Here is a 115,343-nt window from a genome sequence, read left to right as displayed (position 1 = left end):
CATTCTTCATTATTAGTCGAATTTTTAATCACGACTTGTGACAATAAATTGAGTAAACAGCTTGAACGGCATGCTTCTTCTACTTCTTAGCGCTTTGTCGCAATGAAGACATTGGCTGAGCAAAACATTTATACCGGAACATTATTAATGCCAGTGTTACCATTTATGACTAGTAATCGTGATGACATCATTAAGATAATTCATGAAACCCACGCAAATAGAGAACAATTTATTTTTCCTTACTTTGCACTAACTTTATGCGATAAACAACGAAATTATTATTATTTTTAGTTAGTAAAACTGTTTCCATAGCTAAAATCGCTTTATAACCAGACTTTTCCAAATAACTACGTGTGTTATTCAACCAATTACACTTTACACACGTTAACATTTGTAAAAGAGTGTAATAAACTAGGAATTAAATACCACATGGCAGATATTATTGCGGGTTATAAGCACAAACAATATTCTCCACAACTCAATCTATTTTAGCTATTTTGCTCTGTCATTACTGAGTTAGTGGTAAGCAGAGTTAACTTGATACCGCAAGAATAACATTAAGAATCAATAGTCTTGATTAATGTCGCTAAACGGCCTGTAGCATTTTTATATGGAGATGAGGTATTTAGCTGAATCATTCGTCCACGCGTATATTTTTCGCACCAGCCTGCTCCATATAAGTCGTCGTCGTTAAAACCTTCAATAAGTTTGATGATCTCATTTTTATTATTTTCTAACCGTTGCAATAACAACTTATAATCAGTAATATCTTGATAATCACGATAAAATTTTTGCGCCAACTTCCCCATTTCATTCCATTTAAAGCCTACTTCTGGAAAAACGATCTCATTTCCATTCGCTTCTTTTACATGCCAAGATAAAACTAATTCTCCCCAGCCTATTAAGTAAGAAACTAATTGTGCAACACTCATAGTCGTGCCTTTGACATGCCCCTCCATTATGGGTTGAAAGACCCTTTGTGCAGGTACTGCTGCTAGCTTTTTGACTAACGAAGCATAGTTTTTATTAATCGCTTCAATTAACTCACTTTTAGATTCAGGTATTGCCATAATATCCTCCCAGCACATTAATGATAATTTATCTTAACTATATAAATAGACGGAGTATTATTCCATTTTTATCACTTCGGTTATGATTTGATTAACGATATGAACGACCTCTTTGTATTTTTTATCGACAAAAAAGTGATCCGCTTGAGGAAAAATAATCGTTTTTGTTTCTTGATCGGTGAATTTCTCCCATTGTGGCAGTTCTTCAAAAGTTACTAAACTGTCAGCATCACCATGCAATAATACTATAGGGCAACTTAATAGTTGCGGTTTAGTTTGATAATTATATTGCTCGTAGAGTCTATAATCATTCTTGATGATTGGGGTAAAGATGTCCATTAGTTCTTTGTTACGAAACACATCACCCGACATACCACCTAATTTAGCAATTTCACGCATAAACTCTGCATCTGCAAGGGTATGTAATATAGTTTCATCATGCATTCGATCGGGCGGACGAGAACCAGAAAAAAAGACAACTTTCGGCATAGGGTGCCCGTGTTGTAAAATATAATGGATCAGTTCAAACGCCATTAACCCTCCAAGGCTATGACCAAAAATTACATACGCACTACCATCATAATGGGTTATAAATTGTTGGTAAAGATCTTCGATAGCATCGTCCATAGTTTTAGAAAGGGGTTGACGAATCCTAGCACCTCTTCCAGCAGGCTCTAGCGGGACTAACGTGATGTTTTCTACCAGTTCCTTACGCCATTTAAAATAAATTGACGCTGAACCGCCTGAATATGGGATACAAAACAAACTAATATTAATCATTATTTAATTCCTCATTGAGAGAGATTTTCTTTTTAATGCGATGATTCAGGGTTAATAAAATCGTCAAAATCACGATATAAATTAACACAACTGATAACGTGGATGGCAACCATAATAAGGTGAAATGCCAATTAACAGCAAAAAAGAAGCCTGGTATTACATAGAATATACCGGCGATCACTAGTGGGGCTAATAGAACAATTAAGCAATCTCGATAGCTCAATATTAGCATACCATTACGACGTCGATAACGATAGATCCTAATCCCCATACGCACCCCAACTACTATAATCATGATCAGTAAAATCGTTGACAAAATGCTAAAAATGAAGTCAATAAATAGGATGAGATCTTTAACGTCGTCGCGATATTGTTGATTATGCAAATAGCTATCAATATCAGAACATAATTGCAATATGATATTTGTGTTAATATTTGCTAAGGCAACAATACCGATCTGTTCATCGGGTCGTAAAGCTAGGCATGATGAGAAATTAGGGTTTTGCCCACCATGATTGATATATGTCCCCTGACGTTGCTCAATAAACCAACCACTAGCATATAAAATATGATTGTCACCATTTACAGGTACATCAAGATTCCCTTGCAAACTTTGATCAATGGCGCGACGTAATATCGGCGTGACCTTATTTGCATAAAGTAAACGATCCATCCACTTTTCCATATCGGTTAAGGTACTATGAATATAAGCTGATGGCACATGATTATGCGCAATTGGCGCATCAAGTTCTATCGGATAACCAAAACGAACTTTATAGCCTTTGGCTTTGTTAACGATCTGTTCTCCATCAGAAACCGCGACAGTATCTGACATCCCAAATGGTTGAGTGATAAGGGTTGCAATCGCATGACGGTAGCTTTGGCCGGTTACCTTTTCAATCACTGCACCTAATACATCATAATTGGCTGAAGCATAAAAATAGCGTGATTTGGGTTTGAATTTCAGATTAACGCCTTGTAATTGTTGTTCAACTGTGTGTGAGCTGGGGATTTCTAAGTAGGATAAGGTTGAAAACGGTAAACCTGAGGTATGATACAAAAAATCCTCGATATCCAATTTAACAGGTCGATCTTGATAAAGTAAGGTGAGATTCGGCAAATATTGGCGAATATCATCATTAAGGGATAGTTTACCTTGTTCAGCCAGTATTTGAATGGCCAATCCGGTAAAGGCCTTGCTCATGGAGCCAATTTCATAAACTGTATCAGCCGTATTTTCGTTTTGCTTTTGCAAATCAGAAAACCCATAGATAAATCGTTGAAATTTATCATTAAATTTAATGCTAACAGCTAATGCCGGTACTTTTCCCATTAACATTCTGCTTTGAATTAGCTCAGCTAATTCAGCATTTTGTATATGTTGCTCTGGGCTACTATTGGCTAGAGAATTGATACTAAATAAACACAAGAAGCAAACCAGTACAAAATAGCTATTCAAAAGGTTTATTTGTTTCATCATACACCTCCAAATTCAACTTATAAAATGTTGTCAACACATTGAGCGATATAAGCGGTATGATCTTTAATACAAGGCATAGCGTAAATATCATTTGCGGTTAAAGCCGTTTTATAGATAAAATTGCATCGATTAATAAAAGAAATAATATGCAAGGAAGTTGCGCCATATTCAAAGATGGTTTCTTTTTCACTATATTTGTCGATACATAATAAAGTACACCACATTTTCTTTACAAAATCCTCGACTGATGTATAACTTACTAATAACGTGCCGTGTTGATTTTCAACATCAGATTGAATTTCATAGCGAATACGATCAAATTGGTAGCCTGGTAAACCAATCGTGCTACCAGCCTCGGGGGTAGGTAATCGACTAACAATACCGAATTGCCATAGTGTAGCTAATAATGAATAGATATCTTGTGACATTGTTTGATTAAATACTGTGCACAATATATCTTTCCCAATCCAGCCACTGTTTTGTTGATAAAGAGCACTAAATTCACTTGGTGTGCCGATTTCTATCATGATTACACCGGGAGATAAGGCTATTTCCTCCAGTTTTACACGCAATACATCATCGATTAAAGGCACGCTCTCTGATGTTACAGGTAGATTTTTTAACTGTAAAATTACTTCTTCCAGGGTAATGGTATGGGAAATATAATCAGCGGTGATTTTACCAGCCTGATTACCTAATGCATCATCAGGGATGATACCTTGATCGATCAACCACTTTGCTAAACTGGCTTGATAAATAAAATGGCGTAATTGAATCGTCCATGTAGTTGTTGGCCATAAAAGATCAATTTTCGCCACCAGCTGATCATGATGTTGTTTAAGCGCCGGCTGATGGCTCATTAGATGGATCATGTTATTTTTCAGCGCTTGATCATAAGCAGAAAATAATAATATGACTTTTTTCTCAGCATTAAGCGTAATGGTACCAGCAATATTCTGCTTAAGCACTAATTGTTCACGCAGTTTATCCAGACTATGCGCTACAATTGCACAGCGATATGTAAAATGGGCGCGCCGCTCGTTAAGCGTATAAGCGATTCGAGCAATATCTTCTTCACGATAATTATCTAGTTCTTCAATATATACCTTAAGTAAACGGTTAAGCGATAACGCCGATTTAGCACTAAATGGAAAGATATACCTTTCTTGTGCAGGGGATTTCTCGGGGGGATTCGTAGGCCAATTTTGGATAATCAATTGAACATTAGTCCCTCCTAATCCAAATGAGCTCACTGCTACCAACTGTTTTTGTTCCGGTGGTAACAACGTAATGCAATTACTTATGTAAAATGGCGTATTTGGCTGCAATAACATTTTATGTTTGCGCTGAAGATTAATTTGCGCCGGTATCTTTTGTGTATATAAAGCTAATGAGGTTTTAATCAGACTTGCAATCCCTGATGCTACGCCAAGATGCCCTATGTTCGCTTTCACGGAACTAATTTGAATACTGTGTGGCGCACATTCTGCAGCAAAGACTTTATGTAGTGCATCCAGTTCAATTTCATCACCCAGTGGAGTACCTGTACCATGCGTTTCGATCATTGTGATATCAGTTGGGCTAATTTCTGCGGCATTGAGTGCCATTTTAATGACTTCTGTTTGCCCTTCAACACTTGGCGCCACAAATCCGACACGCCGTGACCCATCATTATTGGCAGCGCCACCCTTAATGACAGCATAAACTGTATCTTCATCACGCAAAGCATCTTCCAAACGTTTAAGTACCACAACACCGACACCACTGCTGTAAACAGTGCCGGTCGAATCAGCACTAAATGCAGCACAATGCCCTGTTTGTGACATTAGCTTATCACCAGTTGGGCTATAGCCACTTTCTTGTAGAAAACCGAGTGTTACGCCACCAGCTAGCGCCATATCAGCCTGAAATGTAATTAAGCCATCGCAGGCTAATTGGGTAGCCATTAATGAACTGGAACATGCCGTTTGTACACTCACCGCTGGGCCGTTAAGCCCCAATTTATAAGCGACAAATGAGCTTAAATAGTCCTTTTCATTACCGATTTGGGTTTGTAAATACCGTTTATCCTGACTGGCTTTAAGATAGGGATAGACCCTATCCATTAAATAGCTATTGGCATAAGTTGTACCATATACCCCTACCCGTTTGATCCGTCCGGGAACATAGCCTGAGTGCTCTAAGGCATTATAACAACACTCCAAAAATACTCGATGCTGAGGATCCATAAGTATGGCCTCACCTGGTGGAATATTAAAAAATGCTGCATCAAAATCATAGGGATCAGAAATCATATTTCGCAGACTAATCCATGGTTCTTTATGTTGGTTTTTAACAATTTTTGGCTTGGTTAATTCCTCGCCTGCTAGCAAGGCCTTCCACCATTGAGTTACTGATTCTGCTCCAGCAAAACGACCACTCATACCTATAATAGCAATATCTAATGCATCGCAAGAAAATTCATTTTTAATCATTTTTCATATTCCCTTGTTAACCCAACATAACTATAAACTCCATAATGCTGTTGTATCCATATTCCCATCAGTTCCTTTGCCTTGGTGTTGTAACCATATATCTAAATTGATTAAACTGTTTTTATAGCGTGCTATCACTCGCTGTACTTCGTTTAACGTGATTAGTCTTGGATCAAAACGGCAATAAAAAGCAAGTTTGTCATTGGCTCTGAGCGAAAGATTTAGCTCTAAAGTACAACCTGGATGATTTTCAGGGTCGCTATAAATTGCACTGCGCTGATGATCAATTTTAAAATGCGTTAACGGTGGATTGAATTCCCTTCCAATGTAATTCAGTCGTATCCCTGATTGTAACGAACTAGTTAATTGTTGCTGCATATGAAGCACACCATAATCACCACCATTATTCGGACATTGTATTAATTGCTGCCTGATGTCAGGTAATAAAACAGCGAAATCATTAGTCAATGGGATCACACAAGGATAAAATGCGGTAAACCAACCAACTGTATCGGTAATGTCAGGCTCATCCGACCAACAACCACGCCCTACCCCTTCCATATCAATACGACAATGACTTTGCTTGCTATAGTGGGCTAAAACCGGTACCAAAGCGGTGAGTAAGCGCGCTTCTCCTTCGCGCATGGCATTATCTCGGTTATTAAGTAATAATCTACCAACACAGGTATGCCTGAATTCATCACGCCATATTCGAGTATAAGGTTTTGCTGGATTTGCATCAGTTACCGCCGGAAATAGTAATGGTTCTGTTTGATCTTGAGTTTGCCAATAGTATTGTATTTCCGAAGAAACGTGTTTAGTAGCTAAATAGCGGCTCCATTTTTGTAATCCTTGATTATAAGGCTGCTCTACAACATTAAATGCCATATCTAAAGCACTGAGAATCAAGTACCAAGAATGAATATCTACCGCTAAATGATGCGCGCACAGAATTAGCTTATCATTTTGTTGATTATTAGTTGTCAAATATGTGGCAGCAAATAACTTACCTTTTTCCACATCAATTGTTTGATTAATTTGATGAATAACCTCATCTAAGGTTAACTGTGCTTCACTCATTTGCATTAATAAACCGTTAGGATAGCAAGTTTGGCAATCAAGAATTGTTAGCAAACCATCCTCATTAAACCGACTTCGTAAAACTGGTTGCTGGGCAATGATCGCCAGTAAACGTTGTTCAAGTTCGGCAACCGATAGAGGCAAACAAATATCCAATACAATCAAATGGTTATAAAAATTTCGATTACTCAACGCTAAACGATTAAACCAATGCACCGCAGGCAGATTTACCTCGTTAGATAGTTCAGTGTGTGTATTCGTTGATGGGTCATAGTGACTTATAATATACTCACCTATACGCTGCACCGTGCTACACTCCATAACTTGCACACCGGGAATTGACCAACCACGTTTACGTAGTTCAGCAGCTATTTGGATACTCTTGATTGAGTCTAATCCTAGTAAGTAGAGATTATCACTATCGGTAAAATGTTGCTGTTCTAACACTTTTCCAACGATGTCACGTACATTATGCCATATAACTTTATCATGCGACTGTGGCTTATCTTGAAGTTCCATCAGCGATGAAATTTTCGCAGCATGTTGGGTTAATTGTTGAATATCGACTTTACCATTTATGGATAGCGGTAACACAGGTATTGCAATGCACTGTTGTGGTAGCATGTAAGTTGGCAATTTCTTTCTCAAATACTGCATAACCAATTGGGTATTGACGGTTTCTGGTGTGACCCAAGCCAATAAAGTACTTGGATTGCCTTTAGCATCATTCACTACAGCAACGGCTTGCGCTGTTACTTGTGGAGCTGAGAGTAAAGCCTGTTCAATTTCCGATTGTTCTATACGATAACCATTGATTTTAATCTGACCATCACTACGACCAAGATAAACTAGTGTATCAGCATTGAGTGCATACCCAATATCACCGCTACGATAACCGATAACATGGTTAGATTGATCGAACAGAAATGCGACAGCAGTTTGTTGAGGTGCGCCAATATAACCCTGAGTGACGGATGCTCCATAAATCACTATTTCACCAGATTCTCCTTCCGGAACTAAACATCCCCAAGGTGAACATAACACTATTTGACAACCATCAATCGCTCGACCAATGGGCACCGATACCAGATTTTCCTCACCTGTATAACGATAAATCATACAACCCACAGTTGCTTCGGTTGGACCGTATTCGTTATAAATTGTAGCATTTGGGAATAATTTAGCGGCTTTATGAGCAAGTTCAAGTTTAAAATCCTCCCCACCAACCACAACCGTTCGCATATGCTGGCTCTGTATACCTGCAACACACAATAAACGCAAATGTGCCGGTGTAAGTTTTATAAAAGTATTGGGTTGTTCAATTACCGCTCTGTGTAAAAGCGCTTCGCTCTCAGCCTGGCGGCAAATATTGATGCAAGCACCAACACTAAGTGGCGCAAATAGGCTCGTAATGGTTAAATCAAATGATAATGATGAATAGAGAGGGACTTGGTCGTTAGCGTTAAAATACTGTTTAATAGCAAAATCCAGATAATTCGCTAAATTAGCGTGTGTTACTTGTACCCCTTTCGGTTCCCCTGTTGAACCAGAGGTAAATAAAATATAGGCTAAATCGTCGCCGTTAACAACGATTGGCAAAAATGGCAATGCATTACCAATGCTGTCACCAAGGTCAGAAAGTAACGATGCTGGATGATCGAGCATAGACACCAATTCACAACTACCTTTATCATAAAGGATATGAGCAACCTGCGATTTTTGGCATAATAGGCGTAATCTGTCTATTGGTAATTCGGGATTAAGCGGTAAAAAAGCAGCCCCACACTGCACTATACCTAATATAGCAATGACAGTACTGGCACAGCGTTCTGCTAATATTCCAACAACACTACCACGCCCGATTCCTTGTAGAGAAAGTTTCTGCGCCATACAAGTCGCTTTATCAGCTAATTGGCGATATGACAAGCTTACTGCATTATCATTTATCGCAGTACGTTCAGGTTGTTGGTTAACTTGAGCATTAAACAGATCATTAAACAATGGACGATCAATAGCATGATTAAGTTGTGTGCTCGGTTTAGGATAAACGCATAAATCAATCAAATTTGCTTCTGGTTGAGCATCTATGGCTATAATTAGATCCAATAATCCTGTTTGTAATGCTTGTAACTGGCGTAGTTCAAACTCGCTATCTAGCGCCTCAATAGCGAGTTTAAGGCTTTCTTTATGAGAGTTGACAGTTTGTAAAACTAGTTGCAATTTGTAGGATTGTTGATTGCTATAACACGCCTCAATATGTTGACTATTTCCCATGAAATCGCGTTCATAGGTAAAATTGTAGAAATTAACACAGTAGTCAAATGCACGCAGATGATTACCACCATACTTAGCCAGATCTTGATTAAACAGAATTGAGGGATATTTACTATGTTTAAATCCACTTTCCATTGCTGTTTTTATTCGCATCGTCAGTTCAGCGAAGGTAAGATTACTATTGAGTCGATAGGCCAATGGCATGTGATTTGTAAACATACCAAAACAGCGTTTAGCCTCACGTGAAAAACGATTAAATAGCGGTAACCCAATTACGCCTTTTTCCTCCCCCCATACCCGTGCACGATAAAGAGCAAAAAGTGCAACAAATAGTAGATTTAATGAACAACTATAACGATCACATAGTCGATAGATACGATCGATCATGTCATGCGCTAACCAAGTAGTACAAGCAATCCCATTAGTTTCGGTGATCGGTTTTTTTTCTGGAAAACAATCTATATATTCATTGATGTAATTCTTCCACCATTGGCGATCGGCAATAAAACGTGCGGAATTTTGATAGTCCTGTTGTTGCGCTAAAAATCGAGGATAGGATGGTGGGAGAGGATCAGTCCATTGCTGATTTGGATGTTCGTACGCCCATTTTAGATGATCAGTTAATAACGACATGGACCAACCATCGACTATGGCATGATGTGCTTTAACGAAATAACCTCCTTGTTGCTCACCACAACTAAATGAAATCAATTCAAAAAGATCATTTTCTCGTAAGATAAAAGGCTGAGCAAATAACTTTCTTTGAAAATTTGCAAACTCAGCTGGATAAGCTTGTTGCGCTATTATCGGCTCACTAAATGTGATGTGACGGAACGTTCGTGGTTCGAAAGGCAGTATTTGGCTAGAGATTTGACCGTCTGCTTGTACAAACTGCATCCGTAAAGCATCAAAATGCCGTATAGCCGATTGCATGGCATTATGTAAACGTGCAATATCAATTTTACCGTTGATAATACAGATACCACCGATAATATTAACGCTACTTTCTGGATAAAGCTGTTCAATAATCCAACATTGTTGTTGTGACCACATTAAGGGATAGAAGAATTTCATCATGAAACCTCCTTGCTTAATTGTTGTGCATTCAAACACTGCTCATTCCAAGCCACTAAACGCGGTGACATTCTTAATAACCAAAAAGCTAATAAAGCAGAAATAAAGGTACCACTCATAGCACCAAAGTAGACACCAATAATGCCCATATCCAAGCTAAAGGTTAATAAATATACGGCTGGCACTGAGATAAACACATGTCGTATTAAGGTAATGAAAACCGAATACCAAGATTTACCAATCGCTTGGTAGTATTCGCTCGCTAATAGACTAATAGCAATAAACGGCAGTGCCAATTCCATAATTCGAATTTGTAAAATTGCATAATGACAGGTCTCTTCTGATTGGGTGAAAAGAGGATAAACATATGGAGCTAAAATAATATGGATAATCGACAATGCCAACACTACGGAGAAGGCTAAAATCATGCTGACACGATAGGCTTTAAGGGTTCGTTCAATTTTACCACGTCCCCAATTTTGTCCGACGATCGTCAGTAATGCTGCGGCAATAGCTAACATCGGAGTCATGATAAAATAGTCGATACGTCCAGTAAGAGTAAAAGCAGCCATAGCGTTAACATCTAATCTGACAATGAAAAAGTTATAAATAATAATCCCGACTGAAATGATAATTTGCATGAGCATTTGCGCTAAACCGACCGATAGAATCTGCTTATAGGTTAACCAAGACAAATGACGAAAACAGAATTTATATTTAAAACCAGCTTGTAAAGAGGGTAAAGATAATACGAAGTAGCTCACAACGATAATTTGTGCTATGAATGACGCTAATGCCACCCCTTTGACTCCAAAATCAAAAATAAAAATCATGATCGGATCAAGGATAATATTAATTATTGCTCCCAATAACGAAGCTTTCATAATAATCAGTGTTTTACCAGCACCTTGGAATAACCCCATCATTGCTCCTCCGAACAAAATGCTAAACACCGTTGGTAAGGAGTAATAATAGAAATCTGCTGCATAAAGAAAAATCATATCATTAGCGCCCAAACCGCGTAAGAGAGGTTCGGCAAAAAGATAAGCAAAAGCACCAAGGACTACCGTAAAGAAGACAACAATTGTCATACCGACTGACAATATCTGTTGTGCTCTTTCGAAATGACGCATACCTGTCGCGCGTGAAAGTAAGGAACCTATACCGATCTGAATACCGTTGGCAATGGCATACAGTACCATACCAATCGGGAAAATTAGCCCTACCCCTGCAATAATGGCACCACTACCAGTATCAATATGACTGAGCCAAAAAATGTCAGCGACGGTGTAAGTTACTTGGGTTAACATGCCGATAAACATCGGTAAGGCTAACCGAATAATTAGAGTATAGAGTGATCCGTCATACATACCAGATATACTGTAGTTGCTTGTTGCGGAATGGTTCTCATCTGGTTCAACTTTATCTGAAAACATATTTATTCCTTAATTTGTTATACATTAATTCCCTTAATTTAAATTGTGCATATTGCGTTATTAATATCCATTTGGTTTTGCAAACCCCCCTGTAATACCTTCACAAAATTCGGCAAAATCTATGGTGATGTCATCATTAAAATGACCAGAAACGATCTGAATAGCGCACGGCAGCTCACCATCTTGTTTTGCCAGTGGATAGATAGTTGCAGGCAGTCCAAATACGGTCGGTAACATATTCCAAAACAAATGTTCGTTATAACCATAGGCAACACCATTAATTTTTAGTTTGCGTTTATTTACCGGTTGTTGCATATGGTGAAAAGCCACTACTGGACTAACTGGCATCAGCAGAATGTCATAATGTGAAAACAGTTCTTTTAATAGATTACTATATTGCTCTCGCAATCGATCCGTTGTGTCTTGTTCATTAATATCATTAGTCATACCTTTATAATAGCTAGCCATTCCTTCTGGAACATCTTGAACATGACTTAATAACCGATAACCAAGTGAAGCCAATCCTGCAGTCAAACGTTGGCGCGCATTTAGCGCTGTTCCCACTAGGCGACCACTAAGTTTGACCGATACATCAAATAATTGCTCTGGATCAATACCTGCAGGCATCGCTTCATCAATTTCAATCCCGAATTGTGCTTTAAGTATTTCAATAAAATTCCGAAAACGCTCAGCCACTTGGTCATCAAGTGGATGGTTTACTGCATTAAACCAAGTACAAATGCGATACTTTTTATGGGCATGATAGCGACTAAAATCCGGAATGCGCGGTGGTTTAACCCAAAATGAATTTAGTGCCTGCATCATTAAACGTAAATCAGCAGCACAACGTGCCATTGGTCCGGAGGTGGATAAATCTGGCTCTGTAGTATCGTGTGGACCACCGCCTGGCATATGCCCACGCACAGACATCAATCCGAGACTACAGCGATGGGCATAGACACCAGTATAGTGCGCTGGCACTCGCATCGAACCAAATAGATCACTGCCAAACTCTACCGGTGTAAAATCAGCGGCTAATGCGACTGCTGCTCCACCGGATGAACCTCCTGGAGAACGTTGCAGATCCCATGGGCTATTGGTCGTACCATAAAGATCGTTATAAGTTTGCCAGTCTGCAGTCATTGTCGGAACGTTAGTTTTACCTATAAAAATTGCACCAGCAGCACGTAAGCGAGCAATGGATGGCGCATCTTGCACCGCACGGTTATTTTTTAAGTGATTGGCGCCAGAGGTAGTTAGCCAACCTCTCACATCAAAGGAGTCTTTGATAGTACAAGGCAATCCATGCAATATCCCAACGGCTTTGCCTGCTTGACGATCTTTGTCGGCTTGCTCAGCATCCTTGAGAGCAGATGCTTTGTTAAGTTGTACCACTGCATTTAATGACTCATTAAATTTAGCTATGCGATCAAAGTAATACTCTACTAATGCCACCGAGGTGGTTTCACCATTTGCCAATTGTGCAAGTAATTCCGTGGCAGTACGATACTGAGAATGATCACTCATTGGTCACTTCCTTCGGTTTGGCGTTTACGACGCAAGGCAAGATTGCCACGTGCACTGCTAATATTAGGTGATTGTCCATTGTTCTCTTCAGGCTCCGATGAGTCATTTTGTAGCGATTCGATGTAGTGGGATACTTCAATGATATTTGGCAAACGGAACAGATCCACAATTGGAATTTCCTGTGCCGTCATTTGTTCAAGAGCTTGTTGAATACGCACTAATTCAATAGAGCTTCCCCCCATAGAGAAGAAGTCATCCTCTACCGTTAACTGATTAACCCCAAGGACGTCTTGCCATAATGCTAACAACTGTTTTTGCAATTCAGTCACTTCATGATTTTGCACTCTAGCCGCCGTTTGATGCGCAAGCTGTTCTGCTTGTTTTATCAAGGTGTTACGGTCCAATTTACCGTTGGCATTTAATGGGAAATCTGCCGCAAGGACTATATTAGTTGGCAACATGTAATCTGGTAATTGCTGTTTAAGTCCATTCATGATGACATCTTTAAATGCCTGAGTATCAATCGGAGCATTTGCTTTACTATCTGTTGATTTTTCGTAAGTCGAAAAGTCCTTTAATAAGGCTGTTTGTGTAAAGGCATCTTCTCCAACAAGTCCACCCACGGTACAATGGATATAACGATGAGTTGGCGATAGTTGGAAATGTTCGGCGACTTTAGTAAAAGTCGCCATACCCAATTGACATAAGCCTAATCCATATTCTGGTGCACCATCCTCCAGCAATTGGCATAAAGTGCCCGCTTCCATGATAGAAAAATGCCAGCCAGCTTCTTCACCATAAAGTGGTTGAATTGCCGCCATATCGGCAATCATGAAGATTGAAAAGGCTGCCCGCTCAGCGATTGAGCGATTTGGTCCGACATGGAAGTCTTGATTTAATGTTACATTTGGTGCTATTGGCATTAAACTACCTTCACGAGGATTAAGGTAATAAATGCCAAACACTCCCTCTTCAATCTTATCTGGATGGAGATAGATATAGGTTTGCACTGGATATAATCCCCCTGCAGAGGCATAATTATATTTCGCAAACGGCAAGCCTGGAATTCTGACCTGAACTAACTTATTCAACAATAAACCTAATTGGTTTAAAGAGATCTTTTGCTCAATGAAGTTACGATAACTGCGACGCCTAATGTAGGCTGCTGTGTCGGTTGGAGCCGGTAAAGTCAACGCTTTACCATTGACTTTGCGAATGTGCAGCTCTTTCAATTTAAAGGCCAAACGTTCAGCCGGATTAGTAATAATTCCTTGGAAAGCAGCTTGTTCTTGTGCTTCTTTTTCGTGCAGTGCATGAGCTTTTTCACGATCATACAATTTTGCAAATGCGATCAAGCGTTTATTTTCGCGACTGCCGACAGCCACAACAACCGACTGTTCAATATCTTGATGATTTTCAATGCAGCGCTCAATTTCGCTTAACTCAACTCTAAATCCGTTAACTTTAACCTGATTATCTTTGCGACCTAAAAACTCCACTTGACCATCGCTAAAATAGCGACCTAAGTCACCAGTACGGTAAATGCGCTCTACATTATCATTACACCATACAAAACTGGCGGCAGTTTTATCTGGATCATTGAGATAACCTTGTGCTAGACCCATACCACCAATGCAAATTTCACCTTCAACCCCAATAGGACACTCTTCTAACTTGTCATTTAGGACATAAATTGGTTGATTCCGTAGACCTCGCCCGTACGGTATACTCTTCCATTCTACTTCGACTTTATCCACCGGATAGAAAATCGACCAAATGGCGCACTCGGTAGCTCCACCTAAGCTAATAATCGTCATATCTTGATTTAGTCTTGATCGCATTTGCGCGGGTAACGTTAATGGAATCCAATCACCACTGAGCAATGCTAGGCGTAATTCTGGGCAGCGACCGGCACTATTACTGAGGTATTCACATAACATCTGCATCAGTGCTGGTACTGAGTTCCATACTGTGACATCTCCCAGATCAAGCATATCCAGCCAATGCCTTGGATCTTTTTCATGCCCTGCATCCGGTAACACTAATGATGCTCCTACCATAAATGGAGCAAAAGCATCGTACACAGACAAATCAAAGCTCAAAGATGATAAACCAAATACCCGATCATTAGCTTCTACATTGAAGCGACTATTGATATCTTCCAAGGTATTCATCGCAGCACGATGATCGATCATTACTCCTTTTGGTGTACCAGTTGAGCCAGAAGTAAAGATGATATATGCCACATCGGTAACATCAGCAGTTTCGGTGACCAATGGTGTTAATGGCGCGGCAAGCATTTGTTCAGTCACCACAACTACCGGTAAATTAGACGGATTGACTAATTCAATGTCTAGTTGCGTAACGAATGCTCCAGCATCACTTTCATTTAGAATCAAGGATTGCCGTTGTACTGGCAGAGATGGATCAATTGGCACATAGGCTGCACCTAATCGTAAAATGCCATGTACTGCGGCGATTTGTTGCCAACCTTTTTTCATTACTACCACAACCCGAGCACCTCGTTTTATACCTTGTGCTTGTAGAGCGTGCGCAACTTCATTAGCGGCGGTGGAAAGTTGACGGTAAGTTAGCGTCTGTTGGGCCGTAATCAAAGCTGTTATATCTGGTGTTATTTCGGCCTGATTTAATAATCCATGATGCATCAACGCTGTCGGTGCCGGGGTTTGTTCTACTGGTGCACTAACGCTAGGTAAACCAAGAATATCTTGCGTCAAATTCCAACTCTGTGGACGGGTCGCTAGTGTTTTTAATAAAGCGCAATAACATTGGAACATTTGATCAATTAACTGCTGATCAAATAATGCTTCAACCACATCCCAGTTAAAATGTAATTCTCCTTGGCGTTCCATAACTTGATGATCGATCCAAACTTGTGGTGTTTGTGAGACGCTATATTGATCATCTTGCGACTGGTTAAATAAGGTATCCCCTTCTTCCCAACGAGCTTCATCTTGGTTTAATAAGCTCGTAAACACAATTGGGACAACCGATTTTGCCGGATCTCGGTGAGCCTGCACTAATAAGCGCGAAACTTGTATACCACCAAACAGACGATGATCTAAGTCGTTCCATAGTCGATTATGGATCGCCTTAGCACGTTCTTGTAGGGTTTCACCTTCACTGAGATTGACCTCTAACAATGTTAATGAGGTAAAATCACCCACTAAGTAATTGATATCTTCATGTAACGGTAGTCGATTAAATAGCGTTAAATTCAAGGTAAAATGTTGTGATGCACTAAACCGCGCTAATACTTGGGCAAAACAACTCAGTAATAAGGTGGTTGGGGTAATATTCATCTGCCCAGCCTGCATTTTTAACCGTTGCCATAAAGCACGAGATAAACTATGGCTACGACGAGCAAATGCTGGGTTATCCAATTCTGATGGATCGATCAACAATGGTAATCGAGGTCCTGGTGGCATAGTTTGCACCCGTTCACACCAATAATTGCGCGCTCGTTCATACTGTGGTGTTTGCTCGTAGGATTTTAACGTTAGAACATAATCTCGGAAGCTATAGGTTATTTTCGGCAAGGTCTCTTGTGGATGATGATAAAACCAAGCTAATTCACGCATGAATAACTCAAGGCTCCAAGCATCTGCAACTAATAAATCAATGGAAACATGCAATCTAGTCTTGTTTTCATGATCAACTACGCCTTCGATCTCGAACAGTGGCCAATGACTACAATCTATCATCTGATGCGACATTGTTTCACGCAAGCTCATACTTAATTGCTGAAATTCGTTGGCATTTTGCGTGACATGAAATTGAGCATGATATGATGGCACTTCTGGTAAAATCTGTTGTAAGCCATCGTCGGTCACTATTGCCCTTAACATGCCATGACGAGCAATCACTTTATTTAGCGCTTGGTTGAATTTATCTTGTTCCAAACCGCGCAATTCATATTCCACATAAATATGAGTCGAAATGTTGCCTAAACCCATAGATTTACGGCGACCTACCCAGTATGCCTGTTGCACATCAGTTAACGGAAATGGTAGATGCTGTTGATCTGGTTGAAATACCGCTTTAGGTAAATCAGGTTCATCACCACGGGTTTGCCATTGTCCAAGCAAATATTGACTTAAACCATCGATTGTTGGATCGGCAAAGAAGGCGCTCAGTGGACAGGTGATATTAAAATGCTGTTTGATATCGTATAAGATGGTGGTTGCTAAAAGTGAATGCCCGCCCATTTCAAAGAAACTGGCTTGAGTACTATCTATCGGGCAACCAAGGGTACGTTGCCAAATGTCAATTAGCGTAGCTTTAACTTCGGCTAATGATACCTCAGGCACTGGTTCAATAGTTGATGCGTTATTGATAACTAATGTGCGCTCCACTTCCACCCAATAGCGCTGACGAGCAAAAACAGTTCCCGGTAATGCAATACGGTAACTGGTTTGTGCATGCTCTACTGCATCAATTATATGCCAATCAACATTAACGCCAAGTTTCCATAGCTGACCTAAAATCTGTAATGCGACCATATTACCTTGCGCTTGATTAGCATCTAATTGGAATGTACACGCATCACGTTGGTTGGCAAACTCTGTGCTGTTGGTACTAGTAATTGGCTGTCCGACATTGAGTTGTTGCCATGCTTGCATTAATGAACAATGTCCATTAATAGCTTCGGCTGCATATTTACCGTCATCTTTACCAATCACAGATCGATTAATAGGCTGCCAACGATCAACTAAACTAATTAATAAATATTGGCTGATAAAAGTACGTTGTGCTTGATTGAGCTGATTTAAACTCGCTAACGTTACTTCCATTCCTAATAGCTCTGTAATTGTTGTCGATAATTCCTGAGACGTTTGTAACCACGCTAATAACGTATCACTATCTAAACAGAAACGATGCTCTAATTGCCAATTAATGGCTGTCAATGAAGTCACCATGTGAACAGGCACACTACTAAGTTTTTGAACTAACTGCTTAAGGTTCTCAACGACAATATGTTTTCGTAATGGCAATGACGCCCGTCCATAGCGTAAAGTATAAGCAACGTCTTGTAATCGATAATCTTGGTGCATAGTTAGCTCTGCAAGTAGATTATTCTCCATATAGCTTAAACTTTCTGGCGTTTTGGCTGACAATGTAATTAAATAAGGTCCTTTGGCTGACTGTTTTGCTTCATGCGATGTAGCATCGGGTAATGGCTCTTGCACTATCAGATGCGCATTGGTACCGCCAAGCCCAAAAGCGCTTACTCCAGCGGTACGTAAACCACCGCTATTCAACCAAGGTTGTAACGTTGTATTGACTTCAAACGGAGTATTTTCCATACCTAATTGAGGGTTGGCTTGTCTAAAATTTAAGGTCGGGTAAAAAACCTTATTTTGTAGACTCAATACCGTTTTGATGAGGCCACTTACCCCTGAGGCCATTTCAACGTGGCCGATATTTGGTTTAACGGCTCCAAGTTTCCATTGATGATCACCTGCATTGACTACTTCAAAAGTGCGTTTGATCGCTTCAAACTCGATTGCATCACCTAATGGGGTACCACTACCATGTAGTTCGATATATTGGATGTCTTGTGGGTCAACACCGGCTAAGCTTTGCGCTTCAATCATTACCTCGACTTGCCCATCAACTCCGGGCACGGTATAACCACTGCGAGATCCACCATCGTTATTAATAGCACTACCTTTAATCACTGCAAAAATATGATCACCCTGTGCTTGGGCATCTACCGCCCGTTTTAACAGCACCATACCTAAACCACTGCTGTATACAGTACCAGTGGCATCAGCATCAAAAGTATGGATTAAACCATCTTCGGACTGTAAACCGTCACCTCGCGAATCATAATCACGTTGATCTTCCATACGGAAAGTGACTCCACCGGCTAACGCCATATCGCATTGACCACTTAATAAGCTCTCACAAGCTAGATGTACTGCCACTAATGAAGTTGCACAACTAGCTTGCACAGTTACACAGGGTCCTTTCGTGTTAAGACGATAAGCTAATTGGGAGGTCAAATGGTCTTTATCGTTACCAACCATAATTTGTAGCCCACCGAGCTGTGACATTTTATCTGGGTTTCCCATTAAATGGGTTAATAAATAAAAACTCGTACTAACGCCAGCATACAACCCAATACGTTCATCATGAACTTGTGGGTTATAACCACTTTGCTCAAATATTTCCCAAGCACATTCTAAGAAAATACGGTGCTGAGGATCCATAATTTCAGCTTCGGCTCGACTGTAACCAAAAAACGGAGCATCGAAATAAGCCATACGGTCGTATACATTATTGAGAGTAATTTTGTTATATCCCTCAGCGTGAATCACTTTAGGATCCAGGATATTACGTCCCGAACGTAGTACTTTTTCAAACTCCTGTACGCTATGTACTCCGGGATAACGGCAATTCATATTGATAATCGCGATATCACTTTCATTGTAAACCATCATTTTTTCCTTAACGTTGACGTTTATGGCGGCGCTGAAGCCGTTGTTGAGCTCGAAGTTGAGAAGCATCACGATGCTGCACATGACTAACATCGGGAACATTGTCTAACTTCGCTTGTAGATAATCGGCAATCTTCTTCACGGTAGTTAGTCGAAACAATTCTGCAATCGGGATAGTGACATTAAACTTCTCTTCAATACGTCGATGCATTAGTACAATTTGAATTGATCCTCCTCCTGCTTCAAAAAAGTTATCTTCTAGTCCGACTTGCGGTTTTTGTAATAACTCACACCAAATACACGAAACTTGTTGCTCATAAGATGATGTGGCCGCTGTAGTTACTGTAGACTCTGATGCCGATGTACTCATATGATTAATAACTTCCCGAATCAGTGCTGCCCTATCAATTTTGCCATTAGAGGTCATTGGCAGCGCGTTAATAATGTAGAGACCTTGTGGAATCATATAAACTGGCAGTGACTGTTGAAGTTGCACCAATGCCCCGTCTATAATCTCGTCGTTATTAACGATATCCGTGGTCAATGTAGTTGTGATAAAAGCATAGATATGCCCTTGATGAAATACCACGGCTGCATGGTTAACCGATGACAAACGTTCTAAATGACATTGAATTTCTCCTAATTCAATACGGAACCCATTGACTTTAACTTGCGTATCTTTACGTCCCAGAAACTCAATTTGACCATCGGCAAAATAACGACCTAAATCACCTGTACGATAAATACGTTCAGCACTGGCTTTACGCCAGACAAAACTGGCGGCAGTTTTATCTGGGTCATTGAGGTAACCTTGTGCCAATCCCATGCCTCCAATGTAAATTTCACCTTCAACCCCTACAGGGCACTCTTCTAACTGTTCATTTAATACATATATTGGCTGATTGCGTAAACCTCGACCATAAGGAATACTTGTCCAGTGTGGATCAAGATCCATAATCGGGTAGAAAACAGACCAAATAGCGCATTCGGTAGCACCACCTAAACTAATAATAGATAACGTTTGATTAAGTCGGGAACGCATCTGACCTGGTAACGTTAATGGAATCCAATCACCACTAAGCAATGCTAAGCGTAATTGCGGACAACTTGCGCTACATCCATTTTGATATTCACATAGCATTTGCATTAAAGCAGGTACCGAGTTCCACACGGTAACTTTTGCACGGTTTAGCATATCTAGCCAGTGCTGTGGATCTTTTTCAAAACCAGCATCTGGTAACACTAATGCTGCACCGACCATAAATGGCGCAAAAGCATCAAACACAGATAGATCAAAGCTTAGTGACGATAAACCAAAAACCCTATCCCTTGCCTGTAAGCTAAAACGCTGATTGATATCCTCCAACGTGTTCATGGCTGCACGATGATCGATCATTACTCCTTTTGGTACACCGGTAGAACCTGAGGTAAAGATGATATAAGCAATATCAGTTATATCAGCTTCTACTACATTTAATGGTTTTGTTGCCTCTTTGAGCATTGCCGGCATCACGACAACAACCGGTAAGTGAATTGGATCTGCTAGCTCAATTTGAGGTTGCGTCACCATAGCGCAAACTTCACCTTCAGCCAATAACAACGACTGTCGTTGCACTGGCTGTACAGGATCGATGGGTAAGTAAATTGCGCCCAAACGCAAAATCGCATGTACCGCAACAATTTGTTCCCAACCTTTTTTCATCATTACCGCAACCCGATCACCACGTTTAACCCCTAAAGCTTGTAGCTGTTTAGCGATGTTATTGGCAGCGCCAGATAGTTGGCGATAAGTAAGGCGTTGGTTAGAAGTTATCAGTGCTATTGCTTCCGGTGTTAACTCGGCATAATGCAATAATCCATAATGCATCAACCTTGTTGGTACTGGTTTTTGTTCGACAGGCGCACTTAGGCGCGGTAAGGATAATGAGCTCTCTGGCATTTGCCAGCGTTGTGGCTGGTTCGCAAGCTCAATGAGGGTCTGACAATAGGTCGTGAACATAGCATCTATCATAGTTGGATCAAAAAGTGCATTCACTACATCCCAATTAAAATGCAGTTCTCCACCTGATTCTAGGACCTGATGATCAAGCCAAACCTGCGGCGTTTGGGTGATATTAGCGTCTTCAAGTAGGGTAAAACCTTCAACTACTTGTGCTGATAATTCACCATCGGCATTGTCCAAAACACTAGTAAATACTACCGGCATAGGTGACTGGAATCGTCCACTACGAATAAGTGCCTCGTTAACCCGAATACCACTATAACGACGATGATCCAAATCGTCCCATAATTGGCCCTGAATAATTTGTGCGTTTTCGGCATAACTACGTTGACTATCATAATGAATATTAAGTAGACTCACTGCTGTAAAATCACCAATTACAGCTTCCGCACCAAGGTAGCCCATTGGACGATTAAATAAAGTCAAATTGAGCGTAAAAGCTGGTTGACTACACCATCGCGCTAATACTTGACTAAATACGGTCAATAATAAGCCAGTTTTAGTCACATGAGCAGCTTGAGCTATTTGCGTTAAAGATCGCCATTTTTCCACCGATAAGCGACAACTACGTCTTACAAATTTAATATCAGGTAACAATAGGAGATCACCCTTAATCGGTAATCTTGGTGGACCATATAACTGATTGATTGATTGTTCCCAATAGGCTTTATCACGCTGATAGGTCGTGCCAGCTTGCTCAACCTGTAATGCCTGTACATAATCACGGAAGGAGAATGGCAAAACTGGTAATGGAGTAGCCGGTTGCTGATAAAGAGTAATTAACTCTCGTTGTAGGGTACGCATACTCACTGCATCAGCAATGAGAAGATCAAGGCTAAAGTGCAATCGCCCATCTTGTTCAGAACATTGTGTATAACTAAAGTCAAACAATGGCCAATGATCGACAACATGAACTTTATGGGACAATTCCGCCCGAATTGTTTGCAGAGCATTTTGGCTATCATGTGGTGTTAGTCCACGTAAATCATGATAAGCAATCTGATATTCAGGCACCTGCGCTAATATTTGTTGAGTGCCATCTGGTAGCACAATTGCCCGTAACATATCATGACGAGCAATGAGTTGACTAAGAGCTTGGCTAAAACGTATAAGATCAAATTGGTTAACTGCAAATTCATGATACACATGAGTAGCGACTGCGCTATTGCCAGTTTGTCGACCAATCCAATAAGCTCGTTGTACATCGGTCAACGGAAACGGTTGATAACGAGCATTTTGATTGTTGGTAATAACAAGCGTTTGCGCAACCATTGGAATATTTTGTGCTTGTAGCTGAGTAATCCTTGCTGTGAGTGCACGCACATTAGCATAGTGGAAAATGTCCTTTAAGGTCAGTGCACACGCAAACTCACGATTAATCTCTGCTAACAATGTTACTGCCAGTAGAGAATGGCCGCCTAGACTAAAAAAATCACTATTTGGATCAGGATTTTTAATCGGTAAAAAATGCATCCACAGTGTCATTAAGGCTTGTTCTTGCTCATTGAGCTCGAAAGTTTGCGGTTGACTAGCTTCCCTATCAAGCACGAAACTATCAGCTAACTGCTTCCGATCAATTTTGCCGTTGGCTGTCAGCGGATAGTGTTCAACTTTTTGCCACAAAGTCGGGATCATATAATCTGGTAATTGCTGTTGAAGTTCATGCTTTAGAGCATTAAAGTCAACATCTTGCATAGTGATCACTGCAACTGCTAACAGTTTATCGACTTGTGCATTATCAATACACACTACCACCGCACTTTCGACGTGTATATGCTGAGCGATTACCCGCTCAATTTCACCCAATTCGATACGATAACCGCGTAGTTTGATTTGGGTATCTTTACGACCAATAAAGCGCAAATTTCCATGCGGATCGCAACTCACCAAATCACCAGTTCGAAACATTTTCGCCCCAGCAAAGTGACTAGGTTCGGCAAGAAAATGCTTATCGGTTAACTCTGTCTGCCCATCATAGCCCATTGCTACACCTGCACCTGCAATATAAAGCTCACCAACAACGCCTGACGGTACGGGGTTACCCTTCTCATCTAAGATATAAATTCGAGTATTGGCAATCGGCGATCCAATGGTGATGTGATTAAAGTCAATCACCTTTGCTTTTAATGACCAAATTGTAGTCTCGGTCGGTCCGTATAGGTTCCACAGTGTTTGACAGCGATTTAATAACCCTTCAGCTGTGTGCACTGGCAATGCTTCTCCCCCTGCTAACACACAGAGATTATCATTACCCTGCCATCCTGCAGTGAGTAAAGCCTGCCAAAATGACGGCGTGGCTTGCATAAGGGTTGGTTGATATTCATTAATCAATTTGATCATGGCGAAACTGTCAGCAGCGATTTCCGCTTCTGCTATATATAGACTAGCGCCAGATATTAACGGTAACAAATATTCCAAGAAAGAAATATCAAAGGCTGGGGTCGTGACCGATAATAAGCGACTACCTTTATCCACAGCAAACGTCTGTTGCATATCTAATAGCAAGTTAAGCAAACTACCGTGCTTAATGGTTACCCCTTTCGGTTCACCCGTACTACCCGATGTGAATAGAATATAGGCTGGTGCATCGAGTAAAATCGGCATACGAAGATTATCGGAAGGCAACTCTGGTATAGTATATAATTGATCAAGTTCCAATAACAATAATGGTACAATGTCTTGATATTCACAGTACTCTCTGACCACTAAACAGGTTAAACCAGCACGTTGCATAAGACGTCGTACACGAGCCGATGGTTGATTGATATCAAACGGCAAATACACTGCGCCCACATACCAAATCGCTAACATTGTAGCAATTAAGTCGCCGTGTCTTGGTATTAGTACTCCTACACGATCACCCAATTGGATACCATGTGCTTTTAATCTTGTGGCAATCGTCTGTACCTTAAGCCATAGCATTTGCCAACTCATCTGGTAATCAGCACCTTGGATCACTATCTGATCTGACTGTTGTAAACTAATTTGTTGAATTAACGTCAATAAATCATGTGGCGCTGGCCAAGTAACATCGGTAGCATTGAACGCCTGAAGTGCATATTGCCCATTAGACTGATTAAATGAACTAATTTGATTGATCGGTATTTGGAGATTGACAGTTAATGCAATACAATATTGGCGAAATGCCTCGGCAATATTCTGTACATATGCTTCATTATACAAACCACTATTATATTCAAGCGTGACATCAATAGTATCTCCATTGTCGAAGACTTCCACAGTCATATCATATTTAACCGAGTTATTGTGATAGTTTAATTGTTTCCACTGAGCATCAGCTAAGCTGAAATTACGCTCGTTCACTTGATAATGATAGATATATAAAATCTGAAATAACGGTGAATGGGATGGTTGACGTGGAATATTCAGACTATTGAGCAGCATTTCAAATGGCAATTTCTGCCTTCCAAAAGTCTCTTTTACATTCTTTTTTACCTGTCGAAGCGCATCATGCGCTGTAATCAAAGTACTAAAATCGCTATAGATCAAGACAACACTAGCATAAAAACCAATGCTGTTAAGCAATTCTGGTCGAATACGTCCAGAAACAGGAGTTCCGATAATCAACTGTTGCTGATTGGTATAGCGTAACAACAACAATTTGAAAGCTGTAAGTAATAAAACAAATGGCGTCGTTTTTTGTTCACTGGCAAGGCGTTTGATGGCACCATTCAACAATGCATCAAAGGTAATGGAGATCTTTGCACCTGCTTGACTTGGCACTGCTGGACGTGAATATAACGTTGGAAAGGTGGATAGCCTTGGTGCATCATGTAACCGTTCTCGCCAATAATTAAGATCTTGGGCTAACAATGGTTCTTTAAACCACTCACGTTGCCAACACGCATAATCAGCATATTGCCATTCTGGTTCAACAGGTGCCGGTAATGTATTATTTTTTAGATAATTATATTGTTGTTGCAATTCGTTAAAGAGTATTCCTAACGAAATCCCATCCATAATAATATGATGCACACAAAACACAATGTAATCACTTTGCCCTGATTGAACAAGATGTTTTATAACTAATAAGGGGCCTTTTGCCAGATCAAACTGCGTATTGATTACGCTTTGAATCACGGTATCTCGTTGCGCCTCTGAACTCTGATGATCAAGCGTTATTCGCTCTATTGATACCTTTACTTCATCATCAATCACTTGGCAAAGTTGCTTATCCTGTAAGACAAACCGCGTACGCAAGATAGCATGCCGCTCCTGTATCAAGGCAAACGCTTGATTTAAAAACTGACTGTCAATATTGCCTTGTATTTTATAAACAACATATATATTGTAATTAGTTACATGGCTATCGTATTGTTGCAAAAACCATAGTTGTTCTTGATTATAAGCTAGAGGAAGAGCCTCTTTCTCATTGACTTTAACAATCGGAATACTCAGAGGCGAGACACCTGCATGTGCCAATTGTTGTAACAATTTTTGCTTTTTGTCTTCGGGTAATTTACGCATGTTTGCAATATGCTGCGTTATCATTAACGTTTATTTCCTTTTTATCACAGTTAACCTACTGTTATTGTTACCATTAACAACTCTTTTAGTTTTTCACAATCTCTTCTAGCAACGATGCCAAAATCGCATCTGGTTTTGCTGTAAGTTGGTGTTCGATCTGCTCAGCTAACACGCGAACATTGGCTTCTTCCATCAATGTTACAAATGAGACCGTTACTGAGAAAACCTCTTGAATTTGCGCTAATAGGATTCCCAGCATCAAGGAGTGAGCACCTGCTTCAAAGAAATCATCATTGATACCTAAACCGTCAATACCGAGTATAGATTCGCAGATAGCTAACAATTCACGCTGAGTATCGGTTTGAGCCGGTTCATATGGGGTAGAGAAATGAGGTCGTGGCTGTCGGTTGGAGTTGCTTTTTGCAAATGTAACAGTATTGTTAACAACATCATTAACTGGTGTTTGAATCCCTTGTTCTTCTGGGCTTGATACCCAATAACGAGTTTTATCAAATTGGTAAGTGGGCAAAGATACACGACGCGGACTATCACCAACAAGTGATACCCAATTTAGATTATGTCCTCTTGCCCATAAACTGGCGGCGGTTTCTAACAGGTGTTTATTTTCATCCATTTCGCTGTTAGCCGTTGGCAAGGAACTTTTAGCCTCACTATGCGCCAATTGATGACTATTAACCAAATGAACTAAAGTCGATCCCGGACCAATTTCAAGGAAATCGCAATTATATCGTTGATGTGCTACCTGTACCGCTGCCGAGAACCGAACTGGCATTAACATTTGGTTAATCCAATAATCCACAGTGGTTAGAGTGTTAGCCTCTACTGCGTTACCCGTGGCAGTTGATATAAAGCTATAAGTTGGTGGATTTAGATGTACATCAGCAAATTCAAGGCGTAATGCCTGAGCCACATCTTTCATCATATATGAATGAAATGCATGCGACGTGTGCAACAGTTTATTGATGACATTTTTATGTGTTAGCTGCTCACTGATCGCAGCGATATCTTTTTTGGGTCCTGATAGCACTGAATAATTCGGTGAGTTAATCGCAGCAAGAGCTACGCAATCATTAGTATAGGCATTGGCCTCATTTTCAGCAAGAGCTACCATTAACATTGCACCTCTTTCAGCACTGCTCATTAATTTAGCTCGTTTAGCAATCAAACGTAACGCATCATCAAGCAAGAACACGTCTGCAACTGTCGCGGCAACCCATTCGCCAAGTGAATGACCAATCATTAATGTTGGTTCAACACCCCAACTGATCCATAATTGAGCCAGTGCATACTCAACGCTGAATAGTAACGGTTGCGTTAACCATGTTTGTGATAAACGTTCAGCTTGTTCATTGGAAATTGGCGCACTAAAAAGTTCAGCACGAATATCAATCGCAGCATCACGCGCCAAAATATCAGCACAGTGATCAAATGCGGCGGTATAAGCTGGCCATTGGCGATATAACTGTTGTCCCATACGTTGATATTGACTGCCTTGACCAGAGAATAACCAACCTAGATTAGGTTGTGCTTTAGCAATGTCTTGGATGATTGATTGATTATTTTTATCAGTCAGTAAGTTAGCTGCATTTGTCACCGCATCGCAAACGATAGCGGCACGGTATTCAAACATTGTTCTACCAGTTGCTAACGTCCAAGCAACATCACGTTTATCGAGCTGTTCATATTGCAAGAAATCAGCAAAGCATTGCAAACTGTTTTGTAATGAGCTCTTAGTTTTGGCGGAGAATGGCAAAATACAGTATGATGGAGCATCAGCACGCGGCTTATTGTAAGCAGGCGCTTGTTCAACTACTACATGCGCATTGGTTCCCCCCATACCTAATGAAGTGACACCAGCCCTACGGATACCACTTTTTGGTTGCCAATCCTGACATTGTGTATTGATATAAAAAGGACTATTGGCTAAATCAATTTGTGCATTTGGGCGTTTAAAATGCAGTGTCGCCGGAATTTTACCATGATAAACCGCCAACGCTGTCTTGATTAATCCTGTTACACCAGCGGCAGTATCTAGATGACCTATATTGGTTTTAACCGATCCCAATGCACAGTATTGCTTTTCGTTAGCAGTAGCAAAGGCTTGGTTTAAAGCTGAAAATTCTATCGGATCACCTAATTTGGTGCCAGTACCATGCGCTTCAACGTAGCTAATATCCTGGGGTTGCAATCCGGCTAATTTCTGCGCCTGTACAATCACCCTCGCTTGAGCATCGACACTGGGCGCGGTATAGCTGATCTTTTCTGAACCATCATTATTAACGGCGAATCCTTTGATGACAGCATAAATGTGATCACCGTCACGGATGGCATCATCGACTCGTTTTAACACCACTAATCCGGCGCCGGTACCTGGTACAAATCCACTACTGTTATCGTCAAACGCTCGACAATGACCATCAGTCGAAGTAATGCCACCTTCTTGTGATAAATAACCGGTTTTTATTGGTGGGCCTAAGGTGACACCACCTGCTATTGCCATATCACATTGCCAAGTAAGTAGACTTTGACATGCCACGCAAACCGCCACTAATGACGTGGAAGAAGAAGATTGGATAGTAATGGCCGGACCACGCAAATTGAGATGATATGCAATTGAGGTGGTAATACTATCTTTATCGTTACCAATTGCTGCTTGTAAACTACCGGAAGAGAATACCCGTTTAAATTGTGGTAACAAATTTAACATTAAATATGAATCCATACTCTTACCGGCAAATATACCAACATCTCCCGGATAATCACTCGGTACATAACCAGCATCTTCAAAGGCAGCCCAGGCTGTTTCTAATAATACTCGGTGTTGGGGATCAGTTAATTCAGCTTCACGTGGAGCAATACCGAAGAATGCAGCATCAAATTTATCAATATCCACAACCTCTCCTTTGGCTTTAACATAGTCAGGATGACTAATGAAATCTGGACTAATTCCCATTGCTAATAATTCTTCATCAGTATAAAAAGAAATACACTCTTTATTAGCTATTAGATTAGCCCAAAATTCTTGTATAGTATTAGCTTGTGGAAAGCGACCTGCCATGCCCACGATAGCAACGCCAAAATTATTTTCTGCCATTATAGCTCTCCTTAACTTTTATAAAATTTACCTATTCCATTTATTTACTGTGCAGTGATTTAGCATTTACGTCCCCAATGAGTGGAACCAAATGCTGACCGTTGATTGTCTGCACGTTGCTGTTGTAAGGCGCAATCTTTTAATTCTTCTTGTATATTGCTCGGCGTCTTTAGATAACTTGCTAAGCGTTTAATAGTGGTAAAGCGCATTAAATCGACTAATGACACTTGTTGCCTACATATTTCACTGATCATTTGTTGCATTTGTACCAGAAGTAATGAGTGTCCTCCTAAATCAAAAAAATTGGTCGTACAGCTAACTTGTTCAACACCAAGTAATTGTTGCCAAATCATCACTAATTGACGTTCTAATTTGTTAGTTGGTGCTACGTATTCCCCTTGCCCTTCAAGCTGACCTAAATCTACCTCAGGTAATTGTCGAGGATCGACTTTGCCATTTATCCCAATCGGCAATGTCGGTAGAGGGATATAAAACAGTGGTAGCATATGCAATGGTAGCCGGATACTGAGCCAAATACGGATTTGTTGACTATCAAGTACCACACCATTTTTACTGACATAAAAAGCAACTAAGATCGGGGTTGCTAAAGCATTACGACGCACATCAACCCAAGCATCAGCAATATCGGGATGCAGTTTAAGTTGACTTTCAATTTCGCCTAATTCTACTCGATGCCCACGTATTTGTACTTGTCGATCTTCACGTCCCAAATAGAACAGATTACCATCCAACGCCCAACGAGCCCTATCGCCAGTTTTTAGTACACGCACATCTGGCAGTTCTGGTAACTGAATAAAGCGGTGTGAATTTTGCTGTTCGTTCAAGTAACCTGGAGACAAACCTAGCCCAGAAAAACACAATTCACCTACCGCGCCGGGCGGTACCAATTTATGATTAACATCAACCACATAGACTTGGGTATTTTGTATTGGTCGTCCGATTGATAACGGTTCTTGTTGCCGGTCAGTGCGTGGTTCAATGATGTGATACGTTGAGCAAATACCGCTCTCGGTCAGACCATAGCCGTTTACGACCTGCATATGAGGTAATAATGGTGCTATCTGATCATAATTCATAGCTTCACCACCACAGATAAACAATCGCAACGCACCAAGATCTTGGCTTAATGATGAAAGACTCGCAGAGAGTGAAGGAGTAGTACTTACAATCGTAACGTGTTGGGTCTTCAGTAATGCCACAAAGGCATTAGCATCTAAACTCTGTGTTTTTTCAGCTAACACTAAGCTCCCACCAGCTGCTAAAATTGGTAGAATTTCTCCCACAAAACTAGCTGAGGCAATAGAAGTAATTGGTAATAACACATCTTGACGGCTTACTTGATAACTTTGGATAAATGAGCAAATTAAATTAACGAGATTTAATTGCGATAACCTAACGCCTTTCGGCACACCCGTAGTACCTGAAGTGAAAATAATAACAGCATCTTGATTCAATACGTTCGCAACTAATGAGGTTACTAAGTCAGCATCATTAACTGACGGTAATGCCTGCCAATTTGGCAATGCTATAGCCCGTACCGCAGATAATTGTTGTTCAGCCAAATCGGTGGTGGTGATCAATAACCTTGCATTAATCTGACTAAAAATCAGTTGGTTACGCTCTAGGGGTGCATCATTATCAATAGGAACGTAAGCAGCACCGATAGCTATAACCGCTAATTGGATTATGATTAAGTCGCAAGACAGCGGTAACATTATTACCACATAATCACCAGATTTAACCCCTTGCCTTATTAACCACCGCTCCATACGTGCAATTGCCTGTTGCAATTGTGCATAGCTCAAAGCATCATTACCATGCCGCAACGCTATCTGGTCAGCTGCTTGCTGGTAATGCGGTGTCAACAATTGCAGCAAATTGGTGACAGGTGGCAGAGCCATTTGGGTATCATTTAGCTGTTGCAACCAAGAATATTCACGTCGATTAAATTTGATTAATTCGTTAACCGTGGTAGATGGTTGTCGGCTAGTAGCTTCCAACAAGTCAAAAAATTGGGTAATGAAGTTATTAATTCGTTCAGCACTATAGAGCTCGGTATTATATTCAAAGGTACCTGTCATTCTTCCATCGATATATTGCATGCTTAACGAGATATCAACTTGTGAAGCGCCGGTATTCAGTAATAATGGAGTCACTGTAAGGCCATTTAGGGTAGGACGAGCGATTGGCATATTGTCTATCTGGAACATACATTGATATACTGGGAATTGTCCAGCACTTCGCTCAATGTTTAATGTTCTCACAATTTCCTCAAAACCAAGTCGTTGATGTTTAAAAGCGGAAAAAAGTTGTCTTCTGACCACTTGCACCAAGGCTGAAAATGATATCTCTTCATCCACCGTTAAACGTAATGGCAACACATTGATTAATGGTGCAATGAGATGTTCGCTCTGTTCAGTTAAACGCCCCGCTACAGGCATACCAACAATATAATCTTGTTGACGAGCATTACGTTGTAAAAATACAATAAAGACAGCTAACAAATAGTTATACAAGGAAACCCGTTGAGCTCGAGCACTTGCTATCACCGCTTCGCTTAGCGCAACTGGCAATTCGAAAGCCACGAACGCACCTTGATGCCGATTGGCATATTGGCGCTGTCTATCACCGACGATATCCAATACTGGTAAATTACCGTTTAATGTTTCTCTCCAATATGCTAAATCCTCTTGATACTGATGACTTTGTCGCCATTGTTCTTGCTCTTTTATATAATCGATATACTCCATGGGTTGTTCATCACTAAGAGCTTCACCGTTATAAACTGCCTGCAATTCACGCAATAGTACACCTTTTGACCAACCATCACTGATAATATGATGTAAATGAATTACCAACACATGGTGCATATCATTGAGTATGATGAGTTCAAAACAGCAAAGTGGTGATTTTGCTCTCAATGGCATCGGTTGCGATACCTTAAGATTGATTTGATTGGTTAAATTAGCCGTGACCGATAATCGGCTAGTTTTGTATAAAGGCTGTGATAGGCTAGCGGGAATGGCTAGTATCGGTTTACCATCTTGCAGTTCAACCGTTGCTCTCAATAACGAATGGCGTAACATTAAACTTTTAATTGCTTCATTCAATCGTACTAAATTCAGTTTACCTTCAAGCTGTAACGCTGCTGGATTATTATAAAGTGCAACATCTGGTACCAGTTGTTGCATAAACCACATGGATTCTTGTATTGGCGACAATGGGCAGTATTGCATGTAGGTTGATTCTCGCAGATCAACACATAACGCTGATTGTTGCCGAGCGATAGCAATAAGCTGTTTTCGATCACATTTACCATTGGCGGAAAGTGGTAAGGCTGAAAGTACGATTAAGCGATTTGGCAACATATAATTTGGTAATGAAGTAGACAATGAAAGCCGTAAATCATTAAGATCGACCATTTCAACACTGACAATAAATGCATAAATGAGTTGATGGTCAACATTTTCCTGATCTGCAATCACCGCAACCTGTTGGATATTAGGATGACGCATAATATGTGCTTCAATTTCTCCTAGTTCAACACGGAGTCCTCTTATTTTTATCTGAAAATCATTACGGCCTATGTAATAAAACTCGCCGCTTTGGCGATCATAACGTACAAGATCACCCGTTTTATAGACTCGTTCAGGTTGACCATTATGACAAAGCGCTGGATGTATAAAAAAGCTACGTTCGGTTAACTTTGGATTATTTAGGTAACCACGGGCTAATCCTATCCCCGCAATATACAGTTCGCCTTCTTCACCATCGGCAACCACCTTGAGAGCTTCATCCAAAACATATAGTCGACATTGATCAATTGCACGTCCAATCGGCACATCATGATAATTCTGGTTACGCAAACAGGTATGATAACTGACATCAATAGCTGCTTCGGTTGGTCCATAAAGGTTAACAAGTGTGCCATCGGTGACTTGGCGATAGAAATTGGTTACACTATAAGCACTGAGTTTTTCACCACTGACAAACACCCATTTTAAGGAGGCACTAAGTGCAGGATCATTTTTGATCTCAAGGTATTCAACAAACAGATTCAACATTGACGGTACGAAATGTATTACTGAGATTTGATGGCGTTGGATGAGTCTTAGCATGGTACGTGGATCACTTTCTAATCCAGATGGTAATAATACCACGCAAGCACCATACATCGCCCACCAAAACATTTCCCATACAGATACATCAAAGGTATAAACGGTTTTTTGAAACAGGACATCTTGATCATTAATCGGATAGGCTTTTTGCATCCACACAATTCGATTAAGTAATGCTCCATGTTCGTTAGCCACACCTTTCGGCGCCCCAGTAGATCCTGAAGTATAAATCACATAGGCTAACTGTTTTGGTAATGGACGATAATCTAAATTACTACTCGCCATGTTTAGTATGGCCATATCATCTATATGACACATTGGTACAGACCAGATTTTATTATCGTGCTGATGGTAAATAACATATTGGGCATTACTGGAAGCAAGTATATTGTTAATCCTGCTACTAGGTGCATCTGGCGCTAAAGGCAAATAAGCACCGCCTGCTTTTACTATACCAAAAATCGCAATCAACATTTCTATACTTCGCGGAAACAGTATAGCAACGACACTATCTTCGCCAATCCCTTGTGTCCGTAGATAACGGGCTAATTGATTTGAACGCTCATTCAATTCTCGATAGGTGATAGCCTTATCACCCATAAAAACAGCCGATTTATCAGCATAGCTATCGGCAATACGATATAGATAGTCAACAATTGTTTCCTCGTTCTTCACCTGTTGATCCACTTTTTCATGCTGGCGCATATACCATTCCTTAAAATCTATAACCCATATGGGTTTATTCATGGTTTATATTTGTCATTTATTTAATTAGCATCCCACGACAATTCGCTATATCTTGTTGGGAACTTCCTTTTAACACTAACACTTGTTCAAACAACTCATTTAGCAATTCAATATCTTGAGCACTAATCGTTTCATGTTGCTCAATAACTTGCACATAATTGAAGAATTGACCTAATATCATTTTTAATTGCGCATTGATAAAAGCATTATTGGCATTATGATTACGCGTCGCTGTGATAGCATTTATTAATTGGTTAAGATACCAACGTTGATGTGAATCTGCATCATTACTAGTAGCATTATGACTAATTAGGGCAAGTTTGAGTTTCTCGCGGTCTTGACGATCATCAAAAGCATAGACATCTGCGGGATAATTGTTTTCAATCAGCAGATTTTTCAAAACACTTTGTGGACCGATTTCAATGGCGATTGGCGCTTGCTCTGATTTTAAAAAGTCTAAACCACGTTGCCACTGTACGGGATACGATAATTGCTGTTCTAACAAATCAATCATCATTCCTGCATTAGTATAGGGTTGACCACTGACATTAGCGATAACTTGGCAATTAGGCTGCTGCCATTGACACTTTTCCAAAACTTCACGCAACTGAATACCATAAGGACGTAATAATGGATGGTGATACGGTACGCCACCCATTAACGGCACCACCTGTACTTGTGGATCGTTATCCAGCAAATACTGTTCGGCAACGATGATCGCCGTATTATGACCAGATAACATAAATTGTTGATCTGAGTTATAGCAGGCAATATCAACCTGTTGCTTCGTCTCATTGCGGGCGAATTCACACGCGGCAGTAACTAAGTCTAGATTACCCTGTTTGATTATAGATGTACCAGCATCTACTTGATTGGCAATGTCACTCGCTAACTGACTGCGCAAGGCAACCAATTCCAACGCTTGAACAAACGATAACGCACCACTACATGTTAAAGCAGCATACTCACCAAGACTATGCCCCATCATATATCCGATAACGGCAGAATTACTGTTTTCAGATAGATATTGTTTAAAAGCCAAATAATGTGCCACACTCGTGGTGTAGATACATAATGCCATAATGGTAGGTTCCGACAACTTAATGATCGATCCTGACATGCATAATGTGGTGATATCCTGACCGGTCACTTGGTTTGCCTGAGCAAACAATTGGCGAACTTGAGGATAGTTCTCATACAACCGTTTTACCATACCGACATACTGTGAACCGGAGCCAGGAAAAACTAATGCTAGTTTACGCATTATTCATCACTCCTTTTGCCATTCATCATATAATTCATCGCAATTTGAATTTCATGAATTTGAGTAGTTCCTTCTATAATCTCCATGATTTTGGCATCACGATAGTAACGTTCTACGTTCATATCTGCTTGGCAACCATTAGCACCAAGTAATTGAACAGCATTACTAGTTACTTCAACGGCGGCGGTAGAGGAAACATATTTAGCCATGAGTGTTTCATTAATCATATCGGGATGGAGATTCTCACGGTAATTAGCAGCGCTAAAACACAACAGGCGAGCTGAACGAGTTTGCGTTAACATTTTAGTAAACAGATGTTGCACAATCCCATGTGAAAATAGACGATGTTTAAACTGTTTACGACGGCGAATATACTGTTCAGTGATATCTACCGCTCCTTGGCAGAGTCCTAAACTACCACAAGCGGTAGTAAATCGACCTTCGTTTAGGGCAAAATTAACCGACAGTGGTACCCCTGATGAAATCTGCCCTAATAAAGCTTCATTTTCTAAGCGACAATTATCAAAATTCAATTCCGCTAACATATTGCCACGTAAGCCAAGCATGTCGCGAATCGGAGTAATGGTAAATCCTTTGGTATTACGATCAATTATTACCGTAGCCATTTGGTTACCACAGCGAGTAAGCACAATAAAGAAATCAGCAATTTGAGATAACGTAATCCATTTTTTTTTACCGTTTAAACGCCAGCCATCACCATCTCGAGTTAATTGCGTTTCCACATTAGCTAAATCACTACCGATATTGGGCTCGGTGAGTGCAATTGCACCGATTAATTCTCCGGAAGCAAGTTTAGGTAAGTAGTACTCTTTCTGTATTTTGTTACCGGCACGTTGAATCGGAATACTAACCATGCCTGTTACGGTAATCAGATTTTCTAACGAACCATGCACACCTGCAATCACTTCATGTAACGCACATAGCTGATAAGAATCCATCTGACTACCACCATACTTTTTACTAATCGAAGCGCCTAAATAGCCTTCTTTAGCTAATTGCGATATAGTTTGCGAGTCGATAAACTGTTCACGCTCAATTTGTGCGGCAACGCTGTTAAGTTTGCTTTTCACAAATTGGTTAACATTTCGCAGAATGATATTATATTCTTTTAACATAATGCATCGCTTCTTATTTAGTTTCTTGCTGAACAAGCCCAACGATTTTATTTACTGAAGCGATCTGTTCGATTTTTAATTCACTCACTTCTAATTCAACATGAAAGGTTTTTTCAATGAACAGGATAATTTGCACAGTAAACAGTGAGTGAACCAATCCTAGTGAAAAAATATCATCATCATCATCCAACGTGTGCCCGCGTAAAGAACGTGCTAGGAATTGACGAACAGCTGCCTTCATTTCTTGTGTATCCATAATTTCATTCCTTATCATTATATGTTGTTTAATTAAAGCAAATATGACTGTTGATAACTATAAAATCCTTGCCCTGACTTAGTCCCTAAATATCCGGCATCAACCATTTTTTTCAATAAGAAACAAGGGCGGTATTTGTCATCATTAAAGCTTTCATACAATACTTCTAGCGATTTTAAGATAGTGTCCAAACCAATTAGATCAGCCGTTTGTAGTGGCCCCATTTTGTGACCAAAACAGGTTTTAAATAACGTATCGATATCTTCCGCTTTAGCGATATTTTCCTGAACCATGAAAATCGCTTCATTGACAAATATCATCATCGCACGATTAGTAACAAAACCAGGAGAATCGTTAACCACAATTCCCGTTTTGTTGACTAATGCGAATAACTGATGGAATTTACTCAATGCTTGTTCACAAGAGTGAACACCTCGAATCATTTCTACTGTATGCATAAGCGGTACTGGATTCATAAAATGTATACCTACTACATTTTCCGGATTTTGTATTAATCTAGAAATGGCTGTAATCGAAATTGCTGAAGTATTGACACCAAATACTGTATCTTTGTCGCAAATTTGGTTCATTTCACGATACAGCTTGGTTTTTAATTCAACATCTTCGGTAATATTCTCAATTACTAAATCACATTGACTAATATCTGTTAGTGAAGTGGTAAAATGTATATTCTTCATGATATCTTTCACACTGGCCGTGTCTTTTTTATGGTGCGGATGGAAATGATATAAGCGTAAATTTGCTTTAATTGCTTTTTGACAATGATCTAATTGCGTTGAACAATTATCTACTACTATAGTTGATATACCATACTGAGCCAAATTGTGGGCAACACCAGTTCCCATAACCCCTGCACCTATTACCGCTACTTTCATTATTTCACTCCTTTATTGTGGCATGCTAATTCCAAGTTTTCTTCTCCGCCCAATTGTTGTGCTAGATGGGCATAAATATTGCGTGGATTGGGAGTTTCCATCAAGGCTACCAGATCGATACTGACACCAAATTCACGCTCTAAACGTGAGGTGAGTTGAGTTACTAGCAACGAATGTCCGCCTAGTTCAAAAAAGTCATCATCTATCCCTATCGGTTCAATTTCCAACGTATCTGACATCATATCTGTAATGAACTTCATAGCTGCAGTTTGTGGCGAAATATACGGATTGCCTAGTTTTGGTCGTGGTTGATAAGGTGGTTGATAAGAATGGTGTACCGTTGCTTGCTGTTCAGTAACGCTGCTGACTGGATCATAAATTTCTTTAATGTTCGGTAGTGGGTAATGGCTACGATGAAAAGGATAATGCGAAGCATCACCACGTGATAAGATGTGATCGCCATACCACATTTGCCAATTAACACTTATCCCCTCACACCATAACTGTGCTACTATCGTTAAAGCTGAAAAATCAGTTTGATCATCTGATGTTAAGTTCAACCAGTTAACTCTGTCAGGCAATTGTTGCGTTGCTAAGGTATGATTTAATAACACTTCACTCCAAAAGCCAATATCCTGATATTGTTCTATACTTAAGCTCTGCTTCTGCAATGCTAAAGTATAGTCGGCAATAGGTGCCTGTATGTTAGGGATGTTGAGTTGAGCAGAATTTTGGTCTAAGGCCAATAACATCTGCAACATATCTTCTAGCGTAATAATGCCAATCACCACTGCCGCAGGTAACAATCCTAACCCCTCCCCAGAAAAGACTTTGAGCGACGGTAACAGTTTTTGCCAACATTTGAGCGCAACTATCGCCAAGCATCCTCTGGCCAATAAACTACCTGCTCGAGCCTGTGACCACAAATCAGTTTCATGTTGATATTTTTGGAGAACTGCTGATTTTCTTAGCGTATTAAGTAAGTGAGACACTTCCTGTAAATAACCGGATGATTGGCGAAATAAATGAGCTTGACTACCATCGACATGATCACGTAAATCATCACAGTTAATACCCAATGCAGAAATTGGTATGAAATTATTCAACTTAGTTAAAACGGTTTGACATCCATTGCTATCAACTTTAAGAACACGACGACAGGCAAATTCTGGGCGTGCAATTTGCTGGGTATAGGCAACAACATTTCGATTAGTATCATTAACTAATTTTGTCAATTGTTGTTCAATTTGATCAAGTTGGCTGAACGAAGGTGCTGAAAAAGGAATAATACTCGACTGCATAATGTCAACATCATCAGTAACTGGACTGACTGCTTCTAAAATAACATGTACATTGGTACCACCAATACCAAATGAGCTGACTCCAGCACGCGGTGGCGTAGTAGATGTAGGCCAAGCTAACGGTTGGGTAGGAATGTAAAACGGTGATTGAACTAAATCGATTTTTGGATTTGGTGTTTGATAATTAGCTAGTGGAGGAATAGTACGATTATGTAGTACTAACGCAGCTTTAATTAAACCAGCTACACCAGCAGCAGCATAGGTATGACCAATATTAGCTTTTACTGCGCCTAGGGCACAGTATTGCTGTTGCGTTGTAGCAAAGGCCTCAGTTAAAGCTGAAAACTCAATCGGATCACCGATATGAGTGCCAGTGCCATGTGTTTCCAAATATCCGATAGTTTCTGGTTCAATTTCAGCTAATCGATGCGCTTCTTGTATGACTTTCTTTTGGCCTGTTTGACTTGGTGCTGCAAACCCCATCTTTTGGTTACCGTCATTATTAACGGCACTGGCTCGAATAACTGCATAAATTCGATCGCCATTAGCAATAGCATCCTCTAAGCGTCTTAGTACCACTACACCAGCACCATCACCAAACAAGGTTCCAGTGGCATTGCTATCAAATGGTCGGCAGTGACCATCAGTAGAATGGATCATCCCTTGTTGGCAGAAATATCCAGATTTCTGAGGTAAATCAATAGTGATCCCACCAGCCAGAGCTAAATCACATTCGCCAAATAATAGACTTCGGCATGCCATATGCGTGGCACTTAATGAAGTTGAACAGCTGCTGTATACGCTATATACTGGCCCAGTAAAATTCATACTGTGAGCGATAAAAAATGCACTTAGATCTTTATGACCATAGATTCCAGAAGAAAAACGAGTTAATGCATCACCATCAATCTTAGTTATAGAACGGCGTAGCCATTCAATATCTTCGGAAACGCCAAGAAATGTCCCGACGATTAAGGTATCGGTCTGTTTGGCATAGCCTGCATCTTCTAAAGCGTGATAAACAACTTCATGTAATACTCGCGTTTTTGGGTCAAAGGCTGCGGCATCTTTATGACTATAGCCGAAAAATGCTGCATCAAAGTCGCAAACATTTTCGATAAATGGCTTAGCCCGAATATATGACGGATTGTTTAACGTTGCTTGATCTATCCCTTCTGCTCGCAACTCTTCAGGACTAAAAAAAGTCACGCATTCTTTCGCTTGAATAATATTTGACCAAAACTCTTGTAAAGTTGCAGATTGAGGAAAACGCACTGCCATACCGATAATTGCAACTTCCATACCGGTCATTTTACTTTTGTATACCATAATTATCCTTGCCTTTTTATTGAGCTATAGCGCCCAATTAATGAATCCTTAATGTTTTTTTATATTATTTTTTGCAATCTTTAGCGCTCGATTAGCAACAGCATTCGGCCTATGCGTTGCTTTTGTAGAGACCTTTGTTGAGGTCTTCATCTTTACTTCACTTTCCTTGTCTAAAGGTATACAAAATTTAGCCAACTGTCGTATGGTGGTATGGTTATACAACGTGACAACACTGACTGCTGGATAGTGGCGAGCGATCAATCCACTCAATTGCACCATATCTAACGAACTGATACCTAATGCTTCATAATGATCATCAATCCCCACGTTACTAATACCCAGATAATCTTCTAAAATACGACACAACTCTTGTTCAATATCACGTTCTGGCGCTTGATAAATAGTACCTATGTTCGGTCGCGGGCGTTTTCGTTGAGTACTTTGCTCGCTGTTTGCATCATCAACTTCACTTATACTGCTACGATAGACACGATTCCCCAATGTCATATCATTAACCCTACGCGGTGAAATCACTAATTGCGCCCAAGGACTACGCATTTTTAATAATGGTCTTAATTGACACATCGCTTCAGTATTACTTAAACTAAAGGAATAGGCGCCAAGTCGCCTCTCCGCAAGCATAGTGTTGATGCGTTCCATGCTATTACTGTTGCGGTGAATAAGTGCTACTTTTCCAACATGTTGCGGCATAGTCAATACAGCAAATGCATCACGTACCTCGGGTAGTGGTACTGTTGTACATGGCAGTAATGGCAATTGTTTGTCATCGATCCAGGTCACAATCTGTTGTAGATAGCGATGAATATCCCCATAAGCAGCATGAAAATTAATTGGAATAAAAGTGCCTCCATGGGCAAAAAAACGCATCGGTAAGGATCGATTTTCTACGATATCTTTACTACCTAACTCAAGAAAACGACCTAATGGCGCTAAAATCTCTAAACTGGCATCAATCAATTCCCCAGTTAATGAATTAAGTATGATATCCATCCCGTGACCTTGTGAATGGTTCATAATTGTTGTCACAAAACTATCACTGTGCGAATCGGCAACACATTCCACACCTAACGAAGCAAGATATTCTCGTTTAACTTCACTACCAGCGGTAGTGTAGATTTGCGCGCCATACAGTTTAGCAATATAGATTGCTGCTAATCCCACGCCACCAGAAGCACTATGAATTAGTACTCGTTCACCCCGCTTGAGGTTACCTCTAATCACTAACGCATAATAAGCGGTTAAATAAGCTACGGGTAATACAGCTGCTTGTTCAATACGGCAGTGTTTCGGTTTGTGTACCACACAGTGGCTGTTAACAGACACGTAGCCACAGAACCCTCCCTGCACAATTGCCATAACATCATCGCCGGGAGCAAAAGTTTTAACATTTTTACCAATCCGAGCAATTCGTCCAGCACATTCTAGACCTATTTGCAATGGTGCCTCATTAGGGTGTTGCTTGAGTAAGCCAGTCGCAAACAGGACATCTTTGAAGTTAATTCCAGAACCAAGTACTTCAATTTCAACTTCATCATCGGCTGGTGCTTGGCGTCTAGTCGGCTGTAATAGCAATTCACTTTCACCCGAGGATTTTCGATAAAGTTGTAATTGATAGTTTTCCGCACACGGAATTGGTAATCCTTGTTCCTTGCGCACATTTAACGTTTGGATCTGAACTTTGCGCTTCATTAAGCTGGCACAATGTAAAACAACTTCGCCACTATCGGAATAAATAGTGAAGGTGTAGTGATCTTCACCAGATTGATGTTGATTCACGATCATTTCCACATACAAAGTACGAGTCATCGCTGCATAGATACTACATTGCTGATATAAGAAAGGTACCGTTTCAGAATTAAAACCTTGTATTTGTTCAATAAAACCACTGGCAATATCTAACAAAGCCGGATGTAAGGTCATGTCATCTTGCTTACCTACAGCTGGTAAAATTAATGTTGCTAAGGCATGGGTCATCTCATTATTGCAATAAACTTGTTGCAGACTCTGCCAACGTTCGCCATAGTAAAAATGATCACCAGTAAAAGCATGAATTGTAGCGCTGACATCATGCATGTTTTGTAATTTTGCTTCTCGATCTAGTTTATTTATAGTTGGTGTGATAAGTAGAGATGCGGTGCCTTTAGCATGAGTTGTCAAGGTTAAGTTAAACACATCGCTAATCGATTTTACCTCAATGCTAAAACCATTTTCTAGTGGATTAATATTGATAAAGAGATCTACACAATAACCATCTTTAACTTGCAGTGGTGCTAAAAAGACCAACTCATTAATCGTCAGTGTCGATTGCGCTAAATAATTGCGCATCGCTTCATAAACCATTGCTAAATAACCCGTTGCTGGTAATGTAGCGACACCATCAATACGATGTTCATTCAACAACCAATGTCGTTCAGGTGATAGACGTGTATAATAACTCGCGCCTCTACCTTGGTATTTGTAAGCCTGTAATAACACACCATTGGTAAGCGGACGTAAATCACGAAAATAAGGATTGTCACTACCATTGATAGCATCCAACAACATACCTTGCTCTTTTAAGCCATCCCATTCAATACTCAGGGCATTAACGCCATAATTTATACGTAATTGCTCAGCCAAGGCATCTAAATACGCACTAACAGAAGCATAACCCAATTGTCCGACTTCGGCGTTAACCGCCGCCAGAGAATTACAAAATAGTAACATGAGACGTTCATCAAGTAAGCCTTGTTGTTCCAATGCTTGGATTAGGTTAGAAGTCCCCTGACCTTTGACCATCAATGAATCAATTAACATTGGTTCAGTCAATTGGTGCAAAGTTAAGGCCGTAGTGGATTCGGCTGCAAAGATCACTCCATCCAGACGATGATAACACGCCAGTATTTTCGTCAAACAGGCATTAACTGTGTCGGCAGAAGTTATGTCACAGTGCATGATTTTACTACCTACCGCTAATGGTGCTTGATGTTGATGAGCATGACGACTACTCAAAATTACGTTAATCCCATCACGCGTTGCTAACATTTCGCCAATTACTCGTCCAATTCCTTTTTCACCACCGATAATCCATATCACACTACCCGATTGAATACCTGATGGTATGGCGTTAGGGGGTAATTGGCTTGAAATAATTTGTCGTGAATAAGTCACACCATCACGCACTGCCATAATAGCTTGCCCGTTAGCCGCATCAGTCTGGCGATTTAATATGTTCATATCCTTTGGAGTTATTTCGCTGGCAAAATCAAGCAAGCGTACTGAAGTAGGTTTTAATTCTTGCAGCAATACATTGACAGCACCTGATAACGCAGCTTGAGCTGGCTCAGGAATATCATCTTGTAAAATGCGAAATGCGCCTTGAGTGAGAAACGTCATTGAAGTCATGGATATTGAATTATGGGCATACCATGCTGCAACTCGATACAAACCAGATAATGACTGAAACAATGACAAATGCATAGGGGTAAGATAAATGCAATGTAATTGTTGATACTGCCGTTGCTGTAGTATTTCAACTAGCGGTTGAAAATACAGATTAATATCGTTATGTGTCCACAGCTCATCAGCTTGCGTAATCGGTGCGGCAATGATAATGCTTTCAATACCTTCTAGCGCTAAAGTTTGTTTCACCCAGTCGCCATTATCTCCAATAATTATAACCAAAGAGCTTGGTTGGTAAAATGCTGCAGTAGTCAAGGAGCTATCTTTTTGCCAAACCACCCGTTGTAACCACTCATTTTTTGGTCGTCGTACTGGGTGTGGCATTTGTCGATACTTTGATAAAGCCACACCATAATGATAATAGTAACTTTGCTCAAACGGGTAACCTGGTAACGCTATACGTCGACCTAAAAATCCTTGGTTGAATGCTTTCCAATCAATATTGGCACCATTCACCCATAGCGTCGCTAGTGCGTGCTGTAAGAACTGCTCATCTTCCATCTGCACTTTCGCTTGACGCATAGTCTGGATTGTTTTTTGATTTTGATACTGCTTATTGCCTTGAACAAAGGTCGACAATACTTTACCTGGGCCTATTTCAACAAATAATGTAGTATTAGTTAATAGCTGAGTAGCACCATCATTAAATAAAACTGGGCAACGCACTTGCTGTACCCAATAGTCGACTGAGGTAGTTTGCTGCTCGGTGATCCAATCACCAGACACATTCGAGATAAAGGGAATTTGCGGAGCATGTAACGAAATTTTATATAACAATTGTGCAAATTCCTGTAGCATAGGCTTCATCATAGCCGAATGGAAGGCGTGTGACGTTTTGAGCCGAGTATGCTGAATATTTGCCGTAACTAAAGCCTGAGCAAAGGCATTAATTGCCTCATCTCGTCCAGCTACTACACAGAAACATTCACTATTATTGGCGGCTAATTCAATTTCATTGTATTGGCTTAACCAAGGAGCAAGATCAGCCTGACTGAGATACACGGCAAGCATGCTACCCGGTTGCATTGACTGCATTAAACGACCTCGCGCCTCAATAATTCGAATTGCATCGTTAAGCGAGAAAACTCCAGCAAGACATGCTGCGACGTATTCGCCTAAACTATGCCCTATCATACTCGTTGGTTTAATTCCTAACTCTATGAAAGTTTTAGCTAAACTATACTCAACACTAAATAACAATGGTTGCGTAAAAATGGTCTGATTAATATCCTGGGATTGCTCATCATTAAATAAGATTTTTTTAAGATCGATTGCACAAATCGCATGATATGCGCTAAAGCACTTATCCATCTGCTCACGGAAGACTGGTTGACTTTCATACAGACCTTTGGCCATTCCGCAATATTGGCTACCCTGTCCTGGGAACATAAAACAGATACCACTTGATTCGCTTGAACCATTAAATTGTGGCGCATTTAATATGGTGATTGATGCTACATCAATTTTTGAACCACGACTAACCAAATAAGCACGTCGATATTTAAAAGCACTACGCCCAGTTTGTAAGGTATACGCTACATCAGGTAAACGAATATTAGGCGAATGCTTGACGTGTGTTAACACCGAGATCACTCTTGAATCAAGAGCCGTAGCCGTTTTGGCCGAAAATGGTAATAAGTAATAGTCTCGAATCTGATCGCAGTCATCCTCCGTTAAGCGATAATTTTCCAATGCGATACTAGCATTGGTTCCACCAATTCCAAACGAACTCACCATTGCCCGATGAGGTTGCGGTTGAACCCACGGTTGCAATTGACTATTGATATACAATGCGGAATTTGTCAAATCAATCGCCGGATTAAGTTGCCGAAAATGAGCTATTGGTGGTAATTCTTGATAGTGCAATGCTAGTGCCGTTTTAATCACACCAGCTACACCAGCGGCAGCGTTCAAATGACCAATATTACTCTTAATGGCTGAAACAGCACAATATGGTGTAGCCGACTTACCAAACACCTCATTAAGTGCGCGTATTTCAATTGGATCGCCCAACGCAGTTGCAGTACCATGCGCTTCAACCAGACCAATGCTATCTGGGCTAAATTGTGCCCGTTTCATCGCTAAACAAATAACATCGCGTTGTCCATTAACACTTGGGGCGGTATAACCGACCTTATCATGACCATCATTATTAACAGCTGATCCTTTGATCACAGCATAAATACTATCTCTATCCTTAATGGCATCATCTAAACGCTTAAGCATCACCATTGCTACGCCATCGCCGGTAATAGTTCCTGATGCCATGCTATCAAAAGGTCGACAGGTGGCATCCTTGGCATGAATCATGCCTTCATGATATTCGTAACCACGATAAGCTGGCATTTCAATTGAAGCTCCACCAGCTAGCGCGGCATCACAATCACCGTTACGCAGTGCATTACAAGCTTCATGAATCGCGACTGCTGAAGTCGAACAAGCAGTATCTAGGGTTATAGTTGGTCCGGTTAGATTTAATGCATGAGCAATTAATGCCGTAGCCGCGCTGACATTTAGCATACTTGCCTTATATAGCGAGGTGGCATCATGGTTCTCTTTTAGTACAGCTTGTAACCAATACGGTGAGCTTAAAAGTCCAGCAAATATCCCAATTGATCCAGGATAGCTGTTTGGATCACAACCAGCATGTTCCAAAACCTGCCAACAACATTGGTGTAGCAAGCGAATTTGCGGATCCATTAATTCCGCTTCATTTGGAGTATAACCAAAAAAATCAGCATCAAACCACTCTAAGTCGTCTAATACTCCTTTGGCTTTTATATAATTACTGTTATCAAGTTGAGTCGGAGAAATGCCATAGTCTTGCAGTTCTTGATAACTAAATAGGGTAATACCAGATTCCCGTCCAGAAACCAATTGCCAAAGTGACTCAATATTCATAGCACCAGGAAAACGTCCTGCCATACCGACAATTGCAATAGGTGTATCACCATAATTGGCGATTATTTCTGGTTTATTCACGGTTACTGCTGACTTGGTATTGAGATAAGCGGTTAATGAGTCTAATGTCGGATATTTAAAGAGATCTGTAATATCAACATCGACACCGAGTTGTTTTTGAATCTCTCCCTTTATTCTAATAATATCTAATGACGTTCCACCTAATGCAAAGAAAGATTTACTGCCATCAATTTGTTTTAAATCTAAGACTTGCTGCCATATTAATTTTAACGCTAATGCCAAATTAGACTGAGATTGAATGATGTTTGTTGCTTGCGTTTTATTCTGTTGTTTAATCAGTAGTAAACTACGTAATTGCTCAAGATCCGACTTGCCATTATGATTCTTCGGAATCGCATCCACCACCATAATTGGTTGTGGCAATGCAAATGACGGTAGCGTCGCTGTTAAATAGACTTGGGTGCCTGCTTCGTCATAGTGATCATCAACACAAATTACTGCGCCAATATGACGATTATTTCGCAAAGTATACGTTAATACCACCGCTTCAACAATGCCTTGACAGTTAAGTAATCGTTGAGTGATCTCTTCTATTTCAATACGCTGACCATTTATTTTAACTTGACCATCTTTGCGACCAAATAATTCAACACAACCATCATCCAACAAGCGTGCGTAATCACCTGTTTTATGCATCAAACCGCCTGAAATAAAAGGATCTGGTGTAAACACTGTTTCGGTCAATTGTGGTCTATTTAAATAACCCAACGCGACACCGTCACCACCACTTACTAGCTCACCTATCGCACCTATCGGTAACAGGTGACCATAAAGATCAACCACATAGATTGAAGACCCTGGTGCTGCATAACCGATTGGCACCCGATCAGGAACTAGGTGCTCTATTAAATAGGTTGTGGTGAACACGGTATTTTCTGTTGGTCCATAACCATTAACAACCTGCAAATGGGGATACTGTGTAATCAACTGATTAATATGACGAGCTGATAGCGGTTCACCGCCAGAAATAATATGTTTTAAATAGGTAAAAAAAACGGCGCCTTCTGCAATATAGGTATTTAATAATGCCGTTGTTATCAATGCGTGGCTAACGTTGTGTTCTATGATAGTGCTAGTCATATTATCAATATCAAATAATGACTGGCGACTAAGCAGAACTAACTTACCACGATTAATTAATGTCGCCCAAACTTCATAAACGGATGCATCAAACTCAAACGGTGACACTAATAAAGTATTGGTATAGGTTGGTAGTTTAATCGGACTTTCCACTTGAATAATGCGCAATAAACCACGATGTGAAACCAATATCCCCTTTGGTTTACCGGTAGAGCCTGACGAGTAAATCATGTAGGCGTGGTCATCACGTGTTATCTTAGGAAAATCAGCTACCGGTGCATCTGGTAAAGTCAATAGATCATATTGTTTTACTGAAACATCAAATTTTTTTTGTTGTACCAATAATATTGATAATTGGCTATCGTCGATAATTTCCTGAATGCGCCCAAGGGGGTATTCAGAGCTGATTGGAATATAAGCCGCTCCAGCACGCATTACGCCAACAATTGCGGCAACAGTATCAATAGTACGTTCGCTAATAATACCAATAAAATCACCAACTTTAATACCCTGCTGAATGAGGAATCGAGCAATGAGATCGGCTTTATCAGCTAATTGCCGATAAGTTAATGATTGCTGTTCATCAACCACTGCGACTCGCTCATTTTCGCTTTCTACAACATGATAAAACTGCTCGATAATATTTGATTGTCGATCCCACTGTTGTCCCGCCATTGAATCAATTTGTGATTGTATATAGCGTTGCTGTTGTTCAGGCGAAATATTACGTAATGAAGCTAGCGTACATTGGGGATTATCGACTATTTGCTCAAGTAAATACTGCAAATGATCAAACATGGTTTGTGCCATTCTGTCAGTAAAATACTGCCGAGAATAACCAATCTTAATTAAAAAACCAGTCTGATTGATAACACTCACCGATAATGGATAGTGAGTTTGCTCCTGAACACGCATACTTTGGATACCAATTTGTCCATCTTGAAATAATTGAGATGAGTCAATTGGGTAGTTCTCAATCACTACTAACGAATCAAATAAATCACCTTGATAATCAGCTTGTAATGTGACTTGCTTAATTTTCGCTAATGAATCATATTCATGCTCATAATGACCCATTAACCTATCATGCATCTGTTGAAAATATTCAATCAATGAACTTGAACCATCATCTTTCAACCTTAACGGTAAAGTATTAATGAATAATCCCAAAGCGCTATCAATACCTTCAATGGCAGCATTTCTACCCGAAAAGGTAGCACCAAATACAACATCATCACTATAAAGCCAACGTTGCAACAAAACTCCCCAAGCTACATAGAACAGTGAAGCTGAAGTTATTCGGTATTGACCACATAATTGTTGAATCTTTTGATTTATCGTCTGCGGTAATGTAGTTTCTAACCAACCAACTGAACTTGCTGATAAATCATCACTTGAATGGGTTAGTAACGACAATGGCTCAAAATGGCTTGGTACCAAATTTTGTAGATAAGTAGCCCAATAGTCACGTTGAAAAGTTTGTTGACATTTAGCAATTTGTTGCATGAATGGTTTGAGTGGTAATGCCGTTATTACATCAGTATCTTGGATACCAGTTTTTTGTCCAACGTTATAAATTGTTAAAAGTTGCTGTACAAAAATTGCTAAGCTCCAACCATCCATCACAATATGGTGATACGCCAGCACAAACACACTTTCTTTTGGTAATTGGATTAGGTAAGCTCTAACTGGAATTGCACTTAAGTCAAACACATATTGTAAATCAATGCGGAGAAATTGATTTATAAATTCCTCTATATCATCATTTTGAGGGTAATCTAATTTAATTTTGTAGTTTAGTGGAAAATTTTGTTTATCATTATTTGAATCGATATTAACCACATAAAATGCTGGCAAAATATCATGATTAACAATTTGACAGGGCAGCTCACCCTTATGCCAGAGGAAGTGAGTTCGGAAACAATCATGTTTACTAAATAAAGTCTCTATAACCCATCGGAAAAGTTCAACATCGACACGTCGTGAAAACCGGCAAATAAATTGTTCGTGGTAATTACTATTTCCTTCATCTGCCAATGCATGAAATAAAAAACCATGCTGGCCTGGTGTTAAGGGCATTACAAAGTCATTATTAGCCTTTAAATCTCCGTATTTATTATCCATAATCTAACACTCCAGTTAGTTTTGTTATAATTATTTATATAACGCTAAGGCTGATTTAACGACTCATTGCACTCAATGTTCAAAACAGAAATTGACGAAGCAGACCTAACAATGGTTAAGATATTGCGATTATGGCTGGTTCCATCCAAAACATTCATTAGCGAGATTGTTATTCTATTTCCCCTAAAATGCACACATTCTATTTTTAAATGTGTTATTTATTCATCGTTATATGGGTATTGTTTCAGCATAAACAGCGGCATTTAGATCAAATAATAATCTACTTTAAAACAAATTTCAACCGTTTTTTTGTTAATGCTTTTGTTTTATATGAACAATTGGTTTTATCTTGTAACTATCCCTTAAAATAGTACAACTAAAAAGTAGAAAATTTTCTATAATAAAAGTAACAGAGGATTTAAATATGAAAAAATGACAAAGTATCAAATCGTATCCATATTAAGAAACTGAAGCCAACATTCCGATTACAGAGTGTTACCATAAATTTGATATAGGCAAGACAATTTTTTATAAATGGCAAGATAAATACGGCTGTATGGAAAATTCGGATATTAAATGTTTAAAGAAGTTAGAGGCGGAAAACCGTAAGCTTTGTAAACACCCCCATAGCTAGTACAATGTTAACGTAGAAAATTACACTACTTATTTTCATGTTTTAAATACAATAGGCGTCATGTTATTTAATGCCTCCTTCTAGATTAAACTTATTGATTATATTGAATGTTCTAAAACGTCGTTGCTTGCGACTACTGTCACTTATAAAATTCAGTGACCAACATTCACTTTTTTATTGGGCGCCAATATTTTATCCAGACTTCGGGGTAGAATACGTTGTTTACGTTTTACCCTGAGATTAAGTTTTAATTCGCAATACACCCGATAAATACGTTTATGATCCCATGTATAGCCGAGCTTGCGGATACGATAAAAATACTTAGCTCCCCCCAACGAAATTACCTTTCAGACATATCAATCAATATCGGAATAATCATTGAATCATCCGATAACTTAGAGATTATAGTCAGCACAGCGACTTAATCACACTGAATGTTATTGTATATAATACGTAACAATGCTAAAACAACATCGCTTTTCGTTTATTTTCCCCTTATCATAAAAACATTCACGATTTTGTATTTATTCTTCAATGATCTACTTGTGTGAAGTTATGTGCAGTAACAACAAATGCAATCACTAACCTAGGTCTATCTACTATGATAAATAACGAACAAACTTATCAAGAAAATCAGTTCCCTCCATTCAATTCGTATTAGTGTACTTGCTGTTGTTTTGAATTCAACAGATATTGATAATTGGATTACTGAACGATTTGCTACCAAAAGAAGCATGGGTAATACCACTTTAATGGTGTAGTGGCAAACTTGGTTGTTTTATGTCCGATTATGCACTGAAAGTTTTATTAATCGACTTAGATATGCGACCTAAAATATCGAGTTACTATGGCATGATTAATAATATTTCTAGTTAAGATATTTATTAATTGACTTCATTCAATAAAAACCGATTAGAAAATTTAGTTTCTCATACTACAATTACTAATCGTTATCTCATCTATTTCCATGGTGATAGTTAAAGGATAGTTTAATACATTATTATTTTGCGCCCAATTAACGTTTTCGACTTAAAAATTTGATGTCTATTTTTAGGCCTCATTATGATATATAGCAATTATTTACACTTAGGGAGCTTGTAGTATTTTGCTTGAAACAGAGATTGTTGCTTCGCCTATTTACTATCACCTATAACTACCAAAAATTTTGGCTAAGCATGAATTTAAACGTGGAACACTACAATTAATGTCGGACATTCAACTTATGTTACCTTAATGATATATTCAGTAAGTACCTCGTCATAATAAACACCATATATTTTTAATAAACGTAATGATGGTTAGTCAATATTATAGATTAATTGTTCAAAAAATATATTATTGCAATAGCTTATTTTTGACAAGTTCAAAGACAACTCAATGGAGTTTGAACTAAATTTTCTTGGATAACTCCGAATTATTTTGTTCTATACTGGACTGGAAAGTAGAATAGTATAATTTCTTTTGAAAACAACGCATTATGTAATTCTAGAAACGATATTGAAGAAAGAGTAAATTTGGAGCGGGAAACGAGCCTCAAATTTTATATATAACCTGCTGTTATTAATACATATTATTTACGCTATATAACTTGGTGTACTAAGAAGTGTACTAAATTCATAACGTTGTGAAATAATAACAGATACAGAGTGAAAAACAAGATGTGAGTATGCTTATCTTTATAGTATTTCTTGGGCCAATACTATAAGGATATTTGTTATATGAGTCGTGTAATCTGTGTTTTTAAAATCAATTATTCATCGTTTATTTCAGAAGCGCTTTATTGCTTATATAAAGATCATTTTGATAGCGACTAATCATTTTTATTGTATTTTTTGATATATCAAAATCTTTTGCGATTATAGGAAAAGATTGAATTTCAGTCACAATTTCTTCGATGACTTGTTTGGCCTGAATCCAATTAAAGTTGGATTTATTTGCTAATTCTTGGACTGCTTTTTTAGGTGGGGTTTTACCATAACCGCAAAATGCGGTGCAGTGTTCACCGTTGATACTTGGGCTAAAAGTAATATCATAAAAAGGTGATAGACGCCATTCTCCTTCATCATTTTGTAAAAAAGCCCAGTTTTTAGTGTGGTCATCCTGATTTGCACTAAAAAGATTGAATAAAGCACGTCTAAATAGCAATTGACCAACAACAGGACTCTTACATAGTATTTGACCCGCTTTAATCAGATCAATATAATCGAGGAAAAGTGTTCTAAAGTCTGCATTAAGTAAGGAGCATAGACTTTGTAAGTGATATCATCCCCCCATTGGAGTACAGTCAAAACGCTTCGTTGCTAGCCAGTTGAATGATTTTACGGGGATAATCGACCAATCAGGAACATTGATTCCAACATTTTTAGCTATGGTCAAATAAGCCGCTTCAAAAAGTCCTTCTTCATGTTTGAGTGGTAAAGATACTCATGTGAACTTAATTAACCATGGCTCTAAATTGGGCTTCTGAAATTTTTTCATTCAGTTCGTGGAAAGGAATAGTTTTCAGTAAAACAAATTTTTACATAATTTTGAAAAATTAATATTTATAATAATTATTGTAGCAAATTAACGAAAATACACTATAATGGTAATTAAATTAATCAAAAAAGTTATTAATAGTTAACTGGAGTATCACAGTTGGCTAAAATTAGGGGACTTAGATAATCAAGAAATCATTACTTTTGCTTGCTCACCCAAATCTAGATGTATCTATTGTTAATAGAACCTTAATAGAAAAATTAACTCCATTTACTTCAGAAAACCTGATTATTCGCAATATCTCAGAGTCTTGTATAGATAATCACTTCAATATAGAAGATGAACAATTTCATTTATCAAATTCCGAACGTGTCATCTTTCAATTCCCGTTATATTGGTATTCTTGCCCTGCAATATTAAAAAAATGGATTGATGAAGTTTTTCTGCCTGGCTTTGCCTACGGCAGAAAGGGCGAACAATTGGGAACGAAACTCATTGGAAAGCAATTCAGCATCATCGTTTCTATTGGCGGAACAGAACAAATGCACACTCCCGGCGGTATTGTAGGGGTGTCTATTAATGAGTTATTAAGAAATTTGCAGACAACAATTGAATATGTTGGTGGTATATATACCTATCCTTTTTTTATTTACGGTTCAGCTTTTATTAAAGAACAAGCTCAATTAGATGCTATTTTTAAAGATTACCAGGAGTATATTTTTTCAGAATATATTCCGAAGGAAAAACAATATAAAAAATTAATTAATTTAGCTTATGAACAAAAAGCAAAAGGCTACTATTAAAACACTCAATGGTCTATTGAATAACATAACATTAATAGACGAAAGTGTTGATTATTTAAGTTATCAATGTTTGGATATTTGCAAAAATGTTACTGCATACGAGGCTTATAAAATGATGACGTCTTGCCAACCAAAATGGATGGAGGGACTGTTTAGAATTAGGGATTTTTTAGGAAAAAGAGTCGGAATCAAACCTATTAATGGATTTGATAATCTGAAAGAAAAAGAACACGATATAGGCAGTACAGTTCATTTTTTTACAATTATCGAGAAAGAAAGAGATACGCTTACATTAATTGTAAAAGATTTTCATCTCGATGTTTGTATATGTATACGTATTATTGAAACTAATGATCATAAAAAAAAATTATACTTCATTACTTCAGTTAAGATTCATCATTTTTTGGGAAAACTATATATAGCGCCTGTTTCTATTATACATCCATATATTGTTTATAAATTATTTGGAAATATTAATTGTTAACAAAGGTAGTGAACATGTGCAAGAAAAAGCTTGTTAATTCTTATCTAGTTCATAAATCAGAATTAGAAGATGTACTTATTTATGAGTCGAATATTGTATTAATTAATAAAATTGAAGAAAACGATTTTAATGATTTAATACTACATAATCCTGAGCAAGAGCACTTATTTAGATCTGTTTATAAACAGTGTAAATCTGAAGATCACTATGTCTATATACTCAGAACCTTGCCGTTAGAGATAACAAAAGACCTCGCTTGCACACTCTTTTCCGATATACAGTTATCTGGCTTTTATGAAAAAAGTGATGATGAAACTCTAGAATTGATTGTCTCTTATATGCCTTTACATTTAGAAGAGGTAATTAGAAGCAGATTGTTACCAGATATTCCTTCAATTAGTAATGATGACAAAAAATAATTTCCGCCATACAAAGTGCGGCTACAGTTTATTCTTATTTCTTATTCAATGATACAGAAAATCAATATTTTTATAAAAAGAACCATGAACACGTTCCTGGAATGATGTTGATCGAGGCTGCGAGGCAGGCAGTATATGATTATGTTTACTCAATATCAGGGCATGTATTCAAAGAAGTTTCTATCTCTATGACGAGTCTCGAAGTCAATTTTCTAGGCTATACAGTCTCGTCTTATCCTGTGGAGTTGCTATTTTCTCATAAGGATCATGTTCGTAGATATAAACCCAAGACCATTGAAAAGAAAGCCTGGTTTTATCAAAGGGGTAAACTCACAGGAACATTCTGTTTGGTTGGTGGAATTATTCCTATGAGTATCTTCTCTCGTTTGAGAAATGAAAATTATGCTAAGGCGCATGATTTTTATCCCTTTAATAAAGATATTTCGTTGAAAGTATTGAGCGATAGCGGCAAGGAGTTATGTAAAAAAATAGTATCTCTGTCATTGACAGGGGTTACAATCGAAGATGATGAAAACGATATCACAAATATTTCCAGTGTCATCCTACAAGATAAGTACGAGTTTTCAATAAAACAATATGAAGTAAAAGAAGCAAATAATAATTGGCATCATTTAATATTCGACGATTTATCTAAATCTCAATTACTTACATTAAATAATATGATCAATACTTCTTTTTTCCAGCGCCCCATGTTTGAAGCATTGGATATTTAATAAAGTGAGATAAAAATGCATATGAATGATTTATACCTCTTGTCATCTCTAAAACTGGCAAGTGGGATTTCAATTAAAAATAGACTATTTTTATCATCAATAGGGCTAGATTTAGCAAACCATTCTGGCGAATGTTCCGACGAATTAATCAATTTTTATAAAAAGATTATCGACGGCGGTGTTGGTATGATAAAAATCGGCAATTCAACAGTATCACCATTTTCTCATTTACATGAAAGAGGATTAGCTTTATATGAATTGAAACATGCGCAAGCTTTAAAGCCTATTTTTGAATATGCACATGAAAAAAATGCTTTAGTCGTGGTTCAGCTTCAACATTATGGCGCTCAAGGTTCTTCCAAGTACACGGGTTGCCCTCTCTTATCACCTAGCGGGCAATTTTGTCAAAAAATGAAAAAGAAATTCCCAGAGGATAGCGTAATAGCAATGTCATCAAATGATATTGAAACTGTAATCGAAGAATTTGCTCATTCCGCATGGTTAGTTCAGCAGGCAGGTGGAAAAGCCATTCAAATTCAGGCCGCTAACGGGTATTTGATAAGTAGCTTTTTATCACCATATACCAATAAAAGAGTTGATGATTATGGTGGAACCCCTCAAAAAAGATCCCTCATACTAATAAAAATAATTAAGGCGATTCAAGCTAAAACAAACAATAATTTAAGTATTTTCGTTCGTCTAGGAATTGATGATTGCTTTGATAATGGGGAAGGACAAAAACCGGAATATTTGCAAGAAGTAATCCGTGATTTAGAACAATTAAATATTGACGGAATAGAATGTTCGATGTGCGTAGGAGAGACATTTCATCGATTTTTAAGCGGTTATCATCAAGATATTAAAGATCGAATTTTCTCCGGTGCAAGTATAATCAAGTCTTTTACAACCAAAATTCCTGTCGGTTGTACGGGATTGGTAAGTTCAATAGCGGATGCAGAAGAATTACTCCAAAGATATAAAATCGACTATATAGGTATGTCGAGAGCATTGTTTGCCGATCCTAGGCTGTTACCCAAATTTTTCGAAAATAGTAAAGTGAATGCTTGTAGATTTGATGGCTTTTGTTTTCAAGATAAAAGCAATCCAAAATTAGACCAAGTTTATTGTTGTGTTAACCCGGATTATTTGAGAGACCCTCAAACTAAATATGAGTGACTAAAATGAAATATATCGATTTTGAAAATAAGAATATTGTTGTTGTTGGCGGCACAAATGGTATGGGACTTTATTTAGTACAAAAGCTCATTGAATTAAAAGCAAATGTAATAGTGCTGGGACGAAATGTTGATAAGCCTGAATTAAAAGAGTTAAAAGGTAAATGTGACTTTTTTATGTGTAATATAGCAAATACTGAAGATGTTGATGATACTTTTGAACGGATTAAAAGCAAATATAGTACCTTGCATTTTGCTGTAAATAATGCCGGGGTGACCGCCCCTTATAGCAATATTTCAGAGCTAGATATTATCCAGTGGAAAAAAATTATTGATATTAATCTAACAGGAACTGCACATTGTTTGAAACGGGAGATTCAATTAATTTCTCAGAATAAAAATGGTGCAATTGTAAATGTATCATCCTGTGCAGGGTTACAGGCATTAAAAATGCAAGCAGCGTATTCGGTAAGTAAAGCAGCAGTGAATATGTTAACTCAAGTCGCTGCTATAGAATGCGCTATTGATCATGATGATGCTCACTCAATTCGCATCAACGCTGTAGCCCCAGGACCTATACTGGGCGGAATGAATAATGATGAAAATTTGAAAAAGAACCCAGAGAAGACTCAAAGAAAATTATCAATTACAGCAATGAAAAAGTTTGGCACAGCAGAAGAAGTAGCTAATAGTATTTTGTGGTTATTAAGCCAACAATCATCATACACCACAGGTATTATATTACCTGTTGACGGCGGTTTTAGCTCGGGTAAATTTAATTAGAAGTAAATACTATGCAAAAAAATATTTTTATCTCTGGTGTAAGCAAGGGAATCGGTCGAGAACTCGCTCTTTATCACCTAGAACAGGGTGACCGCGTGTATGGCATTTCGCGTAGTAAATGTGATGATCTACAAGAATATGAGCATTTTTACCATCATAGTATCGATTTATCACAATCAAAATATATAATTGAACATTTAGAAGAGTTTTCTGCATTAAAGCAAATTACAAAGATCGATCGTTTGTATTTAAATGCTGGTTTGATTCATAAACTTAGCCGATTAGATAAATTGTGTCTTGACGATTTTAACTACGTTATGTCAGTAAATCTATTTTCTTATAAAGTATTACTAGATTTTTTTCTAAATAATGAAAAGCTGTTGCTAGAACAAATTATAATATCAAGTTCCATTGCCGGAGTTCGTCCGAGAGAAGGAATGTCTGTTTATGCTGTGTCTAAAGCGGCATTAAATATGATGATAAAAATATATGCACTAGAAAATCCGCATCTATTTTTTGCAGCCATTGGATTGTGTATTTTTGATTCAACTGTTTCTCGTGTGATGGCTTTAGATAATCCAGATATAGACCAGTTTTTAGAACTAAAAAAGCTAGCTGAACGTTTATCTAAAATTGAGGGCTATATAGTAACCGCCCAACAGCGAGCACAGGAATTGATTTATGTTTTAAATAACATTGAAAACTTACAAATCACATCTGGTGATTTTTTTGAGATACGAAACCTACTACGTTAAATTTAGTTTTTATTATACAAGGAGAATAAAGTGATAATTGCAGCCCTAAAGTTTAAAAAACCGATGCCTGAAATTCTTGCAAAACTGGACGAACATAATGTGTTTTTAGATAATTATTTCGCTCAAAATAAATTTTTGGCATCTGGACTTTTAGAGAGTAAAACAAGCGGTATAATTTTAGTAATGAGTGATTCGATTGAAGAAGCAAAAGATATTATGAAAAATGATCCTTTTTATATTTATGACCTCGTAGATTTTGACTACACGTTGTTTAATGCAACGAAATTATCGCCGAGTCTATCTTCAAAATAAATCGACTTTCTTAATTTAAAAGTATTCTTTGTTTACTCGAGATTTTTAACATACCTAAAGTCCTAAGTAAATAAATTGAATAATCGATCAGTTTTATCAATTGAAATAAAAAGGTGCTTTAAAAGCACCTCTGATTGCGGTACTGTCAAGTTAACTCATCTTTTGTATAATCATACAGATGAAAACAAATAAAATCTATCAACGTCATCGTTATCCAGCAGCTATTATTAGTCATTGTGTCTGGCTCTATTATCGCTTCGCCTTAAGCTATCGCAATATTGAACTTATTATGATGCAAAAAGGCATTTCTGTTACTTATGAATCCATTCATTATTGGTGTGTTAAATTTGGAACGCTTTATGCTAAAAGAATTAAAAAGACCAAACGGTATGGCGATGATGTTTATATCGATGAAGTTTTTTGTAAAATTAACGGTAAACGTGTTTATTTATGGCGAGCGGTTGATCAAGATAGCCAAACGATCGATGTGCTAGTTCAAGAAAAAAGGGACAGTAAAGCTGCTTCAAGATTTATTAAAAAGATAAGAAAATCCGCTACAAAATCTATTTCTAAAGTAGTGACGGATAAGCTTAAAAGCTATATCAAACCGTTTAAAACATTACTTTTTAATGTGCCGTATGTGACTCAACGATACGCGAATAATCGCGCTGAAAATTCTCATCAACCAACAAGGCTGAGAGAAAAGAAAATGCGTAGATTTAAATCCTTAAAACAAGCTCAATATTCTTATCGTGTTTTGGCAATATTTACGATTATTTCAATTGTACCAGGTATTTATGTTCAGCTAAAACCTTTCGTATTTTAGTTGAACGTCGATTTAAGGAATGGGGCATAATTACCCAAGTTGTGCCTAAAATTCAAAACTAGAGATTAACCAGCTAAATTAAAATTCGTCATTGGAAGTTAATTTGACAGTACCCTCACAGGAGTAATAAACAGCATAAAAAATAATACACACACAAATACCAGTACCATGATGCTGATCCAATTCCATAGTCGTATCGGATTAGGGGCTGGTAGTCTTGCAATGTCTGTTTTAGGCCACACGTTTCACTCCCTATCTTTTCCTTTAGGCTATTGGAAAAGATAGATTGACCTCGTGCATATTCAACCATATCTTGGATAGCCTACCCTAATTAGTACCAGTTTTATAAGGTCATTGTTATGATAACCTAAAAATAAAAGAAGGTACCAACAATGACAATCAATTTAATCCGAAGAGAAAAACGAACATTCACCAATGAATTTAAAAAACAGATGGTCATGCTGTATCAAAATGGCAAAAAACGCGCTGATATCGTTGCCGAATATGACCTCACCAAATCGGCATTAGATAAGTGGATAACGCAATACCAAACTACCGGCGCATTCACAGCAAAAGACAATCGTAGCGCTGAAGAGAACGAGCTTATCGCAATACGCAAAGAGAACAAACGTTTGTTAATGGAGAATGATATCCTAAAGCAAGCAGCGTTGATAATGGGACGAAAATCAAGTTAATTGCAGACAATCAGCATCGATACCCTTTACGTGCATTATGTCGGTGCTTAAACATAGCAAGAAATCGTTTCTATTATCAACGGCAATTGCCCGGGCAACGACAAGATATCGTGCTCAGCGAAATAGTGGCTAAAATCTTTGATGATAATTATCAATCCTATGGTACAAGGCGCATGAAAGCAGCGCTTAGCAAGCAAGGTATAGCCTTATCCCGCCGGCGAACAGGTCGAATCATGGCGAAAAATGGCTGGGTGTAAAAATACACCAGCAAAAAATACCGTTTTCATGCAGAAAAAAGTAATGAATCGAGAGTGGGGAATGAACTTAATCGTGAGTTTGAGATAGGTCAACCACGAAAAATTTTGGTGACTGATTTAACCTATGTGAGGGTTAAACAACGTTGGCACTACCTGTGTGTCATCGTTGATATCAGTAATCGAGAGATAATTGGGCGAAGTGCTGGTAGGCATAAAACATCGACATTGGTCATGCAAGCCATCAGTCAAATACCCATGAACTTACAGTCTATTGAGTTTTTCACTCAGATAGAGGAAAAGAGTTCGATAATCATCTAATTGATGAATGTTTAACCGAATTTGGTATTAAACGCTCATTAATCCGTAAAGGGTGCCCGTATGATGGTAAGATTGCCGTTGATATCCATGTTGAATACCAAGATGGCTTAGCATGGCATCCGTGGCAAGGCGCTTTGAAAGCACCTTATCGATTTCAATATCGTAAAAATCGTGAGTATCGTTTGCACAGCGTCAGTATTGGACTGTTATATCGGCAAATAATTGATACTCAGTTACTCGATTGGTTAGCCGAAAGTCACGAATTATGGCCATTGTTTACTTATTTTGTGGCCGGGCAAACGGAACTTTCTGGTGTTGTTGGTGAACTTGTTACTAAAGCTGATCAAGCGTCCGTCTCACATTCGTTAGGCGGTAATATCGACCAAGTGATGAACTCACCTAAACATTCACTGCAACGCAAACTGCTTGATGAGTTACGTTACCTGGTTAAAGAAGAACTTAAACTGAACAACAGTGGACCGAGTGATGGTTGGTTAACTGAAGATAGTTTGTGGTTAGTGAGCAAAACCGTTTCCGATAGCTCAGAGCTTATTTATTATCCCAAGGCATTGAAGGTATTCCCTCCAAAAATTCGATACTCTTCACCACTTTACAAGAACATCATATTATTTTAAGCATAACTGAAGATAAAGCCATTTGGAACGCCACCGTTACAAGTCACAGTAATGGTTGGTCTCAACCCTTTACCTTTTTAAAAGTGATGCCTTCATTGATATGGCCAGAAGAAAAACCATCTGCTTTTGATGGAACAGTCGTCATAAATCTGTCAAAAGATGACAGCAATACAACCGAAACTGTAGATGAAACGCCCGTACAAGACATACCGACCATAACCTCAAAGAAAAATACACCCAACATAATTGATGAACTTGACACGGTTAATACACCAAACAGTCATCCACCACTAGCGGATAGCTTAGATGCAGTATTCAATTTATTAGGTATGAATGATAATGAACAAACGGAGTCAGAAGCCACGCCCAATCAATTTATTGTCACTGAAATCAATCAAAATGACCCCCACCCAATCATTGATAATCCAATCACTGCTAATCAAATAAATCAGCAAAATTTAATATTGGAAGCGAATACTGAAAAAGGAACCCCTGTCGTTGAATTTACCGCAATGGAAAAACAAGTAATGAAGCAAATCGATGAAATAACCTCCCTCGGGTGAGCATTTTATGCACTGGTAAAAGAAGCTATCTTAATGCAAAAACTCATCATTAACGAACCCCAAGCGTTATTCATACGGTGGATGAAACGATTTTTATTGTTACACCCGGTATTTTTATGCGTTACGTGATGGAATTTCCTCAAGTGCAACAGGTTGCTAAAGCTGACAAAACACCTGCCTGGCGATATATGCAAAAAGCCTTTGAAAAGCTCAAATACCACAAACGATTAGAAGATGGCTATAGTATCTGGACTTGTGCGGTTGAAGGCCCCAAAAGTACTAAAAAAGCACATGGTTATTTATTTGATGACCCGACAATGCTTATTCCTGATATTGTTTATAACAATCCCTATTTAAAGATTATTACCAATAAAAACAAAACGATATAATTTCAATTGAATTATAAAAATTGTTGAACTGAATAAAACACATTGTATTTTAAATAACACAATTTGGTTTATATAAACGCAATAATGCTTCGTTTATTTAACCACTAACAACTCATCCCACCGTGTGGTATAACGCGGACTCAGTAATTCATGTTTAATTTGCCAAGGGGCTTGTTTTCTAATACCACCTAACTGCACAGTATGTTTACCCATCTTCTGATTGATCGCATCGAGTGTCTGCATCAACCTATCACTTTTTTGCTTTTGCACTACATTATGGGATGTTTCAAATAAATCAAACTGCGAATCCATATACTTAGTGCGTAAGTCAAGCAACATCACCCCAGCCTTCATAAACAAAAAACCTTTTCTGTAAATAGCCTATAATCCTTTTTGTGCGGCTTGAATAATCAGTCGTGAATTATCAGTAGGTAGGGAGAGAGACACCACGATAGAGGGATGATATTGCACAACATCCTCACGAAAACGATTGGTTTTTAAAAAGACCAGCACGGCACTGGCAACCGAGTGTTGATGTCGGAGTTTTTCAGCAACTCGACTGGCGTGTACACGTATGGCTTCTTGTAAATCAAATAACTCACCAGTTAGCTGACCAAAGCTACGCGAAGTCATTATATTTTGTTTTGGCGTTGATACATCATCTAATTCGATGCAAGAAGCGCCTTGTAATTCTAACACCGTATGCTCAAGCACCACCGAAAACTGCTGCCGAATTTGTTTAGTATTCGCTTGGCGTAAATCCCATGCAGTATGAATACCTAACGTTTGTAGTTTCTCGGCAATACACCGTCCAACACCCCATACTTCACCGACAGTAAACTGCTTTAAAGTTTCAGTCAACAAAGCGCTGTCATTTGCTAAATAACAGACACCTAGATAGCTGGTTTGTTTTTTAGCGATATGATTCGCCACTTTGGCTAAAGTCCGCGTGGAAGCAATACCAATACTAACGGGTATACCCGTGTCACGTTTCACCACCGCTCGGATGTGCTGACAATGCGAAATAACATCAGAAAATCCATCTAATGCAATAAATGCTTCATCAATAGAATAAGATTCTACATCTGCTGTGTAATCACGTACCGTATTAAAGACACGCCGACTCATATCACCATACACGTAATTAGAGCTTAATAACGTCACTTGCTTACGAATAGCCGGTAGAATCTTAAAGGCAGGCATCCCCATCGGAACAAGTGGTTTTAATTCATTCGAACGCGCTATCACACAACCATCATTATTAGATAAAATACCAATCGGTTGTCCCTCAAGCTTAGGATTATATACCCGTTCACAAGAGGCATAAAAATTATTACAATCCACTAACCCAATCACGAATGACCACGCCCGCGTAATGAATGGATGGTATGAATCACCACACCCCAAATATGCACCTCTTTATCCATCAACGGGATCGGCGGATAAAGCGCATTACCGGCTAATAAATGATATTGACCATTCATTACGCCAAGGCACTTACAGGTGAACTCACCATCAATGGCCGCAATCACCACATCATCAACCTGTGGGGTTAAAGAACGATCAACGGTCAGTAAATCACCACTAAAAATACCGTAATCTATCATCGAATCGCCCATCGCTTTAATATAATAAGTCGCGCTTTGGTGTTTGACTAAATGCTCAGTTAAATCCAGTTTAGCTTCCAAATAATCATCCGCAGGCGAGGGGAAACCTGCTCTAACAGGTGTCTCCACTAAAGGCAACTGATTTAAAATAGAAACGTCAACACGGCCAAGCACAATACAACCTGATTTGTGCAAGAAACGACTCCTAAAACTAAAGTAAAGAACATCACCACTGTTATTTTAATTATCGTAGTAAAAAAAGAATGTGTATAAACATACAGTATAAAATGCGAATTTCAATCGATTTTAGTGTAAAAAAATTGAAATAGCACACAAAATAAGTTAAATGGATCGAGCATCGTTAACACATCAATGCAAAATTTTACGTGAATGAAATCAGTCATCTTTTGTTTTGGGAGGACTTAATACCAATGCCAATTCTCTTTGCTTTTCACTCAAAACATAAAGCAACAGCTCACGTTGAATGGGATGCTGCGTATTTAAGCCGCGTGAGTGATAGCCATACACTCCTTGATAAGTAAAACTGAACGAATAACTTCGACATTAGGCATAGTGAAAGCTCATGGTTTTCTTTTTGTTATAACAAACTATGGCGTGATATAAAAATCGTTTAAATGAATCAAGAAAGATACTATTAATCTGTTTTGTCGATCAAATAAAAATGGTACTCTAAAAGCGCCCTTATTGTATGGATTATTGATTAGGACGTTTATCTAGGGCTTCTTGTTGCCACTTATCAAGTCTATCTGCCCATTCTTGCATCATTCGTTGACGCTGAGGAATATACTTAGCGTGATTGTAAGCCCGTCTGACTTGATTTTTATCCTGATGAGAAAGCTGAGCTTCAATCCATCATCCTTCATAATCGAGCTCATAGAGTGCAGTAGAAAGCATTCCTCTTAAGCCGTGAGCCGTCAGTTTTTTATCATACCCAATGCGTTTAATCCCTTGATTAAACGTGTTTTCACTTACGGGCTGATGAGGCTTGCCTCGACCACACAGCAAATAGGGCTGATTAGCATAACGCAGCGATAATAATTCTCTAACAATATTGACGGCTTGTCTTGATAGCGGAATGACATAATCTGGAATAACGTGCCCAGCGTTGACTAAACGCTTAAATTGTTTAATTTCCCCTGCGGGGATCGTCCATACCTGATTATCTAAATCAAATTGTTCTAGTTTTGAAAACCTTAACTCACCTGGTCTACCCCCAGTTAATAACAACAACTTGAGTGCCAGTTTAGTTTGTATATCCCCCGGATAACGAGATAACGCTATTAAAAACCTAGGAATATCCTGCATCTCCAAGTGAGAGTTATTTTTTGGGGCTGGTTTAGGGAGAGCTAAAAAACCAATATCCGTGGTTGGATTGGTTTTGATTAACCCATCGAGCATGGCATGTCGGAAAATATCAATTAGCCAACATCGCAGCTTCTCAGCAATCGACAATGCACCACGATTTTCTACTTTACGCAACACTTGCTGAATATCTCTCAGGGTGATTTTCTCAATAGGAATAATGCCCAGTATCGGTAATATATCTTTTTTTAAATAACGTTCAATTTGAGTTTTAGTCGAATTACGACGTTTAGGGTCATCAATGCCCAACTTTTAAATTTTAGGGCTTTCCATCTTGGGATAAACATTTCCAATGTCAATGAAGTGTTATGATGTGCTTCATATCCTTCTTCGTCCAAGATTTCCATTTTAGCTTGAGCAGCACGACGGTGCCCTGGACGGGGATCTGTTCCTTTGGCAATAATCAGCGCGGTAATCATCACGCTTCAATCTTACTTCTTTCAGTGACAACAAGTTCTGGATAGGTGCCAATGAGATTCTCGGTTGTTTCCCTTGCCAACTGAATCGAAAGTGCCAACATTTACCGCCACAAGGGGCGACACAAAGGCTTAAACCTTCATCATCATTGATGGGTATATCTTTTTTGTTTTGGTTTGGCATTACGAACGGCAATTTCAGTTAAAGCCATAATAAAACTCTCCTTTAGAAATCAAACTAAAAGGCAGAATTATTATATAAAATAAGAGGTTCGTTTAAAAGATAAAAGTGTACTAGCTCGAACTCGAAGTGTACTAAATTTGAGTCCCTGTGGGTATATTTGGGTACATCTCAGCATACGAAAAACAACTAAATATTAATTAAAAATTATTAAGTTGTATATTATAGTACAGCTCTATATATTATGAATTGGAGCGGGAAACGAGGTTCGAACTCGCGACCCCGACCTTGGCAAGGTCGTGCTCTACCAACTGAGCTATTCCCGCATAGGTAAGAAGTGGTGCCCGGGGCGAGACTTGAACTCGCACGGCCAAAAAGGCCGAGGGATTTTAAATCCCTTGTGTCTACCGATTTCACCACCCGGGCTCAAAACTGATTACTAAGAAGCAATTCGCTTTGAATGCTGTGCATTTTACCCATCTAAAATTTATCGTCAACTAAAAAATCAAAAATATTGTTTAACTGCTCAATGTTTGTCACATTTTATCGGTTTATTAATCTGTTTTTAAAAAGCTTAAATACCAATTAAACACTAAAAGATGATCCACAACCACACGTTGTTGTTGCATTAGGATTGTCGACTACAAAGCGAGAGCCTTGTAAACCTTCTACATAATCGATTGTACCACCGACAAGATATTGTAAGCTCATAGGATCAATAATAAGCGATACACCATTTTTTTCGATAGCTAGATCGTCTTCGTTCACTTTCTCATCGAAAGTAAAACCATACTGAAATCCACTACAACCACCGCCTGTTATATACACCCTTAATTTTAGATTTGGGTTTTCTTCTTCGGTAACTAGTGATTTAACTTTATTTGCTGCTGCGTCAGTAAAGTGAATCGGTAAAGCGTTGTCGCTCATATTCTTCTCCTAATATATTTACCTATGTATTATATACCTTTGCTAGATGAAAATACAAAATAGAAAACCTCTATTAAATAAATTTTTCATAGCTAGCTTGAATTTATTTTGATTTTATGAATAAATACAACAAAATTTTTTAGAGAGATTATCTCGATTATGCTAAACAATTTCAAATCAGAAAAGCTTTATCAACAAGCGTTATCTGTCATGCCTGGCGGTGTTAATTCACCTGTACGTGCTTTTAATGGTGTGGGTGGATCGCCTTTATTTATTGAACGAGCCAACGGTGCATATATTTATGATGTAGACGATAAAGCTTATATCGATTATGTCGGTTCTTGGGGACCTATGATTCTTGGGCATAACGATCCTGATGTTGCCAATGCGGTAATTAATGCTGTGCGCAATGGGTTAAGTTATGGAGCTCCAACCGAAATTGAAACCAAAGTTGCCGATTTAGTCACACAATTAATACCTTCAATTGAAATGGTGCGAATGGTAAATTCGGGAACTGAAGCAACCATGAGTGCCATTCGTGTTGCTCGTGGTTTTACTGGTCGTGATAAGATTATTAAGTTTGAAGGTTGTTATCACGGTCATGCCGATTATTTGTTAGTTAAAGCGGGTTCGGGCGCCCTTACTTTTGGCCACCCGACTTCACCTGGTGTGCCTGATGATTTTGTTAAACATACATTAGTTTGTGATTATAACAACTTAGAATCGGTCAAAAAGCAATTTGAGCAATACCCCGATGAAATCGCCGCTATTATTATTGAGCCAGTCGCAGGCAATATGAATTGCGTGCCAGCCAAAAAAGAGTTTCTACATGGATTACGTGCACTTTGCGATAAGTATGGTGCGCTATTAATCATTGACGAAGTGATGACTGGCTTTAGAGTCGCCCTTGGCGGTGCTCAAGATTATTATGATGTGGTGCCGGATCTGACTTGTTTAGGCAAGATTATTGGCGGAGGTATGCCTGTTGGAGCATTTGGAGGTCGTGCGGATATTATGATGCAATTAGCGCCAACCGGTCCAATATATCAAGCAGGTACCCTTTCAGGCAATCCTATTGCAATGACAGCAGGTTATACAACTTTAACCAAGTTAATGGACGTTGGGATCTATCAAGCGTTAGCAGATAAAACTGCATCGCTTGCCAACGGATTATTATCGGTCGCTAAAAAGCATAATGTGCCATTCGTGGTGAATTATGCTGGTGGGATGTTTGGATTATTTTTTACAACTGCTTCTGAAGTAACCAGTTATCAAGATGTTATGCAGTGTGATGTTGAATTATTCAAAAAATTCTATCATTATATGCTAACTGAAGGTGTTTACTTTGCACCGTCAGCTTTCGAAGCTGGTTTCATGTCACTTAAGCACACAGAAAAAGAGATCAATCACACAATTGATGCAGCAAGTCGTTTTTTTAGTAACTTAATTTAAAAGTATAATACTGTTTTATATACCCAAAAGAAAAAATTAAACTATTAAAATAGGTAATAATTATATGGTTAATCCACTTAAAGAAGGTGAAAAAGCACCTCAGTTTTCGTTGCCAGACCAAGATGGAGAGCAAATAAGCTTGAAAGACTTTGAAGGTCAACGTATTTTAATTTATTTTTACCCAAAAGCGATGACTCCTGGTTGTACAGTGCAAGCATGTAATTTGCGTGATTGTCAGGACGAGTTTAAAAAATACAATGTGGTGATCCTTGGTATTAGTACCGATAAACCAGAAAAGTTATCTCGATTTTTTGATAAAGAATTATTAAATTTTACGTTGCTTTCAGATGAAAATCACGAGGTTGCCCAAGCATTCGGTACTTGGGGAGAAAAGGAATTTATGGGTAAAACCTATGAAGGAATTCACCGTATAAGCTTTTTAATTGGCAAAGACGGTAAAATAGAAAAAGTGTTTGATGATTTTAAAACATCTAACCATCACGAAGTAGTTTTAGATTATCTTCAAAACCACAGTAAATAGTTTTGCTTAAAAGCAGATTAAATTATAATCTGCTTTTACTTCGTACTGGTATTATTTAATTCGTCTAATTTTGGCCAAGCATTTATAATTGCTTTAACTAATGTAGCTAAGGGTATTGCAAAAAATATTCCCCAAAATCCCCATAAACCACCAAACACAATCACCGCTAAAATAATCACAAGTGGATGTAAATTGAGCTTTTCCGAAAATAAGCAAGGCACTAATAAATTTCCATCTAATGCTTGAATCAAAACATAGCAAAATAGCAAATAACCAAATTGTGCAGTTAATCCCCATTGAAATAGTGCAATTAATACAACGGGAATACTTGAAATAATAATACCAACATACGGTACTAATACGGATAACCCAACAAGCACGGCTAATAAAAGTCCATAATCTAAGCTAAAATACCAAAAAGGAATATAGACACAAACCGATAAAATAATAATGTGCAGAACGTTACCAACAATATAATTGGATATTTGCATATCCATTTCAGTGGCAACTTTGCTTAAAATTGTGCGGTTTTTTGGTAAAATTTTTGAACAGTATCCCAAAATTTTTGCTTTGTCTTTTAATAAAAAGAACATCATTATTGGCACTAATACCGCATTAATTGCAATAGATACTAATCCTAATAAAGAAACAATTGAAAATTGTAATAATGAATTACCCGTTTGTACAACTTTATCGGTAATGCCTTGGATGACCGAATCAAATAACCCAACATCAATTAATTCTGGATAATGTTCTGGCAAGGTGGTTAGGAAGTTGTTAGCAAAATTTAGCATGTTTGGAATATTGGTGATTAAACTTATACTTTGTTGCCAAATTAATGGTAATAAAATCATAAACCCGACTAATACAACCATTAAAAAAAGCAGTAATACCATCACAACAGCCAGCGTTCTTGGGATATTTTTTTTATGTAGAAAGTTAACTGGGCTATCTAACAAATAAGAAAGCACAATAGCAATTAATACAGGCAAAAGAATTTTATTGAAAAAATAGATGATAATAAACAGGCCAAGAATAACAGCCATTAACGAAACAACATGTGGATCGCTAAAACGCTTTTTATACCATTCCATAAACATTTTTAACATTAAAATACTCCTATTTTGCTCACTTTGCGGATAATAATCTCAGTTTGATTATTTTTTAAAGCCACCAAATATGCCTCGAGTGATCTGCTTACAAATTTGATTGACAACTTGCCTAGTCGCACTTTTAGCTATTTTTTGAGTGATACCATCACGTTGTCCACCTCTTGGCCCTTTTGTCCCAAAAAGAAGCGAACTTAAACAATTAAGCAATCCACCATTACTTTGTTTATTATTTTTATCACCGTCTGTTTTTGTATTGCCATTATTTGTATTTGTGTTTTGATTAGACAAGCTATCTAACAAAAATCCATTTTTCAATATTTCATAAGCGGATTGTCGATCTAAGGTTTGCACATATTTATTGTAAAAATGGGATTGATGAATAATAAATGATTGATTGTCTGGTGACATTGGTCCCATTTTTGAACCTGGCGCAATAATATAACCACGCTCAACCATGTTTGGGCGACCTTTTTCGTCTAAAAACGAGATAAGCGCTTCGCCAACGCCTAATTCCATTATCGCTTTTTCAGTATCAAAACATGGATTCGCGCGCATGGTTTGGGCGGCTGTTTTTACCGCTTTTTGATCTTTAGGAGTAAATGCGCGCAAGGCATGCTGCACACGATTGCCTAATTGCCCTAAAATTGTATCGGGAATATCGCTCGGGTTTTGCGAGGCAAAATAAACCCCTACCCCTTTCGAGCGGATTAGTCGCACAACTTGTTCTATTTTTTTTAATAATGCAGGCGAAATGTCATTAAAAAGTAAGTGTGCTTCATCAAAAAAGAAAACAAGTTTAGGTTTATCAAGATCACCGACTTCTGGCAAATGCTCAAAAAGTTCTGACAATAGCCATAATAAAAAAAACGAATATAATTTAGGTGAGTTATATAATTTTTCGGCCGATAAAATGTTAACTATGCCGCGACCTTCAGAATCAACTTGTATTAAGTCTTGAATATCGAGCATTGGTTCGCCAAGAAATAATTCTGCGCCTTGTTGTTCTAGTGTTAATAAACCACGTTGGATTGCGCCAATTGACGATACCGAAATGTTTCCGTATTGTGTGGTGAATTTTTTAGCATTATCACCCACAAATTGAATTAAAGCTCGAAGATCTTTTAAATCAATTAATAATAGACTGTTATCATCCGCAATTTTAAATATCAGCTGTAACACGCCTACTTGTACACTGTTTAAATCGAGCAAACGACCAAGTAAAATTGGTCCTATATCTGACACGGTACAGCGAACGGGGATCCCTTTTTCGGCAAAAACGTCCCATAATTCAATGGGTGATAATTCTGGTTGCCAACTATCGGCTTCAATGCTAACTAAACGAGCCTGTAGTTTATCAGTTAATATACCTTTTTCGCCAATTCCTGTTAGGTCGCCTTTAACATCAGCAAGAAAGACTGGCACACCTATTTTTGAAAAGCTTTCAGCCATTTTTTGTAGAGTAACTGTTTTACCGGTACCCGTTGCACCCGTAATTAAACCATGACGATTAGCTAATGCAGCTATAATAGATAAATCTTTACCATGGCTTTTGGCAATTACAATCGATTCACTCATGGATTAACCCCTTTTTTTATTTTTGCTTTGTACTTAATACTATTTTGTTATAAAAATAATTTCTCTATTAAAACAATTTTTCTATTAAAGCTACAAATAATATTGTATTCTGAATTAGCAATAGCTGCTATTGTTATTATATTATCTAACCCATATCCCATATAAGGAGGCACTATGTTTCCAGAATATCGAGAAATAATTTCTAAATTAAAAAATACCGATTTACGTTTTCAAAAATTGTTCGATCAACATAATGAGCTTGATCAAAAGATTAAAAACATTGAATCAGGAATTATTGTCAATACCACTGAAACGATAGAGGTATTGAAAAAACAAAAGCTTAAAATTAAAGACGAAATTCATAGAATTTTAAGAAAAGCGTCTGAAACACATCTAAACCTATAATCAGCTACAACTTGTAATTATTTTAATCAATAGCTTTTTTAATATTAAAAAGCGCTCAAATAAAAACCCCAATTATTGGGGTTTTTATTATGTGTTAACTGAAAAGCTTTGCATTAATTATTTTGTATTTAATGATTTAATTTTTCCTGAGCCTTCTTTTGTTTTCGGCTTTTAATTAGCATAATTAAATTTTTATGTGGTGTTTTCATAGATTATTTCCTTTTAGTTATAATTATAGGGTGAATAAATTAATTTTTTAATAATTTTTACTATATAAATTTTAAGATAGCTAAGCGATGTTAATATCACTTAGCTATTATTAGTCAATTAAAACCATTGACCAAAGCGTTTGATATAAATGCGTTTCATCAATTGTGCAACACAGCAATAGCTAAATAGGGTTGCTAAAAGCCATGGAAAGTATGACCAAGGTAATGGTTGTAAACCAATTAATCCACCCAGTGGAGAAAACGGAATATAAATACCTACAGCCATAATTAACAATGTCATCACAATAACAGGAAATGCTGCGGTGCTTTGCACAAATGGAATTTTTTGTGTTCTAAGCATATGCACCACCAATGTTTGTGACAATAACCCCTCAATAAACCAGCCTGAATGAAACAGCGATTGCGCTTCCACACTGTTTGCACTGAATACAAACCACATTAGTGCATAGGTTGTGATATCAAAAATAGACGATGTTGGTCCAATCCAAATCATAAAACGTCTAATATTTAGTGCATCCCATTTGCGTGGTTTTTGTAAAAACTCATCGTCCATTTTATCCCATGGTAATGAGAGTTGAGAAATATCATACAGTAAGTTTTGAATAAGTAAATGTATCGCTAGCATAGGCAAAAAAGGTAGAAACGCACTAGCCACTAATACTGAAAAAATATTTCCAAAATTCGAACTTGCGGTCATGTTTAGATATTTCATAATATTGCCAAAGGTTTCGCGACCGCATATTACACCTTCTTCCAATACCATTAGGCTCTTTTCAAGCAGAATAATATCGGCAGATTCTTTGGCAATGTCAGTTGCAGTATCGACAGATATACCCACATCAGCGTCACGTAGTGCCGGGGCATCGTTTATACCATCACCTAAAAAACCAACGGTATGACCGTTATCTTGCAATAATCGGATAATTCTCGATTTTTGTAGTGGTGTTAATTTAGCAAAAATAGTATGTTGTTCGATTTTGATTTTAAGCTCGCTATCATCCATTTTTTCAATTTCAGTGCCAAGTAATGGGGAGCCCGGCTCTAAACCAACTTCTCGGCAGACTTTGATGGTGATGATTTCGTTATCACCTGTTAAGACTTTAACGCCCACACCATGTTCATTCAAGGCTGAAATCGCTTCGAGCGCACTTTCTTTTGGAGGGTCTAAAAAGGTTAAAAAGCCACGAATAGCAAGTGCTGTTTCGTCTTGCACTGTGTATTGTGTTTTTGTTTCGCTAGCTGGAATATCTTTTACACCAACCGCTAATACTCTAAAACCTTCTTTGTTATAGTCATGCGCGAGTGCAATTAAAGCTTGTTTTCGTTTTTCATCTAATGGTAAATATTCGCCATTTTCATAAACATAACTGGCAATAGAGAGCATTTCTTCAACTGCGCCTTTACAGATCATTAAATGGTTATCACTGCCATTTTGCACAACCACCGATAAACGACGACGCACAAAATCAAACGGTAACTCATCAATTTTTTTGTATAAACCAGCACCCACCTTTTTCATATTGGTCTTTTCTTCAGTAAAACGGATGATCGCTTTATCCATCAAGTTTTTCATGCCACTTTGATAATAGCTATTAAGCCAAGCGAGCTCTAAAACTGTTGAATCAGCTTCACCATTTATATTAAGGTGATGTTCTAAAATGATTTTATCTTGCGTTAGGGTACCTGTTTTATCGGTACATAAAATGTCCATCGCACCAAAATTTTGGATAGCATTAAGTCGCTTTACAACCACTTTACGCTTTGCCATACTAACAGCTCCTTTGGCTAAGTTAGCGCTGACAATCATTGGTAACATTTCAGGCGTTAAACCAACCGCAACAGCTAATGCAAAAAGTGCCGCATCGCCCCAATCATTTTTTGAAAAACCGTTAATAAAAAAGACAATTGGCACCATGATTAGCATAAAACGAATAAGCAACCAGCTAACGCTATTAACCCCCCGATCAAACGAAGTCTCAGCACGCGATCCGACAATCGATTTCGCTAATGAGCCAAAATGCGTATCGGCACCCGTTGCAACCACAATGGCAGTAGCAGTGCCACTGACAACATTGGTACCCATAAAACAGATGTTATTAACATCAAGCAAATTATCTTTATTAATGTCTGATGCTTCGATATTATCGGTATTTTTTTGTGTTACCGCACCTAATGTGTCATATTTTTCAACCGGAATTGATTCGCCAGTGAGTACAGCTTGACTAACAAATAAGTCACGAGATTCGATTAATCGGATATCTGCTGGGATCATGTCACCAGCCGATAAATAAACAATATCTCCCGGAACGATTTCATTTAATGGAATTTCAATGCGTTCAGGACTCATGTCTTTATGCGCACGTCTTAGCACGGTTGCGGTTGTGCGAATCATTGATTTTAATGCTTCGGCTGCTTTGTTCGACCTAAATTCCTGCCAAAAACGCAGTAAACCACTTAGCGATACCATAGTTAGGATAATAATAATCCCAGTTAAATCGGTCTCTTCACCATTTTGCAAAGGCAACCAAAAGTCAGTTACAAAACTGACAATGGCCAATGCTAATAATACAAATATAAATGGATTATTAAATGCCATTAATAGTTGCACTATCACTGATGGTACTTTTTCTCGTGCGACTTCGTTTTTACCATATTTTTCAATTCTCGATTTGGCACTTTCTTGTGTTAATCCTGAAAGGCTGGATTGAAATTTAGATAAAATATTATCAAGACTATTTTGTGCTTCGTTGATAGCTTTGATATCTACACTATTTTGTGCTTTGGTTTTTGATGTATTTTTTGTCATCATGAGTACCTATATTCTTAATTTTGGCAAAAGCATGCCAACTCATTGTTACCCAGTAACGATAAGTTATTAAATGTTGGAATGAGCTAAAATTTTTAGTGCATAGCAAAACTAGCCCATAAAACTATTTTGTATAGCTAGTGCTGAACATTAAATTTAATTAGCAAATAGAATTAATTAAGAATTTAGATACAACTCGGTGGTTCTAAATGTTTTTCTGAAAGATGTAGAACACGCAACATTAAGCTTTGTGCGTATTGATGTTTTGAGTTTGTGTGATAGCGTGTAAAAAAATGCATATCGTTCACCATTACCGTTTTATCAATTTCGGCTTGTGAACTGAAAAAATGGTGATTTAGACAGGTTCATTAACCGATAATGATGTGTTTATATTTGTCTCCCCGCATTGTGGGGTGACCCGATTGAGTGTCCATATTTCTCCTGTAAATTGAACTCTTCGCTTTGTATTTCAACTTCCCTTCACCCTCATTTTTAACTTCCATAATAGCTAAAAAAGGAAGAAAAGCTCAAAAGGCGGGCACTTTATACGCCTTTAACAAACAGAAGTCAACCTTTACAGCCTTAAAAGAGTGGTAATTGTTGAAAAACAGCACTTATCGCCATTTTTTTCTTCATTTTTATATGGAATTGATATCCCTATTATCCAATATAAGATACAATCACTGCACGATTAATTAATGTGAGTATTTTTAAATGGAACTTTCTGAATTAATCCATGATAATTGGTTAAATTTGGTCATTTTTTTAGTGCTCTCTTTTGTCGCAATTATTTATAAAAAACGGGGTAAAAATAACTATTTTGATAATATTATTAAATATGCCGTTATTTTAGAAAAAACACCTCAACCAAAATATCAAATAGATTATTTAAATAATATTAAAAAAAAACTTATTTGGGAGAAAGTCTGCTTTTATAAAGCAGGCAACATCGACAAAGAAAGTATTGCTATTTCGCTAGTAAATGCTGATGTTCATAATCTTATTGAGCTGACTCAATTAGATTTATTAACACAATATTTTAAGATCACAGAAAAACGCATTACGCCACTTAAACCCTATTTCATTAAAGAAGTTATGGTTAGCTGTGTTGAATTTATGTTAGCATCGATTATGTTGCTGTCTAATATTATTACCGTCTTTAGTTCACCTTGGATAATTAATGTTATTGTTGCTATTTTGACAAACGTTATCATTATAATCGCTCTGTTTAGCTTTACTTTACAACCAATTAAACGACTCAAAATCTATCTTTCAATTCTAAAAGACAATGCCTTTTTACAAAGAGCGAATAATGAATTAGCTAAAATAATCAAAGATAAAAATAGAGTAAGCACCGATATTTTAGAAGAAATCACCGAATCAGAAAAATAACAAAATAAGCATCAATCTTAAAATCATTATTCAGATAGTATAACTATCTTAATCAACAGGATGAAACGTTCATTGTTATGTTTCATCCTATGTCGTTTATCTGGAGATTAGGCTCGAATATTCAACCTTGTATTTTTTAACTGATTAACAAGATCTAACAGTGATAAATTGAGTTGATGCATAAACTGTTGGTATGAAAACGCTTTTTTACTAATTTCATCTAATTGTAATTCCCAATGTGCGGTCATGTCAGGCATCGACATGATATCAGGTAGCGATAAAATCAGATTTTTACCTACGTCAGTTGAGCGAATTGCTTTACCTTGACGAGTTAAAAATTGGCGTTTAAATAACAACTCAATAATACCAGCCCTTGTTGCTTCTGTGCCTAAGCCATCGGTTTCTCGCAATATTTTTTTGATTTCGGGATCTTTAACAAATCGGGCAATTCCTGTCATGGCAGACAATAATGTGGCATCGGTAAAAGGTCTTGGCGGTTGGGTTTCTTTACTAACCAGCTCAGTATCAATACATTGCACAGTTTCGCCCTTTTTAACTAATTTAGTTAATAGGCCATTACTTTCATTATTATTTGTCTCGGTTTCAACTTGGTAGTTTTTACTTCTAAATAAAACCTTCCAACCGTCGTCAAGCATCTGGTTGGCTTTAGAAATAAATTTTCCCCCTTGAATGTCAACATCAATTTGCAATTCAGCATATTTATAAGCTGGATAAAATTGAGCTAAATATTGCGTTGCTACAACTTGATACACTGCTTTTTCGTTATCGGTTAAGCTTTCCATTTTAGCTTTGCGCAAAGTTGGAATAATGGCGTGATGCGCTTCAACTTTTTTATCATTCCAAGCCTTGGAACGTAAAGTAAAATTAGCATCACCAATAGCAGATTGTAGTTCAGGACAATTATTTTCAATGGCGGACTTTACGCCTGTAATTTGTTTTAAATGTTCTTCGGGTAGAAAGCGACAATCCGACCTTGGATAGGTGATTAATTTGTGTTTTTCATATAACGATTGGCAAATGTCGAGCACATCTTGAGCGCTCAATCCATTTTTTTGGGCCATTTCAATTTGCAATGCCGATAAATTAAATGGCATTGGTGGCGCTAGTTCTTTCTTTTTATTACTGACTTTATCAATTTTTCCGGATTGATTATTAATGCGCTGACAAACATTTTCGGCTAATTTTTTGACTAATACACGCCCTTCATCATCCTGATAAGGCGCACAGGCTTCGCTGGGTTGCCATTTCGCTTTGAATATTTCATTATCTTTGGTTTGCAGCACAGCAAAAACTTCATAAAATGGTTTAGGTACAAATTGCGTTATCTCTAAATCTCGCCTAACCACCAATCCTAAAATAGGCGTTTGCACTCGCCCTATTGATAATACGCCTCGATAACCGTTTTTTTGCCCAACAATAGTACAAAGCCGACTCATATTAATTCCATACAGCCAATCGGCTCTAGCCCTTGCTAATGCCGAGGTTGATAAAGGAATAAAATCTTGATTGTTGCGTAATTGTTGCAATGACTTTTCAACAGCACTAGCATTCAAATCACTAATTAAACAGCGTTGAATTGCTTTGCGCTTATCTGGCGATAATTGGCAATAATTTAAAACTTCATCAACCAATAACTGCCCTTCCCTATCTGGGTCACCAGCGTGTACTATTTGCTCTGCTGACTTAATCAGATCTACCAAAATATTAAATTGTTTTTGTGTATTGCCTTTAGGCATTAATATCCATTTTTCAGGCACTATGGGTAAATCATTAATCACCCATTTTTTATATCGAGGATCATAAACTTCTGGTGTGGCTTGCTCTAATAGATGCCCAATACACCAGCTCACAACATCACCATTACTTGCTTTGATAAAACCATTACCTTTTTGATGAGGTTTAGGTAATACTTCAGCAATAGCCCTCGCTAAGCTGGGTTTTTCAGCAATAAATAAACGATAAGATTGATTAAATTGCATAAAAATGATTATTCACTAAAAATTCCAAATAACATAAGCTTGAACAAATGCTCATAACCTTTAATCCAATTTTTAAAAGAGAGCTTAATTACCACCATTTTTTATATTTAAGCCAAATGACTGAAACTATACAAATAACAACAAGCAGTACGATTAATCCAACAAAAGACCATCCTTGTTCGCTAAAGGGAATACCAGCTAAATTGACACCCAGCAAACTGGTTAAAAAAGTAATCGGCGTAAATATAATGGTAAAAAGAGACATTAAGTAGATTCTCTTATTGGTTGACTCGGCCAAAAAGCTATTAATTTGTTCCATGATTGAGGCTATTCTTAATAAACAGCTATCAATATCAGAGACATAATGGTTTTGTTGATAGGAAATATCGTGTAATCGTTGGCGGTCATTATCGTCGATCCATGATACTCTTTCCGTCGAAATTTTCACAAAAATATCACGTTGTGGCGATAATAACCGGCGTAAAACGATCAACTGCTTACGAACACGGCCTATTTCTTTATAAGAAAAAATACGTTGATTTAATACCGAATTCTCTAACTTAATGATTTTATTGTGCACACTATCAAACGATAAGTTAACTTGATCACTAATTAAATCAGATATTTGAATCAACCAATCAGCCACATCTACAGGCCCAATACCTTTTTCTAAACGATCTTTTAATTCAGTAATAGCTGCAATTTCTTGATGTCGAGTTGAAATGATCGTGTTATCAGTAATAAAAAAACGAAAGGTAACAATAGGATCGGGGAGCTCATTGGGGATAAAGTTAACGCCTTTTAAAACCACTAAAACCCCCGATTCAAAACGAATTTCTTTAGATATTTGGTTTGGTTTTACCAATTCGTTTTTGATCAAATCAGGGACAAGATCTGTGGTATTTATCCAATTGATAGTTTCTTGCTTGGCAAAATCTAAATGGATCCAAAATGGCTGCGAAATGGAGGGCTTACTCTGCTCATTGAGAGGCATTGCTTTGCCTTTACCGTCTAATTGACAGACAAAAGCAGGTTGAGCCTCTAAAAGATGAGAAACAGAAATCACACTTTCACTACCTTGGTTCATCATTACTAGCCCCATTTGTTATTGTTTTTTCAAATTATATACTGAATTTAGATTAAAATGGAGCCAATAATTAGTGTTTATTTATTTTGCTTAAAGCATTAGGCAGATTTGTGGTACATAATAATTATCTGGGTGGTGAAAAACGCCCAATTTTATCCCATACCAGCGATTAATATTGTCTGCGATTAAAAGTCTTTCGGCCTGCCTTGCTCAACTCAACTATTTGCCCACGATAAATTAATAGGATTTGAACAGCATATAATACGGCTACATTGAGATCATGCAAAACTGTAACAGTATACTTTTATTGGAGACATCCTTAGCGGTATAATAAACCTTCAACTAATGAGATTTACTAGTGGCAAGATAACTAAATATCGAATTTAAACGAGAATGTGCAGGGCTCGTTCTAAATTATGGTTATATACATAAAGATGCTGCAAAAAAATGAGTGTCAGTATCTCATCAATCCAGCGTTGGGTAACGCAATATAGAAAAGAAAGGCAAGGTACGCTTTAAAGTAGTACGTTGACTCCTAAGTAAAAAAAGGATCCAAGCGTTAGAAAACAAGTTAAGCAATGACAAAGCGATAAACAGTTTTAAAAAAGGCTTCTGCCTTCTTCGCAATCGAAATGACAAACAGCAACAAATAACGTTGATTCTGAAGAAGGCCGGAAATGAAACAGCTTAAATCTGTCGTTGCCTATCATTATCACCGAGTACTTTTTATTATCAAATTAAACATCTTCCTTTTAAATTAATTAATGCTAGGCTTGAAATTGTCATGAAATCAATTCATGACGAATGGACGGTATATACAGTAAAAGAAGAATGTAACAATAAATTATACAAAACATTAGGCATAAATATCTAGAAATGTTTACCGCCCTAACCAGAACATTCCAATTAGATATGGATTTTTAACTGTAAATAAAATGGCTTATTATTTTTCTAAAAAATAATCAGGTAGAGTATTGATTTTATTTAATTATTTTTAATGAAAACATACCCTTGTTCTATCACAACACACTTAAAAAAATTGTCGCTTTAGATCTTCAATAAACCAAAAATCGCCTTAATTAAGTACGCATTGAGTTACTGATTTACTAATTACATAAAGAGACCATTTGCTATTTGGGAATGTTTTGAAGAAATTAATTTTAGTTTTTGCTGATTCAATAGAATTTATCGTTGGCCTGCTTGCGGTATTTAAACGCTGCTCATTAAAATAACTTTTCTAATACAGCCACAATTTGTGTCACACAACGAAAATAACGATAATCAAAGATTAAACTTCAGTTCTATAACCCGTTGTTTATATTTCATTTCAATGGCGTCCCCTACAGGATTCGAACCTGTGACCTACGGCTTAGAAGGCCGTTGCTCTATCCAGCTGAGCTAAGGAGACTTAGATAGGATTTGTCGATTAGACGCAGAGTATTATATAAAGCTATTTCAATTCGTCAATGATTTTTAATGGTTTATCGCATTGGATTAACAAAATATCATCAATTTAGTTTTTTATTATATTCATTTTGGTCATGAATATAATCAACTTACAATCAATTTAATTAACATTACCATCTGAATTTCATCTTTAAAAAGATATTTAACATATTATTTATTAATAATTTTAAGTTTTCAGACGATGGATTAGCTTAAAAATTAACGGATACTAATTATAAATTTCATATTTCTTTATTCTCTATTCTTTTTAATATTCATTTATTTAGCTTTGTCGATTTGTGCTTTTAGCATGGCTATTCTGCTTTGTCCTTGTTGCATTTTTTTTTCGGGAGATAGTTCGTTACGTTGATCTTGCCAGACTAAGTCGTCTTGTGGCAGTTCTAATAAGAATCGACTCGGTTCAACTTGCAGTGTTTCGCCAAATTGTTTACGTTGTCGGCTAAATGAAAATGTGAGCTCTTGTTGGGCTCGAGTGATGCCTACATAGGCTAGGCGGCGCTCCTCTTCGATATTGTCTTCATCAATACTGTTTTGATGTGGTAATAGTCCTTCGGACATGCCAACTAAATAGACGTAAGGGAACTCTAGCCCTTTTGAGGCATGTAGCGTCATAAGTTGAACTTGATCAAGCTCTTCTTCGGCTTCGTTACGTTCTAGCATGTCTCGTAAGGTAAATCTGGCAACAGCTTGTTCAAGTGTCATGGCTTCATCAATATCATCACCTTGCAACATCCCATTTAACCAACTGATCAATTGTTCGACATTGCGCATGCGCATTTGCCCCGCAGCTGGGGATGACGATGTTTCATAAATCCAGCTTTCATAATTGATACCATGCAGCAGTTCATAAATCACGTCCATCGGTTCATGGTGCGATTTTTGAATAAGCGTATCAAACCAATGGATAAATACTTGTAATGATTCCATGCGCTTGCCTGATAGTAGTTGAGTTAGCCCCATATCATGACTTGCTTGATATAGGCTAACACCACGGTGATTTGCCCACTCCCCTAGTTTTTGGATGGTTGCTGGGCCAATTTCTCGTTTGGGGGTATTGATAATGCGAATAAACGCATTGTCATCATCAGGATTAGTTAATAACCGCAAATACGCCATTAAATCTTTAATTTCAATTCGCGCAAAAAACGATGTTCCGCCGGAGATTCGATAGGGTATGCGATATTGCATTAATATTTTTTCAATTAGCCGAGCCTGATGATTACCACGATATAAAATAGCATATTGACCATATTGACCGTTATGCGCAAAGCGATGACCAATAAGATCATTAATGACTTTTTCGGCTTCGTGCTCTTCACTATCAGCAGAAATGACTTTTAATGTTTCGCCATAACCTAATTCTGAAAACAATTTTTTTTCAAAGATGTGTGGATTATTTTCGATTAAAATATTCGCCACTTTTAAAATTCGGCCCGATGATCGGTAATTTTGTTCTAGTTTGATGACTTCTAATGTTGGAAAATCTTGTTTGAGTAATACTAAATTTTGTGGTCGTGCACCACGCCAAGAATAGATTGACTGATCATCATCACCAACGACAGTAAATTTGGCTCGGTTGCCAACCAGTAATTTGATAAATTCGTACTGACTGGTATTAGTATCTTGATATTCATCAACTAGCAAGTAACGAACTCTGTTTTGCCATTTTTCGCGAACTTCTTCATTATTTTTTAATAAGAGTGTGGGTAATAAAATAAGATCATCAAAATCTAAAATGCTGCAAGCTTTTAATTGTTTCTCATACAATTGATAACAGTGAGCAAATAATTTTTCCTTGTTGGTTTGCGCACTTGCCATCGCAATAGTTGAATCAACGATATCATTCTTCCAATTTGAGATTGTTGAGCGTAATTGATTAATCAGATCCTTATCACCCTCTAACCATTGATAAGTTAATTCTTTGAGTAAGGCGGTTTGATCATGATCATCAAACAATGAAAAGTTGGATTTAATGCCTAGATGTCTATACTCTCGGCGAACAATATCCAATCCCAATGTATGGAATGTTGAGATTTTAAGCCCCCTTGCCTCTTGTTTACTAAGCGATTGGGCAATGCGTTCTTTCATTTCGCGCGCGGCTTTATTGGTAAAAGTAACAGCAACAATATGACGTGGCAAATATTCTTTAACGCGAATTAAATAAGCAATTTTGTTGATGATAACCCGAGTTTTTCCAGAACCAGCCCCAGCTAAAACAAGGCAAGGTCCTGAAACATATTCAACCGCTTTTTGTTGACTTGAATTTAAACGCACAGAATAAAACCATTAAGAAAATTGTGGGCTAGTATATAACGATATACTAGCTATGTGCAATTAGCGCCATTATAAAGCGAATATAATTGCTTTTTTATGGAATATTATTGAATGAATGTTAAAGCCTGTTCTACTACTTCGACCCCAGCTGCTTTTTTATGGGCATTCTCACTAAGATAACGTCGCCATTGCCTTGCCCCTTTACGTCCATTAAATATACCTAAAGTATGGCGCATAATATGGTTAAGTTGTGCGCCTTGCATTAGCTGCTGTTCGATATAAGGGTAAAGTGCACGAATAGCAGATAGAGGGTCGATGACGGAAGTATTTGTGCCAAAAATTTGCGTATCAATTTCAGTAAGTAATAGTGGGTTTTGATATGCTTCTCGTCCTATCATTACACCATCAACATACTGCAAGTGGTATTTTATTTCATCAATCGTTTTAATACCACCATTAATGGCTATCGTTAAATCGGGATAATCTTGTTTGAGTTTATAAACACGATCATAGTCAAGCGGAGGGATTTCCCGATTTTCCTTTGGGCTTAATCCTGATAACCACGCTTTGCGCGCATGCACAATGAACGTGTTAGTATAGGGCATGACTTTTTCAATAAATTGGCATAAAAATGCATAACTATCAAAGTTATCAATACCAATTCGGGTTTTTACTGTGACGGGGATATCCACCTGTTCTTGCATCTGTGCAATACAGTTAGCAACCAAATCGGCATTGCCCATTAGGCAAGCGCCAAACATACCATTTTGTACACGATCGGATGGACAACCCACATTTAAATTTATTTCGTCATAACCACGTTCTTGCGCTAATTTTGCACATTGTGCTAATGCTTTAGGATCGCTACCACCTAGTTGCAAGCTAACTGGATGCTCTTCATTATTGAAAGCTAAATAATCACCTTTTCCAAATAAAATCGCGCCAGTGGTCACCATTTCGGTATAGAGCAATGTTTGTTTGGTTAAAATTCGATGAAAATAGCGGCAATGCTTATCGGTCCAATCAAGCATAGGGGCAACGGAAAATTTATTCTTTGTTGAATTCATTGATACACCAATGTTTATAGCTGTTTTTATTGTTTATCTCATAAAATTATTTTTGCCTATTTTAATATATTTTTTCATTATCAGGCTTCCACGCCGATAGGACGAATAATTTAAGGCAAAAGATGACCCATTATATCATAGAGAAACGTGTCCGTGCAGACGCAACAGCTAGCAAAACATGAGGTACAAACTAGGTATCGAAAAGTTTGAGCATACCAAAACCAAGGCCTATACTCTGCAACCAAACGAGATGTATGAGCGATTCCATAAAACGATGAAAATCAAATATTATAACATTATGTTCAAGCGCAAGATGTATAATGAATTGTCTGAAACTCAATACGATATTGAGCAATGGCTTGAATTTTATAATAAGGAAAGAGTACATTCAGTTAAGTATTCTTATGACAAAACACCGAAACAAACTTAGCTAAGCGTAAAAGAGCTCGCGAGAGAAAAATAATTAAAAAATTTATTTTACACATCGGACACACATTTTGCTAAAATGAATTCCGATGAATAATAAGTGTTTGTCAAATTAAATTTGAGCTAATACAGTTTATAAAACTAATTACACATTTTGTTCCATAGGCTTTCAAAATCAACACCGAAAAAACCTGAATCCTGTTCTAAAACATATAAATCTTTATCGCTAACAATAAATCTTTGAAAACCCGTTTTATCTCCCAAAGAATTATTTGAATTAACCTCACCGCAAAACCCCTTTTGGTTTCTAAATTCGGCACTATCTGGGTCTTTTAAGTGGGGTGTTAAATATTCCCTTGCTAGTTGCTGCTGCTTCATTTCTTGCATCTCAGCATCATTATCAGCATACACTCCAAATCCAATAGTAAGACAAAATAAAAAAATTATTTTTTTCATGTCATATCCTTGTTAATTAAATTAACATCATAGTATAAAATTTAATTAAACAAATCAATGCTTATTTAGCCGCTCATTAGGTCGAGTCTGCTACTCTAATATCGATAACAGTGATTATTTTATCATCAGCTCGATCACCTTGTCGTTTTTATATTGATAATCTACCGTTACCAATATTTATTGGCCAATGGATAGCTAGATTACCACCTGATTTAGGATCTTGTAAAAGCTCCTTTAAATCAGTGTTCGCTCTAGTATCAACAACACACTTACCTTTATTAACTAACCAAGTACCTTCTATAAGAATACATTCAATACCACTATGAGCCATACCTGAAATAATTTGAGCTGTAATCATATGCTCTAGTTTTGATTTAGTCTGACACTTAACTTATTTTATAACTAAAAAATAGTCAGAAATAAATCAAACAGCAAAAATCTTCAAACACAAATTAGGACTTTTAGAGCTTGCTAAATAATTGGGAAACGTTCAACAAGTCTGTAAGATGATGGGGAATATTCATAACAGTTATTAACCCTTCAGAAAGTTGTATGAGCAAAGCAACTGGATAAATTATTGTACTCAGCAGACGCACATTTGACTAAAATTAAATCCATGAATCATTAATGTCTGTCAGATTAAGTAGCTAACTTGATGTTTTTGGGCTCTCTTAGGATTTCAGACACAAACATTCCAAGATCAATTCGCATCTTTTTACCGCACTACCAAAAAGGAGTTAACAAATATATCCTCCTTCTACACATAAATTAAATACAAGTTATCTTATACCGTTTTCAGTGATAATAAATACCCTATTGATTGAAATGGAGATTTATTACAAGAAGTTTAATATTTTTATGAAAGTTCCCAATGAGATCCTAACATGATCAGTAACTTTAAAATTTCAACGATGTTTGCCCTATTAAGCATTGGAGCAATGGAAAAACAATTAAGTATAGATTTTACGAGCAAAAAAATCTCGACAATTAATTAAAAATTGCTATTCTAGCTACCGATTTTTGATCATGTAATAAATAAATACATACATAGGGAATAAAAATGAATAACAATGAAACAAATACCATTTCGTTACAAGTAAGCGATTTACTGCAAAAATGCCTGCGTTTCATCGGTGTTATGCAACAAATTTTCGGTGTCTTAGTAATAATTAGTGGAGCAATCGCTTGTTTAGGAATCATTTCTGCTATTGTCGGCGTGCCAGTGATCATTGGTGGTATTAAACTTTTCCAATCAGGTAGTTCTTTTATTTTAACTGCAAAATTAAAACATAACGATGATCTTGTAAATGCAATTAATGGACTTCATGGATATTGGATGTTTATGCTAATTACTTTCATATTATCTGTAGCTATGTTTATCACAATGTTATTTCTTTTTACGGCATTAGTATCTTCCGCAATATACGGTTATTAACCCGTAACAACTTTTTAGTGAAAATTTAAATTTATTAATTAAGAATTTAGAAAAGTAAAAACCTCGTTAACTATGAGGTTTTTATTCCTATTAAGATTCAGTATTATCATCGTCAGATTTTGTATCAATTGGGTCTGATATATCTTGTTTATTCATTTCATCTAATGATTTAGATTCAGCTAGCGCTGAAGCTTTGATATCTTTTACTATGCCCTTTTCATCAAAATAAACTGCATACATTCTTTGGCTTACAGCTCCATGCTGTGGTTGTTGACGGAAAACATAATACCACACATTACCACCAAAAACTGAAGTTAACATGGGCGCACCCATAATAAATACAACCTGTTTTTTATTTTGACCAACTTGTAATAGATCAATAGCATCTTGTGTTACATAATTACCTTGGTTGATATCAGGTCTATAAACCCAACGATCAACGACTGAACAACCAGTTAATAAAACACTAGTTACAATTGCAAAAGCGGTAAATTTACGAAACGGCATCTAACTTTATCCATTAAAAAAATAATAGGGTGTATTATCGCTGATATTTTCCCTAAGTGCTAGCCAAATTGATATATTCTTTCACTATTAGACAACAATCAAGTTATCATTAAATCATTCTATGAATTATTACTTGACTTTTATTCTTGTATCAAACAACTTAATACAGTCACAATAAACGCTATTTTTAAACAATAAAAGGTAAAAAATGAAACTAGAGACAATAGATCAAAAAGCAAGTTATGCTATTGGATTACAAATTGGACAACAATTGAAAGAATCAGGCTTAAATAATTTAGAACTCAACGCATTAAAACAAGCAATGGAAGATGTTTTAGCCGGTAATCCGCCTGCACTACCTTTGCAAGAACTACATGATGCACTACGTCATGTACACGAACAAGCAACAAAAGAAAAAGCCAAACAAGCAGAAAAAATTGCTCAAGCAGGTAAAGATTTTCTTGCCAAAAACCTTGATAAAGATGGCATTAAATCGACTGAATCTGGTCTACAGTATGAAATCATCCAACAAGGTGATGGTGCCTTACCTAAAGCAACAGATCGTGTTCAAGTCCATTATACGGGGCAATTGATTGATGGTACTGTATTTGATAGCTCAGTAGAGCGTGGACAACCGGCTGAGTTCCCTGTCAATGGTGTAATTCAAGGCTGGGTTGAAGCGCTACAACTGATGCCTGAAGGTTCAAAATGGCGTTTATATATTCCTCAAGAGTTAGCCTATGGTGCTCAGGGAGCTGGCGCATCAATTCCACCATACAGCGCATTAATTTTTGATGTTGAATTATTAAAAGTTTTATAAGCAAGAATGGACGCTATTTGGCGTCCATTTGTTTTAAGTATTATCGTTTGGGAAGAAGATAGGCGCTAAATGCCGCCAGTAATAATAAAATACTCGCCGTACCAAACGCAACTAAATGAGTGTGTAAGTGATCGTAAGCCCATCCACCTAACCATGAACCCATCATCGCACCAATTTGATGCCCCAAATAGGTTAATCCAGAAAGTAATCCCACAATTTTTACACCATAAATATCTGCTGTAATAGCGCCAGACATTGACAAAGCGCCAGCCCAAACCAAACCACCTGCTGCTGCAATAGTAAAAAGCTGCCATTTAGTTGATGCTAAAACAAGAGTAATAAAACCTAAGCCTCGTATTAAATAGACCATCATCAAAATGTTTTTTCGTTGTACTATATCAGATAGATAACCCAAAACTAAGGTACTAAAAATAGCGACTAAACCAATCAAACCAATACCATTAGAACTGGTGATAGGATCAAAACCATGATCGATAAGCATTGGGACACCATGTGTTCCTAATAAATTCATACTGAAGCCACACGTAAAAAGCCCAAAACTCAGTTGCCAAAATGGACGTGTTTTTAACACATCTATAAGTTTGATACTAAACTCTATTTTTTGATTGATAACAGGCTCTATACTAGAATTTTCGATCTCAGATTGATTATCTTCCATAATAAACAAAGCAATAGGCAAGGCGATAATCATAAAAATTACAGCAAACGAAATTAGCGTTGTTTGCCATCCATAAATAGGAATGAAGAATGCAAAAACAGGTAACATCACTGCAATACCTGCCATACTTCCTGTTGATAAAATAAATAAGGCCAATCCTCTGCGTTTAATAAACCAACGCGCTATAATGGGCGTAAAGCTAACTGACCCCACAAAAGAAGTACCAAAAGATAATGCAATACCGAAAGATAGTAAAAAGCTCCAATAATCAGTTGAGTTAGCTGACCAAACTGTCGAGATAATAATAATGATCGCGCCTAATATTAGGACAAAACGAGTGCTATATTTACCCACTAAATATCCGGCTATTGGCATTGCAATACCTGAAAAAAGCATACCTATAGCAATAATTCCAGAAAGGACGCTACGGCTAAAACCGAGATCATTTGCAATGGGAAAAAAAAAGACCCCCATACTCATTCTCAACCCACTGGAAAGTAAAGTAAGAAAAGAAGCTGCAATAACGATATTCCAACCAAAATACCACGGAGATCGCATATTAACTCCTGATTATTTTTTATAGAAAACGGATCAAAAATTGTAGCATTAAAGTTTAGCTGATGTGTATAAGCTCTTTATTTTCCGTTATAATATTTATTTATCTACATTCACAAAAAGTTAAGGAAAGTCATATGTCAACAAACATGATTCGTATCGCGATCACTGGCGCGGGTGGCAAAATGGGACGGCAACTTATCCAAGCGGTTTCGCAAATCGAAGGGGTTACTTTAGGTGCAGCATTTGAACGAGATGGTTCATCATTAATTGGTAGTGATGCTGGTGAACTTGCAGGGATCGGTACTTGTGGTATTACAGTCACCGATAATCTAGAACAAGCTAAAGACCAATTTGACGTATTAATCGATTTTACGAGACCTGAAGGCACCCTTGCACACTTAGCTTTTTGTGTTGAAAATAAAAAAATGATAATCATTGGCACAACTGGTTTTGATGAGGTAGGCAAACAAGCTATTGCTGATGCAGCTAAAAACATTGCTATTGTTTTTGCCGCAAATTTCAGTGTCGGTGTTAACTTAGTGCTAAAATTATTGGAAAAAGCCACCAAAATTATGGGCGATTATACTGATATCGAAATTATTGAAGCGCATCACCGTCACAAGGTTGATGCGCCGTCTGGTACAGCATTAGCCATGGGTGAAGCTATTGCAGAGGCTCTTGATTGTAACTTAAAAGATCGTGCTGTTTACTGCCGTGAAGGTCATACTGGCGAAAGACCACAAGGCGCTATTGGCTTTGCAACTATCCGAGCTGGTGACATAGTAGGAGAACATACAGCTATCTTTGCCGATATTGGCGAACGTGTTGAAATTAGTCATAAAGCATCTAGCCGTATGACATTTGCTAATGGAGCTGTAAGAGCTTCACTCTGGCTTGCCAAACAACCCGTTGGTTTATACGACATGCGTGATGTTCTAAATCTCAATAATTTGTAATTTGAAAATGTCATCAGATGAAATTTGGATGCAACATGCATTAATGCTTGCTAATCGTGCCGAATCGATAGGAGAAATTCCAGTTGGTGCGGTGATTGTTGATGAAAATAATCAAATTATTGGTGAAGGTTTTAATCAACCCATTAGTAAGCATAATCCCACTGCTCACGCTGAAATAATAGCTATTGAACAAGCGGGTAAATTTTTGAATAACTATCGCATAATTAATACAACCTTATATGTCACTCTTGAACCTTGTATTATGTGTGCTGGCGCCATTATTCATAGCCGTATTAAACGTGTAGTATATGGTGCAAGTGATTACAAAACTGGCGCAGCAGGTTCTTTTATCGATATTCTTGCTCAGCAAGGCATCAACCATTATGCAGAAGTTAAAGGTGGAGTGCTAGCTAACGAGTGTAGTGCTATTTTAAGTGATTTTTTTAAAAAACGGCGTTTACAAAAAAAAATGACTAAAAATAGGTGTCAAAAAGTTTCAGGTAACTAGGCGCTTGAGTAAAAAATGCTATAATCCGCCCCCATCTTAGCATAATAAAATATGGATTCACTTATTCTTTTTAGCAAGGAATATTGCTAGAATCTAATTTAATTTTTTATAAGTAAATTTGAGCATTATTAATGAAAAAACACACATTAGAAATGATGATATCCGCTGAGGATATCCAAAAACGAATAATCGAATTAGGTACACAAATCAGCAAAGATTATCAACATAGCCAAAATGAACTGATCTTAGTAGGACTTTTACGTGGTTCTTTCATTTTTATGGCCGATTTAAGTAGGGCAATTAACGTCGGCCACGAGGTTGATTTTATGACAGCATCAAGCTATGGTAATGCTGTTATTAGTAACCGTGATGTTAAAATATTAAAAGACTTAGACGAAGATATCCGTGATAAAGATGTATTGATTATCGAAGATATTATAGATACGGGCAATACTCTCAGCAAAGTCATGGCTATTTTAAAATTGCGTCATCCACGCAGTATTGAAATTTGTACACTTTTAGATAAACCTTCACGGCGTGAAGTAAACGTTCCTGTTAAATATATCGGATTTTCCATTCCTGACGAGTTTGTTGTGGGTTATGGTATTGACTATGCTCAACACTACCGTCACTTACCTTATATTGGTCATGTCACTTTACTTGAATCTTAATATTATACGAGGTGTATGTGTCACGATTTTCCTGTTCATTAGGTTTACTTTTGGTGATGACAGCAACATCAAGTTATGCTGACATGAAATTATCCATCAAGGGATTAAAGGGAGAGCTTGCTGAAAATGTTGAGGCACGAACTTCATTAATTACACCAGACAAAGTTAGTGATAACCCGAATTTTAAACGTTATTTTGAAAGCGAAGCAAAAAAAGCACTACGCGCATTAGGTTATTACTCGCCAACCTTTGAATACAATGCACAAGATCCTAAAGTACTTGTTGTCAGAATATCACCAGGCAAGCCCGTATTAGTTGAGCAACTTAATGTTAATATTATCGATGACGGTCAACAAGACCCCGATTTTGAATATTTACTAAACCACGAATTGCCCAACATTGGTGATGTGTTAAATCATGGTATTTATGAATCATTTAAGAAAAGTCTACAAAATTTATCATTAAAAAAAGGTTACTTTGATGCCAATATGCCAAAACATCAGTTAGCTATTTTGATGTCCGAGCATCAGGCCTTTTGGAATATTGATTATACAACAGGTCAGCGTTATCGATTTGGGAAAGTGACTTTTCATAATGCCAAAATCCGTGATGATTATTTAGCTAATATTGTGCCATTTAAAGTGGGAGAGGAATATACTGCAGAACAGTTGTCATTATTAAATAGACGCCTTACCTCAACAAACTGGTTTAATTCGGTTGTGGTTGTCCCAGATTTTCCTCATGTAACAGAAGATAAAGTTCTTCCCATTGATGTAGAAACCTCACCTCGCAAAAAAAATAACATGGATTTAGGGTTAGGCTTTTCAACTGATAACGGCGTGCATGGTAAAATTGGTTGGAATAAACCTTGGATCAATAGCCGAGGACAAAGTTTTCAAAGTAACTTATCACTATCTTCACCAGAACAATTAGTGACCATGAGTTACAAAATTCCATTAAAAAAATCACCTCTTGAGCAATATTACACCATTCAGGGTGGGTATAAAAAAATTAATAATAATGATACCTATTCTCGTTCTTATACGTTTGGAGCTTTACGCAACTGGGATAATTTTTATGGATGGCAAACGTCACTAGGTTTTAATGTATTAAGTGATGATTTTACTCAAGGTGATGCAAGTTTTAAAACATTTTTGTATTATCCTTCGCTGAGCTTATCAAGAATCCGTTCTGATGGTGATTTATTAGCAATGTGGGGCGATTCACAACGTTATTCTGTTGAAGCTGCTGGAGAGTCATTAGGTTCCGATATTAATCTAGTACGCTTTCAAGCACAACAAACCTGGATTCGATCGTTACTAAAGTCACATCGATTTATAGCCCGTGGTAATTTTGGCATTATACAAGCAAGCAATTTTGATCGTGTTCCACCATCATTTAGATTTTTTGCTGGTGGTGAACGCAGTATCCGGGGTTACAGTTATCAGTCTATCTCGCCTAAGGATAAAAAAGGCAAGTTAAAAGGTGCATCTAAACTCATCACTGGTTCATTTGAATATCAATATAATTTAGCCGGATCATGGTGGGGAGCTACATTTGTAGATACAGGTGAAGCGATAGACAAAGTTGATAAAACCAAATTTTATACAGGAGCAGGTTTTGGCATTCGTTGGGCCTCTCCAATTGGGCCAATAAAAATCGATTTAGCAACACCATTGAGCAAAAACAGTGGTTCTGTTCACCTATATATTGGTTTAGGAAGCGAATTATAAAATGACTAGAAATACAGTTAAAATTAAAAAAGAAAAAAAATCAAAACCGATACATAAATGGAAAAAGCGAAGTATTGCCATTTTATCTATTATTGTTTTTCTAATTTTTTTTATTATTATATTTATATACACTAGTGTTGGTTTAAAGTTAACCACGTATGTTTTAAATAAATTTTTACCTGAGTTAAAGATAACGCAAGTTGAAGGTTCATTTCATGACCTGCATATCCAAGGACTCTCGCTTGAATTACCAAGTGTTAATGTTCAAGTCAATGATGCATCTTTTTCACTTTCTGGACTTTGTTTATTAAAAACTGAAGTCTGTATCAATCAATTTAATGCCAATGGTATAAAAGTTTCAATTAATGCTAAACAAAACGAAAGTTTGCCTGACGAACCTACTTCCGAAAAACATTTTGTGCTCAAAACACCGTTACCTATAGATCTTAAAAATACCCACCTAACCGATGTCAAAATCACTATTGATGATATGCAATTTGGCATGTCAGACTTTATAGGTAAAGCCACTTGGGTTAACAATCAGATTTATGTTTATCCTACTGTGGCAACAGATTTAAGCGCTATCTTTGCCGATAATAAAATAACCAATGTACCTGTTAAAACAACAGCAGAAGATATCGCGATTAATGAAAAAATTAGCCAAATTTTTAATCAACCACTGTTTGACTCATTGCCTCAAATTAATATTCCATTAGATATTAATGTAACCTGTTTTAAGGGTAATAACTGGTTATTACATATAGGAGGCCAAGATTATCGTTTCAATAATGTAGCCATTCAAACCAATATTGTTAATAGCCGTATCATTATAAAACAATTAGACACGGATGCTACCACCCCTTACGCAAGCGGACATGCTTCGGTTTCGGGCGAAATCACATTACGCGATGACTGGCCGGTATTAGCGCTAGTAAAAGCGAATACTGAGCAAAACCAATTTGATGCACAGTTTTCAGGCAAATTGCTGGGTGAGTTGTTGGCCAACACAACTCTTGATGGTTCAAATCAGATGAAACTAAGTGGACACATCAATTTTATTGAAAAATACCTGCCTATCATGATCCAACTCGAAGGTAAACATATCCAATGGCCAATTGAAGGAAAAGCGCAATATGAATTAAATGATTTTGCTGCATCAATAAATGGTAATGTAAAGCGATATCAAATATCAGCCAAAGGTAATATACAAGGGGAACAACTAGGCAATACTATGTTTGATATTGCAGGAAAAGGAACCAATCAAGATGCAAGCATTGATCACGGCATCGTTAAATTACCTCAAGGTGAGGTTAATATAGCGGGAAATATAAGTTGGTCACAAGCATTACAATGGGATACCAATATAAAACTCAATAATGTTGATCTCACTAAAGAACTGCCAACGAACCCAATTCGATTAAACGGTCAATTGAAAACGAAAGGTATACTAGAGAACGATAAATGGGCATTTAATTTATCCGATCTACAACTAAAAGGTAATATCAAGCATGCTGATTTATTGGCATCTGGTAGCGTGTTTATTAATTCTGAAAATAAAGCCACAGCGAATAATTTTACGATTCAATGGGGTAAAAATCAGATCGATTCAAATGGATCAACTGAAAAAGGCAATTTAATTGCGAAGTTAAATCTAGAATCATTATCTTTATTGGTTGATGATATGCAGGGATCAATTGCGGGTAATATAAAACTCAATAGCACACCTAATAACGCAATCATAGATACCAATTTAACCATTAATTCACTATCTTTTGACACGATAAAAGTTGCTAAAGCTAATCTTGTTGGCAAAGTTGAATATAAAAATCAAGTTAGTGGTAACATCATGCTAACTGGTCAATCAATAGAACTTCCAAGCCAAACCATCAAAAAAGCAACTATTGATCTGTATGGTAGTGAAAGCCAGCATACTTTAACCGTTAATATTGATGGTGAACCAGCATCATTAAAAACTTCGTTAACAGGACAGCTTGATAAAGCACGCACAAAATGGCACGGGACCATCCCTCACGCCCTACTCAATTTAGGCAATAACAACAATTGGCAACTCGCTAAATCTGTAGACTTAGCTTATGATGTGAATAATCAAATCCCAGCCATTAATGCCCATTGCTGGATAAATGGTAAGTCAACTATTTGCCTTGATAAACAATTTTTGCTAACTAAAAACAGCGATACGAGTATTACTTTAAAAGAAATTAATCTATCTAAACTACCGATACCTAACGATAGTGAAACCAAACTTGCGGGTAATGTAAATGGTAAAGTCATCATCCAATTTAAAAATGACAGTAAAATACCATCAATAAAAGCGAATATAACCAGTCATGATGTTTATATTCAACAAATGGTGACCTCGCAGTCGTTACCACTGCCTTTCGATCTTTTCAAGATTGATGCAGAATTTAATGAACAGCAAGCTAAATTAGATTGGAATTTTGGTCTGAATAAACTCGGAAAAATCAGCGGTAATTTTGTTATTACTGATCCAATCGAACAAAAAAAATTAGGTGGTCAATTGAATATCGATCATTTAGCGTTAGCAATTATTAATCCGTTATTAAACAGCAAAGATTATGCTAAAGGAGCCATTAATGGTCAGGTTAGATTTTCTGGATCATTAAATGCCCCATTGCTGACTGGTAGCATTAATTTACAAAATAGCGAAATAAAATCAAGCCAATTACCGATTGATGTTAAATCAGCTAAATTTGATATCAATTTCAATGGTAAATCATCTTCATTAAAAGGTATTTTAACCACTCAAGCCGGCAATGTTAATATTAATGGTAATGCTAGCTGGAATACCTTAGATAAATGGCAAGCTTCGTTAATAGTTAATGGAGCTGCCATGGAAGTTTCAGTACCGCCAATGATTATTATGTCCATTGTTCCAGATATTAAAATCAATGCAACACAAGATGAATTAACTTTATTAGGTAAAGTTAGCATTCCAAAAGGAAAAATAACAGTTGAATCGCTTCCGGCATCAAGTGTTGATGTTTCATCAGATGAAGTAATGCTCGATATAAATCGAAAAGAAATTAAACCTCAAGAATTTGGTATTAAAATCAATAGTCATCTTGAAATCAATATTGGTGATAATGTGACTGTCGATGCTTTTGGATTAAAAGCCTCGCTTAAAGGTAACTTAATAGCGGCACAAACTAACAAAGGGCTTGATCTGCATGGTGAAGTTTTGATTCCAACAGGTCGATTTCATGCCTATGGACAAGATTTGATTATTCACAAAGGCATCATTACATTTTCAGGAGCGACAGATCAAGCAATACTGGACATCGAAGCAATCCGCAATCCTGAATCAATGGAAAATAGCAATGTCACAGCGGGAATTCGTGTTACAGGATCCTCAGAGTCACCTAAAATTGAAGTTTTTTCAGACCCAACCATGTCACAGCAAGAAGCGCTGTCCTACTTAATTCGTGGGCACAGTCTTGATAGCACAGAACAAAGTGATAGTGATATGATGACAGCACTGCTGGTTGGTATTGGTACAGCAAAAACAGGTAAATATATTGGTGATATCGGTAATGTATTTGGTATCAAAAATCTAACACTTGATACGCAAGGCGCAGGTAATAACTCTAAAGTTGTAGTTAGTGGTTACATATTACCTAACTTACAACTCAAATATGGTGTTGGTATATTTGATTCACTGGCCACGTTTACTTTGCGTTACCGGCTAATGCCCAGCCTTTATTTAGATGCCACATCAAGCTTAGCACAAACATTGGATATCATTTATCAATTTGATTTTTAACTGTGCTAAAACTTGAAAAAGCGTTTTGCCTTGCCAATTTCCTTGGCAAGGTTATTCATCTCTATAACCAATTAACATTTCACGCTTCACCCCAAAACCTTTGCGTTTACGCACTTTGAATCCAGCATTAAGCAAATTTCGTCGCACAAATCCAGCCGCAGTAAAAGTAGCGAAAGTGCCATTTAATGCCGTTAATGCGTAACAATCTTTGAATAATGATTCTGCCCACATATCAGGGTTCTTAGCTGGCGAAAAACCATCAAAAAACCAAGCATCAATCAATACATTTCGCTTAGCTAAAAATTTCGAAAAATTGCTAATATCATCATAACATATCGTCAAACTAACGTTGTCAAACTGACAGGTAGAATCAATTAAATGAGTCTGAAGCTGCTTAGCTAATAGTAATAAACTATCATCCGAAATCACATTATTGTGAACTTTTATTAATTCATCTGATGATAACGGGTATTTTTCGACACTAAAAAATGCAAGATACTTAAGTATATGATTTGGATGTTGACTTCTAAAATGTAAAAATGTTTGCCATAAAAGCAAAAAGCTGAGTCCGGACCCAAAACCTGTTTCGCCAACGATAAATGTATCTTGTTTATGCCGTAAAAAACGCTGATATAAATCATTACCATCAATAAATACGTAAGTGGTTTCGTCAATTGCCCCTTTAGTATTAAAATACACATCATCAAAATAGGTAGACATTGGAGTTTGATTTTCGTCCCAAGTAATAGTCAATTTATGCATGCTTATCCTTTAAACAGAAGCATTTAACACACTGTATATTAGCGTAGATTATGTATATAATACACCAAGTTAAATTATGAGGTAAATTATGGTATTTCTTTTTCGCTTAATTAGTGTTGTGATAATTGGTGTTGTCGTTTGTTTATTAGGCATCATCTTTTGCTTATTCAACCCAAGGAATCCTAAAAATGTAGCAAGATTTGCTCATTTATTTAGTTATTTCTTTAAACCTCTATTAGGTGTAAAAGTTGATACTCGCTTAGTTCCTGGTATTAATAAAATAGGCAGCTGTGTTTATATTGCTAATCATCAAGATAACTATGACATCGTCGTAGCCGCTGATGTGGTACAGCCAAAAACAGTAACAGTTGGGAAGAAAAGTCTCGCTTGGATTCCATTTTTTGGGCAACTTTACTACCTTACAGGCAACATTCTTATCGATCGCAATAATAAATCAAAAGCTCACGACACGATTGGGCAAATAGTTGATGAAATCAAAAAACGAGGCATATCCATTTGGATGTTTCCAGAAGGGACTCGTAGTAGAGGTCGTGGATTGTTACCATTTAAAACGGGCGCATTTAAAGCTGCAATTGCAGCTGGTGTCCCCATTGTGCCAATTTGTGTATCGCAAACCAATGATATTAAATTAAATCGCCTAAACAATGGACATATCATTGTTGAAATGTTAGAGCCTATTGAAACCAAAGTTCTAAGCAAAGAAGATGCTGGAGCCTTAATGGAACAATGTTATAACCAAATGGCTACTAAAATAGCGCAAATAAACGATGAAGCAAAACAACTGAACAATCAAAAATAACTTATGACTATACAAGACCGTAATTTTGATGATATTAGCAACAAGTTTGCACAAAACATTTATGGTACAACCAAAGGTAAAATTCGTGAAGCAATAGTATGGCAAACACTAGAAAAGATCTTAGCAACCTACCCATCTGATAAACCACTAACCATACTTGATGCCGGCGGTGGGCAAGGTCAGATTGCCCTGCGACTGGCCAACCTCGGTCATAAAGTAACGCTTTGTGATATCTCTGAACAAATGCTAGAACAGGCAAAACAAAAGGCTCAAGCAGAAAAGGTATGTATAAATTGTCTTTGCTGCCCTATTCAACAACTTGATAACTTAATTAATAAACAGTTTGATTTAGTCATTTGCCATGCGGTATTAGAATGGGTAGCTGAACCAATTGAATTAATAAATTCATTAAAAAAACACCTTAAATCTGATGGTTATTTATCGTTAATGTTTTATAACTATCATGCACTTTTATTTAAAACTGTCACATTAGGCAATTTTGGTTACATACAGTCGGGCTTAGCTAAACGTAAGAAAAAGACACTGTCGCCGGATTTTCCAAGAGTGCCTAATGACGTATATCACTGGCTTACACAACTAGATTTTAATATATTACAAAAAACTGGAATTCGTATTTTCCACGATTATCTAACCAACAAATCCAAAGCAGAAACCCACTTTGAACAGTTATTAGAACTTGAACAAAAATACTGCCAAACTGAACCTTATCTTAATTTAGCAAGATATATATTAGTTACCGCAAAAAATAAAATAAACTCGTAAATAAACCCGCACTCGCTTATGCTTTTTTAAATGATTACTCGAAAATTTTGTCATAAATCTGTATTATAAGTAGATTAATTTTATTGGTTAAGGAAAATAAGCATGATTGTTGTAACAGGCGGCGCTGGATTTATTGGCAGTAATATTGTTAAAGGTTTGAATGATCTAGGACATAAAGACATTTTAGTTGTTGATGATTTAACTGACGGCACTAAATTTGCTAATTTAGCTGATTTAGATATTGCCGATTATATGGATAAAGACGAGTTTATTTCAATCGCCATCGCAGGGGAAGATAGGGATATTGAAGCTGTATTTCATCAAGGCGCTTGCTCATCCACTACGGAATGGGATGGCAAATTTATGATGGAAAACAACTATAACTATTCCAAAGACTTGCTACATTACTGTTTAGACTTCAACATTCCATTTTTATATGCATCATCTGCCGCGACTTATGGTGGACGCAGTGATAACTTTATTGAAGAACGCGCTTACGAAAAACCATTAAATGTTTATGGATATTCTAAATTCTTATTTGATCAATATGTAAGACAGCAATTACCCCAAGCTAATTCACCCATTTGCGGATTTCGTTATTTTAATGTCTATGGACCACGCGAATCACACAAAGGCAGTATGGCTAGTGTTGCATTTCATTTAAATGAACAAATTAACAAAGGTGAAAAACCAAAACTTTTTGCTGGCAGTGAGAATTTTAAACGTGACTTTATTTATGTTGGTGATGTCGTTGCGGTCAATTTATGGTTCTGGAAAAACAAAATTTCAGGAATTTTTAACTGTGGAACAGGTCGAGCAGAATCATTCCAAGCGGTCGCTGATGCAGTACTTAATTACCATAAAAAAGATGAGATTGATTATATCCCTTTCCCTGATCATCTAAAAGGACGCTACCAAAGCTATACCCAAGCTGATCTAACTAAATTTAGACAAACAAAATGTTCAATCGAATTTAAAACTGTTGCTGAAGGAACTGCTGAATATATGAAATGGCTCAACGAACAATAGAAAGGAATTAATTGAATGAAAACACTCATTATTGGTCCTTCATGGGTTGGTGATATGATGATGTCACAGAGCTTATATCGTACATTAAAACAACTTGATTCAAACAACCAAATTGACGTCTTAGCGCCTGCTTGGTGTCGAACTCTATTAAATAAAATGCCAGAAGTGAATCAAGCAATTGCAATGCCATTAGGCCATGGTGAGTTTGCTTTAACAAAACGTCGCGAAATAGGAAAATCACTGGGTAATAACCATTATGATCAGGCAATTGTATTACCTAATTCATTCAAATCAGCATTGATCCCTTTTTTTGCAAAAATTCCTAAGCGTACAGGCTGGAAAGGCGAAATTCGTTACGGTTTATTAAACGATCTGCGTAAACTCGATAAGCAAGCGTTTCCGTTAATGGTTGAACGCTATATTGCTCTAGCTTATCCTAAAGATCAAATTCATGCGGCTTCTGATTTACCACAACCACTATTGCGGCCTAAACTTAATGTCGAACAAGATGAGATAATCCACGCCCTTTCAACCTTTGCTATTACACAAGATGAACCTTTAATTGGCTTTTGCCCAGGCGCTGAATTTGGTCCAGCAAAACGTTGGCCTGATTATCATTACGCAGCACTTGCCGATATGTTAGTTAAACAGCATGCTAAAATTATTATTTTTGGTTCCCAAAATGATCGCGAAGTAGGTGAGCAAATTATTACCAAAATGATTCATCGTGATAAATGCATCAATTTAGCGGGGCAAACCCAATTAGAGCAAGCAGTTAGTCTCATTGCAGCTTGTAAAGCCATTGTGACTAATGACTCAGGATTAATGCATATTGCTGCCGCATTAGACAGACCACTAGTTGCACTTTATGGACCAAGTAGCCCTGATTTTACCCCACCACTGTCTGATAAAGCCGAAGTTATCCGCCTAATTACCGGATACCATCGCGTCCGTAAAGGCGATGCCGAACAAGGTTATCATCAAAGTCTAATCGATATTAAACCCGATACTGTATTTGAAACCTTGATGAAACTTATTATCCGTTGCCAAAAGAGTAATGAATAATGCGAGTATTAGTGGTTAAAACGTCATCCATGGGGGATGTGCTTCATACTCTACCGGCATTAACGGATGCTACCAACAACTTACCTGATATCACCTTTGATTGGGTAGTAGAAGAAAATTTTGCCCAAATACCCAGCTGGCACTTTGCAGTCAATAAAGTGATCCCCGTTGCAATAAGACGCTGGCGAAAAAATTGGTTTGCCAAAGCAATTCGCCAAGAGCGGCATGATTTTATTCATACCTTAAGGCAACAACAATATGATGTAATTATTGATGCGCAAGGACTCATTAAAAGTGCATTTCTTATTACTCGTAAAACCCAAGGCATTAAGCATGGTTTGGATCGAAAAAGTATCAAAGAACCTATTGCCAGTTGGTTTTATGATATAAAACACAATGTACCCAAACAGATGCATGCTATTGAGCGCATTAGATTGCTGTTTGCGCAAAGCCTACAGTACAAGCTACCTAATTCAATGGGTGATTATGCTATTGCACGCCACTTTTTATCTTCACTACCTAGCGATAATCAGCAGTATCTGATTTTTTTACACGCAACAACACGCGATGAAAAGCATTGGAATGAAGATGCTTGGCGAAAATTAATTAAATTAGTTGAACCGACAGGATTAAAAATAAAGCTACCATGGGGGGCGCCACATGAACAAGCAAGAGCAATTCGCTTAGCTCAAGGCTTTCAACATGTCGAAGTACTTCCCAAACTTCCACTTTCTAACATAGCAACGATTATTGCTGGAGCAAAAGCGGTTGTTTCGGTTGATACAGGATTAAGTCACCTAACAGCCGCATTAGATCGTCCTAACATTACTTTATTTGGCAAAACCGATCCAAATTTGATAGGCGGCTATGGAAAAAATCAATTCAGCATTATATCAAACGAAAAAAATATGCAAACCATTCAAGCCGAACAGGTTTATCAACAGTTAGTTAAATTTTTATAAGTGGAATCAAAAGAAATGAATCTAATGAATAAATATAGTGCACTTGTTTGTGAAAAGTATGCGCAAATTGGCAGTAATGACCTCGGTTATATTGAAGATGCTTTAGGCGCCGTTATGCAAGTATTAGATGAAGTTGTTCGTAACAATCAAGTACCACAAGATCTGAAAGATAAAGCTGCTTATGCCGCAGCTAATTTATTGATCAGCGACTTTGATGTAAAATAGCCGTTGGTAAATTAATGATAAATCGCGTAGATCGTTCATCGGATTCAGCATAAATCGAACCTTTATGCGTTTCAACAATGGATTTAACGATCGCCAGCCCTATGCCTGTACCCGAATTATCATTACCATTACGATGGCGTGATTCATCAACTCGATAAAACCGCTCAAAAAGATGCGGCAAATGTTTATTGTCAATTTTTTTGCCCGGATTAGAGATAACAATCCTAACGCGTTTTTCGCTAACTTGACTTAAAGCTATCGTAATAATTTGATTTTCTGATGTATAACGAATTGCATTGGATAAAATATTACTAATTGCTCGCCCTAACATCAACTTATCACCTTGAATATGAGAACAATTTCCTTCAAGATTAAAGATAATATTTTTCTCATCAGTAAGTGGTTCAAAATACTCACACATCATTGTCATCATATTATGTAAATCAATATCAATTAAATTGGGCACCAATTGACGATTATCAGCTTGAGCTAAAAATAGCATGTCAGAAATCATCTGCGACATTTTTTCGTATTCTTCTAAATTAGAATATAAAATCTCGCGATATTCATTCGTCGATCTAGCATTACTCAACACAATTTGTGTTTGCGTTGTTAGATTGGTAATGGGTGTTCGCATCTCATGAGCGATATCCGCAGTAAAATTACGTTGACGTTGAAATACATCTTCTATTCGATTAAGCATATCATTAAATGCTTTCACTAAACTGACGTATTTCATTGGTACTAAAGAGGTAGGAATGCGGTAATTCAAGCTTTTAAGATTAATTTTTTCGATCTTTTTAATCAATCGATTGATTGGTTTTTGAGTAAAATAGATACTAATAAAAGAACCAATTAATGCCAAAATACAAGCAATACCAATAAGTAAACCTAAACCATCGTGTAATCGCCGAATAAATTCAATATGTAAATCACGGCTAACAGCAACTATAGTGGTATATTGTTTACCATTTTCAATAATAACGCGTGAAGCAGCAACTCGATATGATACTTTATCTTGATTCCAAATATCAGTGTTGTGATTTTCAATAATAGTATCAAAACCAATCTGAGTTTTAGCAACGGCTAAATTTGGTCCACGTGTTCGATAGACAATTTTACCACTTTCATCAATGACATAAACAAATAGACGATGATGCCCAGTTAAAATTAATAACAAATTTTGAATAAATTCGTCACGATTTTCATCTGGAGAATAATAAACAAGTTCACGTTCAATAGAATCAATTACCGAATTAAGCTCGGATACATTTCGTTGAATTGAAAGTTTTTCAAAAGAGCGCTCAATAAAAAAACTGAAACAATAGAGTAAACCACACGTTAACAAACAAACAACAAGAGGCAAACGGAACGTGATTAACTTATTCGGCTTCATCCAAGACATCTAACTTATACCCCATTCCTCGGACTGTATGAATCAATTTTGGTTCAAAATCAGCATCGATTTTATTACGTAATCGTCTAATCGCAACATCAATCACATTAGTATCGCTATCAAAATTCATATCCCAAACTTGAGAAGCAATTAACGAACGAGGTAAGACTTCACCAGGATAACGTAAAAAATACTCTAATAATAAAAACTCTTTATTGGTTAAATCAATACGCTTATCCCCACGTGTTACCATTCGTTTTGGAAGATCCATGACTAGATCAGCAATACTCAATTGAGAATTATTGACTTGGGGTACATTACGTCGAAGCATAGATTTAACTCGCGCCAATAATTCAGCAAACGAAAAAGGTTTTACTAAATAATCATCAGCACCTAAGTTAAGACCTTTTACTTTATCTTCTACACTACCCATAGCGGTCAGTAGCATAATTTGGGTCTCTTTACCTGCTTCACGCAGTGACTGAACAATTTTCCATCCAACAATATCTGGTAACATGACATCTAGAATAATTAGATCATAATCTTCTGTCATGGCTCTATGATAACCATCAAGACCATTATTTGTTAGATCAACAACAAATCCAGATTCCACTAAACCTTGGCGAAGATACTCACCTGTTTTTTGCTCATCTTCAACTACTAACAATTTCATATTTGAATACTTCCTTTGTTATTTTTCTGGTTGTCGAAATTGCATAATACAGCTATAGAATAAGTGATAGACACCAAACCAATCATGATAGTTTAATGACTATTTTGTAATGAGTATGTCATTAATAAGTTGGTTATTCTTTGTTATAGTAGCCACACAATGATTCATGAGGCTAGACATTATTGTTTCATTGTTTTATTTCCTTTCATCCATTCCTTGCAATTTAATGCAGCCCTAGTTTATCTAGGGTTTTTTTTTGTTATAAAGCTATAGATTTGTATATATGCTTGAAACAATAATTAGTTAGATATAGATTTAAGGATATTCTAGCAAAAATATCCTATATTGAATATCACATCATTTTATTTTTTACACAACACAATACCCGTTTCGATATGATCGGTATAAGGAAACTGATCAAACATTGCAATATGTTGAATTGAATGTGTTTTAGTCAATAACTTCAAATTGTCACGCAAAGTATAAGGATTACACGAAATATAAATAATAGTTTTATAGGTTTTCAATATATTAATAGTATTTAAATCCACTCCCGCGCGTGGTGGATCAACAAGTACCGTATCACACTGATAATCATCTAAATTAATTCCTTTTAAACGATTAAACTCACGCTCTTTTTTAATTGCACTAGTAAACTCTTCGGCCGATAACCGTACAATATTAAGATTATCAACTTGATTCACAACAATATTATGCTGAGCAGAATAAACCGATGCTTTAGCTATTTCGGTTGCCAATACTTTGCGAAAGTTTTGTGCCAGTGCAATCGAAAAGTTACCATTACCACAATAAAACTCGAGTAAATCACCGGACGCATTTTTAGTGACCGAGACAGCCCACTGTAGCATTTTAATATTTACCACTGCATTGGGTTGGGTAAAACTATTCTCGACTTGGCGATAAATAAACGTTTTATCCATTACTGGCAAAACTTCATCAACATAATCTACATCAATTGCTATCTTTTGATTACTTGCTCGCCCAACAATATTCGCATCTATTCCCTGCTCAGCTAATTGTGTTTTTAAATTTTTTGCTTCGGTGATCCATTCATCATTTAATTTTTTATGATACAAAAGCGTAATTAATAACTGACCACTTAAAGTCGAAAAATAATCGATTTGAAACAACAAATGACGAAGTAACTGATTATGTTGTAACAAAGGCAAAATCGACTGCATAGCTTGATTAATGAGTTTAGTGGCGATAGGAAATTCATCAATCCTTACCCGTTTTTTTGTCTTTTGATCATACATAATATGATAAAGGTCTTCGCCATCATGCCAAACTCTAAACTCGGCACGCATACGGTAATGGTTAATGGGCGATGAATATACTGCTAATTCGGGAAGTAAAAAGTCTGATAACAATGTTTTTAAATTATCTACTTTTTTTGCTAACTGTTGTTTATAGTTATCATTCGAGAAGCATTCAGTCATAGTCATTATCTAATAGGTATTATTGAAGTATTATTTAATATGGAATTTTGAGTCAATCTGCATTAAGTCACAAAATAGTTAAACACAAACTATTTAAACTAAGTTAACCTTAGCAGTATAACTAAATAGTCATTATAAATGCCATTATTAGGGTTCTAATCTTATCACAAATAGCCAATGATGATAAGTTTTGCTTAGATAAAGCGCCTAATCTTTAGGTATGAAAACTAAACTTTACATTGCAATAATTTGTCTACAAATAACCACTCCATAAAGATCGAATAATAAGCCATCACGCTTTTATTGATTGTAGTTATAACGATTGACGTTATAATGTGTATCATAATTTTAGACAAAAAGAATACTATGACAGCACACACTTTTTCTGATTTAGAATTAGATGATATATTAATTCACAATCTTCAAGCACAAAATATAAATACTCCAACAGTTATCCAAGCGCAAACCATCCCCGTTGCTTTAGATGGCAAAGATATTTTAGGTTCCGCGCCTACGGGTACCGGCAAGACACTGGCTTTTTTAATTCCTGCTGTACAACATTTATTGGACTTTCCACGTCGCAAACCTGGCCCGCCACGCATTTTGATTTTAACCCCAACCCGTGAACTAGCCATACAAATTGCCGAGCAAGCCAAATTATTAACGGAATCCACCCATTTAAGTATTGCAACTATTACTGGCGGCGTTGCTTATATGAACCATGCTGAAATATTTAGTAAAAATCAAGATATTGTTATTGCTACAACTGGCCGCTTATTACAGTATATAAAAGAAGAGAACTTTGATTGCCGTGCAGTTGAAATGCTTATTTTAGATGAAGCTGATCGCATGCTAGACATGGGCTTTTCGCAAGATGTCGAAACTATATCAGGAGAAACACGCTGGCGTAAACAAACCTTATTATTTTCAGCCACACTGGAAGGTGAAGGACTGCATAATTTTGCTAGCCGTATATTGAATGACCCAATTGAAATTACTGCCGATCCATCGCGTAAAGAGCGTAAAAAAATATTACAATTTTATTATCGTGCCGACGATTTAACTCATAAAGTGGCACTACTTACTTACTTATTAAAACAAGAGGAATTAAAAAAAACGATTGTATTTGTTCGTAAACGTGAGCGTGTGCATGAATTAGTTAGCCTATTACATCAAGCGGGCATTTATAGTTGCTATTTAGAAGGTGAAATGGTGCAAGCAAAACGCAACGAAGCAATCAAAAGAATTAGTAATAATACAGTTAATGTACTTATTGCAACCGATGTTGCAGCACGAGGTATTGATATTGATGATATCACTCATGTTATTAATTTTGATGCACCAAGAACTGCTGATGTTTATTTGCATAGAATTGGGCGCACCGCCCGTGCCGGCAAAAAAGGTACAGCGATTATGCTAGTCGAGGCGCATGATAACGAATTACTTCAAAAAATTGAACGCTATATTCAAGAGCCGATTAAATTAAGAACGATTGATGCATTACGCCCTAAAACTAAAGCGCCAAAACCAGCTACTAAGAAAAAGCCTTCACAAAAAGCCAAACAAAAAAGTACAATCAAAAAACAAGAACAGGCAAAAAAGAAAAAAGTAAAACAGCGCCATCGTGATACTAAAAATAAAGGTAAACCTAAAAGATTAATTACTAACACCAAACAATAATAATATATTTAATAGCTAAAACTTATGATATCGATTGTTTATAACAACTTGGACAATAAATTTTAATTGCTATAATGCTACGCAAAGTGAATTGCATTTAACTAAAAAGGAGAAATACTATGACATTAGTCACTCGCAAAGCACCCGATTTTACATCAGCAGCTGTTTTAGGTTCTGGTGAAATTGTTAGCAATTTCAATTTATCACAACATATTAATGGTAAATATGCTGTTGTATTTTTTTGGCCAATGGACTTTACTTTTGTTTGTCCATCAGAAATTATCGCATTTGATCACCGCCTAGAAGAATTCAAAAAACGTGGCGTGGAAGTAATCGGTGTTTCAATGGACTCTGAATACGTACATAATGCATGGCGTAATACACCACAAGAGAAAGGTGGAATTGGCGAAGTTAAATTCCCTATTGTTGCCGATATCAAACACTCAATAATGCAAGATTATGGTGTTGAACACCCTGAAGCTGGTGTTGCACTACGTGCTTCTTTCTTTATTGATAAATCAGGTATTGTACGCCACGAAACAATTAATGATTTACCAATTGGTCGCAACATTGACGAAATGATTCGTATTGTTGATGCGTTCCAATTCCATGAAGAACATGGTGAAGTTTGCCCTGCACAATGGACAAAAGGTAAAAAAGGCATGCAAGCAAATCCAAATGGTGTTGCCAGTTTCTTAAAACAACATGCTGATGAAATTTAATTTCTTTTTTATTCATCCATATCTTAATTTACGCTTTGCGTAGCCGGAGATAGTCTCCGGTTTTTTTATCAATACGCTTAATCTAAAATATTCATAAAGTAGCATGTAATCCAATCACACCAATAATAATAATGGTAAGTCCCAATAAACGAGGCAAGTTTTTAGGTTCATTAAATAATAACATATTAGCTAATACCGCCCCCGATGTACCAAGACCAACCCAAACAGGATACACTATACTCAAATCAAGATAATGGAGCGAAAAGTAAAAAAGTACAAAAGAGACAAAAAATCCCCCCCAATACAAAGCAAGCCTAAATAGACTTTTTTGCTGAGCATATAGCTTAAGGCCAATCGCACCAAGCACTTCAAAAACTGACGCAATTAATATCAACAGCCATCCCATGATTAAAATTGTCCTTTATTCTAAAATTAACTGTCGGCACGTTTGAGTTGTACAACACCAATAATAATTAGCACTACAAAAAACAGTTGAATTACCTTAATCTCTTTATCAAAAAGCAAAATATCAATCACCGTTGCGCCAACCGCACCAACCCCCGAAAAAATGGCATAAACTGTGCTAGTAGGTATTGTCTTACAAGCATTGGTCAAAAATGTAAAATCAACAATAATAAGCGAAACAATGATAACCCACTGCCACAGCTCAGTTGCGATGCTAAACCCTAAGATCCAACATAATTCAAAAAAACAAGTTAGCATCACAAATGCCCACTCTTTATTCATGCTAAACATAGCCACCTCAATTTTTCACTTTAATTTAGGCCGTAATAAATTTTTGTTACAATCTGTTGTAAGTATAATGTTTGACTATTGACTATGCTCTATTGCCAATAAGCAACGACAAAACAAAAGATGGTTCGCAAACAGAACATTTGCCACCAAAAGATCTTAATTGTTATATGTTCTTAATCATTAAAACAAAACACTAACATTTATGAAATATTTTTACAAATTTTATTCTTATTTGTCAAATAATTAAATAATTAAATAATGGAGAAATCTAAATGGCAAGAACAAAATGGTATAATTCAATGTTTAACTGTTTATGTAGTTTAGCTTTCTTCATCCCCATCCTTTTTGCTTTATATATATCGTATCATTTTGGCAAGATATAAAATATAGTTATACCTTTTCAAGTTTATTCCGAATCTTTATAGAATTAGTGCCAAAGCAACGCGTTGTATTTGTGTTGCTAGGATAGCACTTAGAAATTAAATTTGATACTTCGGGATTAGAAAAAGGCGTTAAAATAAGAAAAAGTTATGTTTTAAAAGTATCTGATTAATTTCAGCCTGATTCCGCCGGTATCTTCGGCGGAAGATGACGACATTAATCTCAAACAGTAGGTCTCTCCCTACTTTGCATAACATTTGTTAATAAACACTAAACATTTTAAAATTGAAAATTTTACTATGCTGTTAATGATTTACGATACTCAACAATATCTTCAATAGTCACAACTGGCATATGAAATTGCTTAGCGAATTCAACTACCTCTGGCGCTCTTGCCATAGTGCCATCATCATTCGTCAATTCGCACAATACAGCTGCAGGTTTTAAACCAGCTAATGTCACTAAATCAATTGATGCTTCGGTATGGCCTCGGCGAACTAATACACCGCCTTCTTTAGCAACTAAAGGAAACACATGCCCAGGGTGATTAAGATCACTAGGCTTAGCGTTATCATTCACTGCTGCTTTAATGGTAGTAACGCGATCAGCAGCTGATACGCCTGTTGTAACTCCATTAGCGGCTTCAATCGAAATAGTAAATGCTGTATTGTTTTTACTGGTGTTATTTGCCACCATCATTGGCAAATGTAACTCATCACAACGTTTTTGTGGCAAACATAAACAAACAATGCCACTGCCATAACGAATCGTCAGCGCCATTTGCTGACTTGTAATAGACTCAGCAGCCCAAATAATATCGCCTTCGTTTTCACGGTCTTCATCGTCTAAAACCAACACACCTTGGCCAGCTTGAATCGATGCAATAGCTTTTTTAACACGTTCAATAGGAGTTCCAAACTCATTTAAATTAAACTGATTCATGGTAAATACCTATATATTTTTAACTTGCTCATTTCATTATTTACCTAATTAGATTTAAATGGCTATTTAGCTATCCAAATAATTAAGTATAAACAAAAATACCAGAATCAGGGCAGTGCTTGACCAGCGAGAATTTGCCTTTCAGCAAATATTGGAAAGATAAGCAACTCTCTTTTATCCAGACTGTAACTGTCGGCTTTGGAATTTCACCAAATCTGCTTGTCCTTAATCTAACAGACCTAACCAAGCAATAAAAACAATTGCTGCAGTTAACAATTTAGATTAAGCGCTCGTGGGCTATACCACCGGTGGGGACTTACACCCCGCCCTGAGAATTTTGCCAAAAAATTTGACTCATCACACTATAATACAAAATAGCTAAAAAACACAGAGATTTTAAAACGAAATATTGCCACAAAATGCGGCAATATTTATAAAGGAAAGGATTAACTCATACGAGTTTCATGGATGTGACGTCGTTCTGCTTTACGCATCCACAACCAAGAAATAAAGCCAATAATACCAACAATTAACAATATAATGGTGGCTAAAGCATTGATCTGTGGATCGACTCCTAAACGTACTTTTGAAAATATCAATTTAGGTAACGTCATAGCACCTGGTCCAGTTACAAAGTTAGCAATAACCACATCATCGAGTGATAACGTAAAGGCTAAAAGCCAACCAGAAACTAATGCTGGTGCAATCATTGGTAAAGTAATGATAAAAAAGACCTTTAATGGGTTTGCACCAAGATCTAATGCGGCTTCCTCAATTGACTTATCTAATTCGCGCAACCGAGCACTAATTACCACCGTCACATAGGCAGTACAAAATGTAGCATGAGCCATCCAAATAGTAATTGCCCCACGATCTTTTGGCCATCCAAGCACCTGCCCCATACCCACAAATAGTAAAAGCAAAGCCAAACCGGTAATAACATCTGGCATAACTAGTGGCGCAGTTGTCATAAATGAAAACAGATTAGCTCCTCGGAACCTTCTAAAACGGATAATCGCATAAGCGGCTAATGTACCAAGCACTACTGCAAAAGTTGCAGCACCTGCAGCAATCGACAAACTCAAACCGACGGCCTTAAGTAACGTTTCATTATGAATTAGTTCAAAATACCATTTGACAGAAAAATTCGCCCAAACTGTCACCAAACGGGAGCTATTAAACGAATAAACAATCAAAATAATCATAGGAATATATAAAAACGAAAATACCACCAAAAAAATAAGTCCTTTCAAACATCGAAAAAACAACGCAATGGTAATTAAAGTCGTAATAGTGAAACTAAAAATAAAACAACCGTAGTAAAAGTTACTTTGACCAAAAAGAGCTAATCCCGATGCTGAAATCAAAACACTCAATAAAATTGTACCAAGCAATGACGAGATAAATACGATCACAGCCGATCGTGCAATAACGGTCAAATTGTTCATCTATTTATCTCCTAATTGTCGATTTTGGAATTTATTGAAATAGTAAATTGGTATAATTAATATCATCAACATCACACTAGCAACGGCCGACGCTACAGGCCAGTCATGGTTATTAAAGAACTCAGTCCAAAGCTGGGTACCAATCATAATCCCTTCTGAAGGGCCTAATAATTCGGGGATAACATACTCACCAACAGCAGGAATGAATACCAACATGCCTCCAGCAATAACCCCATTTTTGGTTAAAGGGACAATAATTTTGAAAAACGTCTTAATTGGCTTACAACCTAAATCTAATGCGGCTTCGATTAACGTTGAATCGACCTTACTTAACGACGTATAGATTGGCAATACCACAAATGGTAAATAAGAATAAACAATACCAATGTACACAGCAAAGTAGGTTTTCATAATAATCAAAGGCTGATCAATAACCCCTAACCACATTAAAAAGTGATTTAATAAACCATTTGGATTCAAAATACCAATCCACGCATAAACACGAATCAAAAATGATGTCCATGACGGTAAAATGATCAGTAACAATAAAATGTTACGCGTTGATTGTTTACATTGCGAAATAGCCCAGGCCAGCGGATAACCAATCAAAATACAAAGGACGGTCGAAATAGCCGCAATTTTGAGCGATTGTAAATATGAATCAATGTAAATAGTGTCACTAATTAGATTTAAATAATTACCAAAATTTAATGCAATATTAAGCACACCATTGTCATAATTTAACAAATCCGTATAAGGTGGCACAGCTAAGGCAATTTCAGAAAAGCTAATTCTAAACACAATCAAAAACGGTAATAAAAACAATAACAACATCCATAAATATGGAATCGCAATCACCGTTAATCGACCATAAAGAGTCATTAGATCTGGATCATTACGTTGTTGACGCAGTTTTTTATATGCATAAAAAATTGCAACTAATCCAATTGGAATAAATAAAATACTGCCTGCAATAATTAGCCGATAAGCAAATTTAGACGGTTTGTAATCCGCTAAAAAACAACCAAAGCATGACAATAAAAAACTTAATGTCATTGCGGTAAATAGCGCATCTAAAAATAAATTATCAAATGCACCTGTTGTTACAAAACGCCAATAAACATTGAGCAACACAAATGCATTTAACCCTAAACCCAATAAAATGGATCGCATCACTATAACCTCTTTTGTTTATTCGGTAAGCACAACACAGCTATCAATTTCCCAACTCAAGTTAACGGTATCACCCCAAGTTGGCATGCCTTTACGATAACGATGCTCATTTTGAAGCTGTGCAATCATAATTAATCCGCTCGGCAATTTAACATGATAAATCGATAGATCACCTAAATAAGCAATTTCGACAACCTCTCCTGTAGCGCAATTATATCCATCTTCAGGGATTTGGTCACATAATTGGATTTTTTCTGGGCGCAGAGCAACTTTAATTGGTACACCTTCTACCGCTGGCGAATCATAATCCACTTTCAAAGGACGTTTAATCATAGGACTACTCAAAATCAAGCCATCTTCTAAAGTTTCTTGTAAAATCCCGTCAAAAATATTAACTGAACCAATAAATTCGGCACTATAACGGCTATTTGGGTGTTCATAAATTTCTTCTGGCTCGCCAATTTGCACAAATTGACCTTTATTCATAATGGCTATGCGACCTGCCATGGTCATGGCCTCTTCTTGATCATGAGTCACCATCACACACGTTGCCCCCACTTGTTCTAAAATGCTCACCACTTCAAGTTGCATTCGATCACGAAGCTGTTTATCAAGCGCTCCCATAGGCTCATCAAGTAACAATAATTTTGGCCGTTTGGCTAAACTTCTGGCTAAAGCCACACGTTGGCGCTGTCCACCTGATAGCTGGTGTGGTTTACGTTTGCCAAATTGTTCCATATGCACAAGTGCTAGCATTTCTTCAACGCGTTGCTTAATTTCGTCATGATTTAATTTATCTTGTTTTAAACCAAAAGCAATATTTTGCTCAACCGACATGTGAGGAAACAAAGCATACGATTGGAACATCATATTAATAGGACGATTGTAAGGCGGAACTTGTGATAAGTCGTTACCATCAAGAATGATTTGCCCCGACGTAGGCTGTTCAAAACCAGCAAGCATGCGTAATAATGTAGATTTACCACTCCCTGATGCCCCTAATAAGGCAAAAATTTCACCAGTATAAATAGTCAAATTGACATCATCAACGGCATAATAATCATCATTAAAAACTTTGGTTAAATTTTTGATCTCCAATAGTGGAGTTATCATCTTTTTTTTAGGCTGTACCTGATTTGTTGTTTTATCGTTCACTCTTTTTTCCTCATAACAACAAGCCAAAAAAAACGAGACGGAAAGACTAAATAGCCTCTCCGTCTTGGATTATCACTTAATATTCGATAGACAAAATATCGATTATTTACCCGTTTTGAGCTTTGTCCATGTACGGGTAATTACACGTTCAAGTTTAGGATCTTTAACTTTTAAAGTGAATAGTTTTTTCATCACTTCTGGGTTTGGATAAACCGCTGGATCGTTCTTCACTTCTGGTCTTACAAAGTTATCGTTAGCTTCTTTATTGGCGCTAGCAAACTTCACATCGTTAGTGACTTGTGCGGCAATTTCAGGTTTCATCACAAAATTTAAAAACTCGTGAGCTTCGTCAGGGTTTGCTGAATCTTTTGGAATAGCAAAGGTATCAAAAAAAACTAATGCGCCTTCTTTTGGAATTTGATAACCAATATGTACACCATTTTTCGCTTCATTTGCTCTATCACGTGATTGTAAAATATCGCCTGACCAACCTAAAATCACACAAATATCACCATTTGCTAAATCGGTAATATATTGTGAAGAATGGAAGTAACGAATATTTGGACGAACCTTTTCTAACAACTCATAAGCGGTGCCTGTATAATCCTTTGCATCGGAACTATTTGGATCTTTACCTAAATATTGAAGTGCACTAGCAAAGATTTCTGTCGGCGCATCTAAAAATGCCACACCACAATCTTTGAGTTTTTCCATATTTTCAGGTTTAAACACTAAATCCCAGCTATCCACTGGCGCGTTATCGCCTAAACGCTCTTTAACTTTATCAATGTTATAACCGATCCCTGTTGTCATCCACACATAAGGAATGGCATATTTATTATTAGGATCATGAGTTTCCATTAATTTCATTAAATTTGGGTCTAGGTTTTTCCAGTTAGGTAATTTACTTTTATCTAATGGAAGATAGATATCAGATTTAATCTGTCTAGCTAAAAAACTATCTGAAGGTGAAACCACATCAAAGCCAGAATGACCGGCCATTAATTTGCCTTCAAGTGCTTCGTTTGAATCATAAACGTCATAAACCAGTTTAATACCAGTTGATTTTTCAAAATCCGAAATAGTATTAGAACCGATTTGCCCAGCCCAATTGTAAAAATGCACAACGCGATCTTTAGCAATAGCAGATTGAGATAACGCTAGTGAAACACCAGCCACGATTGAAAGAATTGTTTTA

Annotated in this window: 82 protein-coding genes, 3 tRNA genes, 2 pseudogenes and 1 riboswitch (2 of these 88 cut by a window edge); of the genes and pseudogenes, 37 read left to right on the top strand and 50 right to left on the bottom strand. The window is 37.3% G+C overall.

The window, feature by feature from the left end:
• Window positions 1–90: the end of a hypothetical protein gene (locus tag A9G23_RS11355; protein ID WP_141674904.1), read on the top strand. 90 nt of this gene lie to the left of the window's left edge; the window shows 90 of its 180 coding nt (coding positions 91–180); its start codon lies off the left edge, out of view; its stop codon occupies window positions 88–90.
• A gap of 467 nt (window positions 91–557) precedes the next feature.
• Here A9G23_RS11355 and clbS read toward each other — a convergent pair whose 3' ends face one another.
• The 17 genes from clbS to clbB all read right to left on the bottom strand — a co-directional run bounded on the left by clbS (window position 558) and on the right by clbB (window position 49,980).
• A complete protein-coding gene (gene clbS, locus A9G23_RS03400; protein ID WP_065586275.1) occupies window positions 558–1,070 on the bottom strand; it encodes a colibactin self-protection protein ClbS in 513 nt (170 codons plus the stop codon).
• Between the two features lie 57 nt (window positions 1,071–1,127).
• Window positions 1,128–1,850 carry a colibactin biosynthesis thioesterase ClbQ gene (gene clbQ, locus A9G23_RS03395; protein ID WP_081296922.1) on the bottom strand — a complete coding sequence of 241 codons (723 nt, stop codon included), beginning with the start codon at window positions 1,848–1,850 and terminating at the stop codon, window positions 1,128–1,130.
• Window positions 1,843–3,327, bottom strand: coding sequence for a serine hydrolase domain-containing protein (locus tag A9G23_RS03390; RefSeq protein ID WP_065586274.1), 1,485 nt, complete (start codon window positions 3,325–3,327; stop codon window positions 1,843–1,845). Before A9G23_RS03390 ends, clbQ begins: the two co-directional genes overlap by 8 nt.
• Window positions 3,328–3,347: 20 nt before the next feature.
• Entirely contained in the window at window positions 3,348–5,804 is a 2,457-nt protein-coding gene (gene clbO / locus A9G23_RS03385) for a colibactin polyketide synthase ClbO (RefSeq protein ID WP_065586273.1), read from the bottom strand.
• Between the two features lie 30 nt (window positions 5,805–5,834).
• A complete protein-coding gene (locus tag A9G23_RS03380) occupies window positions 5,835–10,232 on the bottom strand; it encodes a non-ribosomal peptide synthetase (protein WP_065586272.1) in 4,398 nt (1,465 codons plus the stop codon).
• The gene (clbM, locus tag A9G23_RS03375) at window positions 10,232–11,668 is read right to left on the bottom strand and encodes a precolibactin export MATE transporter ClbM (RefSeq protein WP_065586271.1); all 1,437 of its coding nucleotides are present in this window, start codon (window positions 11,666–11,668) and stop codon (window positions 10,232–10,234) included. Before clbM ends, A9G23_RS03380 begins: the two co-directional genes overlap by 1 nt.
• A gap of 60 nt (window positions 11,669–11,728) precedes the next feature.
• Window positions 11,729–13,195, bottom strand: coding sequence for a colibactin biosynthesis amidase ClbL (gene clbL / locus A9G23_RS03370; RefSeq protein WP_065586270.1), 1,467 nt, complete (start codon window positions 13,193–13,195; stop codon window positions 11,729–11,731).
• Window positions 13,192–19,659, bottom strand: a complete 6,468-nt coding sequence (clbK, locus tag A9G23_RS03365) for a colibactin hybrid non-ribosomal peptide synthetase/type I polyketide synthase ClbK (protein ID WP_065586269.1) — start codon at window positions 19,657–19,659, stop codon at window positions 13,192–13,194. The genes clbL and clbK overlap by 4 nt, the downstream gene beginning before the upstream one ends.
• 10 nt (window positions 19,660–19,669) lie before the next feature.
• Window positions 19,670–26,173, bottom strand: a complete 6,504-nt coding sequence (locus tag A9G23_RS03360; RefSeq protein WP_065586268.1) for a non-ribosomal peptide synthetase — start codon at window positions 26,171–26,173, stop codon at window positions 19,670–19,672.
• A gap of 61 nt (window positions 26,174–26,234) precedes the next feature.
• Entirely contained in the window at window positions 26,235–29,264 is a 3,030-nt protein-coding gene (gene clbI, locus A9G23_RS03355; RefSeq protein WP_065586267.1) for a colibactin polyketide synthase ClbI, read from the bottom strand.
• A 59-nt stretch (window positions 29,265–29,323) separates the two neighbouring features.
• Complete coding sequence (gene clbH / locus A9G23_RS03350; protein WP_065586266.1) at window positions 29,324–34,108, bottom strand: colibactin non-ribosomal peptide synthetase ClbH; 4,785 nt, start codon at window positions 34,106–34,108, stop codon at window positions 29,324–29,326.
• Window positions 34,109–34,166: 58 nt separating this feature from the next.
• Window positions 34,167–35,414, bottom strand: a complete 1,248-nt coding sequence (clbG, locus tag A9G23_RS03345; protein WP_141674903.1) for a colibactin biosynthesis acyltransferase ClbG — start codon at window positions 35,412–35,414, stop codon at window positions 34,167–34,169.
• Complete coding sequence (clbF, locus tag A9G23_RS03340; protein ID WP_065586264.1) at window positions 35,414–36,550, bottom strand: colibactin biosynthesis dehydrogenase ClbF; 1,137 nt, start codon at window positions 36,548–36,550, stop codon at window positions 35,414–35,416. The genes clbG and clbF overlap by 1 nt, the downstream gene beginning before the upstream one ends.
• Window positions 36,551–36,563: 13 nt before the next feature.
• Window positions 36,564–36,806 carry a colibactin biosynthesis aminomalonyl-acyl carrier protein ClbE gene (clbE, locus tag A9G23_RS03335; protein ID WP_065586263.1) on the bottom strand — a complete coding sequence of 81 codons (243 nt, stop codon included), beginning with the start codon at window positions 36,804–36,806 and terminating at the stop codon, window positions 36,564–36,566.
• Window positions 36,807–36,838: 32 nt separating this feature from the next.
• Window positions 36,839–37,702 (bottom strand): colibactin biosynthesis dehydrogenase ClbD, encoded by an 864-nt coding sequence (gene clbD / locus A9G23_RS03330; RefSeq protein WP_065586262.1) that lies wholly within the window; start codon window positions 37,700–37,702, stop codon window positions 36,839–36,841.
• Entirely contained in the window at window positions 37,702–40,332 is a 2,631-nt protein-coding gene (locus A9G23_RS03325; protein ID WP_065586261.1) for a type I polyketide synthase, read from the bottom strand. Before A9G23_RS03325 ends, clbD begins: the two co-directional genes overlap by 1 nt.
• Before the next feature lie 48 nt (window positions 40,333–40,380).
• The gene (gene clbB / locus A9G23_RS03320; protein ID WP_065586260.1) at window positions 40,381–49,980 is read right to left on the bottom strand and encodes a colibactin hybrid non-ribosomal peptide synthetase/type I polyketide synthase ClbB; all 9,600 of its coding nucleotides are present in this window, start codon (window positions 49,978–49,980) and stop codon (window positions 40,381–40,383) included.
• 478 nt (window positions 49,981–50,458) lie between these two features.
• Here clbB and A9G23_RS11850 point away from each other — a divergent pair, with 478 nt between their 5' ends.
• Entirely contained in the window at window positions 50,459–50,614 is a 156-nt protein-coding gene (locus A9G23_RS11850; protein ID WP_442899762.1) for a transposase, read from the top strand.
• A 1,761-nt stretch (window positions 50,615–52,375) separates the two neighbouring features.
• Here the strand turns inward: A9G23_RS11850 and A9G23_RS03315 are convergent.
• Window positions 52,376–52,861, bottom strand: a pseudogene (locus A9G23_RS03315) (HipA domain-containing protein); the annotation flags it as partial.
• A gap of 413 nt (window positions 52,862–53,274) precedes the next feature.
• Here A9G23_RS03315 and A9G23_RS03310 point away from each other — a divergent pair.
• The 15 genes and pseudogenes from A9G23_RS03310 (at window position 53,275) to A9G23_RS03245 (ending at window position 62,240) form a co-directional block, all read left to right on the top strand.
• Complete coding sequence (locus A9G23_RS03310) at window positions 53,275–53,895, top strand: NAD(P)H-dependent oxidoreductase (RefSeq protein WP_081296920.1); 621 nt, start codon at window positions 53,275–53,277, stop codon at window positions 53,893–53,895.
• On the top strand, window positions 53,867–54,379 hold the full coding sequence (locus A9G23_RS03305) for a DUF2867 domain-containing protein (RefSeq protein ID WP_065586257.1): 513 nt from the start codon (window positions 53,867–53,869) through the stop codon (window positions 54,377–54,379). The genes A9G23_RS03310 and A9G23_RS03305 overlap by 29 nt, the downstream gene beginning before the upstream one ends.
• A gap of 14 nt (window positions 54,380–54,393) precedes the next feature.
• Complete coding sequence (locus A9G23_RS03300; RefSeq protein WP_065586256.1) at window positions 54,394–54,798, top strand: hypothetical protein; 405 nt, start codon at window positions 54,394–54,396, stop codon at window positions 54,796–54,798.
• A complete protein-coding gene (locus A9G23_RS03295) occupies window positions 54,795–55,532 on the top strand; it encodes an AfsA-related hotdog domain-containing protein (RefSeq protein WP_081296919.1) in 738 nt (245 codons plus the stop codon). Before A9G23_RS03300 ends, A9G23_RS03295 begins: the two co-directional genes overlap by 4 nt.
• 15 nt (window positions 55,533–55,547) lie before the next feature.
• Window positions 55,548–56,708 carry an oxidoreductase gene (locus tag A9G23_RS03290; protein WP_065586254.1) on the top strand — a complete coding sequence of 387 codons (1,161 nt, stop codon included), beginning with the start codon at window positions 55,548–55,550 and terminating at the stop codon, window positions 56,706–56,708.
• 5 nt (window positions 56,709–56,713) lie between these two features.
• On the top strand, window positions 56,714–57,490 hold the full coding sequence (locus tag A9G23_RS03285) for an SDR family NAD(P)-dependent oxidoreductase (protein WP_081296918.1): 777 nt from the start codon (window positions 56,714–56,716) through the stop codon (window positions 57,488–57,490).
• 11 nt (window positions 57,491–57,501) lie between these two features.
• A complete protein-coding gene (locus A9G23_RS03280; RefSeq protein ID WP_065586253.1) occupies window positions 57,502–58,245 on the top strand; it encodes an SDR family NAD(P)-dependent oxidoreductase in 744 nt (247 codons plus the stop codon).
• A 30-nt stretch (window positions 58,246–58,275) separates the two neighbouring features.
• Window positions 58,276–58,557: a YciI family protein gene (locus tag A9G23_RS03275; protein WP_065586252.1), complete on the top strand. Its 282-nt coding sequence runs from the start codon at window positions 58,276–58,278 to the stop codon at window positions 58,555–58,557.
• A 178-nt stretch (window positions 58,558–58,735) separates the two neighbouring features.
• Window positions 58,736–59,445: pseudogene (locus tag A9G23_RS03270) on the top strand (IS6 family transposase).
• Between the two features lie 330 nt (window positions 59,446–59,775).
• The gene (locus tag A9G23_RS03265) at window positions 59,776–60,078 is read left to right on the top strand and encodes a transposase (RefSeq protein WP_081296917.1); all 303 of its coding nucleotides are present in this window, start codon (window positions 59,776–59,778) and stop codon (window positions 60,076–60,078) included.
• An 86-nt stretch (window positions 60,079–60,164) separates the two neighbouring features.
• Window positions 60,165–60,335: an IS3 family transposase gene (locus A9G23_RS11480; protein ID WP_176700594.1), complete on the top strand. Its 171-nt coding sequence runs from the start codon at window positions 60,165–60,167 to the stop codon at window positions 60,333–60,335.
• Between the two features lie 54 nt (window positions 60,336–60,389).
• Window positions 60,390–60,653, top strand: coding sequence for a DDE-type integrase/transposase/recombinase (locus tag A9G23_RS11845; RefSeq protein ID WP_065586251.1), 264 nt, complete (start codon window positions 60,390–60,392; stop codon window positions 60,651–60,653).
• Window positions 60,653–61,288: a TraI domain-containing protein gene (locus A9G23_RS11705; protein WP_335339984.1), complete on the top strand. Its 636-nt coding sequence runs from the start codon at window positions 60,653–60,655 to the stop codon at window positions 61,286–61,288. The genes A9G23_RS11845 and A9G23_RS11705 overlap by 1 nt, the downstream gene beginning before the upstream one ends.
• An 86-nt stretch (window positions 61,289–61,374) precedes the next feature.
• Window positions 61,375–61,851 (top strand): hypothetical protein, encoded by a 477-nt coding sequence (locus tag A9G23_RS11780; protein WP_065586249.1) that lies wholly within the window; start codon window positions 61,375–61,377, stop codon window positions 61,849–61,851.
• A gap of 77 nt (window positions 61,852–61,928) precedes the next feature.
• Complete coding sequence (locus tag A9G23_RS03245; RefSeq protein ID WP_065586248.1) at window positions 61,929–62,240, top strand: conjugal transfer nickase/helicase domain-containing protein; 312 nt, start codon at window positions 61,929–61,931, stop codon at window positions 62,238–62,240.
• A 93-nt stretch (window positions 62,241–62,333) separates the two neighbouring features.
• On the opposite strand, the gene A9G23_RS11635 is transcribed toward A9G23_RS03245, so the two are convergent.
• From A9G23_RS11635 to erpA, 9 genes are all read right to left on the bottom strand, one after another.
• A complete protein-coding gene (locus tag A9G23_RS11635) occupies window positions 62,334–62,594 on the bottom strand; it encodes a DUF4113 domain-containing protein (RefSeq protein WP_218059478.1) in 261 nt (86 codons plus the stop codon).
• Window positions 62,595–62,621: 27 nt separating this feature from the next.
• Window positions 62,622–63,596: a Y-family DNA polymerase gene (locus tag A9G23_RS03240; protein ID WP_218059477.1), complete on the bottom strand. Its 975-nt coding sequence runs from the start codon at window positions 63,594–63,596 to the stop codon at window positions 62,622–62,624.
• A complete protein-coding gene (locus A9G23_RS03235; RefSeq protein WP_218059476.1) occupies window positions 63,593–64,042 on the bottom strand; it encodes a LexA family protein in 450 nt (149 codons plus the stop codon). The genes A9G23_RS03240 and A9G23_RS03235 overlap by 4 nt, the downstream gene beginning before the upstream one ends.
• A gap of 678 nt (window positions 64,043–64,720) precedes the next feature.
• A complete protein-coding gene (locus tag A9G23_RS03230; RefSeq protein ID WP_065586247.1) occupies window positions 64,721–65,479 on the bottom strand; it encodes a tyrosine-type recombinase/integrase in 759 nt (252 codons plus the stop codon).
• Window positions 65,419–65,649 carry a hypothetical protein gene (locus tag A9G23_RS11345; protein ID WP_141674901.1) on the bottom strand — a complete coding sequence of 77 codons (231 nt, stop codon included), beginning with the start codon at window positions 65,647–65,649 and terminating at the stop codon, window positions 65,419–65,421. Before A9G23_RS11345 ends, A9G23_RS03230 begins: the two co-directional genes overlap by 61 nt.
• Complete coding sequence (locus A9G23_RS11840) at window positions 65,579–65,830, bottom strand: Arm DNA-binding domain-containing protein (RefSeq protein WP_442899760.1); 252 nt, start codon at window positions 65,828–65,830, stop codon at window positions 65,579–65,581. The genes A9G23_RS11345 and A9G23_RS11840 overlap by 71 nt, the downstream gene beginning before the upstream one ends.
• Window positions 65,831–66,077: 247 nt before the next feature.
• Window positions 66,078–66,153, bottom strand: a tRNA-Gly gene (locus tag A9G23_RS03225).
• Between the two features lie 12 nt (window positions 66,154–66,165).
• Window positions 66,166–66,253, bottom strand: a tRNA-Leu gene (locus tag A9G23_RS03220).
• Between the two features lie 159 nt (window positions 66,254–66,412).
• Window positions 66,413–66,754, bottom strand: a complete 342-nt coding sequence (gene erpA / locus A9G23_RS03215; protein WP_065586246.1) for an iron-sulfur cluster insertion protein ErpA — start codon at window positions 66,752–66,754, stop codon at window positions 66,413–66,415.
• A 159-nt stretch (window positions 66,755–66,913) separates the two neighbouring features.
• Between erpA and hemL the strand changes: the two genes are divergently transcribed.
• Both hemL and bcp read left to right on the top strand, forming a co-directional pair.
• Window positions 66,914–68,206: a glutamate-1-semialdehyde 2,1-aminomutase gene (hemL, locus tag A9G23_RS03210; RefSeq protein ID WP_065586245.1), complete on the top strand. Its 1,293-nt coding sequence runs from the start codon at window positions 66,914–66,916 to the stop codon at window positions 68,204–68,206.
• A gap of 64 nt (window positions 68,207–68,270) precedes the next feature.
• Window positions 68,271–68,747 carry a thioredoxin-dependent thiol peroxidase gene (gene bcp, locus A9G23_RS03205; protein ID WP_065586244.1) on the top strand — a complete coding sequence of 159 codons (477 nt, stop codon included), beginning with the start codon at window positions 68,271–68,273 and terminating at the stop codon, window positions 68,745–68,747.
• A gap of 35 nt (window positions 68,748–68,782) precedes the next feature.
• Here the strand turns inward: bcp and A9G23_RS03200 are convergent, their stop codons facing one another.
• Both A9G23_RS03200 and A9G23_RS03195 read right to left on the bottom strand, forming a co-directional pair.
• A complete protein-coding gene (locus A9G23_RS03200; protein ID WP_065586243.1) occupies window positions 68,783–69,856 on the bottom strand; it encodes an AI-2E family transporter in 1,074 nt (357 codons plus the stop codon).
• A gap of 48 nt (window positions 69,857–69,904) precedes the next feature.
• Window positions 69,905–71,434: a helicase HerA-like domain-containing protein gene (locus A9G23_RS03195; RefSeq protein ID WP_065586242.1), complete on the bottom strand. Its 1,530-nt coding sequence runs from the start codon at window positions 71,432–71,434 to the stop codon at window positions 69,905–69,907.
• A gap of 174 nt (window positions 71,435–71,608) precedes the next feature.
• On the opposite strand from A9G23_RS03195, the gene A9G23_RS03190 reads away from it, so the two are divergent.
• The gene (locus A9G23_RS03190; RefSeq protein WP_065586241.1) at window positions 71,609–71,839 is read left to right on the top strand and encodes a YdcH family protein; all 231 of its coding nucleotides are present in this window, start codon (window positions 71,609–71,611) and stop codon (window positions 71,837–71,839) included.
• Between the two features lie 327 nt (window positions 71,840–72,166).
• On the opposite strand, the gene mgtA is transcribed toward A9G23_RS03190, so the two are convergent.
• Entirely contained in the window at window positions 72,167–74,875 is a 2,709-nt protein-coding gene (mgtA, locus tag A9G23_RS03185; protein ID WP_065586240.1) for a magnesium-translocating P-type ATPase, read from the bottom strand.
• Between the two features lie 714 nt (window positions 74,876–75,589).
• On the opposite strand from mgtA, the gene A9G23_RS03180 reads away from it, so the two are divergent.
• On the top strand, window positions 75,590–76,267 hold the full coding sequence (locus tag A9G23_RS03180; RefSeq protein ID WP_065586239.1) for a hypothetical protein: 678 nt from the start codon (window positions 75,590–75,592) through the stop codon (window positions 76,265–76,267).
• 107 nt (window positions 76,268–76,374) lie between these two features.
• On the opposite strand, the gene A9G23_RS03175 is transcribed toward A9G23_RS03180, so the two are convergent.
• The 5 genes from A9G23_RS03175 to dusA form a co-directional block, all read right to left on the bottom strand.
• The gene (locus A9G23_RS03175) at window positions 76,375–78,267 is read right to left on the bottom strand and encodes a DNA topoisomerase III (protein ID WP_065586238.1); all 1,893 of its coding nucleotides are present in this window, start codon (window positions 78,265–78,267) and stop codon (window positions 76,375–76,377) included.
• Window positions 78,268–78,355: 88 nt separating this feature from the next.
• Window positions 78,356–79,357, bottom strand: coding sequence for a zinc transporter ZntB (gene zntB / locus A9G23_RS03170; protein ID WP_176700247.1), 1,002 nt, complete (start codon window positions 79,355–79,357; stop codon window positions 78,356–78,358).
• 1,328 nt (window positions 79,358–80,685) lie between these two features.
• Window positions 80,686–80,762, bottom strand: a tRNA-Arg gene (locus A9G23_RS03165).
• 317 nt (window positions 80,763–81,079) lie between these two features.
• On the bottom strand, window positions 81,080–83,095 hold the full coding sequence (rep, locus tag A9G23_RS03160; protein ID WP_065586237.1) for a DNA helicase Rep: 2,016 nt from the start codon (window positions 83,093–83,095) through the stop codon (window positions 81,080–81,082).
• Window positions 83,096–83,199: 104 nt separating this feature from the next.
• Entirely contained in the window at window positions 83,200–84,162 is a 963-nt protein-coding gene (gene dusA, locus A9G23_RS03155) for a tRNA dihydrouridine(20/20a) synthase DusA (protein ID WP_065586236.1), read from the bottom strand.
• A 178-nt stretch (window positions 84,163–84,340) separates the two neighbouring features.
• Here dusA and A9G23_RS11835 point away from each other — a divergent pair, with 178 nt between their 5' ends.
• Entirely contained in the window at window positions 84,341–84,592 is a 252-nt protein-coding gene (locus A9G23_RS11835; RefSeq protein WP_065586235.1) for an integrase core domain-containing protein, read from the top strand.
• Between the two features lie 137 nt (window positions 84,593–84,729).
• Here the strand turns inward: A9G23_RS11835 and A9G23_RS03145 are convergent, their stop codons facing one another.
• Entirely contained in the window at window positions 84,730–85,044 is a 315-nt protein-coding gene (locus A9G23_RS03145; protein ID WP_065586234.1) for a hypothetical protein, read from the bottom strand.
• 148 nt (window positions 85,045–85,192) lie between these two features.
• Window positions 85,193–85,402 carry a hypothetical protein gene (locus A9G23_RS03140; protein ID WP_065586233.1) on the bottom strand — a complete coding sequence of 70 codons (210 nt, stop codon included), beginning with the start codon at window positions 85,400–85,402 and terminating at the stop codon, window positions 85,193–85,195.
• A gap of 702 nt (window positions 85,403–86,104) precedes the next feature.
• Here A9G23_RS03140 and A9G23_RS03135 point away from each other — a divergent pair.
• Entirely contained in the window at window positions 86,105–86,479 is a 375-nt protein-coding gene (locus A9G23_RS03135; protein WP_065586232.1) for a DUF5362 family protein, read from the top strand.
• 90 nt (window positions 86,480–86,569) lie between these two features.
• Here A9G23_RS03135 and bamE read toward each other — a convergent pair whose 3' ends face one another.
• Complete coding sequence (bamE, locus tag A9G23_RS03130; RefSeq protein WP_065586231.1) at window positions 86,570–86,986, bottom strand: outer membrane protein assembly factor BamE; 417 nt, start codon at window positions 86,984–86,986, stop codon at window positions 86,570–86,572.
• A 208-nt stretch (window positions 86,987–87,194) separates the two neighbouring features.
• On the opposite strand from bamE, the gene A9G23_RS03125 reads away from it, so the two are divergent.
• The gene (locus A9G23_RS03125) at window positions 87,195–87,806 is read left to right on the top strand and encodes an FKBP-type peptidyl-prolyl cis-trans isomerase (protein WP_065586230.1); all 612 of its coding nucleotides are present in this window, start codon (window positions 87,195–87,197) and stop codon (window positions 87,804–87,806) included.
• Window positions 87,807–87,846: 40 nt separating this feature from the next.
• Here the strand turns inward: A9G23_RS03125 and A9G23_RS03120 are convergent, their stop codons facing one another.
• Entirely contained in the window at window positions 87,847–89,043 is a 1,197-nt protein-coding gene (locus A9G23_RS03120) for an MFS transporter (RefSeq protein ID WP_065586229.1), read from the bottom strand.
• A 134-nt stretch (window positions 89,044–89,177) separates the two neighbouring features.
• Here A9G23_RS03120 and dapB point away from each other — a divergent pair, with 134 nt between their 5' ends.
• From dapB to tamB, 5 genes are all read left to right on the top strand, one after another.
• Entirely contained in the window at window positions 89,178–89,999 is an 822-nt protein-coding gene (dapB, locus tag A9G23_RS03115; RefSeq protein ID WP_065586228.1) for a 4-hydroxy-tetrahydrodipicolinate reductase, read from the top strand.
• 7 nt (window positions 90,000–90,006) lie between these two features.
• The gene (gene tadA, locus A9G23_RS03110) at window positions 90,007–90,507 is read left to right on the top strand and encodes a tRNA adenosine(34) deaminase TadA (protein ID WP_081296913.1); all 501 of its coding nucleotides are present in this window, start codon (window positions 90,007–90,009) and stop codon (window positions 90,505–90,507) included.
• Window positions 90,508–90,638: 131 nt separating this feature from the next.
• Entirely contained in the window at window positions 90,639–91,178 is a 540-nt protein-coding gene (gene hpt / locus A9G23_RS03105) for a hypoxanthine phosphoribosyltransferase (protein WP_065586226.1), read from the top strand.
• A 56-nt stretch (window positions 91,179–91,234) separates the two neighbouring features.
• Entirely contained in the window at window positions 91,235–92,911 is a 1,677-nt protein-coding gene (gene tamA, locus A9G23_RS03100; RefSeq protein WP_065586225.1) for an autotransporter assembly complex protein TamA, read from the top strand.
• A gap of 1 nt (window position 92,912) precedes the next feature.
• Complete coding sequence (gene tamB / locus A9G23_RS03095; RefSeq protein ID WP_065586224.1) at window positions 92,913–96,713, top strand: autotransporter assembly complex protein TamB; 3,801 nt, start codon at window positions 92,913–92,915, stop codon at window positions 96,711–96,713.
• Window positions 96,714–96,764: 51 nt separating this feature from the next.
• On the opposite strand, the gene mnmD is transcribed toward tamB, so the two are convergent.
• Window positions 96,765–97,475 (bottom strand): tRNA (5-methylaminomethyl-2-thiouridine)(34)-methyltransferase MnmD, encoded by a 711-nt coding sequence (mnmD, locus tag A9G23_RS03090; RefSeq protein ID WP_065586223.1) that lies wholly within the window; start codon window positions 97,473–97,475, stop codon window positions 96,765–96,767.
• A gap of 88 nt (window positions 97,476–97,563) precedes the next feature.
• Here mnmD and A9G23_RS03085 point away from each other — a divergent pair, with 88 nt between their 5' ends.
• The 6 genes from A9G23_RS03085 (at window position 97,564) to A9G23_RS03060 (ending at window position 102,359) form a co-directional block, all read left to right on the top strand.
• Window positions 97,564–98,295, top strand: coding sequence for a 1-acylglycerol-3-phosphate O-acyltransferase (locus A9G23_RS03085; RefSeq protein ID WP_065586222.1), 732 nt, complete (start codon window positions 97,564–97,566; stop codon window positions 98,293–98,295).
• A gap of 9 nt (window positions 98,296–98,304) precedes the next feature.
• Window positions 98,305–99,078, top strand: a complete 774-nt coding sequence (locus tag A9G23_RS03080) for a methyltransferase domain-containing protein (RefSeq protein ID WP_065586290.1) — start codon at window positions 98,305–98,307, stop codon at window positions 99,076–99,078.
• Between the two features lie 102 nt (window positions 99,079–99,180).
• The gene (gene rfaD / locus A9G23_RS03075) at window positions 99,181–100,107 is read left to right on the top strand and encodes an ADP-glyceromanno-heptose 6-epimerase (RefSeq protein WP_065586221.1); all 927 of its coding nucleotides are present in this window, start codon (window positions 99,181–99,183) and stop codon (window positions 100,105–100,107) included.
• A 15-nt stretch (window positions 100,108–100,122) separates the two neighbouring features.
• Window positions 100,123–101,172, top strand: a complete 1,050-nt coding sequence (rfaF, locus tag A9G23_RS03070; RefSeq protein WP_065586220.1) for an ADP-heptose--LPS heptosyltransferase RfaF — start codon at window positions 100,123–100,125, stop codon at window positions 101,170–101,172.
• Entirely contained in the window at window positions 101,172–102,134 is a 963-nt protein-coding gene (gene rfaC / locus A9G23_RS03065) for a lipopolysaccharide heptosyltransferase RfaC (protein WP_065586219.1), read from the top strand. The genes rfaF and rfaC overlap by 1 nt, the downstream gene beginning before the upstream one ends.
• A 24-nt stretch (window positions 102,135–102,158) precedes the next feature.
• Window positions 102,159–102,359: a YaeP family protein gene (locus A9G23_RS03060; protein ID WP_065586289.1), complete on the top strand. Its 201-nt coding sequence runs from the start codon at window positions 102,159–102,161 to the stop codon at window positions 102,357–102,359.
• Here A9G23_RS03060 and A9G23_RS03055 read toward each other — a convergent pair.
• From A9G23_RS03055 to trmA, 3 genes are all read right to left on the bottom strand, one after another.
• The gene (locus A9G23_RS03055) at window positions 102,337–103,764 is read right to left on the bottom strand and encodes a heavy metal sensor histidine kinase (RefSeq protein ID WP_065586218.1); all 1,428 of its coding nucleotides are present in this window, start codon (window positions 103,762–103,764) and stop codon (window positions 102,337–102,339) included. The genes A9G23_RS03060 and A9G23_RS03055 overlap by 23 nt on opposite strands.
• Complete coding sequence (locus A9G23_RS03050; RefSeq protein ID WP_065586217.1) at window positions 103,742–104,428, bottom strand: heavy metal response regulator transcription factor; 687 nt, start codon at window positions 104,426–104,428, stop codon at window positions 103,742–103,744. Before A9G23_RS03050 ends, A9G23_RS03055 begins: the two co-directional genes overlap by 23 nt.
• A 362-nt stretch (window positions 104,429–104,790) precedes the next feature.
• Window positions 104,791–105,888 (bottom strand): tRNA (uridine(54)-C5)-methyltransferase TrmA, encoded by a 1,098-nt coding sequence (trmA, locus tag A9G23_RS03045; protein WP_065586216.1) that lies wholly within the window; start codon window positions 105,886–105,888, stop codon window positions 104,791–104,793.
• 366 nt (window positions 105,889–106,254) lie between these two features.
• On the opposite strand from trmA, the gene srmB reads away from it, so the two are divergent.
• Together srmB and A9G23_RS03035 are read left to right on the top strand one after the other, a co-directional pair.
• Window positions 106,255–107,568 carry an ATP-dependent RNA helicase SrmB gene (gene srmB / locus A9G23_RS03040; RefSeq protein ID WP_065586215.1) on the top strand — a complete coding sequence of 438 codons (1,314 nt, stop codon included), beginning with the start codon at window positions 106,255–106,257 and terminating at the stop codon, window positions 107,566–107,568.
• Window positions 107,569–107,687: 119 nt separating this feature from the next.
• On the top strand, window positions 107,688–108,290 hold the full coding sequence (locus tag A9G23_RS03035; protein ID WP_065586214.1) for a peroxiredoxin C: 603 nt from the start codon (window positions 107,688–107,690) through the stop codon (window positions 108,288–108,290).
• 91 nt (window positions 108,291–108,381) lie between these two features.
• Here A9G23_RS03035 and A9G23_RS03030 read toward each other — a convergent pair whose 3' ends face one another.
• From A9G23_RS03030 to A9G23_RS03000, 7 genes are all read right to left on the bottom strand, one after another.
• The gene (locus tag A9G23_RS03030) at window positions 108,382–108,696 is read right to left on the bottom strand and encodes a DMT family transporter (protein WP_065586213.1); all 315 of its coding nucleotides are present in this window, start codon (window positions 108,694–108,696) and stop codon (window positions 108,382–108,384) included.
• A gap of 26 nt (window positions 108,697–108,722) precedes the next feature.
• Window positions 108,723–109,037: a DMT family transporter gene (locus A9G23_RS03025; protein ID WP_065586212.1), complete on the bottom strand. Its 315-nt coding sequence runs from the start codon at window positions 109,035–109,037 to the stop codon at window positions 108,723–108,725.
• 687 nt (window positions 109,038–109,724) lie between these two features.
• Entirely contained in the window at window positions 109,725–110,369 is a 645-nt protein-coding gene (ribB, locus tag A9G23_RS03020) for a 3,4-dihydroxy-2-butanone-4-phosphate synthase (RefSeq protein ID WP_065586211.1), read from the bottom strand.
• A 162-nt stretch (window positions 110,370–110,531) separates the two neighbouring features.
• Window positions 110,532–110,709, bottom strand: a riboswitch (FMN riboswitch).
• Between the two features lie 106 nt (window positions 110,710–110,815).
• On the bottom strand, window positions 110,816–111,574 hold the full coding sequence (locus tag A9G23_RS03015; protein ID WP_081296928.1) for an ABC transporter permease subunit: 759 nt from the start codon (window positions 111,572–111,574) through the stop codon (window positions 110,816–110,818).
• Window positions 111,575–111,817: 243 nt separating this feature from the next.
• Complete coding sequence (gene potH, locus A9G23_RS03010) at window positions 111,818–112,990, bottom strand: putrescine ABC transporter permease PotH (protein ID WP_255306868.1); 1,173 nt, start codon at window positions 112,988–112,990, stop codon at window positions 111,818–111,820.
• A gap of 18 nt (window positions 112,991–113,008) precedes the next feature.
• On the bottom strand, window positions 113,009–114,145 hold the full coding sequence (potG, locus tag A9G23_RS03005) for a putrescine ABC transporter ATP-binding subunit PotG (RefSeq protein ID WP_081296912.1): 1,137 nt from the start codon (window positions 114,143–114,145) through the stop codon (window positions 113,009–113,011).
• Between the two features lie 102 nt (window positions 114,146–114,247).
• On the bottom strand, window positions 114,248–115,343 hold the 3' portion of the coding sequence (locus tag A9G23_RS03000; RefSeq protein ID WP_065586210.1) for an extracellular solute-binding protein. 14 nt of this gene lie beyond the right edge of the window; the window shows 1,096 of its 1,110 coding nt (coding positions 15–1,110); its start codon lies off the right edge, out of view; the stop codon is at window positions 114,248–114,250.

It is taken from the genome of Gilliamella sp. App4-10 (assembly GCF_001690495.1).
GTDB lineage: Bacteria > Pseudomonadota > Gammaproteobacteria > Enterobacterales > Orbaceae > Gilliamella > Gilliamella apicola_G.
This window is presented reverse-complemented; position numbering and strand designations above follow the sequence as displayed.

What these genes read in the sequence shown, in the direction of transcription:
- hpt (WP_065586226.1), top strand. Translation starts at nt 90,639, where the DNA reads ATGAAAAAACACACATTAGAAATGATGATATCCGCTGAGGATATCCAA.
- mnmD (WP_065586223.1), bottom strand. Translation starts at nt 97,475, where the DNA reads ATGCATAAATTGACTATTACTTGGGACGAAAATCAAACTCCAATGTCT.
- A9G23_RS03195 (WP_065586242.1), bottom strand. Translation starts at nt 71,434, where the DNA reads ATGAGTGAATCGATTGTAATTGCCAAAAGCCATGGTAAAGATTTATCT.
- A9G23_RS03050 (WP_065586217.1), bottom strand. Translation starts at nt 104,428, where the DNA reads ATGAAATTGTTAGTAGTTGAAGATGAGCAAAAAACAGGTGAGTATCTT.
- clbK (WP_065586269.1), bottom strand. Translation starts at nt 19,659, where the DNA reads ATGGTTTACAATGAAAGTGATATCGCGATTATCAATATGAATTGCCGT.
- rfaF (WP_065586220.1), top strand. Translation starts at nt 100,123, where the DNA reads ATGAAAACACTCATTATTGGTCCTTCATGGGTTGGTGATATGATGATG.
- clbL (WP_065586270.1), bottom strand. Translation starts at nt 13,195, where the DNA reads ATGAGTGATCATTCTCAGTATCGTACTGCCACGGAATTACTTGCACAA.
- A9G23_RS03035 (WP_065586214.1), top strand. Translation starts at nt 107,688, where the DNA reads ATGACATTAGTCACTCGCAAAGCACCCGATTTTACATCAGCAGCTGTT.
- A9G23_RS03055 (WP_065586218.1), bottom strand. Translation starts at nt 103,764, where the DNA reads ATGTCTTGGATGAAGCCGAATAAGTTAATCACGTTCCGTTTGCCTCTT.
- clbI (WP_065586267.1), bottom strand. Translation starts at nt 29,264, where the DNA reads ATGGCAGAAAATAATTTTGGCGTTGCTATCGTGGGCATGGCAGGTCGC.
- clbH (WP_065586266.1), bottom strand. Translation starts at nt 34,108, where the DNA reads ATGCGCCAGCATGAAAAAGTGGATCAACAGGTGAAGAACGAGGAAACA.
- rfaD (WP_065586221.1), top strand. Translation starts at nt 99,181, where the DNA reads ATGATTGTTGTAACAGGCGGCGCTGGATTTATTGGCAGTAATATTGTT.
- hemL (WP_065586245.1), top strand. Translation starts at nt 66,914, where the DNA reads ATGCTAAACAATTTCAAATCAGAAAAGCTTTATCAACAAGCGTTATCT.
- A9G23_RS03015 (WP_081296928.1), bottom strand. Translation starts at nt 111,574, where the DNA reads ATGATTATTTTGATTGTTTATTCGTTTAATAGCTCCCGTTTGGTGACA.
- A9G23_RS03290 (WP_065586254.1), top strand. Translation starts at nt 55,548, where the DNA reads ATGCATATGAATGATTTATACCTCTTGTCATCTCTAAAACTGGCAAGT.
- A9G23_RS03120 (WP_065586229.1), bottom strand. Translation starts at nt 89,043, where the DNA reads ATGCGATCTCCGTGGTATTTTGGTTGGAATATCGTTATTGCAGCTTCT.
- potH (WP_255306868.1), bottom strand. Translation starts at nt 112,990, where the DNA reads ATGCGATCCATTTTATTGGGTTTAGGGTTAAATGCATTTGTGTTGCTC.
- A9G23_RS03390 (WP_065586274.1), bottom strand. Translation starts at nt 3,327, where the DNA reads ATGAAACAAATAAACCTTTTGAATAGCTATTTTGTACTGGTTTGCTTC.
- bamE (WP_065586231.1), bottom strand. Translation starts at nt 86,986, where the DNA reads ATGCCGTTTCGTAAATTTACCGCTTTTGCAATTGTAACTAGTGTTTTA.
- A9G23_RS11780 (WP_065586249.1), top strand. Translation starts at nt 61,375, where the DNA reads ATGCCTTCATTGATATGGCCAGAAGAAAAACCATCTGCTTTTGATGGA.
- A9G23_RS03025 (WP_065586212.1), bottom strand. Translation starts at nt 109,037, where the DNA reads ATGAATAAAGAGTGGGCATTTGTGATGCTAACTTGTTTTTTTGAATTA.
- A9G23_RS03190 (WP_065586241.1), top strand. Translation starts at nt 71,609, where the DNA reads ATGTTTCCAGAATATCGAGAAATAATTTCTAAATTAAAAAATACCGAT.
- A9G23_RS03325 (WP_065586261.1), bottom strand. Translation starts at nt 40,332, where the DNA reads ATGGTATACAAAAGTAAAATGACCGGTATGGAAGTTGCAATTATCGGT.
- A9G23_RS03145 (WP_065586234.1), bottom strand. Translation starts at nt 85,044, where the DNA reads ATGAAAAAAATAATTTTTTTATTTTGTCTTACTATTGGATTTGGAGTG.
- zntB (WP_176700247.1), bottom strand. Translation starts at nt 79,357, where the DNA reads ATGATGAACCAAGGTAGTGAAAGTGTGATTTCTGTTTCTCATCTTTTA.
- tamB (WP_065586224.1), top strand. Translation starts at nt 92,913, where the DNA reads ATGACTAGAAATACAGTTAAAATTAAAAAAGAAAAAAAATCAAAACCG.
- A9G23_RS03085 (WP_065586222.1), top strand. Translation starts at nt 97,564, where the DNA reads ATGGTATTTCTTTTTCGCTTAATTAGTGTTGTGATAATTGGTGTTGTC.
- A9G23_RS03380 (WP_065586272.1), bottom strand. Translation starts at nt 10,232, where the DNA reads ATGAAATTCTTCTATCCCTTAATGTGGTCACAACAACAATGTTGGATT.
- A9G23_RS03030 (WP_065586213.1), bottom strand. Translation starts at nt 108,696, where the DNA reads ATGGGATGGCTGTTGATATTAATTGCGTCAGTTTTTGAAGTGCTTGGT.
- A9G23_RS03140 (WP_065586233.1), bottom strand. Translation starts at nt 85,402, where the DNA reads ATGATTACAGCTCAAATTATTTCAGGTATGGCTCATAGTGGTATTGAA.
- A9G23_RS11840 (WP_442899760.1), bottom strand. Translation starts at nt 65,830, where the DNA reads ATGCCAAACCAAAACAAAAAAGATATACCCATCAATGATGATGAAGGT.
- A9G23_RS03200 (WP_065586243.1), bottom strand. Translation starts at nt 69,856, where the DNA reads ATGTTAAAAATGTTTATGGAATGGTATAAAAAGCGTTTTAGCGATCCA.
- A9G23_RS03300 (WP_065586256.1), top strand. Translation starts at nt 54,394, where the DNA reads ATGTGCAAGAAAAAGCTTGTTAATTCTTATCTAGTTCATAAATCAGAA.
- A9G23_RS03180 (WP_065586239.1), top strand. Translation starts at nt 75,590, where the DNA reads ATGGAACTTTCTGAATTAATCCATGATAATTGGTTAAATTTGGTCATT.
- A9G23_RS03360 (WP_065586268.1), bottom strand. Translation starts at nt 26,173, where the DNA reads ATGATAACGCAGCATATTGCAAACATGCGTAAATTACCCGAAGACAAA.
- A9G23_RS11835 (WP_065586235.1), top strand. Translation starts at nt 84,341, where the DNA reads ATGAGGTACAAACTAGGTATCGAAAAGTTTGAGCATACCAAAACCAAG.
- clbG (WP_141674903.1), bottom strand. Translation starts at nt 35,414, where the DNA reads ATGCGTAAACTAGCATTAGTTTTTCCTGGCTCCGGTTCACAGTATGTC.
- bcp (WP_065586244.1), top strand. Translation starts at nt 68,271, where the DNA reads ATGGTTAATCCACTTAAAGAAGGTGAAAAAGCACCTCAGTTTTCGTTG.
- ribB (WP_065586211.1), bottom strand. Translation starts at nt 110,369, where the DNA reads ATGAATCAGTTTAATTTAAATGAGTTTGGAACTCCTATTGAACGTGTT.
- tamA (WP_065586225.1), top strand. Translation starts at nt 91,235, where the DNA reads ATGACAGCAACATCAAGTTATGCTGACATGAAATTATCCATCAAGGGA.
- A9G23_RS03305 (WP_065586257.1), top strand. Translation starts at nt 53,867, where the DNA reads ATGAACAAAAAGCAAAAGGCTACTATTAAAACACTCAATGGTCTATTG.
- srmB (WP_065586215.1), top strand. Translation starts at nt 106,255, where the DNA reads ATGACAGCACACACTTTTTCTGATTTAGAATTAGATGATATATTAATT.
- clbE (WP_065586263.1), bottom strand. Translation starts at nt 36,806, where the DNA reads ATGGATACACAAGAAATGAAGGCAGCTGTTCGTCAATTCCTAGCACGT.
- clbM (WP_065586271.1), bottom strand. Translation starts at nt 11,668, where the DNA reads ATGTTTTCAGATAAAGTTGAACCAGATGAGAACCATTCCGCAACAAGC.
- dapB (WP_065586228.1), top strand. Translation starts at nt 89,178, where the DNA reads ATGTCAACAAACATGATTCGTATCGCGATCACTGGCGCGGGTGGCAAA.
- A9G23_RS03125 (WP_065586230.1), top strand. Translation starts at nt 87,195, where the DNA reads ATGAAACTAGAGACAATAGATCAAAAAGCAAGTTATGCTATTGGATTA.
- A9G23_RS03060 (WP_065586289.1), top strand. Translation starts at nt 102,159, where the DNA reads ATGAATAAATATAGTGCACTTGTTTGTGAAAAGTATGCGCAAATTGGC.
- clbF (WP_065586264.1), bottom strand. Translation starts at nt 36,550, where the DNA reads ATGTTAAAAGAATATAATATCATTCTGCGAAATGTTAACCAATTTGTG.
- rfaC (WP_065586219.1), top strand. Translation starts at nt 101,172, where the DNA reads ATGCGAGTATTAGTGGTTAAAACGTCATCCATGGGGGATGTGCTTCAT.
- A9G23_RS03285 (WP_081296918.1), top strand. Translation starts at nt 56,714, where the DNA reads ATGAAATATATCGATTTTGAAAATAAGAATATTGTTGTTGTTGGCGGC.
- clbD (WP_065586262.1), bottom strand. Translation starts at nt 37,702, where the DNA reads ATGAAAGTAGCGGTAATAGGTGCAGGGGTTATGGGAACTGGTGTTGCC.
- A9G23_RS11635 (WP_218059478.1), bottom strand. Translation starts at nt 62,594, where the DNA reads ATGAAGGCTGGGGTGATGTTGCTTGACTTACGCACTAAGTATATGGAT.
- A9G23_RS03280 (WP_065586253.1), top strand. Translation starts at nt 57,502, where the DNA reads ATGCAAAAAAATATTTTTATCTCTGGTGTAAGCAAGGGAATCGGTCGA.
- A9G23_RS03265 (WP_081296917.1), top strand. Translation starts at nt 59,776, where the DNA reads ATGACAATCAATTTAATCCGAAGAGAAAAACGAACATTCACCAATGAA.
- clbO (WP_065586273.1), bottom strand. Translation starts at nt 5,804, where the DNA reads ATGATTAAAAATGAATTTTCTTGCGATGCATTAGATATTGCTATTATA.
- clbS (WP_065586275.1), bottom strand. Translation starts at nt 1,070, where the DNA reads ATGGCAATACCTGAATCTAAAAGTGAGTTAATTGAAGCGATTAATAAA.
- dusA (WP_065586236.1), bottom strand. Translation starts at nt 84,162, where the DNA reads ATGAATTCAACAAAGAATAAATTTTCCGTTGCCCCTATGCTTGATTGG.
- A9G23_RS03175 (WP_065586238.1), bottom strand. Translation starts at nt 78,267, where the DNA reads ATGCAATTTAATCAATCTTATCGTTTATTTATTGCTGAAAAACCCAGC.
- erpA (WP_065586246.1), bottom strand. Translation starts at nt 66,754, where the DNA reads ATGAGCGACAACGCTTTACCGATTCACTTTACTGACGCAGCAGCAAAT.
- A9G23_RS11345 (WP_141674901.1), bottom strand. Translation starts at nt 65,649, where the DNA reads ATGATTACCGCGCTGATTATTGCCAAAGGAACAGATCCCCGTCCAGGG.
- mgtA (WP_065586240.1), bottom strand. Translation starts at nt 74,875, where the DNA reads ATGACAAAAAATACATCAAAAACCAAAGCACAAAATAGTGTAGATATC.
- clbB (WP_065586260.1), bottom strand. Translation starts at nt 49,980, where the DNA reads ATGGATAATAAATACGGAGATTTAAAGGCTAATAATGACTTTGTAATG.
- trmA (WP_065586216.1), bottom strand. Translation starts at nt 105,888, where the DNA reads ATGACTGAATGCTTCTCGAATGATAACTATAAACAACAGTTAGCAAAA.
- clbQ (WP_081296922.1), bottom strand. Translation starts at nt 1,850, where the DNA reads ATGATTAATATTAGTTTGTTTTGTATCCCATATTCAGGCGGTTCAGCG.
- A9G23_RS03135 (WP_065586232.1), top strand. Translation starts at nt 86,105, where the DNA reads ATGAATAACAATGAAACAAATACCATTTCGTTACAAGTAAGCGATTTA.
- tadA (WP_081296913.1), top strand. Translation starts at nt 90,007, where the DNA reads ATGTCATCAGATGAAATTTGGATGCAACATGCATTAATGCTTGCTAAT.